Origin of the sequence: Roseovarius indicus (genome assembly GCF_008728195.1) — a bacterium.
GTDB classification, from domain to species: domain Bacteria; phylum Pseudomonadota; class Alphaproteobacteria; order Rhodobacterales; family Rhodobacteraceae; genus Roseovarius; species Roseovarius indicus.
The window spans coordinates 1-110,898 of record NZ_CP031598.1; the positions used below are offsets into that span (position 1 = coordinate 1).

Here is a 110,898-nt window from a genome sequence, read left to right on the forward strand (position 1 = left end):
ATGACTAAAGAGCAATGGGGCCAGTTGAAACAGGAACTCCTGGGTACCGTCGGGAAACACAATTTCGCAAACTGGATCGAGCCGCTGGAGCTGTCTGATGTCAGCGACGGCGTGGTGACGTTCAACGTGCCGACCACCTTCACGGGCAATTACGTGTCGCGCAACTTCGGTGACCTCATCCTGTTCCAGGTGAACACCGTGTCGCCGGAAATTCGCCGGGTGCATTTCCGCGTGCCTGCCAATGGCAACGTCCGGCCAGAGCCCTCCGCCCCCAAGCCGCGGGCCGCACGCCCCGCGGCCCAGGCCGCCGTTTCCCAAGCCGAAGGCCAGGTGCCTGCCGCGCCGCTCGATGACCGGTTCACCTTCGACAATTTCGTGGTCGGCAAGCCCAACGAACTGGCCCATGCCGCGGCACGCCGCGTGGCCGAGGGCGGCCCGGTGACCTTCAACCCGCTGTTTCTGTATGGCGGCGTCGGCCTTGGTAAAACGCACCTGATGCACGCCATCGCGTGGGAGCTTCAGAGCAAACGGCCGGACCTCAACGTCGTCTACCTGTCGGCGGAACAGTTCATGTACCGCTTCGTGCAGGCGCTGCGCGACCGCAAGATGATGGACTTCAAGGAGATGTTCCGCTCGGTCGACGTGCTGATGGTCGACGACGTGCAGTTCATCGCCGGCAAGGACAGCACGCAGGAAGAGTTTTTCCACACGTTCAATGCGCTCGTGGACCAGAACAAGCAGATCGTCATCTCGGCCGACCGCGCCCCGGGCGAGATCGAGAACCTCGAGGACAGGATCAAGTCGCGCCTGCAATGCGGCCTCGTCGTTGATCTACATCCGACCGACTATGAGCTGCGCCTTGGTATCCTGCAGTCCAAGGTCGATCGCTTTCGCAACGACTATCCCGGCCTGCAGATGGCAGACGGTGTGCTCGAATTCCTTGCCCACCGGATCAGCACCAATGTTCGCGTGCTCGAAGGCGCGCTGACCCGGCTTTACGCCTTCGCCTCGCTTGTGGGCCATGAGATCACGCTCGAGCTGGCGCAGGACTGTCTTGCCGACATTCTCCGCGCCTCCGAGCGGAAGATCTCGATCGAGGAAATCCAGCGGCAGGTGTCGGAGCATTACAACATCCGCCTGTCCGACATGATCGGCCCCAAGCGGGTGCGCACCTTTGCCCGTCCGCGGCAGGTAGCGATGTATCTGTGCAAGCAGATGACCAGCCGCTCGCTCCCGGAAATCGGCCGCCGGTTCGGGGGCCGGGATCATACGACCGTGATGCACGGCGTGAAGCGGATCGACGAGCTGCGCCACCAGGATGCGCAGATCGCCGAAGACCTCGAACTTCTGCGCCGGACGCTGGAAGGGTAATCACCTGCTGTCCCGAAAATGCAACCGGTCCTGCCTTTGGCAGGGCCGCCCTTGACCCTGTGCGGTAATGGGCCGAAAACAGCACGAAAAGGCTTGAGCGTTAAAGGGAGTTTGCTACGGTGCGCTTCCCGGCACGCAGATCAGGGAGCGAGGGCATGAAACTCAGCATCGAACGCGGCACACTGCTCAAGGCAGTGTCACAGGCCCAGTCTGTGGTCGAACGCCGCAACACGATCCCGATCCTCGCCAATGTGCTGATCGAGGCCGAGGGCGATACGGTTCAGTTCCGCGCCACGGATCTCGATATCGAGGTGGTCGACAAGGCACCGGCCAAGGTGGAACGGGCCGGGGCGACGACGGTGTCGGCCGTCACCCTTCACGAGATCATCCGGAAGCTGCCCGACGGGGCATTGGTGACGCTGACCGACGATGGTGCGTCTGGGCGAATGTCGGTCGAGGCGGGACGCTCGAACTTCTCGCTGGCGACCCTGCCGCGAGAGGATTTCCCGGTAATGGCATCGTCGGAATATACCTGCAATTTCACCGCCGATGCTCCGGTGCTGCGGCGGCTTTTCGACAAGTCGAAATTCGCCATCTCGACCGAGGAAACACGCTATTACCTGAACGGCGTCTACATGCATGTGGCCGATGGTGATGGAGGCCAGGTTCTGCGCTGCGTGGCCACCGATGGTCACCGCCTTGCCCGGATCGATGCCGACCTGCCTGAGGGCGCGGCGGACATGCCCGGCGTGATCGTGCCCCGCAAGACGGTGGGCGAGCTGCGCAAGCTCCTGGACGATGACGAGGCCAAGATTGCCGTGTCGGTTTCGGAGACCAAGGTGCGCTTTGCCACGCCCGACATCACCCTGACCTCGAAGGTCATCGACGGCACCTTCCCCGACTACACCCGCGTCATTCCCACCGGCAACACCCGCCGGCTGGAGGTCGACGCCAGCGAGTTCGCGCAGGCGGTCGACCGGGTTGCCACCGTCAGCTCGGAACGCTCGCGCGCCGTCAAACTGGCGCTCGACGAAGACCGTCTGGTGCTGTCGGTCAACGCACCCGACAGCGGCAATGCCGAGGAAGAGCTGGCCGTGGCCTATGGCGACGATCACCTCGAGATCGGGTTCAACGCCAAGTACTTGCTGGAGATTGCCAGCCAGGTCGACCGCGAGAATGCCGTCTTCCTGTTCAACTCCTCGGGCGATCCGACGCTGATGCGCGAGGGGAACGACACCAGCGCGGTCTATGTCGTGATGCCGATGCGGGTGTGAGGTAGCCTGATTGGCGCTGAAGTATCACCCAAAACAAGGTACGTTGGTACTGGTCCACTTTGATCGCGCTTTCAAACAACCGGAAATGGTCAAGTCTCGACCGTGCATAGTGATATCAAAAAGGATCAAACAACGCCCGAACTTGGTCACCGTTGTGCCACTCAGTACGACGCCGCCCGATCCTGTCATGCCGTATCATTGCGAGATCGAGATTGATTTGGATTTGCCGCCGAGGTGGCGCGCTAAGACTTGTTGGGTAAAGGGCGACATGATCTATTCTTTGAGTTTTGAGCGGGTCAACCTTTTCAATCTGGGGCGTGGCGAAGACGGGCGCCGACGATACCAAACGTCAACGATTTCTCAGGATTCTTTTGACAAGGTTCAGAATTGCGTACGAGCTGCGCTCGATCTGTGAGGGTTGACAACGAGCCTACCCGTGAGCATATTTCAAACTGATGCGGCTCTGGAAACATCCGCTTCAAGACCTCATTAGTTTGAGGCCATCAGGCCCTCCGGCAATACCAAGCCGCGACCTGATGCAGATTGAGCCCCGCCTCGGCGGGGCTTTTTCGTGGCTGGCTTTTTGCATTTGAGGTAAGGGCGTTAGCATGAACCTTTACCTTTCCCGCCTGACCCTGTCTCACTACCGCTCGCACAAGGGGGCGGCGCTGGCGCTGGATGCGCGGCCGGTGGCGATCTACGGGCCGAACGGGGCGGGGAAGACCAACCTTCTGGAGGCGGTGTCGCTGTTTTCGCCGGGCCGCGGTTTGCGGCGGGCGGCGGCGCAGGACATGGCGCGGCGGCCGGAAAGCCTTGGGTGGAAGGTCACGGGGCACCTGCATTCCCTGCATCAGATCCACGAGGTCGAGATCTGGTCGGAGGAGGGCCAGTCGCGGCAGGTGAAGATCGACGGCAAGGCCGCGAGCCAGGTGGCGCTGGGGCGCATTGCGCGGGTGCTGTGGCTGATCCCGTCGATGGACAGGCTGTGGATCGAAGGGGCCGAGGGGCGGCGGCGGTTTCTGGACCGGATGACGATGAGCTTCGAGCCCGCCCATGCCGATGTTTCACTGGCCTATGAGAAGGCGATGCGGGAGCGGAACCGGCTGCTGAAGGACCAGGTGCGCGACGGGCATTGGTATGTCGCGCTGGAGCGGCAGATGGCGGAGGCCGGGGTGGCCATTCACCGGAACCGCCAGAAGGCGCTGGCGGAGCTTCAGGCGGCGCAGCAGGAGGCGGAGACGGCCTTTCCGACGGCCGAGCTGGAGCTGACCATGTCGGAGGGGGAAATGCCGGAGACGGAAGCGGATTTTCGCGAGGCGCTGCATGAAAGCCGGTTCCGCGACCTGGCCGCCGGGCGGACGTTGGTGGGGCCGCACAGGGCTGATTTATATGGGGTTTATGCCGCCAAGGGGGTGCCGGCGAAGGACTGTTCGACGGGGGAGCAGAAGGCGCTTTTGATCTCGCTGATCCTGGCCAACGGGCGGGCCCTGGCAAGGGAGTTCGGGGCGCCGCCGATCCTGCTCTTGGACGAGGTGGCGGCGCATCTGGATGCGGGCCGGAGGGCGGCGCTCTATGATGAGGTCTGTGCGCTGGGGGCGCAGGCGTGGATGACCGGGACGGGGGCGGAACTGTTCGAGGAACTGGGCGAGCGGGCACAGTTGATCGAAGTGACGGAAGCAGAAAGTATCAGCAAAATCAGTGGGAAAGATGCGTCATGACCAATCCTCAACGCGTGACTCTCATCACTCTTGGTGTCGCCGATCTGGACAGATCCAAGGCGTTTTACGGGGCTTTGGGGTGGGTGCCGGCGGAGGAGCAGGAGGGGGTCGCTTTCTACCAGATGCAAGGTATGGCCTTGGGATTGTTCGGAAAAGCGGCGTTGGCGGAGGACCAGGGAAGGGGTGGCGCCGAGCTGGGCACCGGGGCGATGACGCTGGCGCAGAACTTTGCGACCGAGGCGGAGGTGGATGACGCCTTTGATGCTGCCGTGGCGGCGGGGGCCAAGGTGTTGAAACGGCCGGAGAAAGTGTTCTGGGGCGGGTATTCGGGCTATTATGCCGACCCGGACGGGCATGTCTGGGAAGTGGCGATGAACCCGTTCTGGCCGCTGGGGGAGGACGGGTCGCTGACGCTTCCCGGGGCGGGGTGAACGGCGTCGGTCTTCGCGGTGGCGGCAGAAAAGGGTTAACGGCCTTGTTTTGCTGGGATTTCGACGTCGGTATCACGTCGGTATTACGTCGGTATCGCGTCGGTGCGGGGGTCTGTAGAGGGGTTGGTTAATGTGGCGTGCGGTAAGAGGCTGCGCGAGATGTGGTGTGGCGCGCAACACCCGGCGGAGGGCGTGAGGTGAGCGTCTCGGTTCTGCTGCTGCGCGGCATCAACGTGGGCGGGCGCAATGCGTTGCCGATGGCGGAGCTGCGGGTGCTGCTGGAGGGGTTGGGGGCCGAGGACATCGCGACCTATATCCAGAGCGGCAATGCCGTGTTTCGCGGCGAGGTGACGGCGGAGTCCGTCGCCGACGGGATCGAGGCCGCGAAGGGCTTTCGGCCGCAGGCGCTGGTGATGTCCCGCGACCGGCTGGCCAAGGTCATGGCGGCCAACCCGTTCCCCGAAGAGGGGGCGGCGGATGGCAAGTCGGTGCATGTCTGGTTTTTCGAGGGCAACCCGAAGGCGCTGGAGGACGAGACGCTGGCGCTTGCAACGCCGAGTGAGCGGGTCGAGGTGACGGGCGAGGCCGGCTATCTGCATGCCCCCGATGGGATCGGGCGGTCGAAGCTGGCCGCGACGCTGGAAAAGGCGCTGGGCGTGCCGTCGACGGCGCGGAACTGGCGCACGGTCATGGCCATCGCGAAGCTCGTGGAAGAGCGCCGATGACGCTGGGCCTGTGGGACATGGCGCTTTATGCCGGGGCGCTCTTCATCCTGTTCATCACGCCCGGGCCGGTCTGGCTGGCGGTGATGGCGCGCACGCTGTCGGGCGGGGCGGGGGCCGCGCTTCCACTGGCAGCGGGTGTGGTTGTCGGAGACGTCCTGTGGTCGCTTCTGGCGGTGCTGGGGGTGTCGTGGGTCGTTGGGGCGTTCGACGGCTTCATGACGGTGCTGAAGCTGGTGGCGGTGGTGACGTTCGCGGGCATGGGCGTGATGCTCATCCGCAATGCCAGCCGCAGCATCGTGGCCGACAGCCGCCTGACCCGGCCGGGGATGTGGGCGGGGTTCATGGCGGGGCTGGCGGCGATCCTCGGGAACCCCAAGGCGATCCTGTTCTACATGGGCGTTCTGCCGGGGTTCTTCGACCTTGGGCAGGTCACGCCCGGCGATATCGCGGTGATCGTCGTGCTATCGGCCATCGTGCCCTTCGTGGGCAACATGGGGATGGCGCTTTTCCTGGATCGGGTGCGGCGGTTGATGACCTCTCCGACGGCGCTCAGGCGGACGAACCTGGCCTCTGGCGGGCTGTTGATTTTGGTGGCGGTGGTGATTGCGGTGACGTGATCGGGGTGCACATCGACGGCGTTGTTGCGTCACGTCATTCGCGGGGGAATAGTGGGGCGGGAACGAAGGCCGAGGAGAGACGGATGGCGCGGCGCACGACCGAGGCGTTATGGGCAGAGATCGACCGGTGTGACGCGTTCCTGCGGATCGCCGAGGATTTCGCGAAGGTGTCTTTTCCCGAGGAAGCGGCGTTGCGCGAAGCGGTAGCAGCTCTGCCGGACAAGGATGCCTTTGTGGCGAGCGGTCTGAGGAACGGCGCCACTCTGCCGCAAATACTGAGTGGTTACGAGCAGGCGGTGAACGATCACATGGCCGCGTTTGCCATGACGGCGCCGGATGCGGTGGCCTATGCGACCGGTCTTCGCGCGTATTACCGCGAGCGGACCGGCCGGGAATTGCTGTCGGATTTTCCGCCGCCGACGCGCAAGTTGAAGGCGATCGTCAAGCGCGGGAAGATCCGGAACGACACGGAATTCTACCTTGTGAAAGAGTGCGTCGACGATTTGGAAGATGACCCGAAAACCGAAGCGTTGGGGCGGGATTTGCGGGAGTTGCTCGGCGCCTACGAGGCCGGTGGCTGAGGCCCGGCGGGCCGGGAGGGGCCGCTGAGCGGTGGGTGCATTTCCGGATGCCGGATTCCGGGCGCGGGACGCGCGGAAAAACGCTGTGTGACAGCCTGCGAAAACTGCCGCCGATTGCGTGACATTCCCCCCGGAAAATCGTATAAAATCGCAAAGTTAAGAAGGATAGCCCGCATGGCAGAAGCAGTACCGGCGCGCGAAGAATACGGCGCCGATTCCATCAAGGTTCTCAAGGGGTTGGAGGCCGTGCGCAAACGGCCTGGCATGTATATCGGTGATACCGACGATGGCTCGGGTCTGCATCACATGGTGTACGAGGTCGTCGATAACGGGATCGACGAGGCGCTGGCGGGCCATGCGGACGTTGTGACGGTCACGATTCACGGCGATTCAAGCGTTTCGGTTAGCGATAACGGCCGCGGGATTCCGGTGGAGATGCACGAGGAAGAGGGCGTTTCGGCGGCCGAGGTCATCATGACCCAGCTGCATGCCGGGGGTAAGTTCGACAGCAACTCGTACAAGGTGTCGGGCGGTCTGCACGGGGTCGGTGTTTCGGTGGTGAACGCGCTGTCCGACTGGCTGGAGCTGCGGATCTGGCGGAGCGGCAAGGAGCATGTCGCGCGCTTCGAGGGCGGCGAGACGGTCGAGCACCTGAAGGTGGTGGCCGATGCCGATGGCAAGCGCGGCACCGAGGTGCGGTTTTTGGCGTCGACCGACACGTTCTCGAACCTCGAGTACAATTTCGAGACGCTGGAGAAGCGGCTGCGCGAGCTGGCGTTTCTGAATTCCGGCGTGCGCATCCGGCTGCGCGACGAGCGGCCGGAAGAGGCGCTGGAGTCGGAGCTGCATTACGAGGGCGGGGTCAAGGAGTTCGTCAAGTATCTCGACCGGCACAAGGCGCCGATGCTGCCCGAGCCGATCTTCATCACCGGGGAGCGGGACGATATCCAGGTGGAAGTGGCGATGTGGTGGAACGACAGCTATCACGAGACGGTGCTGCCCTTTACCAACAACATTCCGCAACGGGATGGCGGGACGCACCTTGCCGGGTTCCGGGGCGCGCTGACGCGGGTGATGCAGAAATACGCCGCCGAAAGCGGGATCGCCAAGAAGGAGAAGGTGACGTTCACTGGGGACGATGCGCGCGAGGGGCTGACCTGTGTGCTGTCGGTGAAGGTGCCGGACCCGAAGTTTTCGAGCCAGACGAAAGACAAGCTGGTGAGTTCGGAGGTGCGGCCGGCGGTCGAGGGGCTGATGAACGAGAAGCTGTCGGAGTGGTTCGAGGAGAACCCCAACGAGGCACGGCAGATCGTCGGCAAGATCATGGAAGCCGCTCTGGCGCGGGAGGCGGCAAGGAAGGCGCGCGAGCTGACCCGGCGGAAGAACCCGATGGACATGAACTTCCTCAGCAGCAAGCTGAAGGATTGTTCGGACAAGAACCCGGCCAACACCGAGATCTTCCTGGTGGAGGGTGACAGCGCCGGCGGGTCGGCCCAGACCGGGCGGGACCGGGCCACGCAGGCCATCCTGCCGCTGAAGGGCAAGATCCTGAACGTGGAACGGGCGCGGTTCGACCGGATGCTGGGCAGCCAGGAGATCGGCAACATGGTGATGGCGCTCGGCACCGGGATCGGGCGGGACGAGTTCGACATCTCGAAGCTGCGCTATCACAAGATCATCATCATGACGGATGCCGACGTTGATGGCGCGCATATCCGGACGCTGTTGCTGACCTTCTTCTACCGGCAGATGCCGGAGCTGATCGAGGGCGGGTATCTCTATATTGCGCAGCCGCCGCTCTACAAGGTGTCGCGGGGCAAGTCGGAGGTCTACCTCAAGGACGAGGCGGCGATGCAGGATTACCTGATCCAGCAGGGGACCGAGGACGCGGTGCTGCGGCTTGGTTCGGGCGAGGAGATCGTCGGACAGGATCTTGTCCGCGTGGTCGAGGAGGCGCGGCAGACCAAGCGGATTCTCGATGCCTTCCCGACGCATTACCCCCGCAACATCCTTGAGCAGGCGGCGATTGCCGAGGCGTTCCTGCCGGGGCGGGCCGATGCGGATTTGCAGGGCGTGGCCGATGCGGTGGCGAAGCGGCTTGACCTCATTGCGGTGGAATACGAGCGCGGCTGGCAGGGCCGGCCGACGCAGGATCACGGTATCCGCCTGACCCGCATGGTGCGCGGGGTCGAGGAGGTGCGCACGCTGGATGGCCCGGTGCTGCGGTCGGGTGAGGCGAAGCGTCTGGCGCAGCTGACGCAGTCGCTGCGGGAGGTGTATACCCGGCCGGCGTCCCTGCACCGCAAGGACCGGTTCCAGGCGATCTATGGCCCGCTGGACCTGCTGGATGCGATCCTGAAGGAAGGCGAGAAGGGGCTGGCGTTGCAGCGGTACAAGGGGCTGGGCGAGATGAACCCGAACCAGCTTTGGGAAACCACGCTGGACCCCGAGGCGCGGACGCTGTTGCAGGTCAAGATCGACGACGTGGCCGAGGCGGACGACCTGTTCACCAAGCTGATGGGCGACGTGGTGGAGCCGCGGCGCGAGTTCATCCAGCAGAACGCGCTGAGCGTCGAGAACCTCGACTTCTAGGCTTTTGTGGGATCGCGCATGATCATGCGCGGCCCCCCACGGGCTTGTGCGGGTCGCATGAATGGAGATGCCGAGACCGACGGAAAGATCGCTTCGAGTTCTGAGAGCTTCGGAGTTCGCTTTATTTCGTCGGCTCGAACGGACCCAGGCATACGACATCCGACGTCTGGTTTGCAGGAAAGACCATTTGCTGGACTGCGTGACGGTGACGCTTAACGCCTGCGGCCAAACAGGCACGACCGTCTGCCTTATCGCGCCAGCGCCCGGGCCACATGGGCCGGGCCGACGGGGCGGATGCCCGTCGGGTTCAGGGCCTTGATCGAATAGTAGCCCCTGGTGATGTGATCCATGTTCACGGTCTCGCGCACGCCGGGAAGGTCAAGGATGCGCTGCTGGAAGGCCGAAAGGCGCGGGTAATCCGCGATCTGGCGGAGGTTGGTCTTGAAGAGACCGTGATAGGCCGCGTCAAAGCGGATGAGGGTCACGAAGGTCCGGATATCGGTCTCGGTCAGGCGATTGCCGAACAGGTAGTCGCCGGTCAGGCGACCCTCCAGCATGTCGAGCGTGTCGAAGACACCGGCGACGGCTTCGTCATAGGCCTCCTGCGAGCTGGCGAAGCCGGCCTTGTAGACCCCGTTGTTGAGCTTGTCGTAGATCACGGGGTTCAGGGTGTCGATTTCCGCGGCCAGATCCGTAGGGTAAAGCCGCAGGTCCGAGGGCACCAGTCCCTCGAAGGCGGTGTCGAACATCCGCAGGATGTCGGCGCTTTCGTTGTTGACCATGACGTTGCGCGTCATGTCCCACAGCACCGGCACGGTGGCCCGGCCGGTGAAATGCGGCTCGGCGCGGGTGTAGATCTCGTGCATGTAGCGCGCCCCGAAAAGCGGGTCGTCCTGCGCCCCGTCATAGCCGCCGAATTGCCAACCCTGGGCCGAGATCACCGGGTTGACCACGGTCACCGGGATCACCTTGTCCAGTCCTTTCAGCTTGCGCGCGATCAGCGTGCGCGACGCCCAGGGGCAGATCAGCGCGACGTAGAGGCGATAGCGCCCGGGCTCGGCCTCGAAGCCACCTTCGCCGGTGGGCCCGGCGCTGCCATCCGGCGTGACCCAGTTGCGGAAGCTCGACACCTGCCGCACGAAACGGCCTTTCTCGTCGGCCTTCTGCACGGGTTGCCAGTTCTCGATCCATTTTCCGTCGACAAGCATTGCCGGTCTCCTCAGGCTGCGTGGAACACGAAGGACCGCATCGAGACCGAGGCAAGGTCGATGCTGTCCGTCATGAAGGTCAGGTCGTCGTGCGCATCCGACGCGCCGGCGATGGTCAGGGCGGGCAGGTAATGGTCGACCGTGGGATGGGCCATTTGCAGAAGCGAGCCCAGCCCGGCGCGGTTGCCGAGGGCGGCGAAATCGCGGTCGGTCAGGCGGTCGGTGAAGAGCTGGTCGAAGGCCAACGCAAAATCATGCGGCTTGCCGGCGTAGCTCATGGCGCGCAGGTTGTGCACCACGTTGCCCGAGCCGAGGATCAGGACGCCCCGGTCGCGCAGTTGCGACAGCGTGCGGCCGATTTCGAGCTGGTAGTCGAGGTCGCGGCTCATGTCGATCGAGACCTGGAAGACCGGCACGTCGGCGTCGGGATAGAGGAATTTCAGAACCGACCAGGCGCCGTGATCGAGGCCCCAGGTGTCATCGCCCTCGCCGTGGTGGCTGGCCAGAAGCGACACGACTTCACGCGCGAGGTCGGGTTGGCCGTGCGCCGGGTAGCTTTCGGCATAGAGCGCGTCGGGGAAACCGTAGAAATCGTGGATGGTGCGGGGCATCTCGGAGACGTCGACCAGCGTGGTGCCCCGGGTCATCCAGTGGGCCGAGACGACAAGGATCGCCTTCGGCCGGGGAAGGGCGGCGCCCAGGTCGCTCCAGGCGCGGCTGTAGGGTGTGTCCTCGATGGCGTTCATCGGGCTGCCGTGACCGAGGAACACCAGCGGCATGCGATCGGAGGGGCCGAAGCCGTCTTTCAGATCATCGAGAGTGCGGCGCGTGAGCATGGGCTTGGCCTTTCGTGTCAGGGCGTGATGCGCGCCGGGTTTGCGGCCCGGCGCGCGGTGTTTCAACGGTAGGAGAAAAGATACATGGCCACCATCTCGGCATTCTTCGGCGTGGCATGGTCGAAGCCGTAATAGGCGCCGTATTTCGGCCGCAGCGTTTCGGTGGCGTGCTTGCCCACCTCCGCGATCCAGTTGGACAGGAACGGGGTGTGCGCGTTCACCGCGGCCGGATCTTCGACCCCGGCGCCCCATGGCACGGCGCCCAGGGCCTCGCCCACGGCCGCCTCGAGGTCGCCGAGGAACTGGCGGTAGAAGGCCACGTCGGCGCGGGAGCCGACATTGCCGTGACCGCCCGACAGGTAATCCCATTCCAGCGCGTCGATCTGTTCGATCAGGTCGCGGTAGCCCAAGTAGCCCTCGGCCCCGGCGAACGACCAGAACGGCGGCTGGTCGGGGTTGATGACGTCGGGCACATGCACCACGCCGGTGCCTTCCAGTACATAGGCCGCGTGGTCATGGGCATGGGTCTCGGCCTCGAAGGGGGCGACGCGCACGGTCAGGCCCTCGAAGGTGAAGCTGGCGGTTTCGGGCGCGATCACCTCGGTGGGGCGGGGCAGATTGGAGCCGAGCCGCTCCATCAGGTCGGCGGTCGCCTGCGTCGCGATGATCCGCACGCCGGGGTTGGCGCCGATCAGGGCCGGGGCGCCGGCGATGTGGTCGGCGTGGTCGTGGCTGTAGAGGATCGCGTTGATCGGCAGGTCGGTCACCTTGTCGATGGCGGCCTCGATGGCATCGCTGCGCCCTTCCAGCGCGTCGAACAGCAGCACGCCCTCTTCACCGACGTAGAATACGGTGCCGTAGAACTGGCTCTGGAAGAAATACACCCGGTCGGTCAGCCGCTGCAGGATGTAATCCTGCGTGACGTTCTTGGTGTAGAGCTTCTCGATCTTCACGCCGGGCGCCAGCGCCTCGGTGGCGGATTCGGGCACATAGGTGGCATCGACGGTCGAGGGCGCCTCGGTGATGTCCTGCGCGAGGACGGGGGCGGCGAGAGACAGGCCCACCGCCGCGAGGAGGGCGAAGGAGGAGGTCAGGGTCACTCTGCGAAACATGGGTCTTGTCCTTTGAGGTGATCGCTTCGGAGGGAAATCAGGCGAATTGACCAAGCGCGCGGTCGAGCACGGGGATGCGCAGGGCATGGGCCCCTTTCCCAAGCAGGGCGATCGCGCCCTGCACGGCCACCCAGAACAGCGGGAATTCCCAGCCGCCGCCCTCTGCCGAGAACTGCCAGCCATTGCCGGCATGCACCCAGGTCGCGCCCAGCAGCACCGGGATCAGCCCCAGCGACACCAGCCGGACGGCCACGCCGAGGATCAGGGCCACGCCACCCGCCAGCTCTGCGGCGATGGTGAGATAGGCCAGCACACCCGGCAGGCCGAGGCTTTCGAAATACCCCACGGTGCCGGCAATGGTGAACACGTTCACTTTCAGCAGGCCGTGGGCGAGGAAGAGGGCGCCGCTCGAGACGCGCAACAGCGTGGCGGCGTAGTCGGAAGAGGTCAGCTTGGTCATGTCGCTATTCCATTCAGGGGCCCGGTGCGCCATCTGCGGCCCCGGGCGGTTGATCTGACCGGAAATTACGCCTTGTCATCTATCAACGAAATGGCGAAGCTGTTGGATGACTATCCATAAAATGTTCGCAATTAGATCCTGATGGACACGCTCGACCAGCTTCGTGCCTTCGTGGCCACCGCCAAGACAGGCTCTTTCACCGCGGCGGCGGACCAGCTTGGCGTGTCGAACCGGCTGACCTCGAAATACGTGGCCGAGCTGGAGCATCGCCTTGGCGTGCGGCTTTTGCAACGGACCACCCGCAAGGTCGGGCTGACCCCGGCGGGCGAGGACCTGCTGGCGCGCGCGCCTTTCCTGCTGGACGAGCTCGACGATCTGTTGGGCGATATCTCGGAAGGGTCGCGCGGGTTTACCGGCGTGATCCGGGTTTCGGCCCCGGTGACCTTCGGGGAAATCTACGTGGGCCGCATGCTTGCCCGCTTTGCCGCCCGGAACCCGGGGCTGACCTTCGATATCCGGCTCAGCGACGGCTTCGTCGACCTGGCCGGCGACGGGATCGACCTTGCGTTTCGCATCGGGCGGTCGGACATGCTGTCGCTCAAGGCGCGGAAGCTGGGGGAAATCCGGTCGATCGCGGTGGCGAGCCCGGAGTACCTTGCACAACATGGCGCCCCGGCCGATCCTTCGGACCTCGCCAGGCATGACTGCATTCTCGACACCAACCGTCGCACACCGCGCCGCTGGACCTTCTACCGGCAGGGGGAAGAGATCGGGGCGGAGGTGAAGGGCCGTTTCCAGGTCAATTCCGCCCGGGCCGCTGTCGAACTGGCGGCGGACGGGCTGGGGATTTGCTATACCCCGCGTTTCGCCCTCAACGACGAGCTGGAGACCGGTGCGCTTGTTCCGGTGCTACAGGATTTCCAGGGTCTCGCGGTCGAGATCAACGCGGTCTATCTCGAAGGCCGGGCGTTGCCCCGAAAGATCCGGGCGCTGATCGATTTTGCCGTAGAGGACATTCGCCTTTCGGGGACGTTGTAGCGGAGGATGCGGGGGCCGATGGATGCCCCCCCGGCGCTGATGGTGGGCAGTCTGCCGCGTGTGGATTGTCTTGTTGCCGCGCTTTATGGTCTGGTCGTCAGACGTGCCGTGCCCGGCGGCATCCGGCAACCGAAGGAGCCGTGGAATGACCAATTCCGACGAGACAGTTCCGCATGTCATCATGGCGCCGCGGAGCCCGGATTTTTCCTTCGGGGTCGATGTGCATGACCGCTATGAGATCGACATACCCAAGGAACGGCTGGAGGCGATGTCGCCGCTCAAGCGCAGGCTCATCAAGGGGCCGGCGAAACGGGTGACGCTGACGGGTGATGACCGCGAGGGGGCGAAATGGCGCCCTTTGCCGCCGTTCTTCATGGCGGGCGGTTTGACCATCTCGGAACCCCTGGCCGACCTGCTTCGGGGGTTCGACCTTGGGCCGGCCCTGATCCGCCCGGTCGAATTGACGGCGCCGAAAGGGGCGGACCGGGGGCTGGCCTATTACTCGCTGGTGGTGAAGCCGGTTTCACCGACCTACCCGGTGATCATCGACCGGTGCCGGAACCTGGTGCCGGAGCAACCCGGGGACAGCCAGCGCTTTGTCGAATTCGATGTCGGAGCCGGCGATATCGTCCTGTCCGCTGAGCAGCAGGGGACGGCGGACCTTTGGTATGACCCCGGCCTTTTCAGTGTCTATTTTGCGTCCGGTGCGCTTTCGCAGGCCCTGATCGAGGCCGGAATGGCCGAGGCGCTTTGGCTGGTTCCCTGTTCTTTTGACTGACGCGCGGCGCGGTCAGCGGCCAGCGGCGTCGGAGCGGAGGGCGGCGAGGAGGTCGTGAAAGCGGTCGCCCTGGATGAGGACGTGACCGCGCATGGCCTGTTCGGCGGCCGCGTCGTCGCCGTCGCGGATGGCGGCGACCACGGCCTCGTGTTCGTTGAAAGAGCGCTTCACCCGGTTGCGCACCTGCAGCTGGATGCGGCGATAGGGTTGCAGCATCGCGTGGAGGCGCATGGCCTCCTGCGCGATGAAGGCGTTGTGGGTGGCGCGGTAGATGCAGGCGTGGAAGGCCGAGTTTTCGGCATAGTAGTCGTCGAAGCGCTCGTCCGCGGCCAGTTGGCGGCAGGCCTCGTGCCTAGCCTCGAGTTCCGCAAGCTCGGTGTCGGTGATGCGGCGTGCGGCGAGGCGGGCGCATGTCGCTTCCATCTCGGCCATCGCCTCGAACCGCTCGGCCAGTTCCTCGACATTCCATTCGGACACGAAGGTGCCCTGTTTGGAGTGGATGCGGACAAGGCCCGAGGCCTCGAGCTGTTGCAGGGCTTCGCGGATCGGTGTGCGCGAGCATTCGAATTCCTGCGCGAGCATCGCGGGATCAAGCCGCGTGCCGGGCACGAATCGGCCATTCACGATCGCGTTTTCCAGGGCTTCGCGAATGCGAACCGTGTTGGACTTGCGTGCCATGTGCGGTGACCTCCTCCCCAAAAGGTAGAGGAAATATAGTTGGTTGGCTGATAAATATCCATAGCTTATTCTGTTATATACAACAGAATGGGCAAAATGTATAAGATGGGTATGCAACAGGAGGATTGCCGATGGCAGTGACGGCGCTGCCGGCCTGATTGTTTTCCAAACCGACCCTGACCGCAGAGCGGAGACCTGACTGATGACTTGCACGATCCATGACATGTTCGACCGCCGTTGCGAGGCAGACGGAGAGAAGGTGCTGTTCGAACTGAAAGAGCGGCCGAACGTGAGCTATGCCGCAACGCGGGCCACGGTGCGGCGGCTGGCGAGCGTGCTGACCGAGCTGGGCGTCGGCCCGGGGGACCGTGTGGCCGCGCAGGTGAAGAAGAGCCCCGAGGCGGTGATGCTGTACCTGGCCTGTCTTCGGGCGGGGGCCGTGTTTCTGCCGCTCAACACGGGCTATACGGGGGCGGAGATCGACTATTTCCTAGGGGATGCCGAGCCGCGGCTGTTCGTGTGCACGCCGGAGACGCTTGACGCGCATTTGCCGCGCGGCTCGGCGGCGATGGCGGTGGAGAGCCTGGGCACGGTTGGCGACGGGACGTTGATGGCGCGTGCCGCCGGGGCGACAGAGCAGGCGCAGGCGGTGGCGCGCGCGGCCGATGACCCGGCCGCGATCCTGTATACCTCGGGGACGACCGGGCGATCGAAAGGTGCGATCCTGAGCCATGGGAACCTTGCGTCGAACGCTGTCGCGCTGAACGAAACCTGGCGGTTTTCCGAGAATGACCGGCTGATCCACGCGCTGCCGATCTTTCACACGCACGGTCTTTTCGTGGCGTGCAACATGGCGCTTGCGAGCGGGGCGACGCTGATTTTCCTGACGCGGTTCGACCCCGACGAGATCATCGACGAGATGGCCGACGCGACGGTGCTGATGGGGGTGCCGACCTTTTACACGCGGCTTCTGGCCTCGCCCCGGCTCGACCCGTTGGCGACGGCGGCGATGCGGCTGTTCGTGTCGGGCTCTGCGCCGCTTCAGGAGCAGACGCACGCCCGGTTTGCCGAGCGCACGGGGCACACTATCCTGGAACGCTATGGGATGACCGAGACCTGCATGATCGCCTCGAACCCCTATGACGGAGAGCGCCGCGTCGGGGCAGTGGGTTTCCCGCTGCCGGAGGTGGAGGTGCGGGTGACCGACCTCGAGACCGGGGACGTGGTGCCGGGGGGCGAGACCGGCGCGATCGAGGTGCGGGGCCCGAACGTGTTCCAGGGCTATTGGCGGATGCCGGAGAAAACCGCAGACGAGTTTCGCGACGACGGTTTTTTCATCACCGGGGACCTCGGCCGGATGGATGCCGACGGCTATCTGCATATTGTCGGACGAAACAAGGATCTGGTGATCACCGGTGGGTACAACGTTTACCCGAAGGAGATCGAGACGATGATCGATGCCCTGCCGGAGGTGGCGGAATCTGCCGTCGTCGGCTTGCCGCACCCGGATTTCGGCGAAGGCGTCACGGCCATCGTGGTGCCGAAGGACGGGGCCGTGATCGACAAGGCGTGCGTGCTGGATGCGCTGTCGGGCACGCTGGCAAGGTACAAGCAGCCCAAGACGGTGATGGTGGTCGACGCGCTGCCGCGTAACGTGATGGGCAAGGTGCAGAAGAACGAATTGCGGGGCCGGTTTGCCGATCTTTATGCGCCCGCCCGGCCCACGAGCGACGCGTAGGAGGACTGCACCATGGATACGCTGACAAAGACTTTTGAAACGGGAGGACCGAACATGAGCGCCAAGCCGAGTACCACTGACGAATTCATCGAGATGACCGCGACGCAGGCCGTGGGGCTGCTGAAGTCGGGGGAGGCGACGCCGCTGGATTTCGTCGATGCCGCGATTGCCCGGATCGAGGAGGTCGAGCCGGATATCAACGCCCTGCCCATCCGGTTCTTCGAGGAGGCGCGGGCCGCGGCCAAGGCGTTCCCCTCGCAGGCGCATGCCGGGGCCGACCGGCCCGGCTGGCTGGCCGGGCTGCCGGTGGTGGTGAAGGATTACAACGACGTGGGCGGGCAGCTGACGACCTATGGCTCGCCGATCTTTGCCGAGAACAGGGTCGAGGCATCGGATTATACCGTCGAGACGCTGGAGGAGAGCGGCGGCATTCCGATGGCCAAGTCGAACGTGCCGGAGATTGCGGGCGCGAACACGTTCAACCCGGTCTTCGGGGCCACCCGCAACCCGTGGGACCAGCGGATGACGGTTGGCGGATCGTCGGGCGGGTCGGCCGCCGCGCTGGCCGTGGGCGAGGCGTGGCTTGCGACGGGCAACGACCTTGGCGGCAGCCTGCGCATCCCGGCGAGCTATTGCGGGATCGTGGGGCTGCGCCCCAGTGTCGGCCGGGTTCCCCGGGGCGCCGGGCTGCCCGCGTTCGACCCGCTTTGGGTGGAAGGCCCGATGGCGCGGAACGTGGCGGATACGGCGCTGATGCTCGATTCGCTCGCACATGGTCACGGGCGTGACCCGCTGTCTCATCCGGCGCCAAGCGTGCCCTTTGTCGAGGCGGTCAAGGCGCCGAAAGCGCCGAAGCGCGTGGCCTATACGCCCGATCTGAACCTGTCGCTGGTCGACCCGGAGGTGGCCGAGACGTGCCGCGCCGGCGCGATGGCCTTTTCGGCCGTGGGCGCCGGGGTGGACGAGGCGTGCCCGGATTTCTCGGGCGGGCTGGAGGCGTTCCAGACGCTGCGTGCCATTCTCGTGGCCAGCGTGCGGGGCGACCTTCTGGAAACCGACCGCGACCTGGTCGCGCCCGAGATCATCTGGAACATCGAGAAGGGTCAGAACATCACGGCCGACGAAGTGCTGCAGGCGGAGCGCGCGCGTGCCGCCATTTTCCACAAGGTCGCGGCGTTCTTCGAGACATACGACATCCTGGCCTGTCCGACGGTCGCGGTGCCGCCCTACCCGGTGGAACAGCGGTTCCCGACCCATATCGGCGACACGGAGCTGACCACGTATATCGACTGGATGTTCCTGACCTTCGTCATCACGCTGACCGGCTGTCCGGCGATTTCCGTGCCTTGCGGGACGACCCGCTCGGGGTTGCCCGTGGGACTTCAACTGATAGGCAAGCCCAAGGGCGACTTTGACCTGTTGTCGGCCGCGCAGCTTCTGGAAACCGAAATGGGGCTTGCGGACCAAATGCCGATACGCCCGCGAAAATCATAAATAGGGAGAATATTCAATATGTTACAGGGTATAACCCGCGCGTCCGTGCAAATGGTGGAGCGTTACCTGCCGGATGCGTTCGTTCTGGTCCTGATTCTGACGCTTGTGGTGTTCGGGGGCGGGATGCTGATCGAGGGGCACGGGCCCGTTGCGATGGCTGCATTCTGGGGCGAGGGGTTCTGGAACCTGCTGAGCTTTGCCATGCAGATGGTGCTCATCCTGGTGTCGGGTTTCGTTGTCGCGAGCACGCCGATTTTCAAGAAGCTGCTTCAGGCGCTGGCCCGGATGGCCAACACGCCGGGGCAGGGCATCGTTCTCGTCACGGTCGTCTCGTTGTTCGCGGCGTGGGTAAACTGGGGTTTCGGGCTGGTTATCGGGGCTCTGTTTGCGCGGGAACTGGCGCGCTGCCTGCCCAATCTCGACTATCGGCTGGCCATCGCGAGCGCCTATAGCGGGTTCATGGTGTGGCATGGCGGGCTTTCGGGTTCGGTGCCGCTGGTGATCGCGACCGAGGACCATTTCACGGTCGACATGATCGGGGTGATCCCCACCAGCGAAACGATCTTCTCGGTGATGAATCTTGGTATCGTGCTGGGGCTGTTCATCGTGGTGCCGCTGGTCAACTGGATGATCATGCCGTCGAAGGAAGACACCGTGACGGTCGACCCGGCCAAGCTGGTCGAGGAGGAAGAAGAGGTGACCGAGGCGGCGAACACCCCCTCGACGCGGCTGGAAAACAGCATGGTGCTGTCGATCGCGTCGGGTGTGCTGGGCATGGTTTACGTCCTTTACTACATCTTCGGCACCGATGGCGGGCTTAACCTGAACATCGTCAACTTCACGCTGATCTTCGTGGGGATCCTGCTGCATGGCCGGCCCTCGCAGTTCCTGGCATCGGTCAAGAAGGCCGTGAACGGGGCCAGCGGTATCATCATCCAGTTCCCGTTCTACGCGGGGATCATGGGCATGATGGTCGGCTCGGGGCTGGCGGTGACGCTGTCTAACGCGTTCGTCGATATCTCGTCGGCCCAGAGCCTGCCGTTCTTCACCTTCCTGTCGGCGGGTATCGTCAACATGTTCGTGCCGTCGGGCGGCGGGCAATGGGCCGTGCAGGCGCCGATCATGCTGGAAGCCGGCAGGGCGCTTGGGGTCGACCCGGCCCGCACGGCGATGGCGGTGGCCTGGGGCGATACCTGGACCAACCTGATCCAGCCGTTCTGGGCGCTGCCCGCGCTGGCGATCGCGGGGCTGTCGGCCAAGGACATCATGGGCTTCTGCCTGATCGTCCTGGTGGCGAGCGGCGTGGTGATCGGCCTCGGGCTGACCTTCCTGCCCTGACGGCGGGACATGAGGAAGGATGGCGCGGGCGGCATGATGTGCCGCCCGCGCTGCCGTTTCGGGGTATGAGTGACGGTCGGCGGCATCGGGTTTGGGCCGGGGTGTGGCGGTACAATGGGTGCCGGTGGTCCGGTCGCGACCGGGGATGTCGCAATTGACATGGATTTGCCTAGCACGCTCCTGAAGGATCGGGGGAGAAGGAGGCCAGCCATGACCATCCGCAGCCGGGGCGATTGCCGAGATCGAGACGCTGGTACGCGCCCTGTCGTCGCCTCGAACCGGGCGATGATGGTCGAGGCCATGGCCGGCTTTTCCGACCCCCTGCCCGGATATGGGCGATTTCCTGAAAGGATTTTTCGATGAACAAGCCCATGAGTGCCGTCGCCCGCCCCGGCGCAGAGCAGTTTGCGCAGATCGCGGAATTTGCGCTGACCCGAGAGCTTGCCGTGCCGGAGCACGCGATGCGGCATGCGGCGACATTGCTGATCGACACGCTGGGGGTGGCGGCAGGCGCCACGCGGCTGAAGGTTGGCGGGATCGCGCGGGAGTTCGCGGTGGATTTTCACGGGGCGGGTCGTGCGGAGTTTGCGGCGCCGATGTTGTTTGACGGGCGGGTGGTGAGCATGCCCGGCGCGGCCTGGGCCTTGGCAACGCAGATCGACAACCTCGATGGGCATGACGGGTATTACCCGACGAAGGGCCATATCGGCTGTGCCGTGGTGCCGGCGCTGTTCGCCTTTGCCGAGCGGCACCCCGAGTTGACCGGGCCGGAGGCGTTGCGGGCGATGGTGGTGGCCTACGAGGTGGCGACGCGGGCAGCGGTGGCGCTGCATGGGACGGTGAGCGATTACCACACCTCGGGCGCATGGAACGGGCTGGGGGTGGCGGCGCTGGGCTGTCATTTGGAGGGCGCCGATGCGGAGACGCTGCGCCACGCGATGGGGATTGCCGAGTATCATGGGCCAAGAAGCCAGATGATGCGGGAGATCGACAACCCGACGATGCTGCATGACGGGTCGGGCATGGGGGCGCTGGTGGGGGTGAACGCGGCGCTTCTGGCGATGCGGGGGTTTACCGGGGCGCCGGCGATCACCGCCGAGGCGCCGGAGGTTGCGGCCTACTGGGCCGATCTTGGGGCCGAGTGGACGGTGGCGGAGAACTACATCAAGCCCTATCCGAGCTGTCGCTGGGGGCATCCGGCGGTGGATGCAATGCGGAAATTGCGGGAAGAGCACGGCCTGACCGCCGACCAGGTTGCGGCGGTCGAGGTGCGGACCTTCGACGAGGCGGCGAGGTTGTATGCGGGGATGCCCGAGACGACGACGCAGGCGCAGTATTCGCTGCATTACGTCGTGGCGGTGATGTTGCAGCATGGCACGCTCGCGCCGCGGCACGTGGCGGATGAGGGGTTGGACGACCCGGACGTTGCCGCGATCATCCCCCGGATCACCGCCGTGGCGACGGACAAGCACAATGCCCGCTTTCCCGCGAGCCGCTGGTCGGATATCGAGGTGACGCTGACGGATGGCCGCAAGCTGACTTCGGGCGATGTGCCCGCCAGCGGTGGCCCCGGCGCATGGCGCACCGATGCCGAGGTCGAGGCGAAGTTCCACGATTTCTGCGAGGGCGTGCTTTCACCCGCCCGCAGCCGCGCCATCTGGGCGATGCGGGATGCAATGCTGGACAACACGGTGAAGCTGGCCGAGCTGACGCGGCTGATCACCCCGGAAGGAGACGCATGACCAAGGACGCCCCCAGAGTCATCATCATGAACGACAATCCCGGGCCGATGACGGCGCGGTTGCGGCAGGCCGTGCCCGAGGCCGAGGTGGCCGAGCTGACCCGGTACGAGGATACCGAAAGGATGCTGGCGGAGTTCAGGCCGGACGTGGTGTATTCGATCAAGTTTGCCGGGAACGAGGGCTTTCCGACTGATCTGCTGATGGGGCCGGAGGGGCCGGGTTGGGTATCGGTCGGCGGATCGGGCTGCGATCACCTTGGCCGGTGGGATGCCGAGCAGACGACAGTGACCAATTCCGCCGGGGTGGCGGCGCATATGATGGCGGAATACGCCTTTGGCTGTGCGCTGCATTTCAGCCTCGATATCGAGGGGCTGGCGCGGGACAAGGCGGAGAGGCATTGGCGCGGGTCGCGGTTGATGACCTCGCTCAAGGGCAAGACGCTGCTGATCGTGGGGCTGGGCCAGACCGGGCAGGCCGTGGCGAAACGGGCGCAGGCGTTCGGGATGCATGTGATCGGGACACGGGCGCGGCCGGAGCCGATGGAGAACCTCGACGAGGTGCATGCGGCGGAGGATCTGCCGAAGCTGTGGGGGCAAGCGGACATGATCGTGGTGTCGGTGCCGCTGTTGCCGTCGACGCGAGGTTTGATCGGGGCGGAGGATTTCGCGGCGATGAAGCCGTCGGCCGTGCTGGTGGATGTCTCGCGCGGGGGCGTGATCGACAGTGACGCGCTGCTCGAGGCGTTGCAGGCGCGGCGGATCGCGGGTGCGGGGCTCGATGTGTTCGCCGAGGAGCCGCTGCCGGAGGAGAGCCCGTTCTGGGATCTCGACAACATCATCCTGTCGCCGCACAGTTCGGGCGTTTACGAGGGGTGGGACCTGAATTCCTTCGACATGTTCATCGAGAACCTGAAGCGGTGGCAGAAGGGCGAGACGCTGAAGAACATTGTCGACCCGGGGCGCGGGTACTGAGGGAGGACCAACCCATGGCCGAGCGGTTTCGCGGTGTCATCACGCCGATCCTGACGCCTTACAACGACGATTTCAGCATTGCCGAGGATCTTTACCTCGCCCATGCCGGGGCCTGCCTGGCGGGCGGGGCGCATTACATCTCGCCCTTCGGCACCACGTCGGAGGCACTGAGCCAGTCGATGCGGGAACGGATGGCGATGGTGGAGCTGCTGGCCTCTTCCGGCACGGCAAGGCCGGGGCAGATGATGCCGGGCACGGGGCTGTGCAACATGGAGGAGACGGCGACTCTCTGCCGGCATGCGGTGGAGCTGGGCTGTGCGGCGGTGATGACGTTGCCGCCGTTTTTCTTCGTCAATGCGGGGGACGAGGGGCTTTACCGGTATTTCAGCGGGTTGATCGAAAGTGTTGGGTCGGACCGGTTGAAGGTGTGTTTGTATCACATCCCGCAGATGGCGGGGATCGGGGTATCGCCCGGCTTGGCGGCGCGGTTGAACGCGGCCTTTCCCGAGGTGGTGGTGGCCTACAAGGACAGCTCCGGCAATTGGGAGAACACCAAGGCGGTGATTGAGGCGGCGCCGGGAATCTCGGTGTTTCCGGGGTCGGAGAGCTACCTGGTCGACGCGGTGAAGCTGGGCGGGGGCGGGTGTATCTCGGCCAGCTGCAATTCGAACGTGGCGGCGATCCGGGGGGTGTACGACCTGGCGGCGGCGGGGAAATGGGAGGCGGCCGCGGCGGCGTTGGGGCCGGTCAACGTGCATCGCAAGGCGGTGCAGGATGGCGGGCTGATCCCGGCGCTGAAGGCGTTGAAGGCGTACCAGTCGGGGGATGCGCGGTGGCTGAACCTGCGGCCGCCGCTGGAGAACGCGGACCCGGCGCTGGGCGAAAGGCTGGCTGCGACGCTTTGAGGGCGTCGCCGGAATTTTGGAAAATTCCGGGGTAGAAAATGCGTATTTTCTACCCCGTTTTCCGGGCGGAAAACGGCGCGCGCCGGTCAGTTTATGGTCGAGTTGAGGCCTTCGGGCTGTCCGACGACGACGAAGGTCAGCTTATCGGGGTCGAGCCGTTCCCGCGCCACCCGGTTCACGTCTTCCAGCGTCACGGCGTTCATCTTGTCGTTGCGCGTGGCGATGTAATCCTTGGACAGGCCATCGACCTGCATGCCCACGGCGATATCGGCAATCGGGCCGTTGCCGTCGAAGCGGAGGGGGTAGGCGCCGGTGATGTAGGTCTTGGCGTCTTCCAGTTCCTCGGCGGTGACGCCGTTTTCCTTGACGCTGGCCCACTGGTCGCGGATCACCTCGATCGCCTCGGCAACCCGGTCGTTGGCCGAGGAGACCGAGCCGATCCATGTCTGGGCGTTGTCCTTGAGCGACAGGTAGGAGTAGATGCCGTAGGTCAGGCCGCGTTTCTGGCGCACCTCGGTCATCAGCCGGGACGAGAAGCCGCCGCCGCCGATGATGTGGTTGAGGACGTAGGCGGCGAAGAAATCGGGATCGTCGCGTTCGAGGCCCGGCTGGCCGAAGATGACGGCCGATTGCGGGGTATCGTAGTCGACAACCTGAACGCCGCCCGGCAGGTTCACGTCGGCCTCGCCCGGCAGGGGCGCGCCGGTTTCGGGCAGGTCGCCGAGCAGGTCGTCGATCAGGGTTGCGAGCTCGTCCTCGGAGATGTCGCCGACGGCGCTGACATAGACCCTGTCACGGGCGAAAACGGCCTTGTGGGCGGCCTCGAGGTCTTCGCGGGTCAGGGCGCCGACGCTTTCGATGGTGCCGTTTTCCGGCGTGCCATAGGGGTGATCGCCGAAGACGAGCTTGCCGAAGGCGTTGCGCACGATCTCGTCGGGGTCTTTCAGGTCGGATTGCAGGATCGAGACGATCTGGGCCCGGACCCGTTCGACGGCCTGCGGGTTGAAGGCCGGGTCGGCGATGCTGGCGCGCAGGAGGTCTATCGCCTCGTCGCGGGTTTCGGTGAGGAAGCGGGCCGAGACGCTGACCGCGTCGTCGCTGGCGTTGTAGGAGAATTCGGCCGCCAGCTCCTCGGCGGCGCGGGCGAACCCGCGGGAATCGAGATCGCCGCTGCCTTCTTCAAGCAGGGCGGTCATCAGGCTGACGGCGCCGCGCTTGCCTTCGGCGTCGAGCGAGGTGCCGCCGCGAAAGCGCAGCTCCAGCGCCACGAAGGGCAGGGAGTGTTCCTCGACCAGCCAGGCCTCGATACCGCCGGGGGTTGTGACTTCCTTGATGTCGACCTCGGCCCGGGCGGGCAGGGCGGTGAGCGTCAGCGCGAGCGCCAACAGCGGCGCGAAGAGAACTCGTACGTGGATCATTGGGTCACCTCCGACGCCTTCATGTAGCCTGTGACGGCCTTGTCGCGGTTGAACACCTTGCGGGCGGCGTTCAGCACGTCTTCCTCGGTCACGTTCTGGAGAAGCCCGGGCCATGCCTGAACATCCTCGACGGTCAGACCCTGGGTCAGGGCCCGGCCATAGCGGTTCGCAACCTGGTAGACATCGTCGCGGGCATAGATCTGGTCGGCGTTCAGGAGGCTCTTGATGCGGTCGAGCCGGCCGGGGGCGATGCCTTCTTCGAGGAAGTTGGCGATCACCTCGTCCAGATCCGCTTCGAGCTGTTCCAGCGTCACGCCGGGTGCCGGGGCGAGGATCAGGTCGAAGGTCGTGTCATCGAGGGATTTGCCGCTGTAATAGGCCGAGGTGTAGACGGCCTTGCGGTCTTCGAACTGCAGCTTCTCGGACAGGAGCGAGGTGGTTCCGCCGCCGAGCACCTCGGCCAGGACGGTCAGCGCGGCGGCCTCTTCCTGGTCACCGCTGTCGCGCTCGGGGGCGAGGTAGCTGCGCATCACGTAGGGTTGGCCGACGCGGGGGTCTTCGTAGATAAGCCGGCGTTCGGCCATCTGGCGCGGCTCCTGCGGGCGGGCGCGTTCGGGCAGGTCGGGGTTGGCCGGCAGCGCGCCGTAATACTGGTCGGCGAGCGCCTTGACCTCGTCGGGCTGGACGTCGCCGGCGACGATCAGGACCGCGTTGTTCGGGGCGTAGTAGGTTTCGTAATAGTCGAGCGCATCGTCGAGATCGAGGTCGAGCATCTCGTGCTGCCAGCCGATGATCGGCACGCCGTAGCGGTGGTTGAGATACTGCGCCGCGCTGGCCTGTTCGCGGAAGAGGGCGCCGGGGTTGTTCTCGACCCGCATGTTGCGTTCCTCGATGATCACGTCGCGTTCGGTCGCGATGACGGATTCGTCGAGCTGGAGATTCACCATGCGGTCGCTCTCCATCTTCATCATCAGTTCGAGACGGTCGGCGGCGACGCGCTGGTAATAGGCGGTGTAGTCGTAGCTGGTGAAGGCGTTGTCGCGGCCGCCGTTGCGGGCGACGGTGGCCGAGAACTCGCCGTCGTCGAGGGTTTCGGTGCCTTTGAAGAGCAGGTGTTCGAGGAAGTGCGCGACGCCCGAGACGCCGGGCTTTTCATCGGCCGAGCCGGCCTTGTACCACACCATGTGCACGACCACGGGGGCGCGGTGATCTTCCACGACGATCACCTCCATCCCGTTGTCGAGCCTGTAGGATGTGACCTGATCGTCGGCCTGCGCCGTACCTGCCGCCGTGACCACCACGGCGAGCATGGCCAGAAATCGTTTCATGACCTGCCTCCTTGCCCTGAACCCATTTCACGAACGGGTATACCTGCGAAGATACGGCTGTACCAACGCAATTCAAGCAGTCTGACCGGGTTGTGACTGTGCCGAGGCTCAGCGCGAGGACGGCGGCGGCGCGGTGGGCGTGATCACGCCGGCATTGCGCATGCGGCGCTGCTCGGCATCCGAATCAAGCCACTGGCGCTTGTAGGCGTCGGTGTAGTTGTCGCGCGGCCCGATGCGGAAAATGTTCCGGCGCCCGTAGTTGCGGCGGATTTCCTTGTCTTCCACGCGCAGGCGCTGGCGGATCGTCGGATCGGTGCCATAGCGGGCGGCATGGCGGACGAGGCCCGCGTCGCCCGGGGCGACGCCCGCGTCGGCCGTGGCGGCCGGGTTGCCGCCAAGGGCGGCGATGCCGTCGGCCTTGGGGTTCTGATCGGTGCGGTTCGCGGCGCCCGGCTGCGGGGTCGGCAGGGCGGCATAGCTTTCGGGAGCCTCGAGCGGTTTGCCCGGTGCGATCGAGAACTCGTCCGGCCCGTCGCCGGTGTTCTTGAACCGGGTCAGCGTGACATCGCGGTCGCGCGAACACGCGGCCACCACAAGCACCAGCCCAATCATCATGATCTTCCGCGGCAGCATCATCCGCAAATCTCCCAAACTCGTCGCGCCACGTCTAACCCATCACGAAGAAAAGGTCACGCGGCCTTTTTCTCGCCCGTGAAGATTACCATACCGACGGCCCCGGCGAAAACCGCGATATCGGCCACGTTGAAGGCGTAAGGGTTGTCTATGCCACAGCAGGACATGTTCAGGAAGTCGGCGACGGCCCCGTAGACCAGCCTGTCCACGACATTGCCCATGGCCCCGCCGATCAGCAGGCCGGCGGCGATTTTTTGCCAGATGCCGCCAGGTTCGCGCCGGATCCACCACAGGACGACGCCCGAGATCAGCAGGGCGATTCCGATCAGGATCCAGCGGGTGGTGTCGGTGTCGCCCTGGAAGAGGCCGAAATTGATGCCGTAGTTCCACGCCATCTTGAAGTTCAGGAAGGGCGGCCAGATGGGCATGTCGCGCAGGCGGTCGAGCTCGAGCACGTGCACGACCCAGTACTTGGTGATCTGGTCGACGAGGAAGGTGAGGACCCCGGCGATGAAAACGGTGGGCATCTTGTTCTCCTGACGCGTGGCGCCGGTGTTAGTGCCGGAAGTGGCGCATGCCGGTCAAGACCATGGCGAGCCCGGCCTCGTCGGCGGCGGCGATGACGTCGTCGTCGCGCATCGAACCGCCGGGCTGGATCACGGCGGTCGCCCCGGCCTCGGCCGCGGTCAGCAGGCCGTCGGCGAAGGGGAAGAACGCGTCCGATGCGACGACGCTGCCCTGGGTGAGCGGGGCGTCGAGGCCGAGTTCGGCGGCCATGTCCTGCGATTTGCGGGCGGCGATGCGGCAGCTGTCGACGCGGCTCATCTGGCCGGCGCCGACGCCGACGGTGGCGCCGTCCTTGACGTAGACGATGGCGTTGGACTTGACGTGCTTGGCGACTTTCCACGCGAACAGCATGTCGGACATCTCGCGGTCGGTCGGCGCGCGCTTGGTGACGACGCGGAGATCGGTGACGTTGACCTGGCCGTTGTCCTTGTCTTGCACGAGAAGGCCGCCGGAGACCTGTTTGAAGGCCAGCGCGGGGGCGCCCGGACTGGCGAGGCCATCGGTGGTCAGGAGGCGCAGGTTCTTCTTGGCGGCGAAGATCGCCTTTGCGTCGTCATCGGCGCCGGGGGCGATGACCACCTCGGTGAAGATCTTCGCGATCTCCTCGGCGGTTTCGCCGTCGAGGGGCTGGTTGAGGGCGATGATGCCGCCGAAGGCGCTGGTGCGGTCGCAATCGAAGGCGCGCATGTAGGCCTCGCGCAACGTCGGCCCTTGGGCCACGCCGCAGGGGTTGGCGTGCTTGATGATGGCGCAGGCGGGGCCGTCTTCGGTGGGGTATTCGCTGACCAGTTCGAAGGCGGCGTCAGTGTCGTTGATGTTGTTGTAGCTCAGTTCCTTACCCTGGTGCTGGGTGGCGGTGGCGACGCCGGGGCGGGAGGAGCCGTCCTTGTAGAAGGCGGCGGACTGGTGCGGGTTCTCGCCATAGCGGAGGGTTTGCGCCAGCGTGCCGGCGAAGGCGCGGCGGCGGGGGGTTTTCTCGCCCAGCGCCTGTGCCATCCAGCCCGACACGGCGGCGTCATAGGCGCCGGTGCGGGCATAGGCGGTCAGCGCGAGGCGCTGGCGGAACTCGTAAGTGGTTTGGCCGTCATTGGCGTCGAGCTCGTCGAGGAGGGGCTGGTAATCCTCGACATCGACGACCACCGAGACGAAGGCGTGGTTCTTGGCCGCCGCGCGGATCATGGCCGGGCCGCCGATATCGATGTTCTCGATGCAGGTGTCGTAATCGGCGCCCTTGGCGACCGTTTCCTCGAACGGGTAGAGGTTGACGACCAGAAGGTCGATCGGGCCGATGCCGTGCTGTTCCATCGCCGCCACGTGATCGGCATTGTCGCGCAGCGCCAGCAGGCCGCCATGCACCATCGGGTGCAGGGTTTTCACCCGACCGTCCATCATCTCGGGGAAGCCTGTCACCTCGGCCACGTCGCGCACGTCGAGCCCGGCTTCGCGAAGCGTCTTGGCGCTGCCGCCGGTCGACAGGAGTTCGACCCCGCGCTCGGACAGGGCCTTGCCCAGCCGGACCAGCCCGGTCTTGTCGGAAACGGAAAGAAGGGCGCGGCGAAGGGGCGCAAGATCGGTCATCGGCAGCATGTCCTTGGTCGGTTCAGGTCAGTATTCGGTCACCGGGTCGCGCGCGTCCCGCGCCAGATCGCGGATACCGATGGGCGAGTCCTGCGGCTTGGCCAGTGACCATCTCACGCGGGTCGCATACTCCATCATGCGGCCGGATAGAACAATCTGTTTGGTCGCACGGGGCTTGAGGCGCGTTTTTTCGAGGTAAACGCTGCCCTCGACGGTGATATCGACGTTTCCGTCGACCCGCATGACCCAGATTTCGCCGCTCATCAGCGCCATCGAGGCCGCGGTGCCGCCCATGTCGAGAGAGACGTCGACATCGGGATGCAGGTGAAAGCGGATGTCGAACGGGATGCCTTCGAGGCCGGAGGTATCGAGCGCCTTGTCGAAGCGTTCCTTGTCGCCGTCGTCGAGCGTGACGAGCATGTCTTCGCCCGCCAGCCCGCGCCCGTCGAAGGTGAGTTCCAGCTTGCGCACATGGGTGAGGCCGTATTCCCGGACATAGCCGTCGTGACCGCCCTCGAAGCGCAGCCCGTCGGAGGCCTGGCTGACCTCGATGGGCACGCGGCGGGGGGCGCTGACGAGGTACTCGTGGCCGTCGCGCAGGGCGCCCAGCCGGGCGCTGGACTGTTCGTTCAGCACCAGCGTGGAATGCGAGGGGGTGGCGCGCCCGGCGCGGCGCCATTCCAGCCCGAAATTGGCGCCCGAGCCGCAGTTGACGATGAGCGGCCGGCGGCCCGAGGTCAGTTCGAAGGCCAGGGTGGAGGCGTGCGCATCGCCCGAGGCCTTGGCGGCAGGGGGTGGCGAGGCATCGACGATGACGCTGGTGCGGCCCGCGCTGAGCCGGGCAAAGCCCATCGACAGCCCGTTCGCCGCGCGGGTTTTCACGCCGCTGTTGGCGAGCGCGTGGTCGAGCCGGCCCTCGAGGCCCTTGCCGCCGCCGTGGAACCGCGCCAGCCCGCCATCGGCGTGGCGCAGGGTGCGCAGGGTCGGGGCAATGCGTTCGATGGCCGACCAATGGGCATTGCTGACGCCCTTGCCGGATTCGCTGAGCGCGACGGCGGCCCATGTCAGCAGGGTGAAGACGTCGAGCAGTTCCTCGGGATTTCGGGTGGGCAGGCCGCCCTGGGCGTCGATCTTCTCGGCGCATTCCCTGTCGAGCGCGGCGACGGCGGGGGCGACCTGGTTTTCCATGCCTTCGAGGGAAATGCCGGCATAGATCAGGCCGGTGAGGGCCTCGAAGCGGGGCAGGCCGGGGGCGGTGGCGCCCCAGCGGCGGCCGAGGAAGATGGTTTGGGCCGCCATCGAGCGGTAGAAGGCGTGGGAATCCTCGCTGCCGCGGCCGCTGAGGAGGAAGAAGGCGTGGCTGATCCAGCGGATCAGGCGGCGGCCGGTGAGGTCGGGTGTCCAACCCGGGCCGCGGCCGCGCCCGTAATGGTCGATCCAGCCCCAGAGCCATTCCTGTGCCCGGGCGCGGGCCGGCGCGTCGCCGGCGGCGACGAGGTCGTCGAGCCAGCCGAAGCCGTGCAGCGCCTCGGCGAAGGCGTGGTCGGGCGGCTCGATCTCCCACATGTCGGCGTCGGGTTTCTGGATCAGGTGCCCGGCGAAGAGGAAATTTCCGGCGGCCAGTTGGCGCCCGCGGGCATAGCTGCCGATGGTGCGCGGTTCGGGTTGCGAGACGAACGCGGTGGCCGGCCGGCCCATGACCGCCCGTCGGGCCGCGACCCGGTTCTGAAAACGCGTCCAGCGCGCGGTCAGCTTTTCCGCTGTTGCCATGCCTCTTGCCTCTTCGCGCTCTTTCCGGCGCCGTTCGTGGCAGTATAGCGCGGGCGGGAGGTCAAGTCACGGCAGATTGCATGCCGCAAGGTAAACGGTGGAGACGCGCCATTGGCCCCGAGCGCCAGGGCGATCGGGGGTGAGAAGTGGCCGGACTGTCGTGAAAGGGCGCCGGGCGCCTCAGGCGTTGACCAGCGCCATGAAGATCAGCGCCACGACGATCAGGACACAGGCCCAGGCCGTGAAACGGATGAAGCCCTCGAAGGTCTTCTCCTGGGTTTCGATATCCATCTCGCCATGCTTGTGGTCAGCCATCTGGGGTCGTTCCCTGCTTGGAAAATACTCGGTCGGTGCGTTGGATACTGCATTTGCCGGGGGCTGTCACCACCCTGTGGGCGGTTGGGCCCGAAATGTCGCAATGCCGGTCGGTCAGGCGCGTTCGAGGTCTTCGACGAGGCGGAATCCGATGCGGTTGGGTTCGGCGTGTTCGATCATCTTGGGCAGGGCGCGCAGCATGACGTTGAGCTGGGTGACATGCTGGATGAGCTGGGTTTTCACGCCGTGGGCGTCGCTGCCGTAGAAGGTGACGATATCGGGGTCGAAAAAGCCCATCCCCTCGATCCGGATGACGCCGGCCTCGGCCCCGGCGAAGCCGATGGCGATCTCGTGTTCGTTGTCGAGGGTCTTCTCGAAGTTCTGGATATAGAGGATCAGGCGTTCATAGGCCCATTGGGCTTCGCTTTTTTCCTCGACCGGGGAGAGGGTTACGCCGTTGGTCACGTCGCGCCCGCCCTTGCAGGTTTCGGGGTCGGCGTGAACCTCGTGACAACGCGGAATGGCATCGTTCTCCGCCGCCTCGGCGGCCGTTCTGATCTTGTCATCCATCGTCTGCCCACTCCCTGCTCTGCCACAGCCATGCGCCGTCGTCGCGGCGCCAGCGCGTGATTTCGCCAGCGTGATGGAGATGATTGAGATGCGCAACCGCCTCGACGAGGGCGAGGCCGTAGATGCCCTTGTCGATGGTGCGCTTGAAGAGCGGCGGGAAGCAGTCGGCGGCGGTGCGCGGTTCGGTCAGGTGGGCGCGGAGGCGGTCGAGGGCGCCGTGGTGATTCTCGATCAGTTGGCGCATGCGCATGGGCAGGCCGTAGAAGGGCCGTTTGTGGCCGCTCAGCACGAAGTGATGTTCGCGCGCCAGCGACCGGAAGCGACCGCAGGCTTCCAGCCATTCGGCGACGGGGTCGGCCTCGGGTTCGGTGGGGTGAACGCCGATATTGGGGCTGATGGAGGAGATGATCTGGTCGCCGGCGATGACGAGATTGTCGTCGCGGCTCCAGAGGGTGAGGTGTTCGGGGGCGTGGCCGTTGCCGATATGGATATCCCAGCAGCGGCCGCCGGCGCGGAGGGTGTCGCCTTCCTTGACGCGCGTGTAGCCCAGCGGCAGCGGGTGGCAGACATCGGAGAAGTTGAAGGGGCGTTCGGTCTTTCGGGCGTCGTATATCTCGGGGTCCATGCCCGAGGCGCGCCAGTAGTCGAGCGCCTGTTGGGTGGGCTTTTCCTCGGTGTCGAGGATGAGCATCCGGGAAAACAGCCAGGCGGTGCGGGTGGTGACCAGCTCGGCGCCGAAGCGGTCCATCAGCCAGCCGGCCATGCCGACGTGGTCGGGGTGGTGGTGGGTGAGGATGATGCGCGAGACGGGTTTGCCCTTGAGCGGGCCGTCGAGCAGGCCCTCCCAGAGCGTCACGCTGTGGTCGGTCTTCATGCCGGTGTCGACCAAGGTCCAGCTGTCGCCGTCGTCGAGGGCGTAGACATTGACGTGGTCGAGCGCCATCGGCAGGGGCAGACGGATCCAGAGGACGCCCGGCGCCACCTCGAGGGCGGCGCCGTTTTCCGGCGGGTCGGGGAAGGGGTAGCGCAGCTTCTGGTTCGGTCCGTCCGTCATGCGACGAGGTCGTCGGGGGTGAGCGCGTAGAGGTCTTCCGACCCGGCCGTGGCATGGGCCAGTTGGGCCGTATGCTCGGGCAGCAGGCGCTGGATATAGAACCGCGCCAGCCGGGTGCGTTTGCCCTCGCCGCCTTCGGCCTGTGCGGCGCAGAGGTGGAAATGGGCGCCGAGCACGCGGGCCCAGGCCCGGAGGAAGGGGACGGAGCCGGCGAAGCGGTCGGTGACGTTCTTCTGCGAGACCATCCACTCGGTCGCCTCGCGCAGCGATTCGGTGGCGTTCCACACCGGTTCGGCCAGGTCCGGCAGGGTGGCGCGGGCGCCTTCGGCGTGGCGCTCGATTTCATCCAGCAGCGCGTAGGCGGCCTCGCCCCCGTCCATCAGCTTGCGGCCGGCAAGGTCCATCGACTGGATGCCGTTGGTGCCCTCGTAGATGGCGGTGACGCGGACGTCGCGGGCGTACTGGGCGGCGCCGGTTTCCTCGATATAGCCCATGCCGCCATGCACCTGGATGCCCAGATCGCTGACATTGGCGCCGGTTTCGGTGCCGAAGGCCTTGGTGATGGGCGTGAGGAAGGCGGCGCGGGCGGCCCAGTCGGCCTCGCCCGTGGCGTGGGCCATGTCGATCGCGACGGCATTGGCCAGCGCGATGGCGCGGGCGGCGGCGGTTTCGGCCTTCATCGTGGTCAGCATCCGGCGGACGTCGGCGTGATCCATGATGGTGCCGGTGCCGTTCTCGAGGGGCGTCTTGCCCTGGGTGCGGTCCTGGGCATAGGCCATCGCGTGTTGCAGCGCGCCTTCGGCGGTGCCGATGCCCTGAACGCCGACGCCGAGGCGGGCGTTGTTCATCATGGTGAACATGCAGCGCATGCCGTCGTTTTCCTCGCCGATGAGCCAGCCCTGGGCGCCGTCATATTGCATGACAGCGGTCGGGCTGCCGTGCAGGCCCATCTTGTGTTCGAGGCTGACGACCTTGAGGTCGTTGGCCTTGCCGGGCGCGCCGTTCTCGTCGGGGATGTATTTCGGCACGAGGAACAGGCTGATCCCCTTGGTGCCGGGCACGCTGTCGGGGAGACGGGCGAGGACGAGGTGGCAGACATTCTCGGTGAAATCGTTGTCGCCCCAGCTGATGTAGATCTTCTGGCCGGTGATGGCGTAAGAGCCGTCATCGTTGGGCTCGGCGCGGGTGCGAAGCGCGCCCACGTCGCTGCCGGCCTGTGCTTCGGTCAGGTTCATCGTGCCGGACCATTCGCCGGAGATGAGCTTGGGCAGGTAGGTTTCGCGAATCGCGTCGCTGGCGTGGTTTTCCAGCGCCTCGATCTGGCCCTGCGTCATCAGGGGGTTGAGTTGCAGGCTGAGGCAGGCGCTGCTCATCATCTCGTTGACGGCGGTGGTCACGGCCATCGGCAGACCCATGCCCCCGTTCTCCTGGCTGGCGGAGATCGAGACCCAGCCGCCCTCGGCAATGGCCTTGTAGCCTTCGTCGAAGCCGGGGCTGGTGCGGACGACGCCGTTTTCCAGCTTGGCGGGGTGCAGGTCGCCGTTGCGTTGCAGGGGGGCGAGCACCTCTTCGCACATGCGGCCGGCCTCGTTGAGGATGGCGGTGACCATGTCGGGCGTGGCGTCGGCGAACCGTTCGGTCGCGACGACGTCCTCGAGTTTCACGACATGGGAAAATAGAAAATTGAATTCCTCGACAGGGGCGCGATATGGCATCGAAAATCTCCTGATTTGGTCGGTCCCGGCGGCTTGCGTGGCTTGGCTTAACGGGCTTCGGCCTTTATGCATCCGGGCTAGGCATAGCGTAGCGGGTGCCGCACTTCCATCAACTAAAACGCCGCGTCAGAACCACCATGAGCCATGAGACCACCCTGTTGACCGCCGATGCCGCCGGGTTTGCCCGCGCCGCAGAGGTGTTGCGGGGCGGTGAGTTGGTCGCCTTTCCGACCGAGACGGTTTACGGGCTGGGGGGCGATGCGACGAACGACATGGCGGTGGCGCGGATCTTCGAGGCGAAGGGGCGGCCGCGGTTCAACCCGCTGATCGTGCATGTCGATCGGATCGAGACGGCGCAGGGGTTTGTCGAGTGGTCGCACGAGGCGGAGGTTCTCGCCAGTGCGTTCTGGCCGGGGCCGCTGACGCTGGTGTTGCCGATCAAGGCGGGGGCCGGGATTTCGCCGCTGGTGACGGCCGATCTGCCGTCGCTCGCCGTGCGGGTGCCGGCGCATCCGGTGGCGCGGGAGTTGTTGCGGGTTTTCGGCGGGCCGGTGGCGGCGCCGTCGGCCAACCCGTCTGGCCGGATCAGCCCGACCACGGCGGCGCATGTGGCGGCCGGTTTGGCGGGGCGGATCGGGGCGATCCTGGATGGCGGGGCCTGTGAGGTTGGGGTGGAATCAACCATTGTCGGGCTGACGGACGGGCCGACTTTGCTGCGGCCCGGCGGGTTGCCGGCGGAGGCCATCGAGCAGGCGCTGGGCGGGCCTTTGGCCCGGAATGGCGCGGGAGATGCGGTGACGGCGCCGGGGCAGCTGGCGTCGCATTACGCGCCGGGGGCCACGGTAAGGCTGGAGGCCGAGAGCCGGCGTGAGGGCGAGGTTTTGCTGGGGTTCGGGAAGGTCGAGTGCGATCTCAACCTGTCGGCTTCGGGTGATCTGACGGAGGCGGCGGCGAACCTTTTCGCGCATCTGCACGCGCTGGATGCGAAGGGTGCGCCGATTGCCGTGTCGCCCATTCCCGAAACCGGGCTGGGCCGGGCGATCAACGACCGGCTGCGCCGGGCCGCGGCCCCGCGCGACTGAAGGCGCGCCACCGAAAGGTTGCGCGCCCTTGTTTCAATCAATCGGGGGCAAGCCGGTCAGGCCGTCACTGACAGCGTTTTTCGGCTTCTTCCACGGCTGCGGTGAAGCCCAGCAGCGAGAAGGTGTCCTTGGTCGTCGTGCCCCGGCTGGACCGTGCGGTGAGAACCGCGTCGGTGCCGCGCTTGAGGGCCGCGATGATCTTGGCGTCGTCTGCCGTGCTGGCCGGCCAGGCCCATTCGCCCTCGGTGAACAGCTCGAACTCGGTCCCGCCGATGTTGAGGTTCACGGTCGAGGACGACGCGAACGGATAGCCGCCGGTAAAGGTGAGCTGGCCCTCGACCCCGGCATCGGGGCGGTAGAACGCCATCAGAAGGATGTCGCCCCGGCGCACGGCCACGACGCGGCCTTCCTTGGTGTTGACGGTTTCCGTGGGCGAGGACACGGCCCAGCATTCGCGCGGGTCATTGTCTTCGAAAACGCTCCACGCCGTGTTCGCGGCGACCTGGTTGGTGCTTTCTTCCTGCGCCTGTACGACCGTGCCGGTCGCGGTTGCCGCGATGAAGGCGCCCGTCAGCAGGCGCAAGGCAGTCAGGCGTGCCATCGGTGATCCCATTCGTCTCCAGCCTCCAAAGCTGTCCTTAGCCTCAAATTCTTGAACCGCCCGCGCCGCTTAACCGGTTTTGTATTGCGGGTCGGCCATTTTCCCTCGACATTGCAATATTAGCCTGAAAGTGGCGAGACATGAAAGGATCAATTGGCAAGTTTTCGCGTGCGCTCGCGCAGGCGTGAGCCTTGCCAGGAAGGTGAATGATGACAGGCCCGGCCCCCTTGACCGAAATCTGGCGCGGACCGATGGCGGAGAGCCGTCACACCGGCCATGCCGTGATCTGTGACGGAAGCGGTGAAATCGTCGAGGCCTGGGGCAACCCGGCCGAGGCCGTTTACCCCCGCAGTTCGGCGAAGATGATCCAGGCTTTGCCGCTGATCGAGAGCGGTGCGGCCGGGGCTTACGGGCTGACGGCCGAGCAGCTGGCGCTGGCCTGTGCGTCGCATAACGGGGCGGCGATTCACACGGATCGGGTGAAAGCGTGGCTGGCGGATCTGGGGCTGGGGGACGATGATTTCCGCTGTGGCCCGCAGGTGCCGGATGACGATGCGGCGCGGTTCGCCTTGATCCGGGCGTATGAGGCGCCCTGCCAGGTGCACAACAACTGCTCGGGCAAGCATGCCGGGTTTCTGACGCTGGCGCAGCATCTGGGGGCCGGGCCCGAGTATGTCGAGCCGGATCATCCGGTGCAGAAAGCCTGTCTTGCGGCCTTCGAGGAGGTGACGGGCGAGGAGAGCCCGGGCTATGGCATCGACGGGTGTTCGGCGCCCAACTTCATCACCTCGCTGCACGGGATGGCGCGGGCGATGGCGCGGTTTGCCTGTGCCGAGGACGGCAAGGATGCGAGGCAGAGTGCGCAGCACCGGCTGTGGCAAGCGATGGTCGCGCATCCGGAGCTGGTGGCCGGCGAGGGGCGGGCCTGTACCGAGCTGATGCGGGCCTGTTCGGAGCCCGTGGCGCTCAAGACCGGGGCGGAGGGGTTCTTTATCGCGATCCTGCCGAGCCGGCAGATGGGCATCGCGCTCAAGATCACCGACGGGGCCACGCGGGCGGCGGAATGCACCATTGCGGCGCTGCTGGTGCGGCTGGGGGTGCTCGACCCCGGGCACCCGGCGGCGCGGGCCCGCCTGAATGCGCCGATCCGCAACCGCCGGGGGATCGAGACCGGGCGGATCGTGCCGGACGCCGGCCTGCTCTGAGCCTTTGGCGGTTCCATCCGGGCGGGCACCCTTCGGTTTCCCGCCTATAGCCGCCGTGCCTGTCCGCGGGTTCCCGCCACCGGTAGGGAATATGGCCCGATGTGGCAGTCTCCCGCTTGTCGGAAGGGGCTGTTTTGGCTCTTTCCCGCGACTTTCGGGGCTGGAACGCACCGGGCGCAGACAAGGCGCCGGACACTCCCCATGTTGGATCGTGAGAGCACCACTCTCGGAACACGAACCTACAAAGGGAAAGTTTTCATGTTCAAGAAACTCACGACCGCAAGCCTTCTCGTGGCTTTCGTCCTGCCTGCGGCCGCGATTGCCGATATGGCTATGAAGATGGATGCAGACGGTGACGGCGCTGTCACGATGTCGGAATTCAACGAGGCGATGCCCGATGCCGGGACCGAAGTGTTCGCCGAGATTGATGCCGATGCGAACGGCGCGCTGAGCGAAGCGGAGATCGCCGCGGCGACCGAGAGCGGGCTGCTTCCGGGGGCTGCCTCGGAAGGCTAAGGCCAACCTCCTCCCGGGGGTGCTTGCGGGCGGTTGTGCCCGCAGGCGTGCCCAACCCGTGCGCCGGCCTCAGGACACCCCCAAATCCCCGGTCGGCAGCGGGACATCAACCACGTCTGCGCAGCTACATCTGGCATGATCGCTCGCAGCACTCCGGGTTGGATGCCGCGTCGCCATCTGGCGGCGCGGCATTTTTTATTGGCTTGCCCTGCGGCGGGTTTTCCAACATCATCGGCGGCGTTCTCAGGGCGGGGCGAAATTCCCCACCGGCGGTAAGGGGCGCATGCCTCAAGCCCGCGAGCGCATCGGGGTTGCAAAGCTTCGATGGTCAAGCAGATCCGGTGCGATTCCGGAGCCGACGGTTACAGTCCGGATGGAAGAGAACGCCGGGTTTCAGGGGGTTTCCCCTGCCTTTCCCGTCGTCCTGCGCCTTGGGTGAGAAGTGTCGATGATGGAAAGGAGCAAACCCATGACACGCACCCGATACGCCTTTATCAAGGCCAACTGGCACGCCGAGACCGTCGATCAGGCGCTGGCCGGATTCTGTGAGCTTATTCCGCGAGAGCAGGTTGATGTGTTCGACGTGCCCGGTGCGTTCGAGATGCCGCTTTTGGCGCGCGACCTGGCCCGGACGGGGCAGTATGCCGCCGTGGCGGCGGCGGCCTTCGTGGTGGATGGCGGGATATACCGGCATGACTTCGTGGCGCAGGCCGTGGTGGACGGGCTGATGCGGGCCGGGATGGATAGCGACGTGCCGGTTCTGTCGGTGTCGCTGACGCCGCACCAGTACCAGGAGACCGAGCATCATACCGCGATCTTCAAGGCGCATTTCGTCGAGAAGGGGCGGGAGGCGGCGCAGGCCGCGCTGATGATCGGCAAGACGCGGGAAGGGTTGAGCGCGGCCGCCTAGGCATCGCCCAGGTAGTCGCGCAAGGCGTCCGGCGGGTCGGCGAAGAGCTTGGCCGTTTCCGCCGGGGGCCGGGCTGTGCCGTCTGTCACCAGGATCACCTCGTCGGCGACGCGGCGGGCGTCGTCGGGTTCGTGGCTGACCATCAGGACGGTGGCGCCGGTTTCGCGGGCGAGCTCGGCGACGAGGTCGAGCATCTCGGCCTTGAGCGCGGGGCCGAGGGCGGCGAAGGGTTCGTCGAGGAGGAAGATCTCGCGGTCCTGTACCATGAGTCGGGCGAGGGCGATGCGCGCCCGCTGGCCGCCGGAGAGGGCGCCGGGTTTGCGGGGGCCGAGCCCGTCCAGCCCGACGCGGGTGAGGGCGGCGTCGACGCGGATCTTGTCGTCGTTCGAGAGGCGCAGGCGGGGGTCGATGCCGAGGCCCACGTTCTGGGCGGCGGTCAGGTGGGGGAAAAGGTTGCCGTCCTGGAAGAGCATGGCGACGGGGCGTTTGCCGGGCTCGGTGTCGGACAAGGGGTTGGCATTCCAGTATATTTCACCTTGGGAGAGGGGCAGGAAGCCGGCGACGGCCTCCAGAAGGGTTGTCTTGCCGCCGCCCGAGGGGCCGATGACGGCGACGATCTTGCCGGTTTCGACGGTCAGGTCGGCGGCGAGGCGGAAGCCGCCATTGTCGATGGTGCAGGTTTCAAACTTCAGCATGGTAGCGGCCTCCTCTGTCGAGAAGCCAGAAGGTGCCGACCGACAGGAGCAATAACAGCAGGGCGCCGCCCGCCGCGGCCTCCATCTGGTAGGAGCCCATGAGGCGGTAGATCTGGAGGGGGAGGGTGGCGATGTCGGGGTCGGCGAAGAGGGTGATGACGCCGAGATCACCGATGGACAGGGCCATGCCGAGGCCGGCGGCAAAGCCGATTTGCGCCCGCATCCGGGGCAGGAAGACGCGCCAGAGGAAGGGGCCGTGGGCCATGTCGAGGGAGAGGCCGAGCTTGCCGTAGCGCTCGACGATGTCGCGGGCGCGGGGGACGAGGATGCGCATGGCGAAAGGCAAGGACATCAGGGCGTTGACCAGGGCAGTGACGGGCAGGGCGAGGAGGAACGGGTCGGCCACCGGACGGATCAGGATGAAGAGGCCGGTGCCGATCACGAGAGGGGAGGCGGCGAGGCCGAGGAGGCCCGCGACCTCGATGATGTTGTGGCGCCCTTGGGCGATGGCGGCGGCCATGGGGAGGGCGGCGAGAAGGAGGAGCAGGGTGGAGGCGGTGGCGACGAGGAGGGAGACGCCGGCGGCTTTCCAGACGACGAAGGGCAGGCCCGCAAAGCCGGGCACGCCCGAGGCGACGATGGCCCCGAGCGGGAGCAGCAGGAAGGCTGCTGCGAGGGCGATCCAGACCGTGTCGGTCAGGCGCGCTATGGTGGTTCGACCGTCCCAACGTCTTAAGGAACGGTCAAGGCCGGTGCCGAATCCGGTGCCTTGAGCCAGCCGAATCGCCACCATGGCGGCGGCTGTGGCGATGAGGATCTGCAAGCCGGACAGCAGTGCCGCGCGGCCAAGATCGAATTCAAACCTGAAGGCCTGGTAAATGCCGAGTTCTATGGTGGTGGCCTTGGGCCCGCCGCCGAGGGTGAGGGCGACCGCGAAGCTGGTGAGGCAGATGGCGAAGACCACGGCCAGAGCGCCGGGGATGACCTGACGCAGGAGGGGCCATTCGATCAGGCGGAACATGGCGCGGGCGTCGAAGCCAAGCTGGGCGGCGAGGCGGAAGCGTTCGGCCGGCACCTCCTGCCAGCCCTGAAGGATGAGGCGGGTGGCGAGCGGCAGGTTGAGGAAGACATGGGCGAGAACGACGCCGTGCAGCCCGTAGATGCGGATCGGGTCGAGGCCGAAGGTTCCGAGAAGGGAGCTGATCCATCCGGCGCGGCCGAAGACCTCGAGCAGGCCGAGGATGGCGACGATCACCGGAAGGATGAAGGGCACGCCGAGAAGCGCGATGAGAGCCGAGCGCCCGGCGAAGCGGCGGCGGGCCAGCGCGCGGGCGACGGGGATGGCGAGGCCGACGCTGATGAGGGCCGAAAGGCTGGCTTGCAGGATGGTGAAGCGCACGGCGGCCCAGTCGGCGGCGGAGAGCCCGCCGCCGGTTTCGGCCCGCCATGCGACGGCGGCCAGCGTGCCGAGGACGAGCGCGGCGAGGAACCCCGCCGCGCCGTAGCCCGGGCCTGCGCTTACTGGCTGAGCGCGTTTTGCCACTCGGTCAGGGCCTCTTCCCGGATGGCTGCCGCTTCTTCGGCGGGCAGGAGCAGGGATTTTTCCGGCTTGATCAGGGTGTCGAAGCCATCGGCGAGACCGTCGTCGGGCATGACGGCGGGGTACATCCAGTTGGTGGTGGGAATGACCGACTGGAACGCGTCGGTGACCATGAATTGCAGGAACTCATCGGCCAGCTCGGGCTGGTCGGTGCTGGCCAGTTTGCCGGCGACTTCGACCTGCATGTAATGGCCCTCGTCGAAGGCGGCGGCGGCCTTGGTGTCATCCTCTTCCGCGATCAGGTGATAGGCGGGGGAGGTGGTGTAGGACAGGACCATGTCGGCCTCGCCTTCCATGAAGAGGCCATAGGCCTCGGACCAGCCCTTGGTGACGGTGACGATATTGTCGGAGAGGCCTTCCCAGATTTCCGGCGCCTCGTCGCCATAGGCGGCTTTCACCCAGAGGAGCAGGCCGAGGCCGGGGGTGGAGGAGCGGGGATCCTGGATCAGGATGGTCTTGTCGCTGTCGGCGAGTTCCCGGAAGCTTGTGGGGGCGTCGTTGGCGGCCTCGTGGATGAAGGCGAAATAGCCCCAGTCGTAGGGGACGAACACCGGGTCGGTCCATTCGACGGGCATGTCATAGGTGGCGTCGACCGAGTGTTCGGCGAAGAGGCCGGTTTCCTTGGCCGCCGCGATCAGGTTGGTGTCGAGGCCGAGGACGATGTCGGCGTCGGAGCGGTCGCCCTCGAGCCGGACGCGGGCCAAGAGGGCCGCGCCATCCTCGACGCCGACGAGCTTGAGGTCGCAGTCACAGGTTTCCTCGAACGCCGCCTCGATCTTGGGGCCGGGGCCCCATTCGGCGACGAAACTGTCGTAAGTATAGACGGTCAGTTCAGGTGTCTGGGCCGAGGCGGCCGTGGCACACAGAAGTCCCGCTGCAAATGTAAGATGCTTCATGTCATCCTCCTTTGCGGCGTGAGGGCAAGGGCGGATGATGCGTCCTTTACCTTCCCTCCGCCGGTTCTAGCCGGTTCAGGTTCAACGGGTTCGCTTTTGGCATCTCAGCCCTGGGCCAGTGGCCCACGGCACCCCGAGGTAGGCAGGACAGTAGGGTGGGCAGAGGGGGATGACAAGGGGGCGCCGGGGCGCCCCGCCTGTCGCTGGACCGTCAGGCGTTCTGGGTGTTCATCTCGCCGATCGGCGCCACCTCGACCGAGCCGCCGGTGGCGAGGATCGGGCAGCCCTTGGCCATCTCGCAGGCGGTTTCGATGTCGTCGGCTTCGACGATGGAGTAGCCCGCCAGCGGATTCGTGCCGCCATTGTGGGCGATGCCGGCGACGCGGACGGTCTTGGCCCAGCCGACGGGGCCGCCTTCGTCGATGCAGGCCTGGCCCATGTCGTTCATCCAGTTCTGCCAGCGGGTCAGCTCCTCCTCCTCGGAAACCTCATATTCTTCAGCATTTCCGCCATGATAGGCGAGAATGTATCTCGGCATATTGCTTACCTCCTCACGCGTTTTGGACGGTGGAGGATACCATGCCCGGCGGCGGAGATTCAGGGGGGCGGCGGCCGGAAAGGGTAAACGGCCATATTTTGCTGGTATTTCGACGTCGGTATCACGTCGGTATTCTGTCGGTATCGCGTCGGTGCGGGTGTCAGTGGGGCGGGGGGTTGATGTGGCGCGCGGTGCGCAACGGCCAAGATGTGGGGCAGGGCGCAACACCGGCGGCGCGGGCAGGGGTGTCAGGCGCCGGGTGTTCCGGTGCCGGTTTCGCCGGGGGGAGTGGTGGCGCGGCCGACGATGGTGCGGAGCGTGCGCACGTCGATGGGTTTCTGCAGGAACGGCAGGCCGGCGGCGGCCTCGATCGCCTCGCGCTGGGCCTCGGAGGCGTAGCCCGACATCAGGATCACCTCGATGCCCGGGTAGCGCTGGCGGATGCGGTCGGCGAGGTGGTGGCCCTGCATCTCGCCGGGCATGACGATGTCGGTCAGCACCACCTCGGGCAGCGGCCCGGCGTCGAGCGTGGCGAGGGCCTGGGTGGCGTCATGGGCGGTGCGGACGTCGTGGCCGCTGCGCTCGAGCTGGGCCTTCATCACGCGGGTGAGCGCCTCGTCATCGTCGACGATGAGGACGCCGCCGGGCGCAGCCGCGGCGTCTTTCGGCTCGTCCCTGGCCGGGGTGACGCCGGCCGCGCGGCCCGAAGTGGCCGGGAAGGCCATGGTCACGAGCGTGCCGCTGCCCGGGGCCGCGTCGATCCGCAGGCCGCCGTCGGACTGGCGGCAGAAGCCCGCGACGGTGGAGAGGCCGAGACCGGTGCCCTCGCCGACCTTCTTGGTGGTGAAGAAGGGTTCGGCGGCCTGTTCGGCGATTTCGGGGGTCATGCCCTCGCCGGTGTCTTCGATGGCGAGGGTGGCGTAGGTGCCGTCGGGCAGGGTTTCGGCGCCGTGAAAGCCGTTGACGGTGGCGCCGCTGAGATGTTCGCGCCGCCCGGTGAGGTGGATCTCGCCGCCCTCGGGCAGGGCGTCGCGGGCGTTGATGAGCACGTTGAGCACGGCCTGTTGCAGCGCCGCCGGGTCGACGCGCAGGGTGAGGCCGGTTTCGTCGAATTGCCGGGTGATCGAGATGTTGGCCGGGCAGACGCGGCGGAACATGGCGATGGCGCCGTCGACCTCGGATTCGAGGTCGATGGGTTTCGGGCTGAGCTGTGACTTGCGCCCGTAGGCGAGCAGCTGGCGGGTCAGCTGGGCGGCGCGGTTCGAGGCGGCGATCGCCTCGGACAGATAGGTGCGCTGGTTGGTGCGGTTGCTGTCTTCGTCGAGCAGTTCGAGATTGCCGAGGATGACGTTGAGCGTGTTGTTGAAATCATGCGCCACGCCGCCGACGAGCTTGCCCAGCGCCGCGACCTTTTCCGAGCGGGCGGCGGCGAGCTCGGTCTGCTGGCGGTGCATCTCGCTTCGCAGGTAGGCGGCCTCGGCCTCGGTGCTGCGGCGTTCGGCGAGGTTGGTGAGGTGGGCGAAGCCGATCACCGCCGTGACGGTCGAGGCGATGACGAGGAAGGTGAGGACGGCGAGGCGGAACTCGATGGTCATGAACTCGCGTTCGACCGCCTCGGCCACGATCAGGGCGAGGAGGAGCGGCACGACGATGGTGACCGGCAGCACGCGGCGGGCCATGCGGCTGCCCGGTTCTTGCGAGAGAAGCACCTCGATCCAGCCGCGGCGGGGGTCTGTCAGCAGCAGGGCGAGGAAGATGGCCACGTGGGCCAGCGCGGTGTGCAGCGCCATCAGCGTGTAGAGCGGGTTGTAGAACAGGGTCTGGGCGCCGAAGACATAGCCCACCAGCGGGATCGAGGCGACGACGAGCCCGGTGGTATCGACCAGGATAGAGGCCGTGCCGAGCCGGAGCGAGCGCAGCAGCAGGCTGAGGCCGAGCAGCGCCGCGCAGAGGACGCTGGCCATCGACATGGCGTCGGTGCCGCGGAGTTCTGCCGGGGTGAGGCTGGTGACCTGTTCGAGCGAGATGATCACGAAGATGGCGGCGGCGCACAGGAAGGGCACCCATCTCGGCCCGTTCCTGAGCAGCACGACCGTGCCGGCGCCGCCCACGAGCAGCGTCAGGGCCGTGGCCGGGACCATGGCCGGCAGGCCCGGCGCGACCCGGCGGAGCCAGTCGATGTCGAGCCCCCAGCCGAACACCAGCACGATGGCCGCACCCAGCGCCACCGACACGGCAAGGCCGAGGCCGAGGCGGGGCGGATCGATGGTGTCGAGGCCATAAGAGGCCGAGGTGTCGTGCATATGATTCGCCACCCCTTTGCGCTCGTGAGTAATAAAATGCACATTTTATATACATCTTTTGGACGCTTTCGGCGACCGGTTTCGCGTGGAAAGAGTCTCATGTGCGAACATGCCTTGGCGTCAGGGGGCTGGGTTAGGCCGATTTTAAAGGGTTTTCCCGTATCACCGCGGTGTTTTCAAACCTGCGGAGCGCGCGATGCCGACGATTGCCGTCTATGACTGGAGCGTGGTCAGCCATGACGGTGCGCTGACGACAGACCAGCTTGTGAGCGACGACCACGCCAACGACCCGGCCGCGGCGGGGTATGACCCGGGGCGGGCCAGCTGGACGGGGATCACCTATACCTATTCCGGCGCGACGCCGACGCAGATCCTGGTATCGGATGACGATGCCCGGTTCGACGACGACATGAACGATGTCGGGTCCGGGCAGGTGCTGTTGGAGGATGTGACGCTCAACGGTGTGACCTATGCCGCGGGGTCGACGGTGGAGAACGAGTTCGTCCTGGTGCAGGACGGGAACATCGAGGTCTACGTTCTGCGGATCGATGGCGACAATGTCGGGCTGATACCCGCGTCGAACCTGCCGGCACCCTTTGCCGGGGCGCAGTTTTCGCCGGATTCGAGCCGCGACGGGGTTGCCGCGAACAGCAGTGACGGCGGGACGAACACGGAGGATTACACCAACGTCATCTGTTTCGCCGCCAGCGTGCGGATTGCCACGCCGGGGGGCGTCGTGCGGGCCGGCGCCCTGCGGGCCGGGGCGATGGTGATGACGGTCGACCGCGGGGCGCAGCCGCTTTTGTGGGTGGGCCGGCAGACGGTGGTGTTTTCCGGGCCGGAGGATCATCGCCGCCCGGTGCGGATCAGGGCCGGGGCGCTGGGCCCGGGGCGGCCGGCGCGGGACCTGGTGGTATCGCCCCAGCACCGGGTGCTGGTGGAGAGCGGGGCAGGCGCGGCGCTAGGCCCGGCGGTGGGGTTCGTGAAGCTGCCGGGCGTGTCGCGGATGCGTGGGCGGCGGCGGGTCACCTACGTGCACCTGCTGCTGGCGCGGCACGAGCTGCTCTGGGCCGAGGGGCAGGTGTGCGAGAGCTTCTTTCCGGGCCGGATGGCGCTTCGGATGCTGCGGCCGGCCGACCGGGCCGCGGTTCTGGCCTGCTGGGGCCTGTCGGAAAGCGGGGCGCCGGAGGCGGCGGCGGTGCGCCCTTTGCTGACCCGGCGGGAGACGGCGGCGCGAATGGCCGCGATTGCAGCGCGGCGGCCGGCGGATGCCGGCGTGGCGGGGAATGCGAAACTTCTGTGAAGATTGGCGAACCGGTCTTCGCGGGGCCGGGATGGGCCTTAGGTGGTGAGGCGTCATAATCAGGAAGGGAGGCCGTCATGGATGCCGCAGCCAAAGAAGCCCTGTCGAGGGAAATGACCTATTACGTGACCCGCGAGACGCAGGCCGGCGGGCAGTATTTCGTGCATTCGGAGTTCTGCGCGGTGCTGCCGCCGGACAACACGCTCGAGACCGTGGGGGTGTTTGCCGACAGCGGCGAGGCGCTGGAGGCGGCAAGGGATGGGCGCGACCCGGTCAACGCCTGTGCGACCTGTTCGCCGGAGTGCCACGTGCCCGACCACGCGGGCGGGGCGCGGGCGTTCGACACGCGCGAGGCGGCATTGAAGAGGGACGGCGTTTAGGCCGGGCGGGGCCGGAATTTTTGAAAATTCCGGACCGGAAAATTCGAATTTTCCGGACCGTTTTCTTGGAAGAAAACGGGGTCGACCGCGAGGGTTCAGCCGAACTCTGCCCGCGCGTAGCCTTGCAGGAAGAGGAGTGCGGTCAGGTCGCCGTGATTGACGCGCACCTCGCATTCGGCGGCGACGGAGGGTTTGGCATGGAGCGCCACGCCGGTGCCGGCCAGGCCGAGCATCCCGAGGTCGTTGGCCCCGTCGCCCACCGCGACCACGTCGGCCGGCGTGATGCCGAGGCGGGTGGTGATGTCGTGGAGCGCCTGAACCTTGGCGTCGCGGCCGAGGATGGGCTGGGCGACGTGGCCGGTGAGGGTGCCATTCTCGATCAGCAGCGTGTTGGCGCGGTTCTCGTCGAAGCCGAGATCGGCCGCGACTTTCGCCGTGAAGGCCGTGAACCCGCCGGAGACGAGGGCCGTGTAGGCGCCGTGGGCTTTCATCGTGGCGAGCAGCTCGGGCCCGCCGGGCATCAGGGTGATGCGGGCGGCCAGCACGTCGGCGATGACGGTTTCGGGCAGGTCCTTGAGGAGCGCGACGCGTTCGGTGAGCGCGCCTTCGAAGTCGAGCTCGCCGTTCATGGCGCGGGCGGTGATGTCGCGGACATGGGGGCCGACGCCGGCTTCCTCGGCCAGCTCGTCGATGCATTCCTGCTGGATCATGGTGCTGTCCATATCTGCCAGCAGCATTTTCTTGCGACGGTTTTCGGCCGGTTGGATGACGAGGTCGGTCGCGCCTTTCTGGAGGTCGTCCCACACTTCCCAGCGGTTGCCGGGGATGGTCTCCATCGGGAATTCGGCGGCCTCGTCTGCGGAGAGCCATTGCGCGTCGCCGCCGCCCCACGCGTTGCGCAGGCTGTCGACGAGCGCGGGCTGCAGCGTGCCGCGCGGGGCGATCAGGGTGGCGATGTACATGGGCGGCCCTCCGTCGGTTGAAGTGTCGGTGGGGATAGACCACAGGCACCGGCGGAGGACCAGCGGGTTTTGGCGGGCGCCTCAGTCAACGTCGGGGAGCGGCGGAATGGTGCGCAGGTAGAGGATCAGCGCGGCGAGGTCGTCTTCGGTCATCCGGGCGAGGTAGGGGTAGGGCATCGGCGGCAGCATGGGCGAGCCGTCGGGGCGCTGGGCCTTGGTGACCATGTCGGCGATCTCGCCATCGGAATATTCGGCCAGCCCGTCGGCATGGCTGGTGATGTTGGAGGCGATGGAGATGCCCCACGGCCCCTCGATGATCAGCCCGCCGCGGCCGAGATCGGTATCGAGCATCGGCCCGGTGGGCCCGAAGGGCGTGTGGCATTCGAGGCAGTGGGCCACGGGACCGGCGAGGTAGGCGCCGTAGTCGACGGTCACGCCGCGGGGGATGTCGGCGACGGTGTCGACGGGCGGCCCGTAGGCCGGGGGCAGGGGGATCTTGTAGTCCGACAGCGGCACGGTGTTTTCCACCGGCGGCAGGGTGCGCAGGTAGGCGACGATGGCGGACAGGTCGGTGTCCGAGAGGCCACGATACATCGAGAAGGGCATGGGCGGGCCGATGAGAGAGCCGTCGGGGCGGAGGCCCTCGCGGATGGCGCGGGCGAGCTCGGCGTCGGACCAGGTGCCGACGGCGCCGGCCGGGGTGATGTTGGGCGCGTAGGCGGTGAATTCGGGCATCTCGATCACGAAGCGGCCGGCGAGGTTCTGGCCGAGAACGGGGTTGCCGGTGTCGTCGATGGGGGAATGGCAGTTGCCGCAGCCGGCCGGGCCTTCGACGAGGTAGGCGCCGCGCTCTTCGAGGGTTTCGGCGGCGGTCTGGGAGGGGGCCGCAAGGCTGGCGAAGCCCGAGAGGGCGAGGCTGGCGATGAGTAATTTGTGGTGCATGAAATGAGTCCTGTCGGTAAGCCACGGGGGGTTCACGGAGCCCCGGGCCGGTTCGTCCTGTTTCCGTCAGGTCAGACTATCACGGGTCTTTCCCGTTTCTGTCAGTTTTCCGACACGGCCGTTTCCGATCGGAACCGGAGGCGTCGCAAATTGACGTCAAACCGGCGCTGAGGGGCGATTTCTGCGCTTGCAAAGGCCGCGAAAGAGACGTACGTCCGTCCGTGGGACACCCCTCCCCAACGAGGGGCGCTTATCTGGAAGGGTAGCAAAAATGGCTATTTCGCAACCGGCAACGCGGCCGGGTAATCCGCGTTTCTCCTCTGGCCCCTGTGCCAAACCCCCCGTTTTCAAGCTCGAGAATCTGAAGGACGCGCCGCTGGGCCGTTCTCACCGTGCCGCCGTGGGCAAGGCCAAGCTGAAGGCCGCCATCGAGGGCACGCGCGAGGTTCTGGGCATCCCCGAGGACTACAAGATCGGCATCGTGCCGGCGTCGGATACCGGCGCCGTGGAGATGGCGATGTGGAACCTCTTGGGCGAGCGCAAGGTCGAGATGCTGGCCTGGGAGAGCTTCGGCTCGGGCTGGGTGACCGATGCGGTCAAGCAGCTGAAACTCGATGCCGAGGTGAAGACCGCCGAGTATGGCGAGATCGTCGACCTCGACGGTGTCGATACCGACAATGACGTGGTGTTCACCTGGAACGGCACGACGAGCGGCGTTCGGGTGCCGAATGGCGACTGGATCAAGGAAGATCGCGCCGGGCTGACGATCTGCGATGCGACCTCGGCGGCGTTTGCGCAGCACCTGCCGTGGGACAAGCTGGATGTGACCACGTTCAGCTGGCAGAAGGTTCTGGGCGGCGAGGCCGCGCATGGCATGCTGATTTTGAGCCCGCGGGCGGTAGAGCGGCTGGAAAGCTACACGCCGCCGTGGCCGCTGCCGAAGATTTTCCGCCTGACCAAGGGCGGCAAGCTGATCGACGGCATCTTCGAGGGCGCGACGATCAACACGCCGTCGATGCTGGCGGTGGAGGATTACTTGCTGGCGCTCGACTGGGCGCGGTCGGTGGGCGGCATGGAGGGCTTGCGCGAGCGGGCCTATGCCAACCTTGCCGTGGTGCAGGGGTTCGTGGCCGAGAATGACTGGATTTCCTTCCTGGCGAAGGACCCGGCGATCCGGTCGAACACCTCGGTCTGCCTGATGTTCACCGATGAGCGGATCAAGGATGGCGCCGGGTTCGCCAAGGCCGTGGCCAAGCGGCTGGAGGCGGAAGAGGTGGCGTATGACATCGGCTCGTACCGCGATGCGCCGGCGGGTTTGCGGATCTGGTGCGGCGGGACGGTGGAGACATCGGACGTGGCCGCGCTGATGCCGTGGATCAAGTGGGCCTTCGAGGCCGAGATCGCGGCGCTCTCCGAGACCGCGTGAGACCCGTGCCGGGCTGAAGCCCGGCCTACGAGATGTTCCGTAGGGCGGGCTTCAGCCCGCCACACTTCGACCAATTTCAATCTAAAGGACCAGGAAAAATGGCTCCCAAGGTACTTGTTTCCGACAAGCTGTCGGACACCGCAGTTCAGATCTTCCGCGACCGGGGGATCGATGTCGACTTCATGCCCGAGCTGGGCAAGGACAAGGACAAGCTTGCCGAGGTGATCGGCGAGTATGACGGCCTTGCGATCCGCTCGGCCACCAAGGTGACGGCGAAGCTTCTCGAGAATGCCCCGAACCTGAAGGTGATCGGGCGGGCCGGGATCGGCACCGACAATGTCGACAAGGAGGCCGCGTCGAAAAAGGGCATCATCGTGATGAACACGCCCTACGGCAACATGATCACCACCGCCGAGCATGCGATCGCGATGATGTTTGCCGTGGCGCGGCAGATCCCCGAGGCGAGCGCCTCGACCCAGGCCGGGAAGTGGGAGAAGTCGAAATTCATGGGTGTCGAGCTGACCGGCAAGACGTTGGGCGTGATCGGGGCCGGGAATATCGGCGGTATCGTCTGCGACCGGGCGCGCGGGCTGAAGATGAAGGTGGTGGCCTATGACCCGTTCCTGAGCCAGGAGAAGGCCGACAAGATGGGGGTCGAGAAGGTCGAGCTGGACGAACTGCTGAAGCGGGCGGATTTCGTCACGCTGCACGTGCCGCTGACCGACCAGACGAAGAACATCCTTTCCCGCGAGAACATGGAGAAGATGAAGAAGGGCGCGCGCGTCATCAACTGTGCCCGTGGCGGGCTGGTCGACGAGGAGGCGCTGGCCGATCTGCTGAAGTCGGGCCATATCGGGGCCGCCGCCTTCGACGTGTTCACGGTGGAGCCGGCGACGGAGAACCCGCTCTTCGGCCTGCCCAACGTCGTGTGCACGCCGCACCTTGGTGCCGCGACGACCGAGGCGCAGGAGAACGTGGCGCTGCAGGTGGCCGAGCAGATGTCGGACTACCTTTTGACGGGCGCCGTGAGCAACGCGCTCAACATGCCGTCGGTGACCGCCGAGGAGGCCAAGGTGATGGGGCCGTGGATCAAGCTGTCGGATCACCTGGGCGGGTTCATCGGCCAGATGACCGACGAGCCGATCAAGGCGATCAACATCCTGTATGACGGGGTGGTGGCCGACATGAACCTCGAGGCGCTGACCTGTTCGGCGGTGGCGGGGATCATGAAATCGGTGAACCCCGAGGTGAACATGGTCTCCGCGCCCCTGATGGCGAAGGAGAAGGGGGTGAAGATCTCGACTACGCGGCAGGACAAGTCGGGCGCCTTCGAGGGGTATATCAAGCTGACGGTGGTGACCGACAAGCGCGAGCGCTCGATCGGGGGCACGGTGTTCAGCGACGGGAAGCCGCGGTTCATCCAGATCAAGGGGATCAACATCGATGCCGAGATCGGGGAGCACATGCTTTACACCACCAACAAGGACGAGCCGGGCATCATCGGTGCGCTGGGCCTGACCCTTGGCGGGAATGGCGTGAACATCGCGAACTTCACGCTGGGCCGGTCGGCGGCCGGGGGCGAGGCGATTGCCTTGCTTTACGTGGATGCGCCGGTGGGCAAGGACGTGATCGCCAAGCTGCACGAGACGGGCAAATTCCAGCAGATCGCGCCGCTGCAGTTCGACGTGCACTGAGGGTGCGCGTGAGGAATGAGGGAAACGCCGCCCTTCGGGGCGGCGTTTTTCGTTTGTGGTGAGGGGGTGCGCCTTGCGCGGCTTCACTGGCGTGGGTGGCTCAAACGGGTTGCGCCCGGGCGCGGTACCGGCCACCTATAGCGCATGAGTATTCTCGCCATTCCCGATATTCATGGTTACCGCTCGGAGCTTGACCGGGTTCTGGCGGTTGCCGATGCGCAGCGCGGGCCCGAGGCGAAGATCGTCTTTCTCGGTGATCTGACCGACCGGGGGCCGGATAGCCGGGGGGTGATCCAGACGATCATCGAGGAGATCGAGGCCGGGCGCGACTGGGTCGTGGTGAGGGGGAACCACGACCAGATGTTTCTCGACTTCCTGCGCGATCCGGGGCCGGGGGCGCGGTGGATGAACGGGAATATCGGCGGGACGGAGACGATGATCTCTTACGGTGCCGGGGAGGCGATGGCGCAGCGCGACTGGCGGGCGGCTGCGGATTGCGTGCCCGAGGCGCATCGGGATTTCCTGGAGAGCCTGCCGTTTTACCACGAGACCGATGCGCAGTTCTTCGTGCATGCCGGGATCAGGCCGGGCGTGCCGCTGGGGGCGCAGGACGAGCATGACCTGCTGTGGATCCGGGACGAGTTTCACGAGGACGGGCGGGACCATGGCAAGCTGATCGTGCATGGGCATACGCCGGTCGAACGGCCGCGGCACTACGGCAACCGGGTCAACCTCGATGCCGGGGCGGGGTTCGGGCGGCCCTTGTGCGTGGCCGAGATCGAGGGGCGCGATGCGTGGCTGCTGACGGGGGCGGGCCGGGTGCCGCTGGAGCCCTGAGGCGGGTTGCGACGCCAAGTCCTGTTTCCTTCCGGCATCCTGCAGTATACCGATTTCGACAACATCGAATCCCGAGGAGCTTCCCATGACCGACATCGTTCTTCTTGACGGCGCGCGTACCGCCATTGGCACTTTTGGCGGATCGCTCGCCGGCACGCCGCCCACGACGCTTGGCGCGCATGTGGCAAAGGCCGCGATGGAGCGGTCGGGGGTCGAGCCGGGGCAGATTGGCAACGTGGTTTACGGCACCGTGATCAACACCGAACCGCGCGACATGTACCTGTCGCGGGTGGCGATGATCGAGGCGGGCATTCCCGACAGCACGCCGGCGATGAACGTGAACCGGCTGTGCGGCTCCGGCGCGCAGGCGGTGGTGTCGGTGGTGCAGTCGCTGATGCTGGGCGATGCCGATTTCGGGCTGGCCGGCGGGGCCGAGAACATGAGCCGGTCGCCTTTCATCATCCCCGATCAGCGCTGGGGCGCGAAGATGGGTGACGTGAAGACGCTCGACATGATGCTGGGGGCTTTGAATTGCCCGTTCGGCACGGGGCACATGGGGGTGACCGCCGAGAACGTGGCGGGCGAGCATGACGTGAGCCGCGAGGACCAGGACGCGTTCGCGCTGGAAAGCCAGAAGCGGGCGGCGAAGGCGATCGAAGAGGGCTATTTCAAGTCGCAGATTGCGCCGATCGAAGTGAAGGTAAAGCGCGACATGGTGCCGTTCGAAACGGATGAGCACCCGAAGCCGACGACCGCCGAGGGGCTGGCCGGGCTGCGGCCGGCGTTCCAGAAGGATGGCAGCGTGACGGCGGGCAACGCCAGCGGCATCAACGATGGCGCGGCGGCCGTGGTGCTGGCGCGGGCGGAGGCCGCCGAGAAGGCCGGGCTGAAGCCCAAGGCGCGCGTGCTGGGTTATGCCGTGGCCGGTGTGCGGCCCGAGGTGATGGGCATCGGCCCGGTGCCGGCGGTCGAGAAGCTGCTGGAGAAGACGGGGCTTTCGGTTGGCGATTTCGACGTGATCGAGTCGAACGAGGCCTTTGCCGCGCAGGCGATTGCCGTGAACCGGGGGCTTGGGCTGGATACGGCCAAGGTGAACCCGAATGGTGGGGCGATTGCGCTGGGCCACCCGGTGGGGGCCACGGGCGCGATCCTGACGGTGAAGGCGCTGTATGAGCTGGAGCGGATTGGCGGGAAGAAGGCGCTGATCACCATGTGCATCGGCGGTGGCCAGGGTATCGCGCTGGCGATCGAGACGATGTAAGCCGTATCGCGACAGTTTCGAGATTGAGGGGAGTCCCGGGCTTTGTCCGGGGCTTCTTTTTTGTGGTGGGGTGGTGGGTTTCACCTACCCTACGGGGGTGTATGGTTCGACAGGTGGAGGTGGGTTGGCATCCACCCTACGGGAGCGTATGTCGCGTTTGGGAGACTTGGAGGCCAGGCCCGTGGCGGGGCGCGTTACGGCGTTGTCAGGCCGTGCTTGTTGAGGATCTGGTCGGTTTCGGTTTCCCACCGGGCGCGGAGTTCGACATTGGGAGTATGGCGGAGGCCCATGGCTTTCAGCGCGTCGAATTTCTGTGACGTCGTGGTGCCGAAGGAGGCCGCGACGCGGGGCCACCAGTAATCGACAGAGGCTTGCAGGGTGGCCTTGTCCTCGGTTTCGAGGAGGCGGTCGATGCCTTCGAGCGCGAGCTCGGCATGGTGCTCCTCGACCGGGAGGATGGCGCGGAAGGCTTCCGACAGGGGCTGGTAGGAGACGTGGGTCATCTCGCCCAGCTGGACCACCACGGCGCGGCCCATCAGGAGGTTCATCACCACGGCGTCGGCCCAGCCTTCGATGGGGTAGTTCAGCACCGAGAGGCGCATGTCGTGCTCGCCCCGCTTGGTGCCGATATCTGCGTCGCGGTCGAGCCGGGTCGTCCACGGGTGGTGGTTGGCGTAGCGGTCGGTGTCGGCGCCGAACTCGCCCATGATGCGCAGGACGCGGTCGGCGTTGTCGGTCTTTTCCAGCACGATACGGGCGGCGGCGATGCGTTCCTTGATGCCGGGGCCGGAGTTGATGAGGTCGGCGAAGCCGGCCGCGCCCGCCAGCGAGCTGTCGACGAAGCTGGCCATCATCTTGAGCAGTTCGGCACGGTAGCGCGGGGGCACGTTGGCCGGGCTGGTCAGCTTGCCGCCTTGTGCGAGGTAGTCGGAAAGGGGCATGTCCTCGGCCATTCTCGTGGCCTCCTTTACTGGTCGTAGTCGACGGTGACGCGGTCGGTGACGGCGTAGGACTGGCAGGAGAGCACGTAGCCCTTTTCCACCTCGTAATCCTCGAGCGCGTGGTTGGTGAGCATCTCGACTTCGCCCTCGATCACCCGGCAGCGGCAGGTCGAGCAGACGCCGGCCTTGCAGGCGAAGGGGGCGTCGAGGTCGTTGGCGAGCGCGGCTTCGAGAATGCTTTGATCCTTGTCGGCGGTGACGGTGCGGGTGGCGCCGTCGAGCGTGACGGCGACGGTGGTGGTATCGGCCTTGGTGTCGGAGGATTTGGGCAGGGCGGCGCGCTTGAGGCGGCCGGGCTGGGCGGAGGCGAAGAGCTCGAACTTGATGTTGGCGTCGTCGAGCCCGGCCTTGCGCAGCGCCGAGGCGATCCCGAGCATCATCGGTTCCGGCCCGCAGATGAAGGCGGTGTCGATGGAGGCGGCGTCGATCCAGCCGCTGTCGAACAGCTGGGCGCATTTTTCTTCCGTCACGAGGCCGGTGAAGAGGTCGATCTCCTGCGCGTCGGTTTCGAGCACGTGGATCACGTTGAAGCGGCCGAGATAGATGTTCTTGAGGTCGTCTAGCTCTTCCCGGAACATGATCGTGTTCACGCCCTTGTTGGCGTAGACGAGCGTGAAGGTGGAGTGCGGTTCCTGCGCCAGCGTGGTCTTGATGATCGAGAGGACCGGGGTGATGCCCGAGCCGCCGGCGAAGCCGAGGTAGTTGTTGCGGTTCGCGGGGTCGAGTTGCGTGAAGAAACCGCCCATCGGGGGCATGGCCTGCAGCACCTCGCCCGGTTGAAGGTCTTCGTTGGCCCAGGTGGAGAAGGCGCCGCCATCGACGCGCTTGATGCCGACCTGAAGCACGCCGTCTTCCTTGCCGGCGCAGATCGAGTAGGAGCGGCGGAGTTCCTCGCCGTCGAAATCGCGGCGGAAGGTCAGGTATTGGCCCTGGGTGAAGTCGAAATGCTCGGCCGCGCCATTGACGGGCTTCAGCGTGACGACCACCGCATCGCGGATGGTCTTGCGTATATCGGTGACTTCGAGATCGTGGAACCGGGACATGGCGTTTCTCAGATGCACTTGAAATAGTCGAAGGGTTCGAGGCAGTCGCGGCAGCGCCACTGGGCCTTGCAGGGGGTCGAGCCGAACTGGCTGAGGCGTTCTAGGTTGTCGCTTTGGCAGCGAGGGCAGGCCTTGGGGCCGCCCGCCGGTTGAGGTGGCGCAATGCCGTAGGCTTCGAGCTTCTGGCGGCCTTCCTCGGTCATCCAGTCGGTTGTCCAGGCGGGGCTGAGCTGGCGTTTGAGGTCCAGCTTGTCGATGCCGTGGCTGCGCAGGGCGGTCTCGATCTCCATGTTGATGAGCGAGGTGGCCGGGCAGCCGGAATAGGTTGGCGTGACGGTGACGGTAAGGGTGTCGTCGTGCCACGCGACATCGCGGATGATGCCGAGATCGGTGAGCGAAATCGCCGGGATTTCCGGGTCGGGGATCTCGTTCAGCCAGGTCCAGACCTGTTCGGTGCTTGGCCGTTGCATGGCGGTTACCATGTGTTGCCCGGGTAGGCGCGCTGGAGCCACTGCATCTGGGTCAGGATGTGGCCCAGGTGCTCGGTATGCATTTCGCCGGTGCGGCCGCCGTGATGGGTGAAGCGGTCTTCGGGCAGGGTGAGGGTGGCCTTGGCCATGACGCGCTCGAGGAAATCGTCGTATTCGGCGCGCAGGCTGGCCGGATCGGGGGCGATGCCGGCGGCGGTGATGGCGGCGTCGCCTTCATCGGAGAGGAAGAATTCACCCACGTAGGGGTAGAGGTAGTCGAGGGCGGCCTGCATGCGCTTGTGGCTTTCCTCGGTGCCGTCGCCGAGGCCCACGACCGTGTCGGCGGAGCGTTCGACGTGGTAGGAGACCTCCTTGGCGGCCTTCTCGGCGATCTCGGCGACGCGGGGGTCGGAGGAGTTGGCCAGCCGCGGCATCAGGATCGACGACCACGCGTCGAAGAAGAACTGGCGCATGAGGGTCTGGCCGAAATCGCCGTTGGGCAGCTCGACCAGCAGGACATTGCGGAAATCCCACGCGTCGCGGAGGAAGGCGAGGTCGTCGGCGGTTTGGCCTTTGCCCTCGATTTCGGCCGCGTAGCCGAGCCAGAGCTGGGTCTGGCCGATCAGGTCGAGCGCGGTGTTGGCAAGTGCGATGTCCTCTTCCAGCACAGGGGCCTTGCCGCACCATTCCGACACGCGGTGGCTGAGGATGAGGGTGTTGTCCCCCATCCGCAGCAGGAATTGCAGCAGCGCGGTCTGGTCGATATCGGCCATTACATGTGCCCCACGTCGTCGGGAATGTCGTAGAAGGTCGGGTGGCGGTAGATCTTGCTTTCGGAGGGCTCGAAGAGGGGCCCCTTTTCGCCCGGCGCGGTGGCCGAGATGTGGCGGCTTTCCACGACCCAGATCGAGACGCCCTCGTTGCGGCGGGTATAGACGTCGCGGGCGTTCTTGATCGCCATCTCGGCGTCGGGCGCGTGGAGGGAGCCCACGTGCCGGTGGTTCAGGCCGTGCTGGCCGCGGATGAACACCTCCCACAGGGGCCATTCATGGCGGGGGGATTTGCCCTTGCCCTCGCTGTCGGGCAGTTCGCCGGGGGTGACGGAACTCATATGCGTGGTCTCCTATTCCGCCGCGACCTTGCGGGCGGCGTTCTTGCGGGCGTGGGCGAGCAGGCCGTCGCGGACCCATTGCCCCTCGTTCCAGGCTTTCTGGCGGGCGCCGAGGCGTTCGGCGTTGCAGGGGCCGTTGCCCTTGAGGACGTTGAAGAACTCGTCCCAGTCGGGCTGGGAATAGTCGTAATGGCCGCGCTCCTCGTTCCACTTGAGGTTCTCGTCGGGGACGGTGAGGCCGAGGAATTCGGCCTGCGGCACGGTCTGGTCGACGAATTTCTGGCGCAGCTCGTCATTGGTGTTCATCTTGATCTTCCACGCCATCGACTGGGCCGAGTGGACGCTTTCGGCGTCGGACGGGCCGAACATCATCAGCGAGGGGTACCAGAAGCGGTTCAGCGCATCCTGGGCCATGCGTTTCTGGGCCTCGGAGCCTTGCGCCATCTTCATCATGATGTCGTAGCCCTGCCGCTGGTGGAAGCTTTCCTCCTTGCAGATGCGGATCATGGCGCGGGAATAGGGGCCGTAGGAGGTGCGTTGCAGGGGCACCTGGTTCATGATGGCGGCGCCGTCGACCAGCCAGCCCACCGCGCCCATGTCGGCCCAGGTGAGGGTGGGGTAGTTGAAGATCGAGGAGTATTTCATCTTCCCCGAGAGAAGCTGTTCGGTCATGTCGTCGCGCGAGATACCGAGGGTTTCGGCGGCGGCATAGAGGTAGAGGCCGTGGCCGGCCTCGTCCTGCACCTTGGCCAAGAGGATCATCTTGCGTTCCAGCGTGGGGGCGCGGGTGATCCAGTTGCCCTCGGGCAATTGGCCGACGATTTCGGAGTGGGCGTGCTGGCCGATCTGGCGGATCAGCGTCTTGCGGTAGCCTTCGGGCATCCAGTCGCGGGGCTCGATCTTGATGTCCTCGTCGATGCGATCCTGAAAGGCGCGTTCCTCGTCCGACATTTCTTCGCGGGTTTTGACGCCCTTGCCGGTGCTTTTGACCATCTGTGCGTACATCTGTGCGGTCCTCCCGTTCGTCGCGCTGAATTAACCGACCGTGCGGTCGAAGTAGGGTAATCGGTGATTCGCTTCAAGGGAAATGTTACGATTTCCAAAAAAGCGGCAGTATTCTGTAACAGTTTGGGCCGCGCGGATCAGAGCCGCTTGGCCACTTCCTCGAGCATCACTTCGGTTGCGCCGCCGCCGATTGCCTGAACGCGGGCGTCGCGGGTCATCCGTTCGATGGTGGCCTCGCGCATGTAGCCGAAACCGCCGTGGAACTGGAGGCAATCATACATGACTTCGTTGACCAGTTCACCGCACAAGGCCTTGATCATGGAGACCTCGCGCGTGACCTCCTCTCCGTTGGCATCGCGGGCTGCGGTGGCGTAGACGAATTGCCGGGCGGCAGCGACGCGGGCGGCGAGCATGGAGAGGCGCTGGCGGATGGCCTGCTTGTCCCAGAGGGGCGCGCCGAAGGCCTTGCGGGTCTTGACGTAGTCGAGGGTGAGGTCGAGGGCGGCCTGGGCTTCGCCCATCGCCATGGCGCCGAGGACGATACGCTCGTTCTGGAAGTTCTTCATGATGGCGTAGAAGCCGCGGCCTTCCTGCCCGAGGATGTTCTCGGCGGGGATGCGACAGTTGTCGAAGGAGAGTTCCGCCGTGTCGGAGGAGCGCCAGCCGTGCTTGTCGAGGGCGCGGGAGACGGTGAAGCCGGGGGTGTCTTTTTCGACGAGGAACATGGTGACCGACTGGCTGGCGGGGCCTTGCGCATCGGTTTTGGCGGCGACGCAGTAGAGGTTGGCGTGCACGCCGTTGGTGATGAACATCTTGGCGCCGTTGAGGATGAAATCGTCGCCGTCGCGGCGGGCGGTGGTGCGGATGCCCTTCACGTCGGAACCGGCGTCGGGCTCGGTGACGCCGACGGCGGTGATGGTGTCGCCCGAGACGATGCCGGGCATGTGGGCCGCTTTCTGGGCCTCGTTGCCGGCGTTGAAGAGGTGGACGGAGGCCATGTCGGTATGGACCAGCACGGTGATGGCGAAGCCCGCGTAGGTGGAGCGGCCGAGCTCCTCGGCCAGAACGGCCGTTGCGCGGGTGTCCATGGCGGCGCCGCCGTATTCCTCGGGGTAGCGGATGCCGAGGAAACCGAGCGCGCCCATCTCGCGCAGCACGTCGCGGGGGACGGCGCCGTCAACCTCCCATTGGTCGGCGTGGGGTTGCACCTTCTCGGCCACGAAGCGGCGCAGCTGATCGCGCAGCATTTCGTGTTCCTCTGTCAGGAACAGGTGATGTGTCATGCGTCCTCCCTTGGCCCGTGCGGGTTCAGGGCACGGTCGGGGCATCTGAGCGCAGGACCGGGATCAATGCAATGGGTGTGTCAGGCGTAGCGCCGCTCGTCGGTGAGTTCGGGCTGACGCTCTGTCATGTCTTCGCGCATGGTGATGTAGAAGGTGCTGCCGACGCCCTCGACGCTTTCGAAATCGATCTCGCCGCCATGGGCCTGCATGATGTGCCGCGAGATGTTCATGCCGAGCCCGGTGCCGCCGTGGCGGCGGATGTCGGTGGAATTGACCTGGCTGAACTGCTCGAAGACCTTGTCGAACGAGGCCTCGGAGATGCCGATGCCGTGGTCTTTGACGGCGAGCGTGACCTGCTCGTCATGGGCGGCGAGGCTGATTTCGACCTGGCCGCCGGGATCGGAGAACTTGGCGGCGTTCGAGAGCATGTTGACCAGCACCTGTTCGAGGCGCTTGCGGTCGGCGTTGACCCAGAATTCGCGCCTGGGCGGTTCGATCTTCAGCTCGACGTTGAACTCGTCGGCGTAGGGGCGCGTGCGCTCGACCGTGGCGATGGACATGGCGCCGAGCTCGATCGGCTCGAGGTGGAGATCGAGCCGGCCGGATTCGGCGCGCTGGAGGTCGAGCAGGTCGTTGACGAGGTTGGCGAGGCTCTCGCTGTTGGAATTGGCCATGTTGAAGAGGTGCTGCATTTTCGGCGGCACCGGCCCGAGCGCGCCGGAGCTGATGACCTGGAGCGAGCCCTTGATGGCGGTCAGCGGCGTGCGCAGCTCGTGGCTGACGGTGGCGAGGAATTCCTGCTTGGCGTTGTAGGCGGTCTTGGTCTTCTCGTGCTCGGCCACCAGCGCGTTGATGTAGCGCAGGTTCTTGACGTAGCCGACGAGGAAGCTTCGGCTGCATTCGATGATGAAGGACAGCACGAAGAGCACGGTGAAGAATTGCAGCCAGAGCGGCGAGCTGAGGGGCGGCTGGGCGACGACGAGATCGCGGATCGGGATGAAGAGCAGCGCCAGCACGTAGATCGACAGGCGCAGCACCAGCACCGAGAGGAACTGGTGATTGTTGATGCAGGCAAAGATCGATGCCGAGAAAAGCATGAAGAGTGCCCAGAAATGCATCGTTTGGCCTTGCTGGGCGGCCAGCGAGATCGAGAAGAAGGCGATGACCGTGGCGCTGAAGAACGTGCCGATGTATATCATTCGGACGTAATGCCGGGCCTTTGACCAGTCGCGGTCGCGCCAGCGGAGAATGCGGTTGAAGACGTGACCGTCGAACGCTTCTCCCAGCCAGACCATCGCGTAGAACGCAAGTGCCGTAGAGGCATCGTAGTAATACCCGGCTAGCAAAATGGCGGCACTGTAGATTATGATTCGCTGGAGAAACAGTTGACGGCCGACGACGGCATAGTCCCGCAATCGTCGTTTCAGGGAAACGATGTCCGTCGGCCCCGCAAGGGAGGATCGAATAACTTCAAGCCCTGGGATCATGTTCCTAGCCAAATCAGTTGCAACCAAAGCGTTAACCAGCAATAATGGCACAACTTTGGCTGGCGTGTGAGTAGTGTGGTTTCCAGGAGGTAATATCCGGGCTTAAGGGCCCAAGTTAGGCAAAAAAAAGAAAAAATCGCAGCTCTGAGGCAGTAATAAGGTGGGCTATCAATCTGTAACGAATTTGCAGGGAAGGGCGAAGCGCGTCTTCCCTGAACTGGAGCCGGCCGGCGGCCGGCAAATGGTATGGCACAGCGACGCCACGCCGGAACCCGCCTCGAAAGAGGCAGGCCGGGCCAACTTTGCGAAACCGCCGACCCTTCGTGCAACGACCCTTTCGGTCACCAACTTTCATCGGCATGGCGAGCTCTATGCCGAGTTCCTGAAGGCCCGAAAACGGGTTTTCATCGACGGCAAGGGGTGGGACCTGCCCTCTACGGAGGGTATGGAGTTTGACCAATATGACACACCTCTGAGCCGCTGGATCGTGGTTCACGAGTTCGGAGAAGTGCTGGCGGGGATCCGTCTGACGCCCTCGACGGCGCAGTGCGGGATCTACAGTTACATGCTGCGCGACGCGCAGCGCGGGCTGTTGAGCGACATCCCCGCGACGGTGCTTCACTACCGGGCGCCCGTGTCGGAGAAGATATGGGAGGCCGCGCGGCTTTTCGTGTCGGACGGCCAGCCGGCGAGCCGGCGGTCGCTGTTGCAGAAGACCCTTCTTCTGTCGATGGCGCGGTCGGCGGTCGAGGTTGGGGCGACGCAGGTGATCGGGATCGTGCCGGCGGTGTTTCAGCGCTGGATGTCGCGGATCGGCATGAGCGCCCTTCCCATCGGTCCGAAGATGGAGATCGACGGCGACCGGACCCAGGCCGCGATGATGAACGTGCGGGCGCTGGTGGAGGGGCTGACGAACGACGGATAGGCGGACTGCCTGTTGCGTTGTGGTCAGATTGCCTTAGAAGCTCTGCGGGATGATCGTTTGTCCGATACCTGTGGCTGGCGGGGTGTTCCGTCATGACCGATGAGGCCCGGCTGAGGGTGCCGCGCCCGCCGAGCCTGCGCGAGCATGTGCAGGAGACGGTGCGGTCGTCGATCCTGAATGGCGAGTTTCGCCCCGGCGAGCACCTGATCGAACGGGAGCTGTGCGAGGCGATGCAGGTGAGCCGCCCGCTGTTGCGGGAGGCGCTGGCGCACCTGGAGGCGCGGGGGCTGATCGACCGGGTGCCGTCGCGCGGGTTCGTGGTGGCGACGCCGACGATCGAGAAGGTGCAGGCGCTGTACGAGGTGCGGGGCGCGATCGAGGCGCTGGCGGCGCAGTACTTCGCCGAGCGTGCGACGGCCGAGGACGTGGCGCTGCTGCGGTCGCGGCTGGAGGTGCTGAAAAGCCTGTCGGACCGGCCGGATCTTGGCCGGGTGCGGGCGGCGACATCCGAGTTTTACGATGTGCTGATGAGCCGGTGCGGGAATTCCGAGATCCGCACGGTGCTGGAGCCGGTGCTTGACCGGGTGGCGTTCATGCGGACGCAATCGATGACGCGGCCGGGCCGGTTCGACAAGAGCGTGGCCGAGATCGGGCGGATCGTCGATGCGATCGGCCGGGGCGATGCAGAGGCGGCCAGGGTGCTGAGCGTCGAGCATGTCGAGGCGGCCGGTGTGTCGGCGCTGGAGAGCCTGCGGGAGACGGCCGCGGCGGGCTGAGCCGGTCATTCCATTTTTTGTGCGAGATCCGGGGTTTCCCCGGCCGGAGGGCGGTCGGGGCGTGTGAGCTATTGCATTTCGCGCGGCCTCTGTCAGATTGTATGACAATCTTGATGGCTTTTTCATGCTCAGAGGATCGAATCGAACATGACCCTGACCGAGACCGCCTATGACATTGCCGGCCCGGAAGACGGGCCGCCGGTGGTTCTGATCCACGGGCTGGGGTTGAGCCGGGCGATCTGGGCCGGGCTGCTGCCGGCGCTGGCGGCGGAGCATCGGGTGCTGTCCTACGATTTTCCCGGGCATGGGCAGAGCGGGCCGGCGACGCGGAAGATGTCGCTGGAGCTGTATGCGGAGCAGGTGCGCGGGCTGATGGATGCGGCGGGGATGGAAAGCGCGACGGTGATCGGGTTTTCGCTTGGCGGGATGATCAACCGGAAGCTGGCGATGATGGCGCCCGAGCGGGTGCGGGCGCTGGCCATTCTGAATTCACCGCATGAACGGAGCCCGGAGGCACAGGCGCGGGTGGAAGCGCAGGCCGACCAGAGCGCGCAGGGCGGGCCGGGGGCGACCATCGACGCGGCGCTGGCGCGGTGGTTCACGGAAGGGTTTCGGGAAGAGCATGAGGATGTGGTCGAGGCGGTGCGGGCGCAGGTGCTGTCGTGTGACCCGGCGAGCTATGCCGATGCGCGCTCGGTCCTGGCGCACGGGGTGAAGGAGCTGATCGCACCGGAGCCGCCGTTGGCCCTGCCGACGCTGATTGCCACGTCGGAGAATGACAGCGGCAGCACGCCGGGGATGGCGCGGGCGATGCAGGACGAGATTGCCGGATCGGTACTGGAGATCGTGCCGAAGGTGAAACACCTCGGCTTGCTGGAGCGGCCGGAGGTATTCGAACGGATGCTGTTGGCTTTTCTTGACCGGGTTGAGGCCGGAGAGGCGCCCGCTGTGCGACGGGGGGTGGCCGGATGATGGACGAGGACAAGTATCAAGGCCCCGCCCTGCTTGGTTTCGTGCTCCGCGTCGTCGGGCTGACGCTGTTTGCCTACATGGCCTATGCCACGCTTTACGGGCCCTACAAGACGACGGTGGTGCACCTGGCGCTGTTTGCCGCCGCGATGCTGTTCATCGCCTTTCTCGGGCGGGGCCGGTCGGAGGTGCCCGGGATGCGGGCGGTGCAATGGGGGCTGGACGTGGTGGCCGCCGTCGCGGCGGTGGGCAGCATGGGGTACCTGGTGGTCGAGTACGAGCGGCTGCTGAACCTGTGGGGGTCGAGTTACCTGACGCAGATGGATGTCTGGGTTGGGTTCGTGATGGTGGCCGTGGCGCTGGAGGCGGCGCGGCGGCAATCGATAGTGCTGGCGCTGCTGGGTCTGGCGGGGGTGGCCTACATGATGTGGGGCAACCTGCTGCCGGGTGTGTTTGCCCATGCGGGGATGGATGCGCAGCGGTTTGCCTACATCGTGGCCTATACCAGCGAGGGGCTGTTCGGCACCGGGCTTCAGGTGGCGGCGACCTACCTGTTCATGTTCATGATGTTCGGGGCGACGCTGCAGGCGACGAAGACGGGTGATTTCATCATCAACCTCGCCAATGCGGGGCTGGGGCGGCAGACCGGGGGTGCCGCGAAGGGTTCTATGGCGGCAAGTGCCGGGCTGGGCACGATGGTGGGCAGCGCGGTGGGCAATGTCGTGGCGACGGGGACGTTCACCATTCCGCTGATGATCAGGACCGGGTTCAGGCGGCATGTGGCGGCGGCGGTGGAGACCAACACCTCGGAAGGGGCGCAGCTGGTGCCGCCGATCATGGGGGCGGCGGCCTTCATCATGGCGCAGATCACCGGCATTTCCTATGCGACCATCGCGGTGGCCGCGATCATTCCGGCCGTGCTGTATTACCTGTCGCTCTACTGGGTCATTCATATCGAGGCGCTGAAGGAAGGGCTTCGGGGGATGCCGGAGGACGAGATCCCCTCGGCAAAGGAGACGATGAAGGATGGCTGGCACCTGCTGATCGCGCCGGTGCTGCTGTTCTGGCTGCTGATCGTCGAGAGTTACACGCCGGCCTATGCCAGCCTGATCGCGCTGGCGGTGGCGCTGTTGGCCGGTATGGCAAGGGCGGTGACGCGGGTGCCGATAAGGGAGCTGGTGGGCCAGTTCGATACCGGGATCCGTCAGGCGGCGGGTATCACGGCGCTGATCATCTCGATCGGGATCTTGCAGGCGGCGATCGTGGCGACGGGGCTGGGGCCGAGGCTGACGGAGATCATTCTGAGCGTGAGTGACGGGTCGCTGATATTGACGGCCTTGCTGACGGTGGTGGCGGCGACGCTGCTGGGGATGGGGATGCCGACGCCGATTGCGTATCTGCTGCTGGCGATGTTCGCGGCGCCGGCGCTGATCACGGCGGGCGCGCCGAAGCTGGGGGCGCATCTGTTTCTGTTCTACTTTGCCATCAAGTCGGGCTCGACCCCGCCGGTGGCCTTGGTGGCGGTGGTGGCGGCGGGGATCGCCAAGGCGAACTGGTGGCGGACCTCCGTCACGGCCTTCGTGCATTCGCTGCCCGGGTTCATCGTGGCCTTCATGTTCCTTTATTCCGATGCGCTGCTGATGCAGGGCGCGCCGTTGCAGATTGCGGCGGCGGCGGTCAGCGCGGGCGTCGGCGTGTTCGCCATGGCGGCCGGCATTCAGGGCTGGTGCGGCGACTGGATCAGCTGGCCGGAGCGGGCTGCGCTGGTGGCGGCGGCCATCTCACTCATCAATCCCGGAAGCCTGACCGACGTCGCCGGGTTCGCCGTCGTCGGGGGAATCCTTGCGTTCCGGCTTGTCCGGAAACGCGGGCCAGAAAGCGAGACCCGTGAAACCAGAAGTCCAACAAAGGAGATCTGACATGATCATGAAACGCGTGACCACCCTTGCCGCGGCGATTGCCGCGACCACGATGCTGAGCGTTCCCGCGCAGGCGCAGGAGCAGGTGTCGATCGGCACCAGCTCTTCGGGGGCGGGGCCCTATGTGAACGGGGCGCTGATGGCGGATGTCGCCAACAAGGCGCAGGAAGACTACAGCTTTTCGATCCAGACGACGGGCGGGTACAAGGATAATCTTGGCCTCGTGCTGACCGACAAGGTGGATTTCGCGCTGAACACGCTGATCGACCTGAGCTTTGCCTATAACCAGAAGGGTGCCTTTGCCGACTCTCCCATGGCGGAGGATTTCAAGGACCTGCGGTTCCTGTTCGTCTTCGGCGTGGTGCCGCACAATGTGTTCGTGCGCGAGGATAGCGGGATTGCGACGCTCGACGATATCAAGGGGAAGAAGTTCAACATCAACGTGCCGTCGAGTTTTACCCACGGGCTGAACCTCGAGCTGCTGAAGGCGGCGGGGATTTCGCTGGATGATTTCGAGCCCGGCACGGTGTCGACGGGGCAGGTGTTCGACGAGGTGCAGAACGGGGTCTTTGCCGGGGGCAGCCATGTCTACCAGCTTGGCCTTGGCAATGCGCAGCGGCTGTCATCGACCATGGCGATCGACTATCTCGATATCCCGCAGGAGGTGATCGAGACGATGAATGCCTCCTATGACGGGCTGCTGGTGCCGTTCACCATTCCGGCGGGCACGTATAGCGGGCAGGACGAGCCGGTCGAGACCTTCGGGCTGGCGCAGGTGCTGTTCACCGACGCGGATGCGGATGAAGAGATGATCTATCAGTTCACCAAGGCGTTCTGGGAAGGTCTGGACGGGCTGCAGGCGGAGAACACGTCCTTTGCGGGCCTGACGCAGGAGACCGGGGCGAAGGATTACGGCGTGCCGATGCATCCGGGGGCCGAGAAGTATTTCGCGGAGATCGGCCTGCGCTAAGGCGCGGGGTTTCTGCCTGACATGATTGGCGGCGGCGCGGGGCGACCCGGGCCGCCGTTTTTCGTGGGTCAGAGAAGTTTGTGCATCTGGCGGAGGTCGGTGGTGCCGATCTCGTCGACGACTTTCGAGCGGAGGTCGCGCATGGCGTCGAGCCACTTGTCGTAATCGGCGGATTTGAAGGCGACGAAACGGGCGATTTCGGGGTGCGGCAGGATGAGGAAGGTTTCGCGGCCGATGCCTTCGACGACGGTGTCGGCGACGGCTTCGGGGGTGAGGAGGCCGGGCGCATCGGCCGGCTCGGCATAACCGAGAAGCGGTGTGGCCACGTATTGCGGGCAGATGACCGAGACGCGGATGCCGTCGCGCCCGTGGGTGATGGCCAGGGATTCGGCGAAGCCCACGGCGGCGTGCTTGGTGGTGGAATAGGCGGCGTCGCCGATCTGGCTGAGCAGGCCGGCGGCGGAGGCCATTTGCAGCAGGTAGCCGTAGCCGCGTTCGATCATGCCGGGGAGAACGGCGCGGGCGGCATGGACATGGGCCATTACATGCACCGCCCAGGCGCGGGCCCAGACATCGTTGGAGGCGGAGGCGGCGTGGGAGGGTTCGCCCTGCGCCAGGCCGGCGTTGGAGCAGAAGAGGTCGATGGGGCCGAACGCGGCCTCGGTGGTGGCGACGAGGGTTTGAATGTCGGCTTCCCGCGTGACGTCGCAGGGGACGCCCAGGCCGCCGATCTCCTCGGCCAATGCGCGGGCGGCATCACCGTCGAGATCGGCCACCGCGACGCGGGCGCCCTCGGCTGCGAAGCGCCGTGCCAGGGCCGCGCCGATTCCGCTGGCGCCGCCGGTGACGATGGCTGTCTTGCCGTTCAGGTGCATTGATTCCCTCCTATCCGCGTGCCGGGTGGCCGGGGTTCAACCCCCTCGGGAGGGTGGTACGGGAGAATGGATGATTCGATGACAGGAAATCGGCGAGGGAGGCCAAAGGGTTATCCACAGGGCCGCCGCGCGGGGGCGATTGAAACGAAAAATGTGATCGAAGAAACCTTCCCAGATTGGGTTTTAGAGGCCATGATCCGAAGTCTCGCACCACGCTACCCACCCTTGTGAACCTCGCACCGGGCCAGTGTCCGGGGTGAATGGATTCTGCCCGGAGATACCACATGACCCTGCTGCTCGGCTGGCCCGAAAGCCATGACTTTGACACACCGGTTGGCTTTGCCCCCGCCAGACCGCGTGTTCGGACTGACAAGCCCCTCCAAGACCCCAATGCCGAGGGTCACTGGCTTTGCATCGCGCCGACGGGTACCGGGAAATCGGCCTCTTTCGCCATTCCGCAGCTGCTGAGCTACCCCGGGTCGGTCGTGGCCGTCGATATCAAGGGCGAGCTGGTGGCGACGACGGCGCGCTATCGGCGCACGCTTGGCGAGGTGCTGGTGATCGACCCGTTTCAGCTTGTCTCGGACGGGAGCGGCGCGTTGAACCCGCTGAGCCATATCTCGGCCGACAGCGACAGCCTGATCGACGATGCGCACACGATGGCGAACCTGTTCAGCAAGGAGCACTTGCAGGGCAACACGCAGGACCCGTTCTGGGATCAGTGGGGGCAGGATGTGATCGCGGCGCTGATCGTGCACGCGATCTGTGACGAAGACCCGGCGCGGCGCACGCTTGGGCAGGTCTACGAGCGGTTTCACGCGGGGGATTCCTATTACGAGCTTGCCATCATGCTGGACCATATGAAGGTGCACCCGTTCGCGGAAAGCAAGCTGAGCACATACCTGAACCTGCCGGACGTGACGCGGGGCGGGGTGATGGCGACGGTGTGCCAGCAGTTGCGCACATTGGCCGGGGAGGGTGTGCGGCGGAGCCTTGGCGGCAACAGCATCGACCTGGCGGCGCTGAGCGACGGGGCGCCGAGCACGATCTACCTCGTGTTGCCGCCCGACCGGCTGCATTCGCACAGCCCCGTCGTTCGCCTGATCCTGACGGCGGTTTTGCAACGGTTGTTGCGGCGCCGGCAGCGGCCCGACCCGCCGACCCTGCTGCTGGTGGATGAGGCGGGCCAGCTTGGCGCGATGCCCGCGCTGAGTGCGGCGATCACGCTGGGCCGGGGGTTCGGGATACGCGCCGTGCTGTTGATGCAGAGCCTGGCGCAGCTGCGCAACGCCTACGGGGATGAACACGAGGCGATTCTGGAGAATTGCTCGTTGTTGACGATGGGAAAGCACACGGCGTTTTCGATGGCGCGGCAGCTGGCCGACCAGGGGTTCGGCGACGTGTCTGCCGAGAGGCTGTTCGGGTTGTCGGGGCGGCAGGTGATGATCCGCACGAATGGCGAGCCGAGCCGCAGCCTGCGCAAGCTGGACTATCGGCATGATGCGCTGTTCAAGGGGCGGTTCGACGGCAACCCGCTTTACGGAACGACGGCGGGCTGAGGCGGCGGGGGCGCCTGCGCCTCGCTGGTGCGCCCCAGGTCCTGGCTGTATCAGGGGACGATTTCGAGCTCGGCGATTTCGTCTCCGCGCAGGATGAAGCGGTAGCGCAGGTCGACCGGGCTTCCGGGGAAGTTGCCGACGAGATGGCTGGTGACGATGGTGTGCGCGCCTTCGGTGGTCAGCGCGAAGGGTTCGACGGTGTAGGTGTACTGGGTGGAAGCGTTGGCCATCCATTGGCGGATCGCCTCGCGGCCGGTGTAGGTATTGCCCTCGTCGACGACGGTGGCGTCGTCGGTGAAGCACTCGGATATGGCCTGGGCATTGCCCTTCTTGTCGGCAGAGAAGTAGCGGGCGATCACGGTGGGAAGTTCGGGCTTCATGGTCGGTCTCCTGTTTCGGGGCGGCGGTTGCCGGGACTGGCGAGACCTAATCTAAGGGCTGGCGCGAATTCGATAATCAGGACAAATCAAGACGTCGAATTTCGGTTTTCGGGATAATGGGCCGGAAGGGTCGGGGCGTACATTATTCCGGAAATCGAAATGGCGCATACCGAATTATCCCACTTATTCGAATGCGAGGCGCCGCGTAGATTTTGCGGGAGACATCAGCCTGCAACAACCTGGAGACCAGATATGGCCGATTTCCTGAACCTGGCCGGCAAGCGTGCCCTAGTCACCGGCGGCACACAAGGCGCCGGTGCCGCGACCGTCGATCTGCTGCGCGAGCTTGGCGCACATGTCCTGACAACGGCGCGGTCGCGCCCGGAAACCCTGGCCGCGGATGGCTTCGTCGCCGCGGACCTGAGCACGGCCGAGGGTTGCAAGGCGGTTGCCGACGCGGTGCAGGGCACGCTGGGCGGTGTCGATATCGTCGTGCACATGGTGGGCGGGTCGTCGGCGCCGGGGGGCGGCCACGCGGCACTTGGCGACGTCGAGTGGCAGAGGGAGCTTGACCTGAACCTGTTTCCGGCGGTGCGGCTTGACCGCGTGCTGGTGCCGCAGATGGTGGCGCAGGGGCATGGCGTTGTGGTTCACGTGACGTCGATCCAGCGGGTGCTGCCGCTGCCCGATGCCACGACGGCCTATGCCGCGGCCAAGGCCGCGCTCTCGGCTTACAGCAAGAGCCTTTCCAAAGAGGTCTCGCCGAAAGGCGTTCGCGTGGTGCGGGTTTCGCCGGGCTGGATCGAGACCGAGGCGTCGGTGCGACTGGCGGAGCGGCTCGCCGCGGAGAAGGGGACGGATTACGAAGGCGGCAAAGAGATCATCATGCAGTCGCTTGGTGGCATCCCGATCGGCCGCCCGAGCAAGCCCGATGAGGTTGCCAACCTGATCGCCTTTCTGGTGTCGGACCGCGCGGCCACGATCACGGGCACCGAATACACCATCGACGGCGGGACGGTGCCGACCGTCTGACCACTGGCGCCCCTTTGGCGGTATCGCCGGCGGGCCATGGCTTGTCGGGGCGAAGACACCTTTTGACATGACATCACCCCCCTCTGCGGAGATCCCATCACATGGACACCCATCGAACCCGGGCGGCGCACGACATCGGCGCGGCCAATCAGAACGCCCTGCGCCGGACCCTGCGCGCCGAGTATGATTTCATCGTCTGCGGCGCGGGGTCCAGCGGGTCGGTCGTTGCCGCCCGGCTGGCCGAACAGCCCGAGGTCAGCGTGCTGCTGCTGGAGGCGGGCGGTGATGACCGGGCCGAGACGGTCGACATTCCGGCCATGTGGCCGCTGAACCTTGGCAGCGCGCGGGACTGGGGGTTTTCCGGCCAGCCCAGCCCGGCGCTGGGAGGGCGGCGGCTTCCGCTCAGCATGGGCAAGGGGTTGGGCGGCGGATCGAGCATCAATGTCATGGTCTGGGCCCGCGGGCACAGGGAGGACTGGGACCATTTCGCCTCGGAATCGGGTGATCTGGCGTGGGGGTACCAATCGGTTCTGGGGTATTATCGCCGCATCGAGGACTGGCAGGGCGCACCTGACGGTCGGAGGCGCGGGACGGGCGGGCCGGTGCACGTGGAACAGCCGGCCGCGCCCCAGCCCGCCGCCCGCGCGATGGTGGAGGCCGCCGGGCACATGGGCATCCCGGTCTTCGACAGCCCGAATGGCCGGATGATGGAAGGGCCCGGTGGCGCTGCCATCGCGGAGCTTCGCATTCGCGAGGGTCGGCGCCAGTCGGTGTTTCATTCTTATGTGCATCCGCTGCTGCATCGGCCCAACCTGACCGTCCTGACGGGAGCCCTCGTGACGCGTGTCGTGATGGAGGGGGCGTCGGCCGTGGGGGTGGAGGTTCTGCTCGACGGCACGTTGCGCGAGGTTCGGGCGCGGTGCGAGACGATCCTGTCGCTCGGCGCCGTTCAGACGCCGAAGGTGCTGATGCAGTCGGGGATCGGGCCGGAGGACGAGCTTGGACGGCACGGCATCAGGACCATTCAGGCCCTTGCCGGGGTGGGGCGCAACCACCAGGATCACCTCGCCTTTGGCTGTACCTGGGCGTATCGCAAGGCCGAGGAGGTCGGCGGGGGTGGGTGCGAGGCAACGCTGTACTGGCAGAGTGACTCGCGCCTGCGCAAACCGGATATCCTGCAATGCCAGCTGGAGTTTCCGGTGCCGGCCCCGGTGGAGGCCGGCATCGAGACGCCGGAGCATGGCTGGACGATGTTCGCGGGGCTGGCCCAGCCGAAAAGCCGCGGGCGCCTGAGGCTGTCGGGCCCGAATGCGGGCGATCCGATCCTGATCGAACCGAATTCGCTGAGCGAGCCGGAGGATGTGGCGACCGCCTTTGCCGCCGTGGAGATGTGCCGCGAGATCGGCAATCACCAGGCGTTTGCGCCGCTTGTCCGGCAGGAGGTCGCGCCCGGCTCGCGGGATCGCAGGGAGATGGCCGATTTCCTGCGCAACTCGGCGGTTACCTATTGGCACCAGTCCTGTACGGCCAAGATGGGACGCGACGAGATGTCGGTCGTCGATCATGAGCTCAGGGTCTACGGGATCGAGAGGCTGCGCATCGCCGATGCGTCGATCATGCCGCGCATCACGGTTGGCAACACGATGGCGCCCTGTGTCGTGATCGGCGAACGCGCCGCGGACATGATCGGCCGGCGGCATGGCCTCGCGCAGGCCGGGACGGGGGCCGACGCCGTGAGCTGAGGCGGGGCGGGCGGACGGGTCAAATCCGGTTGCGCGATCGCCCTGCGAAACAGGCTTCCGCCGCGGTGGGATTCATGGCTTAGTTTGTCCGCAATGGCGGATCAGGTTGCCGGACAGCTTCGGGAGGTTCGGGCGTGTCGGAAGAGCCTTTCACCTCGGGTCTGGACCGGATCGACCGGAATATCCTGCGCGCGCTTCAGAAGGACGCGCGCATCGCCAATTCCGATCTGGCCAGGCTGGTGAATGTCAGTGCCGCGACCTGTCATCGGCGCACGCAGCGCCTGCTTGAGAACAGGTTCATTTCGTCGGTCCGGGCGCAGATCGCGCCTGCCGGCGTGGGGCTGGGGACGCTGGTGATGGTCGGCGTCGTGCTGGACAGGTCGACGCCGGAGAGCTTTGCGGAGTTCGAGAAGGTGGTTGGCGGGATGAAAGAGGTTCTCGACTGCAACCTCGTGGCCGGGGATTTCGATTACCTGTTGAAGATCAGGACGCGCGACATGGAGGGCTTCAACGTGCTGCATGGCAAGAAGCTGATCACCTTGCCGGGTGTCCGGCAGATCCGGACTTTTTTCGTGCTGAAGGAGGTCAAGGACAATGCGCCGCTGGCGTTCTGAGCTGGCCCACGGGCCGAGACCCGCAGCGGGCGGGGCCGGCCCGACAGTGGCTGGAGAAGAGGCGGGCAGGCCGCCCTTACCGGTCGCGCGGCGGCGGTCACCTGCTTCGTGAGGAGCGGGCCAGCTCGCGGGCGAGGTCGACGAAGACCTTGAACGCGGCGGGCGGGTTGCGACGGCTGGGGTAGTAGAGGCACAGGGGCGCGGTTGGGGGCGTCCATTCGTCGAGTAGTCGGACGAGGCGGCCCGCCGCGATATCGTCGCGCACGTTCGATTCCATGAAATACCCGATGCCTAGGCCGTTGAGCACCGCGGTTCGGGCGAGGCTGGCTTCGTCGAGGGTGATCGGGCCGTCGACATCCACCTGCACGGGCCGCCCGTCGGATTCGAACTGCCAGCGGAACAGCGCGCCATTCGGCAGGCGGACGCGGATGCAGGGATGCGCCTTGAGGTCGGAGGGGACGCGCGGCAGCTCGCGGTTTTCGAGATAGGAGGGCGCGGCCACCACGGCGTGGCGCCGGGGCGGGCCCAGCGGAATGGCGATCATGTCCGAGGGCACGAGGTGCTGGCTGCGCACGCCGAAATCGAACCCGTCCGCGACGATGTCGACAAGGTTTCCTTCTGTCACGAGGTCGATCTGAACCTTGGGAAAGCGCTTGAGAAACTCGAGGACGAGGGGCGAGAGGATCTCCTGGGCGGCCGTTGCGAAGGTGTTGATGCGCAAGGTGCCGGAGGGTGTTTCCTGTTGCGAGCGCACGGTGTCGAGCGCCTGGTGGATATCTCGCACGGCGGGGCTGACCTGGTCGACGAACCGGTGGCCTGCTTCCGTGAGCGAGACGCTGCGCGTGGTGCGATTGAAAAGGCGGACACCCAACTGCCCCTCGAGCTTTGCAATCGCGTTGCTGAGAGCGCTGGTCGACATCCCCAGGTCGAGCGCCGCGGCCCGGAAGGAGCCCCGGCGGCTGATCGCGAGCACAGCATCGAAGTCGGTGAGCTTGTAGGTCTTCATTATCCCAAAAACCGGAATTCAACATCTCACTTTATCCCAATTATCAGTACGCCGTCAAAGCCATAGATTTGAATCACGCAACACTTGAGGGAAAGGACAGAGAGTTTCAGCGCTGACCAACGAGGGGACCCGGCGTTGCCCGGAGCCCTGGGAGACGGCGGCGCGAAGGTCGGTGACGAGGGGCAGGGCAAGGCAAGGCCCGCACCCGAATGCCACAAGAGCCCGGACGAGCGAGGCGCCGATTCGATCAATCCGGGCATGAAAGGATCTTTCATCTCTGGCTGACGAAACGGCGGATTTGCCCCGGAATTTCTCCTTCCGTGCAGAATCCTCGCCAGATCCCAAGGTCAAGTCGAAAGCACCCGTCAGGGCGGAAACGCTACCATGTCGACGCCTGCGACGGGGATGCACTCCAGCAAAAATACTCCGGAACGCCGCCCTCCCACGGCCTTTATGGACCCATCAGAACAACATGAAGAGAGGAACTTCGAATGTCCAAGAAACTCAGAACTGCCGTCGCCGCGGCCGCCGCCGCCGCGACCATGACCGCCAGCGCGACCGCGCAGGAAACGATACCGCAGGACCAGCCGGTCAGGTCCGTCGTCCTGGTGCATGGCGCCTTTGCCGACGGGTCGGGATGGCGCGGGGTGTACGACATCCTTACGGCGCGCGGCTATCGCGTCAGTATCGTGCAGAACCCCCTGACGTCGCTCGCCGATGACGTGGCTGCGACCGACCGCATTCTCGAACGCCAGGAGGGGCCGTCGATCCTTGTCGGGCATTCCTATGGCGGGACGGTCATCACGGAGGCCGGGATCAACCCGAAGGTTGCGGCGCTGGTATACGTCTCGGCGCTTGCGCCGGACGTGGGCGAAACGACGGGCGATCAGTTCGCCGACATTCCCGCGCCGCCCGAATTCATCATCGAGACGGGCGAGGACGGGTTCGGCTTCGTTAACCTGGAAGAGTTCAAGACTGGCTTTGCCGGTGACACGACCGACGCCGACGCCGCGTTCCTGCGGGACAGCCAGGTGCCCATCAACATGGAGATCTTCGGAACGCCGGTGACACACGCGGCCTGGAAGGAGAAACCGAGCTGGGCCGTGATCGCGACCGAGGACAAGGCGATCGACCCCAGGTTGCTGCGCGAGACGGCCGAGCGGATCGGCGCGGTCCCGGTCGAGGTTCCGGCGAGCCACGTGGTGTTCCTGACCCGGCCCGGCGAGGTCGCCGACGTGATCGACACGGCGGCCCGCGCCTCTGGCGGAAGCTGACCGCAACCCATGCCTGCGGCGGGCCAGCCCCGCCGCAGGACGTCACCTGACCGCCTGCCCGGACGAGCCGCCGCGCTTGCCCCCTGCAGACATTGAAATCTCACGTCCGGTTCGTCCCCCCAACCATGGAGTCAAACATGTGCCAGACGACCCTGAAGGCCCTCTTCTCGTGGACCGTCATTTTGTTCTTCATCTCGGTGGCGGCGTTTTCCATCGCCACCTGGATCGTCGCCAGCGAAAGCACCGCCCGCCGCCGCAGCCTTGCGGACCGGGCCTGCGCCCCGCACGACGCCGACCCCTGTCAAACCGTCACGTCCGGGGCCTTGGCATGACCGGGCCGGCGTCCTTCCTGATGACCCGCCGCGCGGCGATTGCCGGGGGCGCGGGGCTGATGCTTGCGGCGTCGGCGCCCATTCCCCTGGCCCCCGAAGCGCGGGCCGATCCTTCCTCATCCATCAAAGGACCAGAGACCATGACCTACATCACCGCCAATGACGGTACGCAGATCTTCTATCGCGATTGGGGCCCGCGCGCCGCGCAACCGATCGTCTTTCACCATGGCTGGCCCCTGACGGCCGACGAATGGGATGCCCAGATGCTGTATTTCCTCGACAAGGGCTTTCGCGTGATCGCGTTCGACCGGCGCGGGCACGGGCGGTCTGGCCAGACGGAGACGGGCAACGAGATGGACACCTATGCCGCCGATGTCATCGCGCTGGCGGATGTGCTTGACCTGAAGGACGCGGTTCACGTGGGCCATTCCACCGGCGGTGGCGAGGTCGTGCATTATGCCGCGCGGGCGACGCCAGGGCGGGTGGCGAAGCTGGTCCTGATCGGGGCCGTGCCGCCGGTGATGGTGAAGCAGGACAGCAACCCCGGCGGCACGCCGCTCGAGGTGTTCGACGGCTTCCGCGAGGCGCTTTCCGCGAACCGGCCGCAATTCTACCTCGACGTGGCGTCGGGGCCGTTCTACGGCTTCAACCGCCCCGGCGCCGAGGTGAGCGAGGGCCTGATCCGCAACTGGTGGCGGCAGGGGATGCAGGGGAGCGCCAAGGCGCATTACGATTGCATCAAGGCCTTCTCGGAGACCGACTTCACGGAGGATCTGAAGGCGATCCGGCTGCCCGTGCTGGTGATGCATGGCGATGACGACCAGGTCGTGCCCTTCGAGGCCTCCGCGGCCCTGACGGTGGAGATCATGTCGAACGCCACGCTCAAGGTCTATGAGGGCGCCTCGCATGGGATGGCGGCCACGATGGCGGGCAGGATCAACGAGGATATCCTGGGCTTTCTGCAATCCAGCTGACGGGTGCGCCTGTTTCGTTGGGCGCGCCGTTGCGGGCGCTTTTGCCAAGCTTCCCCCGCGTTTTCGCCGGGGGGAGCTTTTTTGCCGGGCGGGCTTATTTGCGGGTTTGATTTCGGGAACGGGGCCGTTATCGGGCGAACTTTTCTGGCGACTGTGGCTTTGCGCCTGATCGTCTTGGACGATTCGAAGCCTGGGAAGGTGTTTTGTGGAAGCGCGAGCCACTGCCTTGAGGTCTGACAGTCCCCGCCTGACAACCGGGCAATGGCCGATCACGGGCTTCCGGGGAAGCCGGGCCATGTTGTTCAAGTCCTTGAAAACAGTGGTGAGCCGTGCAGGATTCGAACCTGCGACCCACTGATTAAAAGTCAGTTGCTCTACCAACTGAGCTAACGGCCCACTAGGCGGCCTATCTAGAAAGAGGCGGGGGGGCGGTCAACCCATAATTTGGGGAATTTCACGCGCCCGCTGGATTCGTTGCAGGCGGGCCGTTATATGCCGCCCCATGAGCACGCGTGAGCATAGCGGATTGCCCTTCATGAAGATGCACGGGCTGGGGAACGACTTTGTCGTGCTCGACGGGCGTGCGCGCGATATCGCGGTGTCGGAGGGGCTGGCCGTGGCGCTGGGCAACCGGCGGACGGGGATCGGGTTCGACCAGCTGGCATTGATCGAAACGGGCGATGGCGGGGCGGATGCGCGTCTGACGTTCTGGAATGCCGACGGGTCGTTGTCGGCGGCGTGTGGCAATGCGACGCGGTGCATTGCGCGGTTCCTGATGGACGAGACGGGGCGGGACCGGCTGCACCTGGTGACGGCGCGGGGGGATTTGTACGCGGTGGATGCCGGGCAGGGGCTGACCTCGGTGAATATGGGTCAGCCCCAGCTTGAGTGGGACGAGATTCCGCTGGCCGAGGAGATGGAGACGCTGGAATTGCCGATCGAGGGGGCGCCGACCGCCACCGGCATGGGCAATCCGCATTGCACCTTCTTTGTCGAGAATGCCGAAGCGGTGCCGCTGGAGCAGTTCGGGCCGCGTTATGAGCATCATCCGCTTTATCCCGAGCGCACCAATGTGCAGGTGGCGAGTGTCATAGGCCCTGATCACCTGCGGATGCGGGTGTGGGAGCGGGGTGCCGGGCTGACGCTGGCGTCGGGCTCGTCGTCCTGTGCCGCGGCGGTGGCGGCGGCACGGCGGGGGCTGACGGGGCGCAAGGTGCGGGTCGATCTGGATGGCGGGACGCTTTGGATCGACTGGCAAGAGGATGGCGTCTGGATGACCGGGCCGACGGTGCATGTCTGTGACGGGGTGATCACGGCCAATTTCCTTGGGGGTGTGGCATGAGTGCGCCTGTGTTCTCGACGCTGGGCTGCCGGCTGAACGCCTACGAGACCGAGGCGATGAAGGAGCTGGCGGGGTCGGTGGGCCTCGACAACGCGGTGGTGGTGAACACCTGCGCGGTGACGGCCGAGGCCGTGCGCAAGGCGCGGCAGGAGATAAGGCGGCTCAGGCGGGAGAACCCGGGCGCGCGGCTGATCGTGACGGGCTGTGCGGCGCAGACCGAGCCGGAGACGTTTTCGACGATGGACGAGGTGGACGCCGTCATCGGCAATACCGAGAAGATGCAGCCGGAGACGTGGCGCGGGATGGCGGCCGATTTCATCGGGCAGACGGAGACCGTGCAGGTCGATGACATCATGTCGGTGACCGAGACGGCCGGGCATCTGATCGACGGGTTCGGGACGCGGAGCCGCGCTTACGTGCAGGTGCAGAACGGGTGCGATCATCGGTGTACGTTCTGCATCATTCCCTATGGCCGGGGGAATTCGCGGTCTGTGCCCGCCGGTGTGGTGGTGGAGCAGATCAAGCGTCTGGTGGGCAAGGGGTTCAACGAGGTCGTGCTGACGGGCGTCGATTTGACGAGTTGGGGGGCCGATCTACCGGCGGAGCCGAAGCTGGGCGATCTGGTGATGCGGATCCTGAAGCTGGTGCCGGATCTGCCTAGGCTGCGGATTTCCTCGATCGATTCGATCGAGGTGGACGAGAACCTGATGCAGGCGATTGCGACGGAGAGGCGGCTGATGCCGCATCTGCATTTGTCGTTGCAGCATGGCGACGACCTGATCCTGAAGCGGATGAAGCGGCGGCATTTGCGGGATGACGCGATCCGGTTTGCCGAGGAGGCAAGGCGGCTGCGGCCGGACATGACCTTCGGGGCCGATATCATCGCCGGGTTCCCGACCGAGAGCGCGGCGGCGTTCGAGAATTCGCTGAAGCTGGTGGAGGAATGCCATCTGACATGGCTGCATGTCTTCCCCTACAGCCCGCGGCCGGGGACGCCCGCGGCAAGGATGCCGCAGGTGAACGGCAAGGACATCAAGGCGCGGGCCGCGCGGCTTCGGACGGCGGGGGAGGCGCGCGTGGCGGCGCATCTCGAGGAACAGCAGGGCCGGGCGCACAGGGTGCTGATGGAAAACCCGCGCATGGGCCGGACCGAGCAGTTCACGGAAGTGGTGTTCGGGGCCGACCGCGCGGAAGGCGCCATCGTCGACGTCACTGTAACCGGTGTTAAGGGACATCAGCTTACCGCAGCGTAATCTTCATGCTAGTCTCAGCCTTTTTAAGGGAGGATTTGCATGGATACGGAAGGGACGATCCGGGCCGCGGTGGCTGCGTTCAGCGAGGGGGACGACGCGGAATTCGACGCACTTCTTAGCGATGATCTACATTACTCGATCAATGCGCAACCGGAGGTGGGGCCGTTCTGTGCCGAGGTCGATTGCAAGCCGGCGTTCTACGAGGCGATGGGCAGGATTCTCGCGGAGTGGGAGATTCGCGACTACCGGATCATCGACCTGATCGTCAGCGGCAACCGGGGGGCTGCGCAGATTGCCTATACGGCGCTTCGACACAGCGGCGAGGCGCAGTTCGAGGCAAGACTGGCGCTGTTCCTGACGGTGGAAGACGGCAAGCTGACCGAGATTCACGAATATCACGATACGGCCGCGCTGGGCAGCGGGCCGACGGCGGTGGGATGAGGCCGGAGTGTGATGGTACAATGCGGCCGTTGCGCCGGGGGGGCTGACGGATAAGGTGGGTTGGTACCCATCTTCTGGAAGCTGTCATGCACCCGAACCCGGCCTTTCGCCAATCGCCCGAGGCGCGCAATATCGCCTTTTCCCGCGCGCAGGGATTTGGCCTGCTTTGCGTCGGGACCGAGGGGGCGCCGCTGGTCAGCCATATCCCGTTTCTCTTGTCGGAGGATGGCCGACGGGCGGAGTTTCATCTCGTGCGCTCGAACCCGATTGCCCGGCTGCTCGCCGCGCCCTTGCAGGCGCGTCTCGCGGTGCAGGGGGCGCATTCCTATGTTTCGCCGGACTGGTACGGGGTCGAGGATCAGGTGCCGACGTGGAACTACATCGCCGTACATCTTGTCGGAGAGGTGCGTTTGCAGCCGCAGGAGGCGCTGCACGACCTGCTTGACCGGCAGTCGGCGCTTTTCGAGGAAAAGCTTGCGCCGAAGCCGGCCTGGACCACGTCGAAGATGAGCGAGGGGGTGATGGAGCGGATGATGCGCCAGATCGTGCCCTGCGCGATGGATGTGGGGGAGATCGACGGGACGTGGAAGCTGAGCCAGAACAAGCCGGACGAGGTGCGCGAGCGGGCCGCGGAGCAGGTTGAGGGGCATGGCATGGGTCAGGAGATCGCGACGCTCGCCGCCCATATGCGGGCCCCGGACGGATAGCGATGGACAGGGCGCGGGTGCGGGCCTAGCCTCTTGCCGAACAGACAAGGGATACCCCACATGAAATTGATCAGCGCCAGCCCCTCGCCCTTTGCCCGGAAGGTGAGGGTTCTGCTGCACGAGACCGGCCAGAGCGATGCGGTCGAGGTGGTCGACGTGATGACCACCGCCACCAACACCAACCCAGAGGTCGCCGCCGCCAACCCGGCGGGCAAGGTGCCGGCGCTGGTGCGCGAGGACGGCCCGACGGTGTATGACAGCCGGGTGATCTGTCGGTTTCTCGATGCGAAATACGCAGCCGGGCTTTACCCCGAGAGCCGGATTTTCGATACGCTGACGCTGGAGGCGACGGCGGATGCGATGATGGATGCCGCGTTGCTGATGGTCTACGAGCACCGGGTGCGGCCGCCGGAGAAGGTGTTCGACGGCTGGGTCGACGCGCAATGGGGCAAGGTGGCCCGCTGTGTCGAGGCGGTGAACGGGCGGTGGATGAGCCACCTGAACGGGCCGCTGGACATGAGCCATATCGCCATGGGCTGTGCGCTGGGCTATCTCGATTTCCGCCTGCCCGACCGGAACTGGCGCGAGGGTGCCGGAGCGCTGGATGACTGGTTCGCGGTGTTCAGTGCGCGCGAGAGCATGACGGCGACCGCGCCGGTGTAGCGCGCGCGAGGAGGCGGGGATGGCCCATATCGATTTCTGGTACTCGATTGGCAGCACCTACACCTATCTCACCGTGCCGCGTATCGAAGAGGCCGCGCGCGTCGCCGGGGTCGGCCTGCGCTGGCGGCCGTTCAACGTGCGCACGGTGATGGTCGAGCAGAACAACATCCCCTTCATGAACAAGCCTGTGAAGGCGGCCTATATGTGGCGCGATATCGGGCGGCGGGCGGAACGCTATGGGCTGACGCCGCATCTGCCGGCGCCCTACCCGCTGGCGGGGCTGGAGCTGGCGAACCGCGTGGCGGTTCTGGGCGAGGAAGAGGGCTGGGTCGCGGCCTATACCCGGGCCACCTATCGCCGCTGGTTCGAGGAGGGGCAACCGGCGGGCGAGGAGCCGAATCTGAGCGAAAGCATTGCCGAAACGGGGCTCGACCCGGCGCGCGTGATCGAGGAAGCGCGGAGCGAGGCGACCGGCGCCGTGCTTGACGCGGTGACGGAGGAGGCGATGGGGCTGGGGGTCTTCGGCTCGCCCAGCTTCGTTGTGGGCGCGGAGGTGTTCTGGGGCGACGACCGGCTTGACGACGCGCTGGACTGGGCCAGGGGTTTGGGCTCGGGCGGGTAAGTGCCGCGCCCCCGGAGGGACGCGGCGCGCGGTTGTCAGTCCAGACGCGCCCGCAGCCCCGGCAGGCGCGAGAGCAGTACGAGATCGAATAGCAGCACCGCGATCAGCGTGAGCCCCGCCAGCGGGAAGGCCAGCGATACGACGAGCCCCACCAGCACCGCGCCGCGCCAGAGCGGCAGATCGGCGGGCGGGGGTGGCGGTGACAGGCGAAGCTGGCCACGCGGACGGCGTTTCCACCACATGACCACGCCGCTTGCGCAGAGGAAGAGAACCGACAGGCAGACCGCGGTGTTGGCCAGAACGCTCCACAGGCCGAGGGTGCCCATATGCAGGGCGATGCCCACGGCCATGGCCTTGCCGAACCACGAATAATCGTCATAGCGCACATCGGCGAGGATCTTGCCGGTGTAGCGGTCGATATGGGTGGTGCGGTCGGAGGTGGGATCGGTGCTGTCGGTGCTCATCGAATCGCGGCTGAGCGTCCAGACACCGGTTTCGCCCCTGGGCAGGTTCATCTGGTAGCGCCCGTCGAAGCCGATCTGCCGGGCGAAGGCATCGACGGTGTCGACCGTAAGTGGACCGGCGAGACCTTCGGCCCCCGCATTGCTGCCCGATGCGGGCATCGGGGTCTGTTCCAGCGCCCAGGGGACTTCCTTGGGGCCGTGGTTCATGCTGGCGTGAGTGCTGTCGGAGAGGGGCACGTCGATGCCCCATTTCCCGGCGGGGAACTGGTTCCACGCCTGCACCATCTTCTCGCCCCAGACGCCGGACCAGGACAGGCCGGAGACCAGGAAGAACAGCAGGATCACCGAGACCCAGAGGCCCACGGCCCCGTGCAGGGCGCGCCATGCAGCGCGCCCGCGACCGAGGCGCGGCAGGAGCGCGCGGGCCAGGCCGGTACCGCGGGGCCACCACAGGTAGAGCCCGGTGGCGATCAGCACCATGCCGAGGGAGGCCGCGATCTCGATCATCCGGTCGCCGGTGACGCCGAGCAGCAGGTCGGCGTGGATGTTGTCCATCAGGTCGTACCAGCCGCTGCGGCGCGGGAAGGTGTCGAGCACGTCGGCGGTGTAGGGATCGACGGCGACCATCGTGGCGGTGCCGTCACGGTCGACGCGGAAGATGGCTGCGAGGTCGGGGGCGCGGGGGGCGACGTACTGGACAAGGGTGCTGTCCGGAACGGCCGCGAGGGCCGCATCGGCCTGGGCCGAGACGGCGAGCGGTGTGTCTTGCGGGGTGACGGGCAGGCGTTCGCCATCGCGCCCGTCGATCCAGGCGAGCCAGAGCATGGCCATGCCGGTGAGGGCGAGCATGATGAAAAAGGGGATGATGTAGAGCCCGGCGTAGAAGTGCCAGCGCCATGCCGCGCGATAGAAGGGGGAGGCGGTCACGGGGGCCGCTTGGGCACGCGAGGGCGCGCCGGTCAGGTCGGTCGAAACCATGGGATAGGTCCTCTGAACAGGAAATGTAGGTCTGGGTTTTCGGTTCAGAGGAGGCGCGGCGGGGCGCGGGGGGATTGCAGGAGGAAGGGCGGCGCCACGCGGGCGGCGAAGGCGCGCAACCGGGCGTCGGCCGGGTGGGCAATGGTGACGTGGGGCAGGGCATGGCCCTGGGCGCCGGTCTCGGTGGCAAGCTGCTGCACTGACCAGTCGCAGCGCTCGTGCGTCCGCTCGACCGGGTCGCCGTTTTCGTCGAGCGTGATGGTGACGGTTTCACCGCCGGTACACAGTACGAGGGTCAGCCCGCCGTTCAGCCAGGCCGGCATCGTGCCGGGCGCGACGCCCGCGTATAACGCGAAGACCAGGACGAATAAGGCCCCGAAACGAGGGAAGCGCCGGCTGGGCCGGCGCTCCGCTGTCATCTGGCGAGCCTTTCGGCTGTCATGTCCGCGGCCCCGATCAGAAGCTGTAGCTGATGCCGAAGTTGATGGCGTGGGTGGTCAGCTCGGTGCTGAGTCGGCCGGGCACCTGGCCGGGCACGGCCGGGTCGGCGTCGAGCGTGATGTCGTTGTCGGACCAGGTGATCTGGTATTCGCCGAACAGCGCCCAGCGGTCGTTCAGGTCGTATTTCATGCCCGCGATCCCGCGCAGCGCGATGCCGGTCTGTTCGTAATCGAAGGTGCGGTTCGTCGCGCCGATCACCTGTGCGTCGACATGGGGAATCGCGAGACCGACGCCGGCGCCGAGATAGGGCGTGAAGTTCGAGCCCTTGAAGTAACCGGGCCAGCGTTTCATCACGTTGGCGGTGATGATGTTGTGGCCGTCGGACAGCTCGAGCCGGCCGAGGCCGAGGGCTGCGAGGTCGCCGGCCGAGGCATAGGCCTTGGTGTGCGTGCCCTCGACGCCGAAGCCGAAGTTGTTCGACGTCCACCAGGTGGCGCGGCCGCCGTAGTAGATCGGGGCCTCGAACGGCTTGCCGTCCCAGTTGAACTTGCGGTTGAAGGGGGCACCGCCGGGCAGCGTGCCGCTGCCGTTACTGTCGGAAACCCCTTGCCAGCCGAGGTAGAAGCTGAGTTCCATCTCTGCGGCGGCCGGGCTGGCCAGCAGGACAAGGGCGGCGAGGGCGGATTTGGCGTAGCGCAACATATCTGGGAGACTCTTTTTCCGGGGTACGGTCGGGTTTCTGCTTACACGCCGATGCCCGGGGCGACAAGCGCGACACAAGAGCACCCTTCCCAAATCGTGTCGAATGTGCACTGGACGCCTTGAAAAAGGCCCGCTAAATAGCGGGTCGGAAACGTGCCCGGTGCTATTGCGCCGTGGTCATGTCATTGAGATGATGAACTTGGCCGGTTCCGGCTTGAGAATGGAGTAAACCTCGTGTCCCACCAAGAAGATCACGAAGGCACTCGTAGGGATTTCCTCTACTATGCCACCGCAGGTGCAGGTGTCGTCACCGCAGGGGCCGTTGTCTGGCCGCTTGTGAACCAGATGAACCCCTCGGCCGACGTTCAGGCGCTGAGCTCGATCCGGGTGGATGTTTCAGGCGTTTCCGCGGGAACGCAGCTGACGGTAAAATGGCTGGGCAAGCCGGTCTTCATCCGCCGCCGTACCGAGGACGAGATCGCCAATGCGCGCGAAACCGAGGTTTCGTCGCTGCCCGACGGTTTGGCGCGGAACGCCAACCTGCCGGCCGACGCGCCGGCGACCGACGAGAACCGTGCGCTCGACGAATCGGGCGAGTGGCTGGTCGAGATGGGCGTGTGCACGCACCTTGGCTGTGTGCCGCTGGGCAATGCCGGCGATTTCGGCGGCTGGTTCTGCCCCTGCCACGGCTCGCACTACGACCTGGCGGGCCGCATCCGCAAAGGCCCCGCGCCCGAGAACCTGCCGGTTCCGATCGCGGAATTCGTCGACGACACCACGATCAAACTGGGATAAGGAAGCGCGTTCATGTCCGGAATTCCGCACGATCATTACGAACCGAAAACGGGCGCCGAGAAGTGGCTGCACAAGCGGCTTCCCATCGTGGGCCTGTTGTATGACACGCTGATGATCCCCACCCCCAAGAACCTCAACTGGATGTGGATCTGGGGGATCGTTCTTACTTTCTGCCTGGCGCTGCAGATCATCACCGGCATCGTCCTGGTGATGCACTACACGCCGCATGTCGACATGGCCTTCGCCTCGATCGAGCACATCATGCGCAACGTGAATGGCGGTCACATGATCCGCTATCTGCACATGAACGGCGCCTCGCTGTTCTTCTTCGCCGTCTATATCCACATCTTCCGCGGCCTCTACTACGGCTCGTACAAGGCCCCGCGCGAGATCACCTGGATCGTCGGCATGCTGATCTACCTGATGATGATGGGCACGGCCTTCATGGGCTACGTTCTGCCCTGGGGTCAGATGTCGTTCTGGGGTGCCACGGTGATCACCGGCCTCTTCGGCGCGATCCCGTTCATCGGCGAGGGCATCCAGACCTGGCTTCTGGGCGGACCGGCGGTGGACAACGCCACGCTGAACCGGTTCTTCAGCCTGCACTACCTGCTGCCCTTCGTGATCGCCGCGCTGGTCGCCGTACACATCTGGGCCTTCCACTCGACGGGCAACAACAACCCGACCGGTGTCGACGTGCGCCGCGGCTCGAAGGCCGAGGCCCAGAAGGACACGGTTCCGTTCTGGCCCTACTTCGTCATCAAGGACCTGTTCGCCCTGGGCGTCATCATGGTGGTGTTCTTCGCCATCGTGGGCTTCATGCCGAACTACCTGGGTCACCCCGACAACTATATCGAGGCGAACCCGCTGGCGACGCCGTCGCACATCGTGCCCGAATGGTACTTCCTGCCGTTCTACGCGATCCTGCGGGCCTTTACCGCCGACGTCTGGGTGGTGATGCTGGCGAGCTGGATCACCGGCGGCATCGTCAACGCCAAGTTCTTCGGCGTGCTGGCCATGTTCGGCGCGATCGTGGTGATGGCGCTGGTGCCGTGGCTCGACACCTCGTCGGTGCGCTCGGGTCGGTACCGGCCGATGTTCAAGTGGTGGTTCTGGCTGCTGGCGATCGACTTCGTCGTGCTGATGTGGGCCGGAGCCATGCCGGCAGAGCCGCCCTACTCGACCATCTCGCTGATCGGGGCCGCCTACTGGTTCGCCTACTTCCTGGTCATCCTGCCGATCCTCGGCGTGATCGAGAAGCCGGAGGCGCAGCCGGAGACCATCGAGGACGACTTCAAGGCCCATTACGGCAAAGCCGAAACGCCGGCCGAGTAAAGAAAGGAAACGGGACAATGTTGAAAAAGATTGCGATCTCCGCAGTTGCCGCCCTGACCCTTTCGGGCACAGGCGCACTGGCGGCCGGCGGCGAGAGCCACATCCACGATGTGGACTTCTCGTTCGAGGGCCCGTTCGGGTCGTTCGACCAGAACCAGCTTCAGCGCGGTCTGAAGGTCTATACCGAGGTCTGCTCGGCGTGCCACGGCATGTCTTACGTGCCGCTCCGGACGCTGGGTGACGAGGGCGGGCCCAACCTGCCCGATGACCAGGTACGGGCCTATGCCGAGAATTACGAGGTCTTCGACCCCGAGCTCGACGATTACCGCACCGCCAAGCCGACCGACCATTTCCCCGGCTCGAACGTGGAAAACGCGCCCGACCTGAGCCTGATGGCGAAGAAGCGCGCCGGGTTCCACGGGCCGTATGGGACCGGGATCAACCAGCTGGTCAAAGGCATGGGCGGCCCGGAATACATCGTGGCCATCCTGACCGGCTATGAGGAAGCGCCGGAATGTGCGCCCGAGGATTTCCCCGGGAGCTACAACACCGCGTTCAGCGCCGGGGGCTATCCGCCGGAATGTCTTGACGAGAACGGCAAGCATACCGTGCCGGGCAGCTGGATCGCGATGGCGCAGCCGCTCTGGGGCGAGGATGTCGAGTTTGACGATGGTCACTCGAACGAGCTGCACCACGAGGCCGAGGACGTGGCCGCGTTCCTGATGTGGGCCGCCGAGCCGAAGATGATGGCGCGCAAGCAGGCCGGTCTGGCGGGGGTGATCTTCCTGACGGTTCTGTCGGTGCTGCTGTACCTGACGAACAAGCGTCTGTGGGCGCCGATCAAGGGCAAGAAAACGTCCTGATCCGCGAGCCTGACGAATTGAGAAACCCCCGCCCATCGTGGCGGGGGTTTTTCTTTTGGCGGGTGTCGGAAGGGGGCGCTGCCCCCGCCGTTGAAACCCCGAGGGGTTTCAACGACTCCCCCAGGGTATTTTGGCCAAGAAAATGCGGGGCGGGGCGCGGAACGGCCGCCGGACCGCGACCAGATCAGGCGCCGCGAGGCATGGGGTTGCGGGCCTTGTTGTAGGGCAGCCAGTCGGTGATTTCGGGATAGTACATGTCGCGCCACTGGCGGACGCGGGGGTTCATCACCCGGCGCCAGACCGGCGGGACCATCGCCGCCATTGTCATGATCGGGTAGCCGTAGGGCAGCTGGGGGGCCTCGTCGACGCCGTAGTTCTGCAGCAGCGGAAAGCGGCGGTCGGGCTTGTAGTGGTGGTCGGAGTGGCGCTGGAGGTTGATGAGGAGCCAGTTCGAGGCCTTGTGCGCCGCGTTCCAGCTGTGCTGGGGTTTGACGTGTTCGTACTTGCCCTCGCCCAGGTGTTTGCGGGTGAGGCCGTAATGTTCGACATAGTTGACGAGTTCGAGCTGCCAGACCGCGACGAAGGCCTGCCAGAGGAAGAGGAAGAGCCCGGCCCAGCCGCCGATGAGGATGGCGAGGAGCAGCATGAAGGCTTGCAGGGCCCAGTAGCGAAAGAACGGGTTGGAGAGCTCTGTCCAGGGCAGGCCCTTGCGCGCCAGCATGGCCTGTTCGGCCTTGAAGGAGGATTTCAGCGAGCCGATCAGCACGCGCGGGAAGAAGCGGTGGAACCCCTCGTTGTAGCGGGCCGTCACCGGGTCGCGCGGCGTGCCGACATGGCGGTGATGCACCTGGAGGTGCTCGGAGCGGAAATGGGAGTAGAGCACCATGGAGAGCAGCACGTCGCCGAGGAAGCGTTCGCCGCGGTCCTTCTGATGCATGAGCTCGTGGGAGTAGTTGATGCCCACGGTGCCGGTGATGACGCCCACGCCGAAGAAGAGCACGATGGTTTCCAGCGCCGAGAGATGCGCGTCGCCCGGGCCGGTAACGTACCATATCAGCCCGAAGAGAAGGCAGAACTGGATGGGCGGCCAGACGAGGGTGATGAGCTTGTACCAGGTGAGGTCGTCCTCGCCGGCTTCGAGGTCGGCGTTTTCGAGGTTCAGGCCGAGGATCGCGTCGAGGATCGAGAAGAAATACCACGTGACGATGGGCAGGAGGATCACCGTCCAGCTGCCGACGGCGGCGCCGAGGATGGCGACCGGCACGAGGAGGAGCGACATCCAGAACGGCACCGCGTTCTGCAGTCTGGCCACCTGGTTGGCAGGGATCATGGCGTGCTCTCCTCGGTTTTGCCCCTGACGGGTTTAGCCGACATTTTCGAAGCTTCCATGCGCCAAGTCAAAAACCTTTCTCATGACGGTGGGTAACGAAGCGGGGCGGAACTCGTGCCGGGGGATGAAGGTGCCGTGTTCCGGCTCGGCATCGGGGGGCAGGTTGGCCACGTCGATTTTCAGGCGCAGGTGGAAATGGGTGAAGGTGTGGCGGGCTTCTTCCGTCAGGCGGTGCCAGTCGGCCTTTATCGGCGGGGCGGCGCGGGGGTCTTCGTTCCAGTCGCTGCCGGGCCAGCCCAGCATGCCGCCCAAAAGGCCGCTATCGGGACGGCGTTCCAGCAGCCAGGCGCCATCGGCGCGGCGGGCGACATAGGCGTAGCCATAGCGGGTGGGCTTGGTTTTCTTGGGCGCCTTGACGGGAAGCTCGGCCTGAATGCCGGCGGTGCGGGCGAGGCAGGGCTCGCGCCAGGGGCAGATGCCGCAGGCGGGGCTTCGCGGCGTGCAGATGGTGGCGCCGAGGTCCATCACGGCCTGGGCATAGCAGCCGGGGCGGTGGTTTGGCGTCATCTCGGCGGCGGCGGCTTTCATCTCGGGTTTGGCGGCGGGCATGGGGGTGCGGATGTCGAAGAGGCGGGCCATCACACGCTCGACATTGCCGTCGACCACGACTTCCGGCTCATCGAAGGCGATGGCGGAGATGGCGGCGGCGGTATAGGGGCCGATGCCGGGCAACGCCTGCAGCCCCTCGCGGGTTTCGGGGAAGCGGCCGCCATGCTCATCGGCCACCACGCGGGCGCATTTCAGGAGGTTGCGGGCGCGGGCGTAGTAGCCAAGGCCCGCCCATTCGCCCATCACCATGCCATCCTCGGCGCGGGCGAGGTCGGTGACCGTGGGCCAGAGCGTGGTGAAGCGTTCGAAATAGGCCTTTACCGCCGCGACAGTGGTCTGTTGCAGCATCACCTCGGAGAGCCACACGCGGTAAGGGTCGGGCCGCACGCCCGCCGCCCGCGCCGAGGGCCCCACGCGCCATGGCAGGTCGCGCGCATGGCGGTCGTACCAGTCGAGGATGTCCTGAACCTGCCTGTCACGCATCTGTTATGCCTCTCCCTCATCTCGGGGGCTGTCATCGCCCGTTACTTCGCATAAGTTAGGGCAGAACCGCCGGGAGGTCAGCCATGCCCGCCCACAAGGGCACAACATTCGGTTTCAAGCGCGGCGCGACGCTGCTGGGCCCGCAGATCCGCAAGGCGTCGGAGACGCGCGGCTTTGCTGTGAGCCGCGTGCTGACCCATTGGGCCGAGATCGTGGGGGAAGACCTTGCCGCCATCGCCCGCCCCGTCGAGGTCAGTTATGGCCGGCAGGGGTTCGGCGCAACCCTGTCTGTTCTGACCACCGGCGCGCAGGCCCCGATGCTGGAAATGCAGAAGGAGACCCTGCGCGAGCGGGTGAACGCGGCCTATGGCTATAACGCCATCGCGCGCATCCGCATCACCCAGACCGCGCCCACCGGCTTTGCCGAGGGGCAGGTGGCATTCGAGACGCGCCCGAAGGCCAAGCCGGTCGCCAAGCCCGACCCGGAGGCCGAGCGCCACGCGGCCGAGATTGCCGCGCCGGTCCATGACGAGGGGCTGAGGCAGGCCCTTGAAGCCCTGGGCCGGAACGTTTTATCCAGACGCAAACCCTGACCAAAGGAATTCCGCGATGAACCGCATGATCGTTTCCGGGGGCCTGGCCCTCGCTCTTGTTGCCGGCCTGGCCTGGTGGCTGAACTCGGCCCCGACGCCGGCGCAGTCCGAGCTGCCTTTCGCCGCCGTCAACGCGCAGGAAAGCGACGCCGAGACCGAGGAAGGCGCAGAAGCCGCCGAGGAGGAGATCGACACCTCGACCATTGTCGAGATGTCGATGGGCAACCCCGACGCCGAGGTCACGCTGATCGAATACGCGTCGTTCACCTGCCCGCATTGCGCCAACTTCCACCAGAACCAGTTCAAGGAGCTGAAGGCGGATTACATCGACACCGACAAGATCAACTTCATCTACCGTGATGTCTATTTCGACCGCTACGGCCTGTGGGCCGCGATGGTCGCGCGCTGTGGCGGGCAGGAACGGTTCTTCGGCATTTCCGACATGCTTTATACCCAGCAGCGCGACTGGATCGGTAACGGGCAGGACCCGGTCGCGATCGCCGACCGGCTGCGCAAGATCGGTAAGGTTGCCGGGCTGGACGACGATCAGCTCGAGGCGTGCCTGACCGACAACCAGAAGGCCAAGACGTTGGTCGCCTGGTACCAGGAGAACGCCGAGGAAGACGATATCACCTCGACGCCGACGCTGGTGATTAACGGCGAGAAGCACTCGAACATGGCCTATGACGAGCTGAAAGAGGTTCTCGACGAGGCGCTCGGCGAATGAAGCAGGCACCGCTGGCCGGGTTGAAGGTTGTCGAGCTGGCCCGCATCCTGGCCGGGCCGTGGGCCGGGCAGACGCTGGCCGACCTGGGCGCCGAAGTGATCAAGGTGGAAAGCCCCGCGGGCGACGATACCCGCGCGTGGGGCCCGCCCTTCATCGAGCGAGAGGGCGACCGGACGGCGGCCTATTTCCATTCCTGCAACCGGGGCAAGGCCAGCGTGGCCGTCGATTTCCGCACCGAGGCGGGGCAGGCCCGGGTGCGGGAGCTGGTGGCGGATGCGGATATCCTGATCGAGAATTTCAAGGTGGGTGGTCTGGCCAAGTACGGCCTGGATTATGCCAGCCTGTCGGAGCTGAACCCCGGGCTGATCTATTGCTCGATCACCGGGTTCGGGCAGGATGGGCCGTATGCGCACCGGGCCGGGTATGACTACATCATCCAGGGCATGTCGGGGCTGATGTCGATCACCGGCGAGCCCGAGGGCCAGCCGCAGCGTGCGGGCGTGGCGGTGACGGACCTGTTCACCGGGCTCTATTCCGTGGCCGGTATCCTTGCCGCGCTGCATCAGCGCGAGCGTACCGGGCGGGGGCAGCATATCGACATGGCGCTGCTCGATTGCGCCGTGGCGGCGACGGCGAACCAGGCGATGAACTATCTCTCGACCGGCACGCCGCCGGGACGGACGGGGAATTATCACCCCAACCTTGCACCCTACCAGGTGTTCGACTGTGCCGACGGCTATATCATCATCGCCACGGGCAATGATGCGCAATACCAGCGGCTGTGCCGGGTGCTGGGCTGTGATGACCTGGCGGAGGCGCCGGAGTATCTGAGGAACGCCGACCGGGTGGCGAATCGGGAGGCGTTGATCGCAGCGCTGACGGCGCGGACGGTGACGTTTTCCAAGGCCGGTCTGCTGGCGGCCTGCGAAGCCGATGGCATTCCCGCCGGGCCGATCAACGACCTGTCGGAAGTGTTCGACGACCCGCAGGTGAAGGCGCGGGGGATGCAGGTGGATTTCGACGGCGTGCCGGGGGTGCGCGGGCCCTTCAGGTTCTCCGATGCCGACCTCGCGCTGAACCGGGCGTCGCCGAAGCTGGGCGAGGATGGGTAATATGTGGGGTGGTGGGTTTCACCCACCCTACAACAGCTTATCCAACGCCTGATCGAAGGCCGACCAATCCTCTATTTCGAGTCTAACCGGCAGGGTCAGCACCTTCTGGCGGAAGGCTTGTGGCAGGCGAACGGCGTCTTTCTCGGTGGTGACAAGCTGGGCGTTCAGCAGTTTCGCCTCGGCTTCCAGCCGTGTCATCAGGGCCTGCGTCAGCGGCTGGTGATCCTCCAGCGCCTCGGCGCGGGAGAGTTCGGCGCCGAGCGAGCGGAGGGTGGCGAAGAATTTCTCGGGGTGGCCTATGCCGGCGAAGGCGAGGAAGCGGGTGTCGGACCAGTCCATGCCGGTTTGCAGCGGGGCGAGGTGGCCGGTGAGCCTAGGTTTGGTGATCGCCTGACCCCAGTCTTTTTGAAAGGTTTCCTGCGCGGGTTCGGGCCCGATGCTGAGCAGCAGGTCGGCGCGGGAGAGGCCGGCCGCTACGGGCTCGCGCAGGGGGCCGGCGGGAATGCAAAGCCCGTTGCCGAAGCCCTTGGCAGCGTCGACCACGACGAGCGAGAGATCTTTCGCCACGGAGGGGTTTTGGAACCCGTCATCCATTACGATCACATCGGCCCCGGCCTTGACGGCGGCCTGGGCGGCAGCCGCCCGGTCGCGGCCGATCCAGACGCGGGTGAAGGCGGCGATTAGCAGGGGTTCGTCGCCCACTTCTGCATAACCGTGGGTCTTCGGGTCGACCTCGACCGGGCCGGTCAGGGTGCCACCATAGCCACGGGAGACGACGGCGGGGGTGAGACCCTTCTCCTGCAGCCGTTGGACCAGAGCGATCACGGTTGGGGTCTTGCCCGTGCCGCCGGCGTTGAGATTGCCGACGCAGATGACCGGCACGCCGGGCTTCACGCCTTGCCCGCGCGCCAGCCGCCGGGCGGTGGCGCGGGCGTAGAGGGCGCCCAGGGGCGACAGCAGCCGCGCCATCGCACCGGGCTTCGTTGGGGGATTGTCCCAGAAGGGCGGCGCGCGCATCAGGTGACCGTCCGTTCGTCGAGCGCGGTGAGGATGGCGTCGACGAGCTGATCCATCACCGCGGCGCTTTGGGTGGCGACGTCCCACGCGGCGTGGGCCATGGCGGCCGACTGGTCGGGCGGGATGACGCGCTGTACGGCCTCGGCGAGCGTGTGGACATCGCGGACGATGCGGGCCGCGCCGGCCTCGGCGAAGCGGGAATAGGCGGCGAGATAGGTGCGGATATTGGGCCCGTATAGGATGGCCGAGCCGTGTGCCGCCGGTTCGTTCGGGTCGCTGCCATGGGCGCCGGCGATGAGCGAACTGCCCATGAAGCAGATCGGGGAAATCCGGTACCAGAGGCCGAGCTCGCCGCGGGTGTCGGCAAGGATCACCTGGGTCGTTTCATCCGGAAGGGACCCTTCCGACCAGGTGATGTAGCGCATGCCGCTGGCCTTGAGCGCCTCGTGATAGGGGGCTGTGTCGTCGGGGTCGGCGGGGGCGATGACCAGAAGGACACGGTGCGACATGCCGATCACCGCCTCGTTCGCTTCGAGCACGGTGGAGAGTTCATCCACATGCAGGCGCGCCGCCAGCCAGATCGGGCGGCCGCGCAAGAGGCCGGTCAGCTCTTCGTGGTCGCTTTCGTTATAGGGCAGGGGCTTCGATTCCTCGCGCAGGGCGCCGGTGACGCGGATCGTGGTGTCGCGCAGGCCGACGCGGCGGCGGAGGAAGGTTTCGGTGCCCTGCGTGCGGGCCATGATGAAGGCGAAGCGGCGTAGGGCGGTGCGGCTGGAGCTGGGCAGAAGGCGCCAGCCGGGCTGGGTGAGCCGGGCTTCGTCGGCGTCGACGAGGTAGAGCGGCATGCCGGTGCGGTGGGCGGCGCTCAGGATGGCGGGTTTCAGGTCACCGGCTGTCCAGACGCAGAGATCGGGGCGCCAGTGAGAGACGAACGCCTGGGCCGCAGCGGAGGTGTCGGCAGGGGTGGGGTGGATATAGACGCTCGCCGGCTCCTGCGGGAGGATATCGGGGGCGCCGGTCAACAGAACGTGGATGTCGGGCCGGGCGTTGGCCAGCCGGTCGGCAAGATGTAGCGCCACGTCGGCATGGGTGCGGGTGGTGGCGTGGCACCAGACGACCTCGCCCTCGGGACGCGAGGGCAGGTCTGCCTCGTGCTCGCCCGTGCCCGCTGGGGCCGGGCTCAGGTATGACCCCAGTTTGCGCGCCCCTCCCATGGCCGGATCAGCCGAGTCGCGCGGTCGCGGGCGCCGCGGCCTCTTGATCGCGGAGGCGGTGCTGGCTGTGTGTCATGGCGCGTCCTCTCGCGGGCCTCAAATCGGGCGCAGGGTAGACCTTTGCCCGGCAGGGTCAAGCATGGCGCCTTGACGGAAGCCGGGAAAGGGGCGAGTCAGGATGGCAGTCACAAGCGGGATATTCCACCTCATGCCCAAGCCCTTCCTCGTGCTGCAACTGCGCCCCGAAACCGAGGCCGCCGACGATGAATTCGCGGCGATCCTGCGCAAGGGCGGGCTGGAGGAGGGGCAGGTGCGGCGCATCCGGCTGGATCAGGAGGATCTGCCGGGCGATCTGCGGCTTGACGCGTTGTCTGGCGTGATTGTGGGCGGCGGCCCCGGCTGTGTGAGTGACGCGCCGGAGGAGAAATCGCAGGTCGAGGCCCGGATCGAGGCGCAGGTGCTGTCGCTGATGCCGGAGATCACAGAGCGCGACTTTCCCTTTCTCGGCTGCTGCTATGGGATCGGTATTCTGGGCAAGCACCTGGCCGGCGATGTCAGCAAGCGGGCGCATTCGGAGCCGGTTGGCACCTCGGCCTGCGAGGTGACGGCGGAGGGGAAGGACGACCCACTGCTGGATGGTGTGCCGACGGCGTTCGATGCGTTCGTGGGCCACAAGGAGGCATTGCAGGCGCTGCCGCAGGGGTGCGTGCATCTGGTCAGGTCGGAGGCCTGCCCGTTCCAGATGGTCCGGCATGGCGCGCATGTCTATGCCACGCAATTCCACCCCGAGGCCGATGCGGACGGGTTCGAGACCCGTATCCGCATCTATCGCAACAAGGGGTATTTTCCGCCCGAGACGGCGGATGAGCTGATCTGCATGTGCCGTGCGGCCGAGGTATTCGCGCCGGAGATGATCCTGCGGAACTTCGTGGCGCGGTACGGCTAGAGGCTTACGCCTCCTCGACCGCCTCGATCATGTCGACCCGGGTGGCGTGGCGGCCGCCTTCGAACTCGGCCTCGAGGAAGGCATCGACGATGTCGAGCGCCAGCCCCTCGCCCACGACCCGCGCGCCCAGCGACAGGATGTTGGCGTCGTTGTGCTGGCGGATCATCCGGGCGGAGAACGTGTCGGAGCAGACACCGCAGCGGATGCCCTTCACCTTGTTGGCGGCCATCATGATGCCCTGACCTGTGCCGCAGAGGATGATACCGAGCGCGCAATCGCCCGAGGCGACCTTTTCGGCGGCGGCCTGCCCGTGCTTGGGGTAATGGGTGCTTTCGGGGGTCATCGGCCCGATATCGACGGCTTCCCATCCGGCGGCGGTGATGTGCTCGGCGATCGCCTGGCGAAGCGCGATGGCGGCGTGGTCGCTGGAAAGGACGATGCGTTTGCTGGCTGTCATGGGAAGGCCCCGATCTAGGATGGTGTCGCTGGGAGGTGGCCGTTGGCCGGTCACCGCCCGACTAGCAAACGTACCGGGGTTTCGGAAGCCCCAAAGGAAAAGGCCGCGGGCGATGCCGCGGCCTTTTCGTTGACTGTGATCCGGATCACTCTTTGCCGGTGAGCGCCGTGAGACCCTTGAGGATGTCGATGGCGTAGGCCAGCTGGTAATCCTCGTCGCGCAGCTTGGCGGCCTCTTCGGCGCGCTCCTGCTCTTCCTCGATCTGGCGGATCTCGTCTTCGGAGAGGCTGTCATTGTCCAGCCGGCCGCGCAGATCGGCTTCAGAGCGCGAGCGCGGGGTGGTCGATTCCTCCTCGTCGTCCTCTTCGCTGGCGGCGGGGCGGCGGGGCTGGGCGACGACGATGTCGGGCGACACGCCGAGCGCCTGGATCGAACGGCCCGACGGCGTGTAGTAGCGGGCTGTCGTGAGGCGCATCGCGCCGTCACCGCGCAGCGGCATGACCGTCTGGACCGAGCCCTTGCCGAAGCTCTTGGTGCCGACCACGATGGCGCGGCGGTGATCCTTGAGGGCGCCGGCAACGATTTCCGATGCGCTGGCCGAGCCGCCGTTGATCAGGACCACCATCGGCAGACCTTCGGCCAGGTCGCCGGCGGTGGCGTTGAAACGCTCGCCATCCTCGGGGTTGCGGCCCCGGGTGCTGACGATCTCGCCCTTGTCGAGGAACGCGTCGGAGACCTTGATCGCCTGGGTCAGAAGGCCGCCCGGGTTGTTGCGCAAGTCGAGCACGATGCCCGAGACCTTGTCCATGCCGCCGGCTTCCTCGACCTGTTCGTTGAACCCGCTTTCGAGGTTCTTGAAGGTCTGGTCGTTGAAGGTCGTCACGCGCAGGACCACGGTGTTGCGCTCGGTCCGGGCGCGGACGGCGGTCAGCTTGATCGTGTCGCGGATGATCGACAGGTCGAAGGGTTCGGCCTCGCCTTCGCGCACCACGGTGATGACGATTTCCGAGCCGACCGGGCCGCGCATCATGTCGACCGCCTCGTCGAGGGTCAGGCCGAGGACGCTTTCGCCGTCGACATGGGTGATGAAATCGCCCGCCTCGACGCCGGCATTATCAGCCGGGGTGCCGTCGATCGGCGAGACGACCTTCACGAAGCCCTCTTCCTGGGTCACCTCGATGCCGAGGCCGCCGAACTCGCCACGGGTCTGCACGCGCATGTCGGCGGCGTCGTCGGGCGAGAGGTAGCTGGAATGCGGGTCGAGCGAGGTCAGCATGCCGTTGATGGCGGCCTCGATCAGCTCGCCCTCGTCGACCTCTTCGACATATTGGGAACGGATACGTTCGAAGATGTCGCCGAACAGGTCGAGCTGTTCATAGACATTCGTCGTCTTGGCGGCCTCCTGCGCCAGCAGGGGCGCGGCGACCTGGGTTGTCACGACCACGCTGGCCAGCGTTCCGGCCAGCGCAGCCATCAGGAATTTCTTCATGGGTTCGTCATCCTCTGTCTGTCTTGAACCACGCTTCTGGATCTACCGGCGTGTTGTCCTGCCTGACCTCTACATAAAGCGTTTCCGTCTGTCCGGCACCCGTGCCGCTGCCCTCGCGGGTCAGAAGATCATCAGCGCCGGTATCCGGGCCGCCCATAAGGCCGACCGGGCTGCCGCCTGGCAGCACCTCGCCTGTCTTCCCATAGACCACATCAAGCCCAGCAATCACAAGTAAAATGCCTGCCTGTGGCTCGAGAATGATCACATTCCCGTAATCCAGCAACGAGCCGCGATAGCGCACCGTGGCAGGGGCGGGGGTGGTCACCAATGCGCGCGGCCGGGTGGCCATCACGATGCCGGGGCGTGTGATGCCGGCGGCGTCGGCCTCGCCCGCGCGGCGCAGGATGGTACCCTTGACCGGCAGCGGCAGTTCGCCCTTGCGGTCGGAGATACCCGGCAGGCTTCCGGGGGCCTCGTTCACCGCGATCTGGCTGAGGCCGCTGGCGAACCCTTCGAGCGTTTCGGTCGAGGCCACCAGAAGAGCGGTCTGCACCGGGTCCTCGGTGAAGCGTTTGGGCAGGTCGGTGCGGTCGGCGATGGCCTGGCTGAGGGCGGTGCGGGCGGCCTGGGCGCCGGAGAGCCCTTCCTGGAGCTTGCCCGCCGCGCTTTCCTGAAGGGCGCGCAGCACGCTGACCTCCTGCAGATCCTTGCGGAGAGCGCTGGCGCGCTGGTTGAGCGCCGGGGCCACCTCGGCCAGGATCATGCCGGAGCGGGCCGTGCCGACCGGGCCGGAGGGATGAACAAGCTGCACCGGGGCTGGCGAGGCACCGATGCCCTGCAGAACGCCCAGCAATTGGGCGATTTCGCCCTCGCGGGCTTGCAGGTCGCGCGAGAGCACCTCTTCACGGATGGCGGCGCGGCGGAGCCCCTCGCGCATGGCTTCGAGCCCGTCCTCGTAGGCGCGGATCGCCTCGGTCAGGGCGCGCACGCGGTTGCGGGCGCCATCGGCCTCGTCGAGCAGCGTGCCGGCCTCCGACAGGCGGGTGGCGGCGGCGCGGGCGGCTTCGGCCGGCTCGGGCGTGTCCTGCGCCGTGGCGGCGCCGGTCAGGAAAACGGCTATGAGCGCGGCCGCCAGCCTCATGAAAGCAGGCTCTCCCCGGTCATTTCCTCGGGTTTGGACAGGCCCATCAGGTCAAGGAGGGTCGGCGCAAGGTCGGCCAGTCGGCCGGCGTGCAGGGTCGCGCCCTCGGGCCCGCCGGTCAGGATGACGGGCACCGGGTTCAGGGTGTGGGCGGTATGGGGTTTGCCGGTCTTGGGGTCGATCATGGTTTCGCAATTGCCGTGGTCTGCTGTCACGATCATCGCGCCGCCGGCCTTGTCAAGCGCGTCGAGCACCCGGCCCAGCCCCTGATCCACCGCCTCGCAGGCGGCGATGGCGGCGGAGAGGTCGCCGGTATGGCCCACCATGTCGGGGTTGGCGTAGTTCACCACGATCAGGTCGAAGCCCTGTTCGATGGCTTGGACGAAGTGATCTGTCACCTCGGCCGCCGACATTTCGGGCTGAAGGTCGTAGGTGGCCACCTTGGGGGAGGGGGCCATGTAGCGCTCTTCCCCGTCTTCGGGGGTTTCCTTGCCGCCGTTCAGGAAGAAGGTGACATGGGGGTATTTCTCGGTCTCGGCGGCGTGGAACTGCGTGAGGCCCTGCTTGGCGACCCATTCGCTCAGCGTATTTTCGGGGCGCTCGTCGGGGAAGATGCAATCCATGTAGGTGGAGTGGCGGCGGGAATACTCGGTAAAGCCGCTGACGATGGCGAAGTCGGGCCGTTTGCCGGTGTCGAAACTGTCGAAATCGGGGTCGGCAAAGGCGGCGAGGATCTCGCGTGCGCGGTCGGCGCGGAAGTTGAGGCAGAGGATGCCGTCGCCGTCTGTCATGCCTGCGTAGTCGCCCAGCACGCGGGGCTTGATGAACTCGTCGGTGCGGCCCTTGTCATAGGCGTTGGCGATGCCCTCGGCCGCGGTTTCTGCTGTGTAGCCCTTGCCCTGTGCCAGCGCCTCGTAGGCCAGTTGCACGCGTTCCCAGCGGTTGTCGCGGTCCATCGCGTAATAGCGGCCCGAAACGGTGGCGATATAGGCCCCCTTGGGCAGCGAGCGGCGCAGCGCCTCGAGATAGGATTTGGCCGAGACCGGCGCCACGTCGCGCCCGTCGGTGAAGGCGTGGATGGCGACGGGAATGCCCTGATCGGTCAGCGCGTTGGCGGCGGCGATCATGTGGGTGATATGCGAATGCACGCCACCGTCGGAGAGGACGCCGAGGATATGCGCGGTGCCGCCCGAGGCCTTCATCTTGTCGACGAAGCGCAGCACGCCGGGCAGGGTAGCAAAGGCGCCGGTTTCGATTGCCTGATCGATGCGGCGCAGGTCCATCTCGACCACGCGGCCGGCACCGATATTCATGTGGCCGACTTCCGAATTGCCCATCTGCCCTTCGGGCAGGCCGACGTCGGGGCCGTGGGTTATCAGCGTGGAGTTGGGGCAAGTGGCCATCAGCCGGTCGAAATTCGGGGTGTCGGCCAGCACGGGTGCGTTGGCCTCGGTCCGGTCGGACAGCCCCCATCCATCGAGGATGCACAGCACAACGGGTTTGGGTACGCTCATGGTCTCTCCTGCCTGTCTGGGCGCCTTCTAGCGCCATCGCGGGAGAGGGGAAACTGGTTTGCGGTAACAGGCGGGGATATGCCGCGGATTTCGGCGCCGGACATGGCCTACTCCCGGTGATAGGGGGTTCCGGCGAGGATCGAGGCGGCGCGGTAGAGCTGTTCGGAGAGCATGACGCGCACCAGCATGTGGGGCCAGACCATCTTTCCGAAGGACAGCTTGAAATCGGCCTTCTGTCGCAACGAGGCGTCGATGCCGTCGGCCCCGCCGATGACGAAGGCCGCATCGCCGCGCCCCTCGTCGCGCCAGCGGCCGAGAAGGTCGGCGAAATCCGGGGATGTCAGGAGTTTGCCGCGCTCGTCGAGCGCGATGGTGACGGCGCCCTTGGGAATCGCACGGTCGAGCAGGCCCGCTTCGGCGGCCATGCCGCCGCCCTTGCGGTCTTCGACTTCGGTGACGGTGGCGGGGCCAAGGCCCAGCGGCCGGCCCGTCCGGTCGAACCGGGTCAGGTAATCATCGAGCAAATCGCGCTCGGGGCCGGAACGCAGCCGGCCCACGGCGCAGATATGAACGCGCATTCAGCTTGGTGTCGCGGCGGCCTGATGGGTGGGCAGCCACATTTTTTCCAGCTGGTAGAACTCGCGCACTTCCGGGCGGAAGACATGGACGATCACGTCGCCCGTGTCGATCAGCACCCAGTCTCCGGTCTCCTTGCCCTCGATCTTGCTGGCGACGCCAAGCTCGGTCTTCAGGCGCTCGGCCAGTTTTTCCGAGATCGACGAGACCTGGCGGCTCGACCGGCCGGAACAGATGATCATGTAGTCGCCAATCGCGGTTTTGCCGCGAAGGTCGATCTTCACGATATCTTCGGCCTTGTCTTCTTCGAGTGAGGAAAGGACACGCTCAAGCTGTGCTTCGCTCGTTGCGGTCATTGCGGGCATGCCTTGCGCCGCAGGGTCAGCGGCCATTGCCGCGTCAGCCGTAAAAGACAGGACATTGTCCTCCTTCATTGCACACCGACCAAAGCCCCGGTGCCGGGCATGGTGTAAACGTAGCAAGCGGAAGGTGACATTTCAATGAATCACGGATGCGGCGAAATCGGCGTGGCGCTTTTGCGCCACCCCGGACCTTTCGATAAAAGAACGCCGCCGTTTTTCATAGCGCTCATGAAAACTTCAATGTCCAGATTGGAAAAATCCCCATGATGGCAAAAGCAACTTCCTTATGTGATCATCGACTTGCGACCATTTCTTCAAGTCTGGGCGATAATTGGCAGCCAGAGTGAGTGACTGCCAACACCACGTTTCTTTTGCAAAGCAACATTATTTCGCTGATACTACACGTGCCTCGGGTCTACCACCCGCATTTGCGGAAGCCAGAGGCGTCACTGAACCGATGAAAGGAAAGCGAATGAAGCTCGTAGTTGCGTTTGTTTTCCACTTGGCAGTGGTCCTATGTGCAGACATTATGCTGCACTTTGGATGGCTCCTTTTGGAAGCAGATATCGCCAAGTTGCTCGCCTAATACGCGGCGCAACGGAACCTCGGGGGCTTCGGTCCCCGGGGTTTTCTTGTCCTGTTAAATTGAGTGACCTCGGGCTCGCTACCACACGTGCCCGAGGTCCGATCTCCGAGCCTTCCAAGTTTATCTGGAAATCCTAACATTTCATTTTCAACCTGAGAGTTAGAATCTGGCTCATCGATTTAGTCACTGAAACGAAGCCAAGCAGCTCCGCCACTAGACGAATATGCTCCTCGAACTCCAGGACTGCAAGTCTATCGTTGCGGAGGTAAGCAAACATCTAATGAGTCTTGCCTGTATTTGGCCCCTTCGGTACGCACAGGTTACCAAATATTGTGGGCTTGGCAACATATTGATCAAGCTTTTGTGGCGCCGTCTGACGTTTGAACGAGTATGTGATTCTTTTTCAACAGGTTATCCACAGAAATATCCTCAGTTATGCCGAATCGGAATTGTATTCTAGCAACCGAACCTCGCGCTGCGGGAAGGGGATGGAGATGCCATTCTCCTTGAACGCGTCCCAGAGCGCCAGGTAGACGTTGCCGCGGATGTTGGTCAGTCCGCCCGTGGGGTCGGAGATCCAGAAGCGCAGGATATAGTCGACCGAGCTGTCGCCGAAGCCGACGATATGGCAGACCGGCTTCTTGAAGCTGAGCACCCGCTCGACCTTCTGCGAGGCCTCGATGGCGATGCGCCGCACCTCGTGCGGATCGTCGGCATAGGCGGTGCCGAAATAGATATCGAGCCGCACGTAATCGTTGGAGTGGGACCAGTTCACCACCTGCCCGGTGATGAGATCCTCGTTCGGGATCAGGTATTCCTTGCCGTCCCGCGTGGTGATCGAGACGTAGCGGGCGCCCAGCGAGTTGATCCAGCCGAAGGTTTCGCCGAGGCTGATGACGTCGCCCGGTTTGATCGACCGGTCGAGCAGCAGGATGACCCCCGAGACCAGGTTTGAAACCACCTTTTGCAGGCCGAAGCCGAGGCCCACGCCGATGGCGCCCGAGAGCACCGCGAGGCCGGTCAGGTCGACGCCGACCGCCTTCAGCCCGATGAAGAAAGCCGCGCCGTAGAGGACGACCTGCAGGAGCTTGATCGCCAGCACCTGCATCGAGGGTGAGATGTCGGCGTTGCTGCGTATGCGGGCCGAGGTGGTGCCCGAGATGAAGCGTGCGCCGTACATCAGCAGGATGATCACCGCGATGGCCTGCAGCACGATCCAGGCCGAGAGGCGCATCTCGCCGATCTCGATCGCCGCGCTTTCCAGGAGCGATTGCGCCTCGTCCGTCAGGTCGAGGATGGAGAGGGTCACCCATGTCCAGCCGACATAGCGCACGACCGAACGCACGAAGCCATTGGCGATCAGCCGCGTGACGATGGCGATGATCAGCCAGGCCAGCGCCAGTTGTGCCACGATGGCCAGCAGGTACGACCGGCTGGGCCATGTCATCTCGCGCATGATCCAGACGGCGGGCCAGCTTAGCAGGACGAAGAAGATCAGCCGCAGCCGCCGGTGAATGAGCACCAGGAAGCGCATCCGCCATTTCGGCCAGCCTTCGCGCGTGCGCATCCAGTTGTGCAGGCGCGGCCCGAAAAGCCGGGCAAGGATATGCGCGACCACCGCCAGGGCGACGATGATGCCCACCTGGTAGGCGTTCCACGGCCGGAGCAGGTTCAGGCCGAAGGTGTATAGCTGCTCCCACACGCCGAGGGCGATTTTCTGCGCGTCCTCGAGGGCGTTTATTTCCTCATCCATGACGGAAGATTTACATGGGATGCGGCACCCGGCAAGTCTGCACTGGACATGGGCGGCATCTGGCGTAGGCTCGGCACCCGCGACAGACGGAGAGTACGATGACTACGCTTCTAGTGACCCATGACGATTGCAGCCACCATGTCACGCCCCCGGGCCACCCCGAGCGCGTTGCGCGGCTGGAGCATCTGTTGCCGGCTCTGGAGGGCAAGGCCCTGACCCGGATCGAGGCGCCGGAGGCGAGCGAGGAGGATGTCTGTCTGGTTCACCCGAAATCCTATGTCGACTGGGTGCGCGGGTCGGAGCCGGCGGAGGGTACGGTCTCGCTCGATGCCGATACACATATGTCGCCGGGCTCGTACAAGGCCGCGATGCGGGCCGTGGGCGGGGCGATCAGGGCCGTCGACATGGTGCTTGCGGCCGAGGCGCAGAACGCGTTCGTCGCCACGCGCCCGCCGGGGCACCATGCGGAGACCGAAACGCCGATGGGCTTCTGCCTCTTCGGCAATGTCGCCATCGCCGCAAAGCACGCGCTTGACCGGAAGGGGCTGTCGCGGGTCGCCATCGTCGATTTCGACGTGCACCACGGGAACGGGACGCAGGATTTGCTGTGGTCCGAGGCGCGCACGCTGTTCGTGTCGTCGCACCAGATGCCGCTCTGGCCCGGCACCGGCGCCCCGGACGAGCGCGGCGCGCACGACAATATCATCAACGTGCCGCTGGCCCCCGGAACGGTGGGGGAGGGGTTCCGTTATGCCTACGAGGGGCAGGTTTTCCCGCGGTTGGAGGAATTCAAGCCGGAGCTGGTGATCATCTCGGCCGGGTTCGACGCGCACAAGGCCGACCCGCTGGCGAACCTGAGCCTTGTCGAGGACGATTTTGCCTGGATCACCCAGAAACTGTGCGCCATCGCCGACCGGCATGCCGACGGGCGCGTCGTTTCCGTGCTCGAAGGCGGATATGACCTTGGCGGCCTGTCGCGGAGCGGGGCGGCGCATGTCGACGAATTGATCCGCGCGGGCGGTTGATGGGTTACGGTACGTTGTTGGCGTAGCGGGTGCGCGCGGCGCTTTCACTCAGCAGCCATTGTGCGACGACGTCGCTTTCTGCATGGGCCTTGGCGCCGTTCCGCCGGAGCAGGTAATAGCCCGACTCGGTGCGCACATGCTTGTCGCCCAGCGGCTTGACGAGGGTGCCGGCCTGCAGGTGCCGGTCGACAAGATGGCCCCAGCCCAGCGCGATGCCCAGCCCGTCGACCGCCGCCTGTATCGCCAGCGGATAGGTGTTCACGAAGGTCGACAGGCGCACGCTGGCCGGGTCGACGCCCTGCCGGCCGAGCCATGTCTTCCAGTTCAGCCATTCGGTGTGGTTGTTCGTGACCTCGATCAGCGATTGTGCCGGCAGGTGTTCGACCGCCTCGACACGGGGCTCGCAGAGCAGGTAGCCCGGCGCGCAGACCGGAAACACCGTTTCGCCGAACAGCTTTTCGGCGGTGTAGCCTTTCCAGTCGCCATCGCCGCGCAGGATGGTCAGGTCGAAATGCTCGGCCAGGCATTCGCTGTCGAGATCCGACGACACGAGGCTGATGGTGATGTTGGCGTTCGACTGGTGAAACTTGCGCAGGCGCGGCATCAGCCAGAGGGAGGAGACGGAATTGGTGGCCGCCATCCGCACCGTGCTGCGCTGGCGTTCGCTCAGCATGTTTTCCGACGCGCGCTCCAGCGTCTTGAGCGCGGGTACGATGCCGTTGAGAAGCTTGCGCCCGTGATCGGTCAGGCGCACCGACCGGTGGCCGCGCACGAAGAGGGCGCAGTTGAAATGATGCTCGAGCAGACGGATCTTGCGGCTGACGGCGGTTTCACTGACGTTCAACTCTTTCGCAGCTGCGGCAAAGCTCTCGAGCTCCGCGGCCGCTTCGAAGGTCAGCAGATAGTCGAGCCGGGGTAATGCAGCCCTGTTTTCCAGCATTATTGTCGTGCCTCCCTGTCAGGCAGATCGTCAATGCACTTGCAGAAAAGGTATAGGGGTGACTCGTGTTTTGCCAAACTTTTTTTGGGGCCAACCACAACCAATTTAGAATCAGAGTTCCCCCCACGTTAAGCGATACTGACCCTGCTGAAAGAAGTGACCCGGACAAACCGGGCGCTCGAAACGCAATGGGGAGTAAACATGAAACTGACATATATGGTGTCGGCGGCCGCGCTGGGCCTTGCCACGGCAACCGCCGCTTTCGCGGCCGAGGACAGCTCGGAGCCGATCGTCATCCCGATCCACAACTGGTCGAGCCAGATCGTGATGTCGAACGTCGTCGGCCAGATGTACGAGATGATGGGCAACAACGTCGAATACGTGACCACCGACAGCCAGGCGGTCTACGAATCGGTTCGCCTGGGCGATGTGGCGCTTGAGTTGGAAGTCTGGGAAGGCGCGTTCGGGGCCTCGTTCCGCACGGCGCTGGAAAAGGGCGGGTTGCACGACGCGGGCGACCATGACGCTGTGACCCGCGAAGACTGGTGGTACCCGATGTGGACCAAGGATGCCTGCCCCGGCCTGCCGTCGTGGGAAGCGCTCAACGATTGTGCCGAGATTTTTGCGACGGCCGAGACAGGCGACAAGGGCATGTTCCTCGACGGGCCGGTCGACTGGCTCAAGCACGGCAAGGAGCGGGCCGAGGCGCTTGACCTGAATTACGTCGTGAAGAACGCGGGCTCTGCCGCCGCGCTTTGGGCGCATATCGGGGCTGCCGAATCGGACAAGACGCCGGTTCTGGTCTTCAACTGGACGCCCAACTTCGCCGAAGCCGTGTGGCCCGGTGAATTCGTCGAATTCCCCGAATGGGAAGACGGCTGCGACACCGACCCGGCCAAGGGCCCGAACCCCGACGCGCTGTATGATTGCGGCAATCCCGCCGACGGTTACCTGAAAAAGGCCGCGTGGGACGGGATGAAGGACAAGTGGCCGAACGCCTACGAGGTGCTGACCAAGGTCTCGTTCACCAATGCGCAGATCGCCGAAATGGCCAAGCTGGTCGACATCGACGAGTACGAGCCGGAAGTGGCGGCCGAAATCTGGCTGGAAGAGAACGAGGACGTCTGGAAAGCCTGGATGCCGGAAGGCGAAAGCTGATCCGCATGTTCGACACCTGCCCGGCCTTCGTGCCGGGCAGGGACATTTTCATCGCTCAGATCGCCCGGCTTTCATGCATATCGGGCGATTTGGTCACTTCGCGGACATGCCGTAAGCTTGGCATGCGCCAGCCAGGGAAAAACCGAACATGACCAGCGATACCCCCGTCATCTCCTGCCGCAATGCCTGGAAGATCTTCGGGCCCGATCCGAAAGGCTATCTCAAGTCGATGCCGGCGGGCCGCAGCTATGACGAGATCCGCGCCGATGGTTATATCGCCGGGGTCAAGGATGTCTCCGTCGACGTCGGCAAGGGCGAGATGCTTGTCATCATGGGCCTTTCGGGCTCGGGCAAGTCGACCCTCGTGCGGTGCTTCTCGCGGTTGCACGACATCACCGGCGGCACGATCGAGGTGGAGGGGCAGGATATCATGGCCCTCTCGGAGAATGACCTGATCGAGCTGCGGCGTTCGAAGATGGGTATGGTGTTCCAGTCTTTCGGGCTTTTGCCGCACCGTACCGTTCTGGAAAACGTGGCCTTCCCGCTGGAAATGCGCGGGCAGGACAAGCACGCGCGGCGCGAACGTGCGCTGGAGGTCGTCAAGCTAGTGGGGCTTGAGGGGCGGGAAGATTATTTCCCGCGTGAGCTGTCCGGCGGCCAGCAACAGCGGGTGGGCATTGCCCGCAGCCTCGCCATCGAGCCCGATATCTGGTTTCTCGACGAACCCTTCTCTGCGCTCGACCCGCTGATCCGGCGCGAGATGCAGGACGAATTCCTGCGCCTGCAGGGGATGCTGGGCAAGACCATCGTCTTCATCACCCACGATTTCGACGAGGCGCTGCGCCTGGCCGACCGCATCGCCATCATGAAGGACGGCGCGATCGAGCAATGCGACACGCCCGACCAGATCGTGCTGAACCCGCAGACGCCATACGTGCGGAAATTTACCGAGGATATCGACAAGGCCCGCGTGGTGCATGCCGGCGTTCTGGCCGGGCCGGTGAACGGCAGGGCGCCAGAGGGCGACCCGGTGCAGGGGGATCAGACGATCCTGCAACTGGCCCGGCAACTGGTGAACGATACGCGCGATTACCTGCCCGTGACCGGCAAGGACGGTGCGTTGATGGGTGTTCTGGAACGGCGAAAGGCGCTCGACGTGCTGCTGGGGGACGGGTGATATGGCCGACCTCGCCGTCAGCACCCCGGCCCGCAACCAGGCTGCCACGCAGGATCGGGTTCTGCAGATCCTGCTGGGCGCGGCGCTGGTCTTGTGCCTGGCAAAGCCGGTGTTGCCGGACTTCCTGATCCGCCTGCCTGAAGCGTGGATACCGCCGCTGGCGGAATGGCTCGATTATTTCTTCAACGTCATCGTGATCGACACGCTGCACATCAACCAGATGACCCGTTGGTTCGCCGAGGGGCCGCTGGAGTTCATGCTGGGCGTGACCGCCAACCTGTTGGAGGGCAAGTATCGCTGGCCCTACATGTCGGACCCGCTGCCGTGGTCGTCGATCGCGGCCGTGGCGACGGTGATCGGCTATTACCTCGGCGGCTGGCGCATGGCGCTGCTGGCGGGCGGGACGTTCCTTTGGACAGCCATGATGGGGCAGTGGGAGATCACCATGCAGACCCTGTCGGTGCTGGCCGTCGCGGCGCCGCTGGGGTTTCTGATTGGCCTCGTCATGGGCATCGCCGCGTGGAAGTGGCAAGCCTTCGACACCGCGATCAAGCCGCTTCTGGCGGTGATGCAGACGCTGCCCTTCTACACCTACCTTCTGCCGGCGGTGATCTTCTTCAAGGTGGGGCCGACGGCGGGCGCAATCGCCACCACGATCTATGCCACCCCGCCGATGATCCTGATGACGACGATCGGCCTGAAGAAGGTGCCGCCCGAGATCGTCGAGGCCGGCAAGATGGCCGGAAGCACGCGTTGGCAGATGCTGACGCGCGTCTTCATTCCCTCGGCCCGCACCGAGATCCTCGTCGGCGTGAACCAGGTGATCATGCTTTGCCTTGCCATGGTGGTTCTGACCGCCTTCATCGGCATGCCCGGCCTGGGGGGCAAGCTTCTGGCGATGATGAACAGCTTCAAGCTGGGCCGGTCGTTCGAGATCGGGATCACCATCGTTCTGGTCGCCATCATGCTCGACCAGTTGTCGAAAGCGTGGGTCGTCAAGCTGCCCGAACACCACGAGCGGGGCACGCCATGGTATATCCGGCACAAGTACGTTGTGCTGTCGGTCGTGGTTTTCGTGGGTTTCTACGTCCTGGCGCAATTCGTCGATTATTTCGACGAAGTGGGCCGCCGCCAGTCGCTTTCGATCGGGCGCGAGATGGACCAGTTGATCAAGGGCTTCCTCGATATCGACGTGATCCAGGCGATCACCGGGGGCATCCGTTATGTGCTCAATGTCTGGGTGCTGATCCCCTTCCGCAATGCGCTTTTGTGGATCCCGACCTCGGCCTTTATCCTGCTGATGGTGGCCTTCGCCTGGGGCGTGGGCGGCAAGCGGCCGGCGATCTATGCCGCCGTCTTCTTCACCATCATCGCCTTCACCGGCTGGTGGGACAGGTCGGTCATCACGCTTTACTCGGTGATTTCGGCGGTGATCCTGTCGATGTTCATCGGCATTCCGCTGGGCATCGTCGCGGCGCGTTCGGCCAAGTGGTCGAAGCGGATGCTGATCATCTGCGACACGGCCCAGACCTTCCCCAGCTTCATCTACCTTTTGCCCGCCATCATGCTGTTCGGCGTGTCGGACGTGACGGTGGTTCTGTCGATCGTGATCTTCACCATGGTGCCGCTGACGCGCTACACGATCGAAGGCCTGCGCGGCGTGCCGGCGGAGATGACCGAGGCCGCCGACATGTCAGGCGCCACGCGGCGACAGAAGCTGCTGAGCGTGCAACTGCCGCTGGCGATGCCGACGATGGCGGTGGGCTTCAACCAGGCGATCATGTTCGCCTTCTTCATGGTGATCATTGCCGCCTTCATCGGCACGCAGGACCTGGGCCAGGAGCTTCAGCGCACGCTGGCGGGCACCGACCTGGGCAAGAACTTCGTTCTCGGGATCAATGTCTCGCTGATGGCGTTGACCTTTGACATGGCGCTGTCGCGCTGGGCGGCGAAACGCAAGCAAGCATTGGGACTGGGCTGATGGGCACACTCGAAGACCACCGCAACGTCATCAATTTCGACAGCCCCGGCTTCGTGAAGATGCCGATGCCGGGTCTGCCGGATGAAGATGTCTGGTGGAAGAACATCTCCTATGACGAGACCGCGGGGCAAGGGAGCTACCTGATGATCATGGCGCCCGGCACCCGCTGCAACCCCCATCGCCACAACGGACCGGAGGAGTTCTATGTGGTCGAAGGGGATCTGGAAGATTGCGACGGCCACATGTACAGGGCAGGCGATTTCGTCTCGCTGTCGGGCGGATCGGCGCATTATTCGGTCTCGCATTCCGGCTGCCGGCTGGTGGTCACCCACCGCGGCGTCGTCGATGACCTGACTCAGGAGGAATTGGAGGAGACCTGATGAACGTGACCCCGGTTTTCGAAACCCCGTATGAACGGGCCGGCGTCATCACGCCCGGCCTGCCGCTATTGCCGCACGGGACCGAACGGCACCCCGTGCCCGGCGGTGGCTCGCGTGCCGTGCCGGTTTACGCGGGCGACGAGATCTCGCTGCTCGACCGCGAGGGCCTGCAATTTGGCGAGCTTGTTTTCTTCAAGCCCGACGGCACCTCCGACGCCGCCATGCTGGGCGCGGCGAGCCATGGCCGCCCCGATGGCGTGATCTCGGTGCTGGCCAATGGCTCGCGCTCGGGGGCCAAGGTGGCGAAGGCGCTCGACAAGGCGGGCTTCGACCTCGGCAAGGGGCAGGCGATCCGCGTCTTCACCGACGGCTCGCATTCCGGCGACATGGCGACCTTCCATGCGGAATGCGACGGCCTATTGATCGTTGCGGCCCCGGGCGGGCCGATGGCGCCGGAAACGCAGGAGCCGCCGACCGAACTGATCCTCTATATCCGTCGCGCCAACCCGGGCGAGGGCAAGGGCGGCATGGCCCCGCCCGACCCGCTGGCCGACCCGCTGCACGACATCAACATCCAGCCGGGCAATGCCATCAGCTACGAGGTGAAGAAGGGCGAATACATCCAGGTGCTCGACGTGCAGGGGCGGGAATGCTCCGACTTCCAGGCCTTTGCGCTGCGCGACCTCGACAAGGGGATCGAGCGGGAAATCGACCCGACCACGACGCGCACGCTGATGGGGCTTGTCTATCCGAGCCCCGGCATCTTTTCGAAATACTGGAATGTCGATCAGCAGCCGCTGGTCGAGATCGTGCAGGACACCTGTGGCCGCCACGACACGTTCGGTCTGGCCTGTACGGCGCGGTATTACGAAGAGCTGGGCTATCCCGGTCATGTCAACTGTTCCGACAACATCAACAAGGACCTCGCGCAATACAATGTCCGCCCGCGCGCCGGCTGGCCCGCGATCAACTTCTTCTTCAACACCATGCTCGACGAGACCAACGCCATCGGCATGGATGACCCGTGGTCGCGCCCCGGCGACTACGTGCTGCTGAAGGCGCTGACAGATCTCGTCTGCGTCTCGACGGCCTGCCCCTGTGACGTGGACCAGGCCAACGGGTGGAACCCCACCGACATCCAGGTGCGCACCTACGGCGCATCGGAAACCTTCAGCCGCTCCGTCGGCTACCGGAAATCTGCGGAGTCAGAATTGGAACAGACCAAGGAAACCGGCTTTCACGCCTGCTTTGCCCGCCACACGCGCGATT

The 110,898-nt window shown here is 65.6% G+C and carries 108 protein-coding genes, 1 tRNA gene and 2 riboswitches (1 of these 111 only partly in view); of the genes, 59 read left to right on the plus strand and 50 right to left on the minus strand.

Annotated elements, in window-relative coordinates:
* The 9 genes from dnaA (at position 1) to gyrB (ending at position 9,309) form a co-directional block, all read left to right on the plus strand.
* Complete coding sequence (gene dnaA, locus RIdsm_RS00005) at positions 1–1,371, plus strand: chromosomal replication initiator protein DnaA (protein ID WP_057817573.1); 1,371 nt, start codon at positions 1–3, stop codon at positions 1,369–1,371.
* Positions 1,372–1,526: 155 nt separating this feature from the next.
* Positions 1,527–2,645, plus strand: coding sequence for a DNA polymerase III subunit beta (gene dnaN / locus RIdsm_RS00010; RefSeq protein WP_057817571.1), 1,119 nt, complete (start codon positions 1,527–1,529; stop codon positions 2,643–2,645).
* A 10-nt stretch (positions 2,646–2,655) separates the two neighbouring features.
* A complete protein-coding gene (locus RIdsm_RS00015) occupies positions 2,656–3,060 on the plus strand; it encodes a type II toxin-antitoxin system PemK/MazF family toxin (RefSeq protein WP_074939899.1) in 405 nt (134 codons plus the stop codon).
* A gap of 193 nt (positions 3,061–3,253) precedes the next feature.
* Positions 3,254–4,363, plus strand: coding sequence for a DNA replication/repair protein RecF (gene recF, locus RIdsm_RS00020; RefSeq protein WP_057817569.1), 1,110 nt, complete (start codon positions 3,254–3,256; stop codon positions 4,361–4,363).
* The gene (locus RIdsm_RS00025) at positions 4,360–4,794 is read left to right on the plus strand and encodes a VOC family protein (protein WP_057817566.1); all 435 of its coding nucleotides are present in this window, start codon (positions 4,360–4,362) and stop codon (positions 4,792–4,794) included. The genes recF and RIdsm_RS00025 overlap by 4 nt, the downstream gene beginning before the upstream one ends.
* Positions 4,795–4,991: 197 nt before the next feature.
* Complete coding sequence (locus RIdsm_RS00030) at positions 4,992–5,519, plus strand: DUF1697 domain-containing protein (protein ID WP_057817565.1); 528 nt, start codon at positions 4,992–4,994, stop codon at positions 5,517–5,519.
* Positions 5,516–6,136: a LysE family translocator gene (locus RIdsm_RS00035; protein WP_057817563.1), complete on the plus strand. Its 621-nt coding sequence runs from the start codon at positions 5,516–5,518 to the stop codon at positions 6,134–6,136. Before RIdsm_RS00030 ends, RIdsm_RS00035 begins: the two co-directional genes overlap by 4 nt.
* An 83-nt stretch (positions 6,137–6,219) precedes the next feature.
* Positions 6,220–6,717 (plus strand): hypothetical protein, encoded by a 498-nt coding sequence (locus tag RIdsm_RS00040; RefSeq protein WP_057817561.1) that lies wholly within the window; start codon positions 6,220–6,222, stop codon positions 6,715–6,717.
* A 174-nt stretch (positions 6,718–6,891) separates the two neighbouring features.
* The gene (gene gyrB, locus RIdsm_RS00045) at positions 6,892–9,309 is read left to right on the plus strand and encodes a DNA topoisomerase (ATP-hydrolyzing) subunit B (RefSeq protein WP_057817559.1); all 2,418 of its coding nucleotides are present in this window, start codon (positions 6,892–6,894) and stop codon (positions 9,307–9,309) included.
* Between the two features lie 248 nt (positions 9,310–9,557).
* Here the strand turns inward: gyrB and RIdsm_RS00050 are convergent, their stop codons facing one another.
* The 4 genes from RIdsm_RS00050 to RIdsm_RS00065 all read right to left on the minus strand — a co-directional run bounded on the left by RIdsm_RS00050 (position 9,558) and on the right by RIdsm_RS00065 (position 12,925).
* Positions 9,558–10,517, minus strand: a complete 960-nt coding sequence (locus RIdsm_RS00050; RefSeq protein ID WP_057817557.1) for a glutathione S-transferase family protein — start codon at positions 10,515–10,517, stop codon at positions 9,558–9,560.
* A gap of 11 nt (positions 10,518–10,528) precedes the next feature.
* A complete protein-coding gene (gene ygiD, locus RIdsm_RS00055; RefSeq protein WP_057817555.1) occupies positions 10,529–11,353 on the minus strand; it encodes a 4,5-DOPA-extradiol-dioxygenase in 825 nt (274 codons plus the stop codon).
* Positions 11,354–11,415: 62 nt separating this feature from the next.
* Positions 11,416–12,465: an MBL fold metallo-hydrolase gene (locus RIdsm_RS00060; RefSeq protein ID WP_057817553.1), complete on the minus strand. Its 1,050-nt coding sequence runs from the start codon at positions 12,463–12,465 to the stop codon at positions 11,416–11,418.
* 37 nt (positions 12,466–12,502) lie between these two features.
* Entirely contained in the window at positions 12,503–12,925 is a 423-nt protein-coding gene (locus tag RIdsm_RS00065; protein ID WP_057817551.1) for a DoxX family protein, read from the minus strand.
* A gap of 141 nt (positions 12,926–13,066) precedes the next feature.
* On the opposite strand from RIdsm_RS00065, the gene RIdsm_RS00070 reads away from it, so the two are divergent.
* Entirely contained in the window at positions 13,067–13,963 is an 897-nt protein-coding gene (locus RIdsm_RS00070) for a LysR family transcriptional regulator (RefSeq protein ID WP_057817549.1), read from the plus strand.
* A gap of 145 nt (positions 13,964–14,108) precedes the next feature.
* Positions 14,109–14,741 carry a hypothetical protein gene (locus RIdsm_RS00075; protein WP_057817547.1) on the plus strand — a complete coding sequence of 211 codons (633 nt, stop codon included), beginning with the start codon at positions 14,109–14,111 and terminating at the stop codon, positions 14,739–14,741.
* A 12-nt stretch (positions 14,742–14,753) separates the two neighbouring features.
* Here the strand turns inward: RIdsm_RS00075 and RIdsm_RS00080 are convergent, their stop codons facing one another.
* Positions 14,754–15,419 (minus strand): GntR family transcriptional regulator, encoded by a 666-nt coding sequence (locus tag RIdsm_RS00080; protein ID WP_057817544.1) that lies wholly within the window; start codon positions 15,417–15,419, stop codon positions 14,754–14,756.
* A 202-nt stretch (positions 15,420–15,621) separates the two neighbouring features.
* Here RIdsm_RS00080 and RIdsm_RS00085 point away from each other — a divergent pair, with 202 nt between their 5' ends.
* The 7 genes from RIdsm_RS00085 to RIdsm_RS00110 all read left to right on the plus strand — a co-directional run bounded on the left by RIdsm_RS00085 (position 15,622) and on the right by RIdsm_RS00110 (position 23,607).
* Complete coding sequence (locus RIdsm_RS00085; RefSeq protein ID WP_057817542.1) at positions 15,622–17,157, plus strand: malonate--CoA ligase; 1,536 nt, start codon at positions 15,622–15,624, stop codon at positions 17,155–17,157.
* A 54-nt stretch (positions 17,158–17,211) separates the two neighbouring features.
* Positions 17,212–18,651, plus strand: a complete 1,440-nt coding sequence (locus RIdsm_RS00090; RefSeq protein ID WP_236553346.1) for an amidase — start codon at positions 17,212–17,214, stop codon at positions 18,649–18,651.
* An 18-nt stretch (positions 18,652–18,669) separates the two neighbouring features.
* Positions 18,670–19,989, plus strand: coding sequence for a short-chain fatty acid transporter (locus RIdsm_RS00095; protein ID WP_057817539.1), 1,320 nt, complete (start codon positions 18,670–18,672; stop codon positions 19,987–19,989).
* A 210-nt stretch (positions 19,990–20,199) separates the two neighbouring features.
* Entirely contained in the window at positions 20,200–20,352 is a 153-nt protein-coding gene (locus RIdsm_RS30315; RefSeq protein ID WP_177228381.1) for a hypothetical protein, read from the plus strand.
* Positions 20,349–21,731: an MmgE/PrpD family protein gene (locus RIdsm_RS00100; RefSeq protein WP_236553344.1), complete on the plus strand. Its 1,383-nt coding sequence runs from the start codon at positions 20,349–20,351 to the stop codon at positions 21,729–21,731. Before RIdsm_RS30315 ends, RIdsm_RS00100 begins: the two co-directional genes overlap by 4 nt.
* Complete coding sequence (locus tag RIdsm_RS00105) at positions 21,728–22,702, plus strand: D-2-hydroxyacid dehydrogenase (RefSeq protein WP_057817537.1); 975 nt, start codon at positions 21,728–21,730, stop codon at positions 22,700–22,702. The genes RIdsm_RS00100 and RIdsm_RS00105 overlap by 4 nt, the downstream gene beginning before the upstream one ends.
* A gap of 14 nt (positions 22,703–22,716) precedes the next feature.
* Positions 22,717–23,607: a dihydrodipicolinate synthase family protein gene (locus tag RIdsm_RS00110; RefSeq protein WP_057817535.1), complete on the plus strand. Its 891-nt coding sequence runs from the start codon at positions 22,717–22,719 to the stop codon at positions 23,605–23,607.
* Positions 23,608–23,693: 86 nt separating this feature from the next.
* Here RIdsm_RS00110 and RIdsm_RS00115 read toward each other — a convergent pair whose 3' ends face one another.
* The 10 genes from RIdsm_RS00115 to RIdsm_RS00160 all read right to left on the minus strand — a co-directional run bounded on the left by RIdsm_RS00115 (position 23,694) and on the right by RIdsm_RS00160 (position 34,555).
* The gene (locus RIdsm_RS00115; protein WP_057817533.1) at positions 23,694–25,025 is read right to left on the minus strand and encodes a M16 family metallopeptidase; all 1,332 of its coding nucleotides are present in this window, start codon (positions 25,023–25,025) and stop codon (positions 23,694–23,696) included.
* Complete coding sequence (locus tag RIdsm_RS00120) at positions 25,022–26,353, minus strand: M16 family metallopeptidase (protein ID WP_057817531.1); 1,332 nt, start codon at positions 26,351–26,353, stop codon at positions 25,022–25,024. The genes RIdsm_RS00115 and RIdsm_RS00120 overlap by 4 nt, the downstream gene beginning before the upstream one ends.
* A gap of 108 nt (positions 26,354–26,461) precedes the next feature.
* Positions 26,462–26,989, minus strand: coding sequence for a DUF3035 domain-containing protein (locus RIdsm_RS00125; protein WP_057817529.1), 528 nt, complete (start codon positions 26,987–26,989; stop codon positions 26,462–26,464).
* Between the two features lie 53 nt (positions 26,990–27,042).
* Positions 27,043–27,513, minus strand: a complete 471-nt coding sequence (gene lspA, locus RIdsm_RS00130) for a signal peptidase II (RefSeq protein ID WP_057817526.1) — start codon at positions 27,511–27,513, stop codon at positions 27,043–27,045.
* A 28-nt stretch (positions 27,514–27,541) separates the two neighbouring features.
* Positions 27,542–29,131 carry a bifunctional phosphoribosylaminoimidazolecarboxamide formyltransferase/IMP cyclohydrolase gene (gene purH / locus RIdsm_RS00135; protein WP_057817650.1) on the minus strand — a complete coding sequence of 530 codons (1,590 nt, stop codon included), beginning with the start codon at positions 29,129–29,131 and terminating at the stop codon, positions 27,542–27,544.
* A 27-nt stretch (positions 29,132–29,158) separates the two neighbouring features.
* On the minus strand, positions 29,159–30,901 hold the full coding sequence (locus RIdsm_RS00140; protein WP_057817525.1) for a heparinase II/III family protein: 1,743 nt from the start codon (positions 30,899–30,901) through the stop codon (positions 29,159–29,161).
* 180 nt (positions 30,902–31,081) lie between these two features.
* Positions 31,082–31,216: an aa3-type cytochrome c oxidase subunit IV gene (locus RIdsm_RS00145; protein WP_057817523.1), complete on the minus strand. Its 135-nt coding sequence runs from the start codon at positions 31,214–31,216 to the stop codon at positions 31,082–31,084.
* 114 nt (positions 31,217–31,330) lie between these two features.
* Positions 31,331–31,786: a DUF6173 family protein gene (locus tag RIdsm_RS00150; protein ID WP_057817521.1), complete on the minus strand. Its 456-nt coding sequence runs from the start codon at positions 31,784–31,786 to the stop codon at positions 31,331–31,333.
* Positions 31,779–32,840, minus strand: coding sequence for an MBL fold metallo-hydrolase (locus tag RIdsm_RS00155; RefSeq protein WP_057817519.1), 1,062 nt, complete (start codon positions 32,838–32,840; stop codon positions 31,779–31,781). The genes RIdsm_RS00150 and RIdsm_RS00155 overlap by 8 nt, the downstream gene beginning before the upstream one ends.
* Positions 32,837–34,555, minus strand: coding sequence for an acyl-CoA dehydrogenase family protein (locus RIdsm_RS00160; RefSeq protein WP_057817517.1), 1,719 nt, complete (start codon positions 34,553–34,555; stop codon positions 32,837–32,839). Before RIdsm_RS00160 ends, RIdsm_RS00155 begins: the two co-directional genes overlap by 4 nt.
* Positions 34,556–34,692: 137 nt before the next feature.
* Between RIdsm_RS00160 and RIdsm_RS00165 the strand changes: the two genes are divergently transcribed.
* Positions 34,693–35,637: an L-threonylcarbamoyladenylate synthase gene (locus RIdsm_RS00165; RefSeq protein WP_057817515.1), complete on the plus strand. Its 945-nt coding sequence runs from the start codon at positions 34,693–34,695 to the stop codon at positions 35,635–35,637.
* 64 nt (positions 35,638–35,701) lie between these two features.
* On the opposite strand, the gene RIdsm_RS00170 is transcribed toward RIdsm_RS00165, so the two are convergent.
* The gene (locus RIdsm_RS00170) at positions 35,702–36,238 is read right to left on the minus strand and encodes an invasion associated locus B family protein (protein WP_235607867.1); all 537 of its coding nucleotides are present in this window, start codon (positions 36,236–36,238) and stop codon (positions 35,702–35,704) included.
* Positions 36,239–36,447: 209 nt separating this feature from the next.
* Here RIdsm_RS00170 and RIdsm_RS00175 point away from each other — a divergent pair, with 209 nt between their 5' ends.
* The 3 genes from RIdsm_RS00175 to RIdsm_RS00185 all read left to right on the plus strand — a co-directional run bounded on the left by RIdsm_RS00175 (position 36,448) and on the right by RIdsm_RS00185 (position 38,869).
* Positions 36,448–37,443 (plus strand): asparaginase, encoded by a 996-nt coding sequence (locus RIdsm_RS00175; RefSeq protein WP_057817645.1) that lies wholly within the window; start codon positions 36,448–36,450, stop codon positions 37,441–37,443.
* A 258-nt stretch (positions 37,444–37,701) separates the two neighbouring features.
* Positions 37,702–37,959 carry an EF-hand domain-containing protein gene (locus RIdsm_RS00180; protein ID WP_057817513.1) on the plus strand — a complete coding sequence of 86 codons (258 nt, stop codon included), beginning with the start codon at positions 37,702–37,704 and terminating at the stop codon, positions 37,957–37,959.
* Positions 37,960–38,194: 235 nt separating this feature from the next.
* A riboswitch (FMN riboswitch) is annotated at positions 38,195–38,348 on the plus strand.
* An 80-nt stretch (positions 38,349–38,428) separates the two neighbouring features.
* Positions 38,429–38,869, plus strand: a complete 441-nt coding sequence (locus tag RIdsm_RS00185; RefSeq protein WP_057817511.1) for a 6,7-dimethyl-8-ribityllumazine synthase — start codon at positions 38,429–38,431, stop codon at positions 38,867–38,869.
* Here the strand turns inward: RIdsm_RS00185 and RIdsm_RS00190 are convergent.
* The 5 genes from RIdsm_RS00190 to RIdsm_RS00210 all read right to left on the minus strand — a co-directional run bounded on the left by RIdsm_RS00190 (position 38,866) and on the right by RIdsm_RS00210 (position 44,901).
* Positions 38,866–39,564 (minus strand): thiamine ABC transporter ATP-binding protein, encoded by a 699-nt coding sequence (locus RIdsm_RS00190; protein ID WP_057817510.1) that lies wholly within the window; start codon positions 39,562–39,564, stop codon positions 38,866–38,868. The two genes, RIdsm_RS00185 and RIdsm_RS00190, sit on opposite strands and share 4 nt — an antisense overlap.
* Positions 39,551–41,107 carry a thiamine/thiamine pyrophosphate ABC transporter permease ThiP gene (locus RIdsm_RS00195; RefSeq protein ID WP_057817508.1) on the minus strand — a complete coding sequence of 519 codons (1,557 nt, stop codon included), beginning with the start codon at positions 41,105–41,107 and terminating at the stop codon, positions 39,551–39,553. Before RIdsm_RS00195 ends, RIdsm_RS00190 begins: the two co-directional genes overlap by 14 nt.
* Positions 41,083–42,060 (minus strand): thiamine ABC transporter substrate binding subunit, encoded by a 978-nt coding sequence (gene thiB / locus RIdsm_RS00200; RefSeq protein WP_057817506.1) that lies wholly within the window; start codon positions 42,058–42,060, stop codon positions 41,083–41,085. The genes RIdsm_RS00195 and thiB overlap by 25 nt, the downstream gene beginning before the upstream one ends.
* 35 nt (positions 42,061–42,095) lie before the next feature.
* Positions 42,096–42,206, minus strand: a riboswitch (TPP riboswitch).
* Positions 42,207–42,271: 65 nt separating this feature from the next.
* Positions 42,272–42,598 carry a YciI family protein gene (locus RIdsm_RS00205; RefSeq protein ID WP_057817504.1) on the minus strand — a complete coding sequence of 109 codons (327 nt, stop codon included), beginning with the start codon at positions 42,596–42,598 and terminating at the stop codon, positions 42,272–42,274.
* A 248-nt stretch (positions 42,599–42,846) separates the two neighbouring features.
* Positions 42,847–44,901 carry a response regulator gene (locus RIdsm_RS00210; RefSeq protein ID WP_057817502.1) on the minus strand — a complete coding sequence of 685 codons (2,055 nt, stop codon included), beginning with the start codon at positions 44,899–44,901 and terminating at the stop codon, positions 42,847–42,849.
* A 196-nt stretch (positions 44,902–45,097) separates the two neighbouring features.
* Here RIdsm_RS00210 and RIdsm_RS00215 point away from each other — a divergent pair, with 196 nt between their 5' ends.
* The gene (locus RIdsm_RS00215; protein WP_057817500.1) at positions 45,098–46,204 is read left to right on the plus strand and encodes a Hint domain-containing protein; all 1,107 of its coding nucleotides are present in this window, start codon (positions 45,098–45,100) and stop codon (positions 46,202–46,204) included.
* Between the two features lie 77 nt (positions 46,205–46,281).
* The gene (locus tag RIdsm_RS00220) at positions 46,282–46,584 is read left to right on the plus strand and encodes a hypothetical protein (RefSeq protein ID WP_057817497.1); all 303 of its coding nucleotides are present in this window, start codon (positions 46,282–46,284) and stop codon (positions 46,582–46,584) included.
* A 95-nt stretch (positions 46,585–46,679) separates the two neighbouring features.
* Here RIdsm_RS00220 and serB read toward each other — a convergent pair whose 3' ends face one another.
* Positions 46,680–47,546 (minus strand): phosphoserine phosphatase SerB, encoded by an 867-nt coding sequence (gene serB / locus RIdsm_RS00225; RefSeq protein WP_057817495.1) that lies wholly within the window; start codon positions 47,544–47,546, stop codon positions 46,680–46,682.
* 81 nt (positions 47,547–47,627) lie between these two features.
* Positions 47,628–48,488: a c-type cytochrome gene (locus RIdsm_RS00230; protein ID WP_074939896.1), complete on the minus strand. Its 861-nt coding sequence runs from the start codon at positions 48,486–48,488 to the stop codon at positions 47,628–47,630.
* A gap of 271 nt (positions 48,489–48,759) precedes the next feature.
* Here RIdsm_RS00230 and RIdsm_RS00235 point away from each other — a divergent pair, with 271 nt between their 5' ends.
* The 4 genes from RIdsm_RS00235 (at position 48,760) to RIdsm_RS00250 (ending at position 53,706) form a co-directional block, all read left to right on the plus strand.
* Positions 48,760–49,914, plus strand: coding sequence for a phosphoserine transaminase (locus RIdsm_RS00235; RefSeq protein WP_057817493.1), 1,155 nt, complete (start codon positions 48,760–48,762; stop codon positions 49,912–49,914).
* Positions 49,915–50,012: 98 nt separating this feature from the next.
* A complete protein-coding gene (serA, locus tag RIdsm_RS00240; protein ID WP_057817491.1) occupies positions 50,013–51,608 on the plus strand; it encodes a phosphoglycerate dehydrogenase in 1,596 nt (531 codons plus the stop codon).
* A gap of 144 nt (positions 51,609–51,752) precedes the next feature.
* A complete protein-coding gene (locus RIdsm_RS00245) occupies positions 51,753–52,445 on the plus strand; it encodes a metallophosphoesterase family protein (RefSeq protein WP_057817489.1) in 693 nt (230 codons plus the stop codon).
* Between the two features lie 85 nt (positions 52,446–52,530).
* Positions 52,531–53,706 carry an acetyl-CoA C-acyltransferase family protein gene (locus RIdsm_RS00250; RefSeq protein ID WP_057817487.1) on the plus strand — a complete coding sequence of 392 codons (1,176 nt, stop codon included), beginning with the start codon at positions 52,531–52,533 and terminating at the stop codon, positions 53,704–53,706.
* Between the two features lie 194 nt (positions 53,707–53,900).
* On the opposite strand, the gene RIdsm_RS00255 is transcribed toward RIdsm_RS00250, so the two are convergent.
* From RIdsm_RS00255 to RIdsm_RS00290, 8 genes are all read right to left on the minus strand, one after another.
* Complete coding sequence (locus RIdsm_RS00255) at positions 53,901–54,659, minus strand: Phenylacetic acid catabolic protein (RefSeq protein ID WP_057817485.1); 759 nt, start codon at positions 54,657–54,659, stop codon at positions 53,901–53,903.
* Between the two features lie 14 nt (positions 54,660–54,673).
* Positions 54,674–55,750, minus strand: coding sequence for a 2Fe-2S iron-sulfur cluster-binding protein (locus tag RIdsm_RS00260; protein WP_057817483.1), 1,077 nt, complete (start codon positions 55,748–55,750; stop codon positions 54,674–54,676).
* A gap of 8 nt (positions 55,751–55,758) precedes the next feature.
* On the minus strand, positions 55,759–56,220 hold the full coding sequence (gene paaD, locus RIdsm_RS00265; protein ID WP_420854107.1) for a 1,2-phenylacetyl-CoA epoxidase subunit PaaD: 462 nt from the start codon (positions 56,218–56,220) through the stop codon (positions 55,759–55,761).
* A 5-nt stretch (positions 56,221–56,225) separates the two neighbouring features.
* Positions 56,226–56,993: a 1,2-phenylacetyl-CoA epoxidase subunit PaaC gene (gene paaC / locus RIdsm_RS00270; protein ID WP_057817479.1), complete on the minus strand. Its 768-nt coding sequence runs from the start codon at positions 56,991–56,993 to the stop codon at positions 56,226–56,228.
* Positions 56,993–57,331: a 1,2-phenylacetyl-CoA epoxidase subunit PaaB gene (gene paaB, locus RIdsm_RS00275; protein WP_235607866.1), complete on the minus strand. Its 339-nt coding sequence runs from the start codon at positions 57,329–57,331 to the stop codon at positions 56,993–56,995. The genes paaC and paaB overlap by 1 nt, the downstream gene beginning before the upstream one ends.
* A 12-nt stretch (positions 57,332–57,343) precedes the next feature.
* Positions 57,344–58,336, minus strand: coding sequence for a 1,2-phenylacetyl-CoA epoxidase subunit PaaA (paaA, locus tag RIdsm_RS00280; protein WP_057817477.1), 993 nt, complete (start codon positions 58,334–58,336; stop codon positions 57,344–57,346).
* A gap of 137 nt (positions 58,337–58,473) precedes the next feature.
* The gene (locus RIdsm_RS00285) at positions 58,474–59,619 is read right to left on the minus strand and encodes an acyl-CoA dehydrogenase family protein (RefSeq protein ID WP_057817475.1); all 1,146 of its coding nucleotides are present in this window, start codon (positions 59,617–59,619) and stop codon (positions 58,474–58,476) included.
* A gap of 80 nt (positions 59,620–59,699) precedes the next feature.
* A complete protein-coding gene (locus RIdsm_RS00290) occupies positions 59,700–61,034 on the minus strand; it encodes a sensor histidine kinase (RefSeq protein ID WP_057817473.1) in 1,335 nt (444 codons plus the stop codon).
* A 313-nt stretch (positions 61,035–61,347) separates the two neighbouring features.
* Here RIdsm_RS00290 and RIdsm_RS00295 point away from each other — a divergent pair, with 313 nt between their 5' ends.
* The 5 genes from RIdsm_RS00295 to RIdsm_RS00315 all read left to right on the plus strand — a co-directional run bounded on the left by RIdsm_RS00295 (position 61,348) and on the right by RIdsm_RS00315 (position 66,665).
* Positions 61,348–62,031, plus strand: coding sequence for an acyl-homoserine-lactone synthase (locus tag RIdsm_RS00295; protein ID WP_082647432.1), 684 nt, complete (start codon positions 61,348–61,350; stop codon positions 62,029–62,031).
* Between the two features lie 92 nt (positions 62,032–62,123).
* Positions 62,124–62,807 (plus strand): GntR family transcriptional regulator, encoded by a 684-nt coding sequence (locus RIdsm_RS00300; RefSeq protein ID WP_057817471.1) that lies wholly within the window; start codon positions 62,124–62,126, stop codon positions 62,805–62,807.
* 147 nt (positions 62,808–62,954) lie between these two features.
* Complete coding sequence (locus tag RIdsm_RS00305) at positions 62,955–63,779, plus strand: alpha/beta fold hydrolase (RefSeq protein ID WP_057817469.1); 825 nt, start codon at positions 62,955–62,957, stop codon at positions 63,777–63,779.
* Positions 63,776–65,695 carry a TRAP transporter permease gene (locus RIdsm_RS00310; protein WP_057817467.1) on the plus strand — a complete coding sequence of 640 codons (1,920 nt, stop codon included), beginning with the start codon at positions 63,776–63,778 and terminating at the stop codon, positions 65,693–65,695. Before RIdsm_RS00305 ends, RIdsm_RS00310 begins: the two co-directional genes overlap by 4 nt.
* A 1-nt stretch (position 65,696) precedes the next feature.
* Positions 65,697–66,665: a TAXI family TRAP transporter solute-binding subunit gene (locus tag RIdsm_RS00315; RefSeq protein ID WP_057817465.1), complete on the plus strand. Its 969-nt coding sequence runs from the start codon at positions 65,697–65,699 to the stop codon at positions 66,663–66,665.
* 68 nt (positions 66,666–66,733) lie between these two features.
* Here RIdsm_RS00315 and RIdsm_RS00320 read toward each other — a convergent pair whose 3' ends face one another.
* Positions 66,734–67,540 (minus strand): SDR family oxidoreductase, encoded by an 807-nt coding sequence (locus tag RIdsm_RS00320; protein WP_057817463.1) that lies wholly within the window; start codon positions 67,538–67,540, stop codon positions 66,734–66,736.
* 284 nt (positions 67,541–67,824) lie between these two features.
* Here RIdsm_RS00320 and RIdsm_RS00325 point away from each other — a divergent pair, with 284 nt between their 5' ends.
* The gene (locus RIdsm_RS00325) at positions 67,825–69,099 is read left to right on the plus strand and encodes a type IV secretory system conjugative DNA transfer family protein (protein WP_057817461.1); all 1,275 of its coding nucleotides are present in this window, start codon (positions 67,825–67,827) and stop codon (positions 69,097–69,099) included.
* A 50-nt stretch (positions 69,100–69,149) separates the two neighbouring features.
* On the opposite strand, the gene RIdsm_RS00330 is transcribed toward RIdsm_RS00325, so the two are convergent.
* Positions 69,150–69,479: a nuclear transport factor 2 family protein gene (locus tag RIdsm_RS00330; RefSeq protein WP_057817459.1), complete on the minus strand. Its 330-nt coding sequence runs from the start codon at positions 69,477–69,479 to the stop codon at positions 69,150–69,152.
* A gap of 252 nt (positions 69,480–69,731) precedes the next feature.
* Between RIdsm_RS00330 and RIdsm_RS00335 the strand changes: the two genes are divergently transcribed.
* The 3 genes from RIdsm_RS00335 (at position 69,732) to RIdsm_RS00345 (ending at position 72,867) form a co-directional block, all read left to right on the plus strand.
* Positions 69,732–70,511: an SDR family oxidoreductase gene (locus RIdsm_RS00335; RefSeq protein ID WP_057817457.1), complete on the plus strand. Its 780-nt coding sequence runs from the start codon at positions 69,732–69,734 to the stop codon at positions 70,509–70,511.
* Between the two features lie 101 nt (positions 70,512–70,612).
* A complete protein-coding gene (locus RIdsm_RS00340) occupies positions 70,613–72,253 on the plus strand; it encodes a GMC family oxidoreductase (RefSeq protein WP_057817455.1) in 1,641 nt (546 codons plus the stop codon).
* Positions 72,254–72,387: 134 nt separating this feature from the next.
* On the plus strand, positions 72,388–72,867 hold the full coding sequence (locus RIdsm_RS00345) for an Lrp/AsnC family transcriptional regulator (protein ID WP_057817453.1): 480 nt from the start codon (positions 72,388–72,390) through the stop codon (positions 72,865–72,867).
* Between the two features lie 97 nt (positions 72,868–72,964).
* On the opposite strand, the gene RIdsm_RS00350 is transcribed toward RIdsm_RS00345, so the two are convergent.
* Positions 72,965–73,873 (minus strand): LysR family transcriptional regulator, encoded by a 909-nt coding sequence (locus RIdsm_RS00350; RefSeq protein WP_057817451.1) that lies wholly within the window; start codon positions 73,871–73,873, stop codon positions 72,965–72,967.
* Positions 73,874–74,364: 491 nt separating this feature from the next.
* Between RIdsm_RS00350 and RIdsm_RS00355 the strand changes: the two genes are divergently transcribed.
* The 3 genes from RIdsm_RS00355 (at position 74,365) to RIdsm_RS00365 (ending at position 76,453) form a co-directional block, all read left to right on the plus strand.
* A complete protein-coding gene (locus tag RIdsm_RS00355) occupies positions 74,365–75,147 on the plus strand; it encodes an alpha/beta fold hydrolase (protein ID WP_057817448.1) in 783 nt (260 codons plus the stop codon).
* A 137-nt stretch (positions 75,148–75,284) separates the two neighbouring features.
* Positions 75,285–75,479 (plus strand): hypothetical protein, encoded by a 195-nt coding sequence (locus RIdsm_RS00360; RefSeq protein ID WP_143100375.1) that lies wholly within the window; start codon positions 75,285–75,287, stop codon positions 75,477–75,479.
* The gene (locus RIdsm_RS00365; protein ID WP_057817445.1) at positions 75,476–76,453 is read left to right on the plus strand and encodes an alpha/beta fold hydrolase; all 978 of its coding nucleotides are present in this window, start codon (positions 75,476–75,478) and stop codon (positions 76,451–76,453) included. Before RIdsm_RS00360 ends, RIdsm_RS00365 begins: the two co-directional genes overlap by 4 nt.
* Before the next feature lie 320 nt (positions 76,454–76,773).
* On the opposite strand, the gene RIdsm_RS00370 is transcribed toward RIdsm_RS00365, so the two are convergent.
* Positions 76,774–76,849 (minus strand) — tRNA-Lys (locus RIdsm_RS00370).
* Positions 76,850–76,955: 106 nt separating this feature from the next.
* Between RIdsm_RS00370 and dapF the strand changes: the two genes are divergently transcribed.
* The 6 genes from dapF (at position 76,956) to RIdsm_RS00400 (ending at position 81,481) form a co-directional block, all read left to right on the plus strand.
* Positions 76,956–77,795: a diaminopimelate epimerase gene (dapF, locus tag RIdsm_RS00375; protein WP_057817443.1), complete on the plus strand. Its 840-nt coding sequence runs from the start codon at positions 76,956–76,958 to the stop codon at positions 77,793–77,795.
* Positions 77,792–79,048: a tRNA (N(6)-L-threonylcarbamoyladenosine(37)-C(2))-methylthiotransferase MtaB gene (gene mtaB / locus RIdsm_RS00380; protein WP_057817441.1), complete on the plus strand. Its 1,257-nt coding sequence runs from the start codon at positions 77,792–77,794 to the stop codon at positions 79,046–79,048. The genes dapF and mtaB overlap by 4 nt, the downstream gene beginning before the upstream one ends.
* Before the next feature lie 39 nt (positions 79,049–79,087).
* Positions 79,088–79,489 carry a nuclear transport factor 2 family protein gene (locus tag RIdsm_RS00385; RefSeq protein ID WP_057817439.1) on the plus strand — a complete coding sequence of 134 codons (402 nt, stop codon included), beginning with the start codon at positions 79,088–79,090 and terminating at the stop codon, positions 79,487–79,489.
* An 86-nt stretch (positions 79,490–79,575) separates the two neighbouring features.
* Entirely contained in the window at positions 79,576–80,196 is a 621-nt protein-coding gene (locus RIdsm_RS00390; protein WP_057817438.1) for an FMN-binding negative transcriptional regulator, read from the plus strand.
* 60 nt (positions 80,197–80,256) lie between these two features.
* The gene (locus tag RIdsm_RS00395; protein WP_057817436.1) at positions 80,257–80,859 is read left to right on the plus strand and encodes a glutathione S-transferase; all 603 of its coding nucleotides are present in this window, start codon (positions 80,257–80,259) and stop codon (positions 80,857–80,859) included.
* Between the two features lie 19 nt (positions 80,860–80,878).
* Positions 80,879–81,481 carry a 2-hydroxychromene-2-carboxylate isomerase gene (locus RIdsm_RS00400; protein ID WP_057817434.1) on the plus strand — a complete coding sequence of 201 codons (603 nt, stop codon included), beginning with the start codon at positions 80,879–80,881 and terminating at the stop codon, positions 81,479–81,481.
* A 35-nt stretch (positions 81,482–81,516) separates the two neighbouring features.
* Here the strand turns inward: RIdsm_RS00400 and RIdsm_RS00405 are convergent, their stop codons facing one another.
* Genes RIdsm_RS00405 through RIdsm_RS00415 form a run of 3 tightly spaced genes read right to left on the minus strand, consistent with a single transcriptional unit; the run spans position 81,517 to position 84,066 of the window.
* On the minus strand, positions 81,517–82,923 hold the full coding sequence (locus RIdsm_RS00405) for a PepSY-associated TM helix domain-containing protein (RefSeq protein ID WP_082647430.1): 1,407 nt from the start codon (positions 82,921–82,923) through the stop codon (positions 81,517–81,519).
* A gap of 44 nt (positions 82,924–82,967) precedes the next feature.
* Complete coding sequence (locus tag RIdsm_RS00410; RefSeq protein ID WP_057817432.1) at positions 82,968–83,342, minus strand: hypothetical protein; 375 nt, start codon at positions 83,340–83,342, stop codon at positions 82,968–82,970.
* 37 nt (positions 83,343–83,379) lie between these two features.
* Positions 83,380–84,066, minus strand: coding sequence for an outer membrane protein (locus RIdsm_RS00415; protein WP_057817430.1), 687 nt, complete (start codon positions 84,064–84,066; stop codon positions 83,380–83,382).
* Positions 84,067–84,300: 234 nt separating this feature from the next.
* On the opposite strand from RIdsm_RS00415, the gene petA reads away from it, so the two are divergent.
* Genes petA through RIdsm_RS00430 form a run of 3 tightly spaced genes read left to right on the plus strand, consistent with a single transcriptional unit; the run spans position 84,301 to position 87,059 of the window.
* A complete protein-coding gene (gene petA / locus RIdsm_RS00420; RefSeq protein WP_057817429.1) occupies positions 84,301–84,861 on the plus strand; it encodes a ubiquinol-cytochrome c reductase iron-sulfur subunit in 561 nt (186 codons plus the stop codon).
* Between the two features lie 12 nt (positions 84,862–84,873).
* Positions 84,874–86,196, plus strand: coding sequence for a cytochrome b (gene petB, locus RIdsm_RS00425; RefSeq protein WP_057817427.1), 1,323 nt, complete (start codon positions 84,874–84,876; stop codon positions 86,194–86,196).
* A gap of 17 nt (positions 86,197–86,213) precedes the next feature.
* Complete coding sequence (locus RIdsm_RS00430) at positions 86,214–87,059, plus strand: cytochrome c1 (RefSeq protein WP_057817425.1); 846 nt, start codon at positions 86,214–86,216, stop codon at positions 87,057–87,059.
* A 184-nt stretch (positions 87,060–87,243) separates the two neighbouring features.
* Here RIdsm_RS00430 and RIdsm_RS00435 read toward each other — a convergent pair whose 3' ends face one another.
* Positions 87,244–88,389, minus strand: coding sequence for an alkane 1-monooxygenase (locus tag RIdsm_RS00435; protein WP_057817423.1), 1,146 nt, complete (start codon positions 88,387–88,389; stop codon positions 87,244–87,246).
* Between the two features lie 33 nt (positions 88,390–88,422).
* Positions 88,423–89,481, minus strand: coding sequence for an A/G-specific adenine glycosylase (mutY, locus tag RIdsm_RS00440; RefSeq protein WP_057817421.1), 1,059 nt, complete (start codon positions 89,479–89,481; stop codon positions 88,423–88,425).
* Between the two features lie 83 nt (positions 89,482–89,564).
* On the opposite strand from mutY, the gene RIdsm_RS00445 reads away from it, so the two are divergent.
* Genes RIdsm_RS00445 through RIdsm_RS00455 form a run of 3 tightly spaced genes read left to right on the plus strand, consistent with a single transcriptional unit; the run spans position 89,565 to position 91,913 of the window.
* Positions 89,565–90,074 carry a DUF721 domain-containing protein gene (locus RIdsm_RS00445; protein WP_057817419.1) on the plus strand — a complete coding sequence of 170 codons (510 nt, stop codon included), beginning with the start codon at positions 89,565–89,567 and terminating at the stop codon, positions 90,072–90,074.
* Positions 90,075–90,090: 16 nt separating this feature from the next.
* Positions 90,091–90,801, plus strand: coding sequence for a DsbA family protein (locus RIdsm_RS00450; protein WP_057817417.1), 711 nt, complete (start codon positions 90,091–90,093; stop codon positions 90,799–90,801).
* Positions 90,798–91,913: a CaiB/BaiF CoA transferase family protein gene (locus RIdsm_RS00455; protein WP_057817415.1), complete on the plus strand. Its 1,116-nt coding sequence runs from the start codon at positions 90,798–90,800 to the stop codon at positions 91,911–91,913. Before RIdsm_RS00450 ends, RIdsm_RS00455 begins: the two co-directional genes overlap by 4 nt.
* A gap of 27 nt (positions 91,914–91,940) precedes the next feature.
* On the opposite strand, the gene lpxK is transcribed toward RIdsm_RS00455, so the two are convergent.
* Both lpxK and RIdsm_RS00465 read right to left on the minus strand, forming a co-directional pair.
* Positions 91,941–92,930, minus strand: a complete 990-nt coding sequence (gene lpxK, locus RIdsm_RS00460) for a tetraacyldisaccharide 4'-kinase (RefSeq protein WP_057817413.1) — start codon at positions 92,928–92,930, stop codon at positions 91,941–91,943.
* Positions 92,930–94,144 (minus strand): 3-deoxy-D-manno-octulosonic acid transferase, encoded by a 1,215-nt coding sequence (locus tag RIdsm_RS00465; protein ID WP_057817411.1) that lies wholly within the window; start codon positions 94,142–94,144, stop codon positions 92,930–92,932. Before RIdsm_RS00465 ends, lpxK begins: the two co-directional genes overlap by 1 nt.
* Before the next feature lie 178 nt (positions 94,145–94,322).
* Between RIdsm_RS00465 and RIdsm_RS00470 the strand changes: the two genes are divergently transcribed.
* On the plus strand, positions 94,323–95,090 hold the full coding sequence (locus RIdsm_RS00470; protein WP_236553341.1) for a glutamine amidotransferase: 768 nt from the start codon (positions 94,323–94,325) through the stop codon (positions 95,088–95,090).
* A 4-nt stretch (positions 95,091–95,094) separates the two neighbouring features.
* Here RIdsm_RS00470 and rpiB read toward each other — a convergent pair whose 3' ends face one another.
* The 7 genes from rpiB to RIdsm_RS00505 form a co-directional block, all read right to left on the minus strand.
* On the minus strand, positions 95,095–95,547 hold the full coding sequence (rpiB, locus tag RIdsm_RS00475) for a ribose 5-phosphate isomerase B (RefSeq protein ID WP_057817409.1): 453 nt from the start codon (positions 95,545–95,547) through the stop codon (positions 95,095–95,097).
* A gap of 145 nt (positions 95,548–95,692) precedes the next feature.
* On the minus strand, positions 95,693–97,036 hold the full coding sequence (locus tag RIdsm_RS00480; RefSeq protein ID WP_057817408.1) for a S41 family peptidase: 1,344 nt from the start codon (positions 97,034–97,036) through the stop codon (positions 95,693–95,695).
* Positions 97,037–97,043: 7 nt separating this feature from the next.
* Positions 97,044–98,177: a murein hydrolase activator EnvC family protein gene (locus RIdsm_RS00485; protein ID WP_057817405.1), complete on the minus strand. Its 1,134-nt coding sequence runs from the start codon at positions 98,175–98,177 to the stop codon at positions 97,044–97,046.
* Positions 98,174–99,691 carry a 2,3-bisphosphoglycerate-independent phosphoglycerate mutase gene (gpmI, locus tag RIdsm_RS00490; RefSeq protein ID WP_057817403.1) on the minus strand — a complete coding sequence of 506 codons (1,518 nt, stop codon included), beginning with the start codon at positions 99,689–99,691 and terminating at the stop codon, positions 98,174–98,176. Before gpmI ends, RIdsm_RS00485 begins: the two co-directional genes overlap by 4 nt.
* Positions 99,692–99,798: 107 nt before the next feature.
* The gene (gene rlmH, locus RIdsm_RS00495) at positions 99,799–100,269 is read right to left on the minus strand and encodes a 23S rRNA (pseudouridine(1915)-N(3))-methyltransferase RlmH (protein WP_057817401.1); all 471 of its coding nucleotides are present in this window, start codon (positions 100,267–100,269) and stop codon (positions 99,799–99,801) included.
* Positions 100,270–100,659, minus strand: a complete 390-nt coding sequence (rsfS, locus tag RIdsm_RS00500) for a ribosome silencing factor (RefSeq protein ID WP_082647429.1) — start codon at positions 100,657–100,659, stop codon at positions 100,270–100,272. It abuts the gene before it with no gap.
* A gap of 989 nt (positions 100,660–101,648) precedes the next feature.
* Positions 101,649–102,968 carry a mechanosensitive ion channel family protein gene (locus RIdsm_RS00505; RefSeq protein ID WP_057817399.1) on the minus strand — a complete coding sequence of 440 codons (1,320 nt, stop codon included), beginning with the start codon at positions 102,966–102,968 and terminating at the stop codon, positions 101,649–101,651.
* Positions 102,969–103,066: 98 nt separating this feature from the next.
* On the opposite strand from RIdsm_RS00505, the gene RIdsm_RS00510 reads away from it, so the two are divergent.
* Entirely contained in the window at positions 103,067–103,993 is a 927-nt protein-coding gene (locus RIdsm_RS00510; protein ID WP_057817397.1) for a histone deacetylase family protein, read from the plus strand.
* Positions 103,994–103,997: 4 nt separating this feature from the next.
* Here RIdsm_RS00510 and RIdsm_RS00515 read toward each other — a convergent pair whose 3' ends face one another.
* On the minus strand, positions 103,998–104,933 hold the full coding sequence (locus RIdsm_RS00515) for a LysR substrate-binding domain-containing protein (protein ID WP_057817395.1): 936 nt from the start codon (positions 104,931–104,933) through the stop codon (positions 103,998–104,000).
* A gap of 201 nt (positions 104,934–105,134) precedes the next feature.
* Between RIdsm_RS00515 and RIdsm_RS00520 the strand changes: the two genes are divergently transcribed.
* The 5 genes from RIdsm_RS00520 to RIdsm_RS00540 form a co-directional block, all read left to right on the plus strand.
* The gene (locus tag RIdsm_RS00520) at positions 105,135–106,091 is read left to right on the plus strand and encodes an ABC transporter substrate-binding protein (RefSeq protein WP_057817393.1); all 957 of its coding nucleotides are present in this window, start codon (positions 105,135–105,137) and stop codon (positions 106,089–106,091) included.
* Between the two features lie 148 nt (positions 106,092–106,239).
* Positions 106,240–107,268, plus strand: a complete 1,029-nt coding sequence (locus tag RIdsm_RS00525; protein ID WP_057817390.1) for a quaternary amine ABC transporter ATP-binding protein — start codon at positions 106,240–106,242, stop codon at positions 107,266–107,268.
* Between the two features lies 1 nt (position 107,269).
* On the plus strand, positions 107,270–109,249 hold the full coding sequence (locus RIdsm_RS00530) for an ABC transporter permease (protein WP_057817388.1): 1,980 nt from the start codon (positions 107,270–107,272) through the stop codon (positions 109,247–109,249).
* Entirely contained in the window at positions 109,249–109,629 is a 381-nt protein-coding gene (locus RIdsm_RS00535; RefSeq protein WP_057817386.1) for a cupin domain-containing protein, read from the plus strand. Before RIdsm_RS00530 ends, RIdsm_RS00535 begins: the two co-directional genes overlap by 1 nt.
* Positions 109,629–110,898, plus strand: the 5' portion of a protein-coding gene (locus RIdsm_RS00540) for a trimethylamine N-oxide demethylase (protein WP_057817384.1). 1,103 nt of this gene lie beyond the right edge of the window; 1,270 of the gene's 2,373 nt are visible here — the first part of the coding sequence; it begins with the start codon at positions 109,629–109,631; its stop codon lies off the right edge, out of view. Before RIdsm_RS00535 ends, RIdsm_RS00540 begins: the two co-directional genes overlap by 1 nt.

Bases quoted from the DNA above. Each gene is read 5' to 3' on its own strand.
- dnaA (WP_057817573.1), top strand. From the start codon at position 1: ATGACTAAAGAGCAATGGGGCCAGTTGAAACAGGAACTCCTGGGTACC.
- dnaN (WP_057817571.1), top strand. From the start codon at position 1,527: ATGAAACTCAGCATCGAACGCGGCACACTGCTCAAGGCAGTGTCACAG.
- recF (WP_057817569.1), top strand. From the start codon at position 3,254: ATGAACCTTTACCTTTCCCGCCTGACCCTGTCTCACTACCGCTCGCAC.
- RIdsm_RS00025 (WP_057817566.1), top strand. From the start codon at position 4,360: ATGACCAATCCTCAACGCGTGACTCTCATCACTCTTGGTGTCGCCGAT.
- RIdsm_RS00035 (WP_057817563.1), top strand. From the start codon at position 5,516: ATGACGCTGGGCCTGTGGGACATGGCGCTTTATGCCGGGGCGCTCTTC.
- RIdsm_RS00040 (WP_057817561.1), top strand. From the start codon at position 6,220: ATGGCGCGGCGCACGACCGAGGCGTTATGGGCAGAGATCGACCGGTGT.
- gyrB (WP_057817559.1), top strand. From the start codon at position 6,892: ATGGCAGAAGCAGTACCGGCGCGCGAAGAATACGGCGCCGATTCCATC.
- RIdsm_RS00050 (WP_057817557.1), bottom strand. From the start codon at position 10,517: ATGCTTGTCGACGGAAAATGGATCGAGAACTGGCAACCCGTGCAGAAG.
- ygiD (WP_057817555.1), bottom strand. From the start codon at position 11,353: ATGCTCACGCGCCGCACTCTCGATGATCTGAAAGACGGCTTCGGCCCC.
- RIdsm_RS00060 (WP_057817553.1), bottom strand. From the start codon at position 12,465: ATGTTTCGCAGAGTGACCCTGACCTCCTCCTTCGCCCTCCTCGCGGCG.
- RIdsm_RS00065 (WP_057817551.1), bottom strand. From the start codon at position 12,925: ATGACCAAGCTGACCTCTTCCGACTACGCCGCCACGCTGTTGCGCGTC.
- RIdsm_RS00070 (WP_057817549.1), top strand. From the start codon at position 13,067: ATGGACACGCTCGACCAGCTTCGTGCCTTCGTGGCCACCGCCAAGACA.
- RIdsm_RS00075 (WP_057817547.1), top strand. From the start codon at position 14,109: ATGACCAATTCCGACGAGACAGTTCCGCATGTCATCATGGCGCCGCGG.
- RIdsm_RS00080 (WP_057817544.1), bottom strand. From the start codon at position 15,419: ATGGCACGCAAGTCCAACACGGTTCGCATTCGCGAAGCCCTGGAAAAC.
- RIdsm_RS00085 (WP_057817542.1), top strand. From the start codon at position 15,622: ATGACTTGCACGATCCATGACATGTTCGACCGCCGTTGCGAGGCAGAC.
- RIdsm_RS00090 (WP_236553346.1), top strand. From the start codon at position 17,212: ATGAGCGCCAAGCCGAGTACCACTGACGAATTCATCGAGATGACCGCG.
- RIdsm_RS00095 (WP_057817539.1), top strand. From the start codon at position 18,670: ATGTTACAGGGTATAACCCGCGCGTCCGTGCAAATGGTGGAGCGTTAC.
- RIdsm_RS30315 (WP_177228381.1), top strand. From the start codon at position 20,200: ATGACCATCCGCAGCCGGGGCGATTGCCGAGATCGAGACGCTGGTACG.
- RIdsm_RS00100 (WP_236553344.1), top strand. From the start codon at position 20,349: ATGAACAAGCCCATGAGTGCCGTCGCCCGCCCCGGCGCAGAGCAGTTT.
- RIdsm_RS00105 (WP_057817537.1), top strand. From the start codon at position 21,728: ATGACCAAGGACGCCCCCAGAGTCATCATCATGAACGACAATCCCGGG.
- RIdsm_RS00110 (WP_057817535.1), top strand. From the start codon at position 22,717: ATGGCCGAGCGGTTTCGCGGTGTCATCACGCCGATCCTGACGCCTTAC.
- RIdsm_RS00115 (WP_057817533.1), bottom strand. From the start codon at position 25,025: ATGATCCACGTACGAGTTCTCTTCGCGCCGCTGTTGGCGCTCGCGCTG.
- RIdsm_RS00120 (WP_057817531.1), bottom strand. From the start codon at position 26,353: ATGAAACGATTTCTGGCCATGCTCGCCGTGGTGGTCACGGCGGCAGGT.
- RIdsm_RS00125 (WP_057817529.1), bottom strand. From the start codon at position 26,989: ATGATGCTGCCGCGGAAGATCATGATGATTGGGCTGGTGCTTGTGGTG.
- lspA (WP_057817526.1), bottom strand. From the start codon at position 27,513: ATGCCCACCGTTTTCATCGCCGGGGTCCTCACCTTCCTCGTCGACCAG.
- purH (WP_057817650.1), bottom strand. From the start codon at position 29,131: ATGACCGATCTTGCGCCCCTTCGCCGCGCCCTTCTTTCCGTTTCCGAC.
- RIdsm_RS00140 (WP_057817525.1), bottom strand. From the start codon at position 30,901: ATGGCAACAGCGGAAAAGCTGACCGCGCGCTGGACGCGTTTTCAGAAC.
- RIdsm_RS00145 (WP_057817523.1), bottom strand. From the start codon at position 31,216: ATGGCTGACCACAAGCATGGCGAGATGGATATCGAAACCCAGGAGAAG.
- RIdsm_RS00150 (WP_057817521.1), bottom strand. From the start codon at position 31,786: ATGGATGACAAGATCAGAACGGCCGCCGAGGCGGCGGAGAACGATGCC.
- RIdsm_RS00155 (WP_057817519.1), bottom strand. From the start codon at position 32,840: ATGACGGACGGACCGAACCAGAAGCTGCGCTACCCCTTCCCCGACCCG.
- RIdsm_RS00160 (WP_057817517.1), bottom strand. From the start codon at position 34,555: ATGCCATATCGCGCCCCTGTCGAGGAATTCAATTTTCTATTTTCCCAT.
- RIdsm_RS00165 (WP_057817515.1), top strand. From the start codon at position 34,693: ATGAGCCATGAGACCACCCTGTTGACCGCCGATGCCGCCGGGTTTGCC.
- RIdsm_RS00170 (WP_235607867.1), bottom strand. From the start codon at position 36,238: ATGGCACGCCTGACTGCCTTGCGCCTGCTGACGGGCGCCTTCATCGCG.
- RIdsm_RS00175 (WP_057817645.1), top strand. From the start codon at position 36,448: ATGACAGGCCCGGCCCCCTTGACCGAAATCTGGCGCGGACCGATGGCG.
- RIdsm_RS00180 (WP_057817513.1), top strand. From the start codon at position 37,702: ATGTTCAAGAAACTCACGACCGCAAGCCTTCTCGTGGCTTTCGTCCTG.
- RIdsm_RS00185 (WP_057817511.1), top strand. From the start codon at position 38,429: ATGACACGCACCCGATACGCCTTTATCAAGGCCAACTGGCACGCCGAG.
- RIdsm_RS00190 (WP_057817510.1), bottom strand. From the start codon at position 39,564: ATGCTGAAGTTTGAAACCTGCACCATCGACAATGGCGGCTTCCGCCTC.
- thiB (WP_057817506.1), bottom strand. From the start codon at position 42,060: ATGAAGCATCTTACATTTGCAGCGGGACTTCTGTGTGCCACGGCCGCC.
- RIdsm_RS00205 (WP_057817504.1), bottom strand. From the start codon at position 42,598: ATGCCGAGATACATTCTCGCCTATCATGGCGGAAATGCTGAAGAATAT.
- RIdsm_RS00210 (WP_057817502.1), bottom strand. From the start codon at position 44,901: ATGCACGACACCTCGGCCTCTTATGGCCTCGACACCATCGATCCGCCC.
- RIdsm_RS00215 (WP_057817500.1), top strand. From the start codon at position 45,098: ATGCCGACGATTGCCGTCTATGACTGGAGCGTGGTCAGCCATGACGGT.
- RIdsm_RS00220 (WP_057817497.1), top strand. From the start codon at position 46,282: ATGGATGCCGCAGCCAAAGAAGCCCTGTCGAGGGAAATGACCTATTAC.
- serB (WP_057817495.1), bottom strand. From the start codon at position 47,546: ATGTACATCGCCACCCTGATCGCCCCGCGCGGCACGCTGCAGCCCGCG.
- RIdsm_RS00230 (WP_074939896.1), bottom strand. From the start codon at position 48,488: ATGCACCACAAATTACTCATCGCCAGCCTCGCCCTCTCGGGCTTCGCC.
- RIdsm_RS00235 (WP_057817493.1), top strand. From the start codon at position 48,760: ATGGCTATTTCGCAACCGGCAACGCGGCCGGGTAATCCGCGTTTCTCC.
- serA (WP_057817491.1), top strand. From the start codon at position 50,013: ATGGCTCCCAAGGTACTTGTTTCCGACAAGCTGTCGGACACCGCAGTT.
- RIdsm_RS00245 (WP_057817489.1), top strand. From the start codon at position 51,753: ATGAGTATTCTCGCCATTCCCGATATTCATGGTTACCGCTCGGAGCTT.
- RIdsm_RS00250 (WP_057817487.1), top strand. From the start codon at position 52,531: ATGACCGACATCGTTCTTCTTGACGGCGCGCGTACCGCCATTGGCACT.
- RIdsm_RS00255 (WP_057817485.1), bottom strand. From the start codon at position 54,659: ATGGCCGAGGACATGCCCCTTTCCGACTACCTCGCACAAGGCGGCAAG.
- RIdsm_RS00260 (WP_057817483.1), bottom strand. From the start codon at position 55,750: ATGTCCCGGTTCCACGATCTCGAAGTCACCGATATACGCAAGACCATC.
- paaD (WP_420854107.1), bottom strand. From the start codon at position 56,220: ATGCAACGGCCAAGCACCGAACAGGTCTGGACCTGGCTGAACGAGATC.
- paaC (WP_057817479.1), bottom strand. From the start codon at position 56,993: ATGGCCGATATCGACCAGACCGCGCTGCTGCAATTCCTGCTGCGGATG.
- paaB (WP_235607866.1), bottom strand. From the start codon at position 57,331: ATGAGTTCCGTCACCCCCGGCGAACTGCCCGACAGCGAGGGCAAGGGC.
- paaA (WP_057817477.1), bottom strand. From the start codon at position 58,336: ATGTACGCACAGATGGTCAAAAGCACCGGCAAGGGCGTCAAAACCCGC.
- RIdsm_RS00285 (WP_057817475.1), bottom strand. From the start codon at position 59,619: ATGACACATCACCTGTTCCTGACAGAGGAACACGAAATGCTGCGCGAT.
- RIdsm_RS00295 (WP_082647432.1), top strand. From the start codon at position 61,348: ATGGTATGGCACAGCGACGCCACGCCGGAACCCGCCTCGAAAGAGGCA.
- RIdsm_RS00300 (WP_057817471.1), top strand. From the start codon at position 62,124: ATGACCGATGAGGCCCGGCTGAGGGTGCCGCGCCCGCCGAGCCTGCGC.
- RIdsm_RS00305 (WP_057817469.1), top strand. From the start codon at position 62,955: ATGACCCTGACCGAGACCGCCTATGACATTGCCGGCCCGGAAGACGGG.
- RIdsm_RS00310 (WP_057817467.1), top strand. From the start codon at position 63,776: ATGATGGACGAGGACAAGTATCAAGGCCCCGCCCTGCTTGGTTTCGTG.
- RIdsm_RS00315 (WP_057817465.1), top strand. From the start codon at position 65,697: ATGATCATGAAACGCGTGACCACCCTTGCCGCGGCGATTGCCGCGACC.
- RIdsm_RS00320 (WP_057817463.1), bottom strand. From the start codon at position 67,540: ATGCACCTGAACGGCAAGACAGCCATCGTCACCGGCGGCGCCAGCGGA.
- RIdsm_RS00325 (WP_057817461.1), top strand. From the start codon at position 67,825: ATGACCCTGCTGCTCGGCTGGCCCGAAAGCCATGACTTTGACACACCG.
- RIdsm_RS00330 (WP_057817459.1), bottom strand. From the start codon at position 69,479: ATGAAGCCCGAACTTCCCACCGTGATCGCCCGCTACTTCTCTGCCGAC.
- RIdsm_RS00335 (WP_057817457.1), top strand. From the start codon at position 69,732: ATGGCCGATTTCCTGAACCTGGCCGGCAAGCGTGCCCTAGTCACCGGC.
- RIdsm_RS00340 (WP_057817455.1), top strand. From the start codon at position 70,613: ATGGACACCCATCGAACCCGGGCGGCGCACGACATCGGCGCGGCCAAT.
- RIdsm_RS00350 (WP_057817451.1), bottom strand. From the start codon at position 73,873: ATGAAGACCTACAAGCTCACCGACTTCGATGCTGTGCTCGCGATCAGC.
- RIdsm_RS00355 (WP_057817448.1), top strand. From the start codon at position 74,365: ATGTCCAAGAAACTCAGAACTGCCGTCGCCGCGGCCGCCGCCGCCGCG.
- RIdsm_RS00360 (WP_143100375.1), top strand. From the start codon at position 75,285: ATGTGCCAGACGACCCTGAAGGCCCTCTTCTCGTGGACCGTCATTTTG.
- RIdsm_RS00365 (WP_057817445.1), top strand. From the start codon at position 75,476: ATGACCGGGCCGGCGTCCTTCCTGATGACCCGCCGCGCGGCGATTGCC.
- dapF (WP_057817443.1), top strand. From the start codon at position 76,956: ATGAGCACGCGTGAGCATAGCGGATTGCCCTTCATGAAGATGCACGGG.
- mtaB (WP_057817441.1), top strand. From the start codon at position 77,792: ATGAGTGCGCCTGTGTTCTCGACGCTGGGCTGCCGGCTGAACGCCTAC.
- RIdsm_RS00385 (WP_057817439.1), top strand. From the start codon at position 79,088: ATGGATACGGAAGGGACGATCCGGGCCGCGGTGGCTGCGTTCAGCGAG.
- RIdsm_RS00390 (WP_057817438.1), top strand. From the start codon at position 79,576: ATGCACCCGAACCCGGCCTTTCGCCAATCGCCCGAGGCGCGCAATATC.
- RIdsm_RS00395 (WP_057817436.1), top strand. From the start codon at position 80,257: ATGAAATTGATCAGCGCCAGCCCCTCGCCCTTTGCCCGGAAGGTGAGG.
- RIdsm_RS00400 (WP_057817434.1), top strand. From the start codon at position 80,879: ATGGCCCATATCGATTTCTGGTACTCGATTGGCAGCACCTACACCTAT.
- RIdsm_RS00405 (WP_082647430.1), bottom strand. From the start codon at position 82,923: ATGGTTTCGACCGACCTGACCGGCGCGCCCTCGCGTGCCCAAGCGGCC.
- RIdsm_RS00410 (WP_057817432.1), bottom strand. From the start codon at position 83,342: ATGACAGCGGAGCGCCGGCCCAGCCGGCGCTTCCCTCGTTTCGGGGCC.
- RIdsm_RS00415 (WP_057817430.1), bottom strand. From the start codon at position 84,066: ATGTTGCGCTACGCCAAATCCGCCCTCGCCGCCCTTGTCCTGCTGGCC.
- petB (WP_057817427.1), top strand. From the start codon at position 84,874: ATGTCCGGAATTCCGCACGATCATTACGAACCGAAAACGGGCGCCGAG.
- RIdsm_RS00430 (WP_057817425.1), top strand. From the start codon at position 86,214: ATGTTGAAAAAGATTGCGATCTCCGCAGTTGCCGCCCTGACCCTTTCG.
- RIdsm_RS00435 (WP_057817423.1), bottom strand. From the start codon at position 88,389: ATGATCCCTGCCAACCAGGTGGCCAGACTGCAGAACGCGGTGCCGTTC.
- mutY (WP_057817421.1), bottom strand. From the start codon at position 89,481: ATGCGTGACAGGCAGGTTCAGGACATCCTCGACTGGTACGACCGCCAT.
- RIdsm_RS00445 (WP_057817419.1), top strand. From the start codon at position 89,565: ATGCCCGCCCACAAGGGCACAACATTCGGTTTCAAGCGCGGCGCGACG.
- RIdsm_RS00450 (WP_057817417.1), top strand. From the start codon at position 90,091: ATGAACCGCATGATCGTTTCCGGGGGCCTGGCCCTCGCTCTTGTTGCC.
- RIdsm_RS00455 (WP_057817415.1), top strand. From the start codon at position 90,798: ATGAAGCAGGCACCGCTGGCCGGGTTGAAGGTTGTCGAGCTGGCCCGC.
- lpxK (WP_057817413.1), bottom strand. From the start codon at position 92,930: ATGCGCGCGCCGCCCTTCTGGGACAATCCCCCAACGAAGCCCGGTGCG.
- RIdsm_RS00465 (WP_057817411.1), bottom strand. From the start codon at position 94,144: ATGGGAGGGGCGCGCAAACTGGGGTCATACCTGAGCCCGGCCCCAGCG.
- RIdsm_RS00470 (WP_236553341.1), top strand. From the start codon at position 94,323: ATGGCAGTCACAAGCGGGATATTCCACCTCATGCCCAAGCCCTTCCTC.
- rpiB (WP_057817409.1), bottom strand. From the start codon at position 95,547: ATGACAGCCAGCAAACGCATCGTCCTTTCCAGCGACCACGCCGCCATC.
- RIdsm_RS00480 (WP_057817408.1), bottom strand. From the start codon at position 97,036: ATGAAGAAATTCCTGATGGCTGCGCTGGCCGGAACGCTGGCCAGCGTG.
- RIdsm_RS00485 (WP_057817405.1), bottom strand. From the start codon at position 98,177: ATGAGGCTGGCGGCCGCGCTCATAGCCGTTTTCCTGACCGGCGCCGCC.
- gpmI (WP_057817403.1), bottom strand. From the start codon at position 99,691: ATGAGCGTACCCAAACCCGTTGTGCTGTGCATCCTCGATGGATGGGGG.
- rlmH (WP_057817401.1), bottom strand. From the start codon at position 100,269: ATGCGCGTTCATATCTGCGCCGTGGGCCGGCTGCGTTCCGGCCCCGAG.
- rsfS (WP_082647429.1), bottom strand. From the start codon at position 100,659: ATGGCCGCTGACCCTGCGGCGCAAGGCATGCCCGCAATGACCGCAACG.
- RIdsm_RS00505 (WP_057817399.1), bottom strand. From the start codon at position 102,968: ATGGATGAGGAAATAAACGCCCTCGAGGACGCGCAGAAAATCGCCCTC.
- RIdsm_RS00510 (WP_057817397.1), top strand. From the start codon at position 103,067: ATGACTACGCTTCTAGTGACCCATGACGATTGCAGCCACCATGTCACG.
- RIdsm_RS00515 (WP_057817395.1), bottom strand. From the start codon at position 104,933: ATGCTGGAAAACAGGGCTGCATTACCCCGGCTCGACTATCTGCTGACC.
- RIdsm_RS00520 (WP_057817393.1), top strand. From the start codon at position 105,135: ATGAAACTGACATATATGGTGTCGGCGGCCGCGCTGGGCCTTGCCACG.
- RIdsm_RS00525 (WP_057817390.1), top strand. From the start codon at position 106,240: ATGACCAGCGATACCCCCGTCATCTCCTGCCGCAATGCCTGGAAGATC.
- RIdsm_RS00530 (WP_057817388.1), top strand. From the start codon at position 107,270: ATGGCCGACCTCGCCGTCAGCACCCCGGCCCGCAACCAGGCTGCCACG.
- RIdsm_RS00535 (WP_057817386.1), top strand. From the start codon at position 109,249: ATGGGCACACTCGAAGACCACCGCAACGTCATCAATTTCGACAGCCCC.